Origin of the sequence: Pseudomonas macauensis (assembly GCF_047902425.1) — a bacterium.
Classification (GTDB): Bacteria; Pseudomonadota; Gammaproteobacteria; order Pseudomonadales; family Pseudomonadaceae; genus Pseudomonas.
In genome coordinates, this window is record NZ_CP138377.1 from 227,591 (window position 1) to 340,155 (window position 112,565).

102 protein-coding genes, 1 tRNA gene and 1 other RNA gene (2 of these 104 running past the window's edge) are annotated in these 112,565 nt (G+C 64.9%); 61 read left to right on the forward strand and 43 right to left on the reverse strand.

All coding sequences use genetic code 11. The features are described from left to right. Both SD196_RS01035 and SD196_RS01040 read left to right on the forward strand, forming a co-directional pair. Positions 1-619: the 3' portion of a CobW family GTP-binding protein gene (locus SD196_RS01035; protein ID WP_416310970.1), read on the forward strand. 344 nt of this gene lie to the left of the window's left edge; 619 of the gene's 963 nt are visible here — the last part of the coding sequence; the start codon falls outside the window, past its left edge; it ends in the stop codon at positions 617-619. Between the two features lie 85 nt (positions 620-704). Next, positions 705-1,724 (forward strand): energy transducer TonB, encoded by a 1,020-nt coding sequence (locus SD196_RS01040; RefSeq protein ID WP_416310971.1) that lies wholly within the window; start codon positions 705-707, stop codon positions 1,722-1,724. 135 nt (positions 1,725-1,859) lie between these two features. Here the strand turns inward: SD196_RS01040 and SD196_RS01045 are convergent, their stop codons facing one another. The 3 genes from SD196_RS01045 to SD196_RS01055 all read right to left on the reverse strand — a co-directional run bounded on the left by SD196_RS01045 (position 1,860) and on the right by SD196_RS01055 (position 4,002). Beyond that, positions 1,860-2,366, reverse strand: a complete 507-nt coding sequence (locus SD196_RS01045; RefSeq protein WP_275609646.1) for a nucleoside 2-deoxyribosyltransferase — start codon at positions 2,364-2,366, stop codon at positions 1,860-1,862. A 2-nt stretch (positions 2,367-2,368) separates the two neighbouring features. Next, positions 2,369-3,451 (reverse strand): calcium:proton antiporter, encoded by a 1,083-nt coding sequence (locus SD196_RS01050; RefSeq protein ID WP_343576302.1) that lies wholly within the window; start codon positions 3,449-3,451, stop codon positions 2,369-2,371. Positions 3,452-3,561: 110 nt separating this feature from the next. Continuing rightward, positions 3,562-4,002, reverse strand: a complete 441-nt coding sequence (locus tag SD196_RS01055) for a DUF1090 domain-containing protein (protein WP_275609648.1) — start codon at positions 4,000-4,002, stop codon at positions 3,562-3,564. 218 nt (positions 4,003-4,220) lie between these two features. Here SD196_RS01055 and SD196_RS01060 point away from each other — a divergent pair, with 218 nt between their 5' ends. Beyond that, positions 4,221-5,171 carry an adenosine deaminase gene (locus SD196_RS01060; protein WP_275609649.1) on the forward strand — a complete coding sequence of 317 codons (951 nt, stop codon included), beginning with the start codon at positions 4,221-4,223 and terminating at the stop codon, positions 5,169-5,171. A gap of 9 nt (positions 5,172-5,180) precedes the next feature. On the opposite strand, the gene SD196_RS01065 is transcribed toward SD196_RS01060, so the two are convergent. Beyond that, positions 5,181-5,846: an HAD family hydrolase gene (locus SD196_RS01065; protein WP_416310972.1), complete on the reverse strand. Its 666-nt coding sequence runs from the start codon at positions 5,844-5,846 to the stop codon at positions 5,181-5,183. 1 nt (position 5,847) lies between these two features. Next, a complete protein-coding gene (locus SD196_RS01070; RefSeq protein WP_416310973.1) occupies positions 5,848-7,491 on the reverse strand; it encodes a SulP family inorganic anion transporter in 1,644 nt (547 codons plus the stop codon). Between the two features lie 525 nt (positions 7,492-8,016). Between SD196_RS01070 and SD196_RS01075 the strand changes: the two genes are divergently transcribed. The 9 genes from SD196_RS01075 to SD196_RS01115 all read left to right on the forward strand — a co-directional run bounded on the left by SD196_RS01075 (position 8,017) and on the right by SD196_RS01115 (position 15,914). Then, the gene (locus tag SD196_RS01075) at positions 8,017-8,316 is read left to right on the forward strand and encodes an SMR family transporter (RefSeq protein ID WP_371234591.1); all 300 of its coding nucleotides are present in this window, start codon (positions 8,017-8,019) and stop codon (positions 8,314-8,316) included. After that, entirely contained in the window at positions 8,310-8,639 is a 330-nt protein-coding gene (gene mdtI / locus SD196_RS01080) for a multidrug/spermidine efflux SMR transporter subunit MdtI (RefSeq protein WP_371232382.1), read from the forward strand. Before SD196_RS01075 ends, mdtI begins: the two co-directional genes overlap by 7 nt. A 230-nt stretch (positions 8,640-8,869) precedes the next feature. After that, a complete protein-coding gene (locus SD196_RS01085) occupies positions 8,870-9,490 on the forward strand; it encodes a CDP-alcohol phosphatidyltransferase family protein (protein ID WP_343576315.1) in 621 nt (206 codons plus the stop codon). Positions 9,491-9,554: 64 nt separating this feature from the next. Continuing rightward, positions 9,555-11,312, forward strand: a complete 1,758-nt coding sequence (locus SD196_RS01090; protein ID WP_343576317.1) for a bifunctional alpha/beta hydrolase/class I SAM-dependent methyltransferase — start codon at positions 9,555-9,557, stop codon at positions 11,310-11,312. A gap of 11 nt (positions 11,313-11,323) precedes the next feature. Continuing rightward, entirely contained in the window at positions 11,324-12,664 is a 1,341-nt protein-coding gene (locus tag SD196_RS01095) for a phosphatase PAP2/dual specificity phosphatase family protein (RefSeq protein ID WP_343576529.1), read from the forward strand. Next, positions 12,654-13,100, forward strand: a complete 447-nt coding sequence (locus SD196_RS01100; RefSeq protein WP_331315433.1) for a hypothetical protein — start codon at positions 12,654-12,656, stop codon at positions 13,098-13,100. Before SD196_RS01095 ends, SD196_RS01100 begins: the two co-directional genes overlap by 11 nt. Positions 13,101-13,114: 14 nt before the next feature. After that, positions 13,115-13,744, forward strand: coding sequence for a lysophospholipid acyltransferase family protein (locus SD196_RS01105; RefSeq protein WP_275609657.1), 630 nt, complete (start codon positions 13,115-13,117; stop codon positions 13,742-13,744). A 1-nt stretch (position 13,745) separates the two neighbouring features. After that, entirely contained in the window at positions 13,746-14,675 is a 930-nt protein-coding gene (locus tag SD196_RS01110; RefSeq protein ID WP_331315435.1) for a phosphatidate cytidylyltransferase, read from the forward strand. 243 nt (positions 14,676-14,918) lie between these two features. Then, positions 14,919-15,914 (forward strand): ATP-grasp domain-containing protein, encoded by a 996-nt coding sequence (locus tag SD196_RS01115; protein WP_275609659.1) that lies wholly within the window; start codon positions 14,919-14,921, stop codon positions 15,912-15,914. On the opposite strand, the gene SD196_RS01120 is transcribed toward SD196_RS01115, so the two are convergent. Next, the gene (locus SD196_RS01120) at positions 15,881-16,117 is read right to left on the reverse strand and encodes a hypothetical protein (protein WP_275609660.1); all 237 of its coding nucleotides are present in this window, start codon (positions 16,115-16,117) and stop codon (positions 15,881-15,883) included. The genes SD196_RS01115 and SD196_RS01120 overlap by 34 nt on opposite strands. 137 nt (positions 16,118-16,254) lie before the next feature. On the opposite strand from SD196_RS01120, the gene SD196_RS01125 reads away from it, so the two are divergent. The 6 genes from SD196_RS01125 to SD196_RS01150 all read left to right on the forward strand — a co-directional run bounded on the left by SD196_RS01125 (position 16,255) and on the right by SD196_RS01150 (position 23,539). Beyond that, a complete protein-coding gene (locus SD196_RS01125) occupies positions 16,255-17,376 on the forward strand; it encodes a PAS domain-containing protein (RefSeq protein WP_343576323.1) in 1,122 nt (373 codons plus the stop codon). After that, a complete protein-coding gene (locus SD196_RS01130) occupies positions 17,373-18,809 on the forward strand; it encodes a sigma-54 interaction domain-containing protein (protein WP_343576326.1) in 1,437 nt (478 codons plus the stop codon). Before SD196_RS01125 ends, SD196_RS01130 begins: the two co-directional genes overlap by 4 nt. 496 nt (positions 18,810-19,305) lie before the next feature. Beyond that, entirely contained in the window at positions 19,306-19,905 is a 600-nt protein-coding gene (locus SD196_RS01135; protein WP_275609663.1) for a dimethylamine monooxygenase subunit DmmA family protein, read from the forward strand. Then, the gene (locus tag SD196_RS01140; protein ID WP_331315444.1) at positions 19,902-20,870 is read left to right on the forward strand and encodes a PDR/VanB family oxidoreductase; all 969 of its coding nucleotides are present in this window, start codon (positions 19,902-19,904) and stop codon (positions 20,868-20,870) included. The genes SD196_RS01135 and SD196_RS01140 overlap by 4 nt, the downstream gene beginning before the upstream one ends. A 14-nt stretch (positions 20,871-20,884) precedes the next feature. After that, positions 20,885-21,901 (forward strand): heme-dependent oxidative N-demethylase family protein, encoded by a 1,017-nt coding sequence (locus SD196_RS01145; protein WP_275609665.1) that lies wholly within the window; start codon positions 20,885-20,887, stop codon positions 21,899-21,901. A gap of 108 nt (positions 21,902-22,009) precedes the next feature. Continuing rightward, the gene (locus SD196_RS01150; RefSeq protein ID WP_343576330.1) at positions 22,010-23,539 is read left to right on the forward strand and encodes an APC family permease; all 1,530 of its coding nucleotides are present in this window, start codon (positions 22,010-22,012) and stop codon (positions 23,537-23,539) included. Between the two features lie 155 nt (positions 23,540-23,694). Here the strand turns inward: SD196_RS01150 and SD196_RS01155 are convergent, their stop codons facing one another. The 9 genes from SD196_RS01155 to SD196_RS01195 all read right to left on the reverse strand — a co-directional run bounded on the left by SD196_RS01155 (position 23,695) and on the right by SD196_RS01195 (position 32,410). After that, complete coding sequence (locus SD196_RS01155; protein WP_343576333.1) at positions 23,695-24,624, reverse strand: AEC family transporter; 930 nt, start codon at positions 24,622-24,624, stop codon at positions 23,695-23,697. Positions 24,625-24,704: 80 nt separating this feature from the next. Further along, complete coding sequence (locus tag SD196_RS01160) at positions 24,705-25,385, reverse strand: SDR family NAD(P)-dependent oxidoreductase (RefSeq protein WP_275609668.1); 681 nt, start codon at positions 25,383-25,385, stop codon at positions 24,705-24,707. 105 nt (positions 25,386-25,490) lie between these two features. Beyond that, positions 25,491-26,285 carry an ABC transporter ATP-binding protein gene (locus tag SD196_RS01165; protein WP_343576532.1) on the reverse strand — a complete coding sequence of 265 codons (795 nt, stop codon included), beginning with the start codon at positions 26,283-26,285 and terminating at the stop codon, positions 25,491-25,493. A 40-nt stretch (positions 26,286-26,325) separates the two neighbouring features. Then, on the reverse strand, positions 26,326-27,087 hold the full coding sequence (locus tag SD196_RS01170; RefSeq protein ID WP_343576336.1) for an ABC transporter permease: 762 nt from the start codon (positions 27,085-27,087) through the stop codon (positions 26,326-26,328). Beyond that, a complete protein-coding gene (locus tag SD196_RS01175; RefSeq protein WP_343576338.1) occupies positions 27,084-27,842 on the reverse strand; it encodes an ABC transporter permease in 759 nt (252 codons plus the stop codon). The genes SD196_RS01170 and SD196_RS01175 overlap by 4 nt, the downstream gene beginning before the upstream one ends. A 2-nt stretch (positions 27,843-27,844) precedes the next feature. After that, positions 27,845-29,056 (reverse strand): MFS transporter, encoded by a 1,212-nt coding sequence (locus SD196_RS01180; RefSeq protein ID WP_343576340.1) that lies wholly within the window; start codon positions 29,054-29,056, stop codon positions 27,845-27,847. Next, positions 29,043-30,098, reverse strand: a complete 1,056-nt coding sequence (locus tag SD196_RS01185) for an ABC transporter substrate-binding protein (RefSeq protein WP_343576342.1) — start codon at positions 30,096-30,098, stop codon at positions 29,043-29,045. The genes SD196_RS01180 and SD196_RS01185 overlap by 14 nt, the downstream gene beginning before the upstream one ends. 84 nt (positions 30,099-30,182) lie before the next feature. Further along, positions 30,183-31,238: an ABC transporter substrate-binding protein gene (locus SD196_RS01190; protein ID WP_343576344.1), complete on the reverse strand. Its 1,056-nt coding sequence runs from the start codon at positions 31,236-31,238 to the stop codon at positions 30,183-30,185. Between the two features lie 17 nt (positions 31,239-31,255). Next, positions 31,256-32,410 carry an LLM class flavin-dependent oxidoreductase gene (locus tag SD196_RS01195; RefSeq protein ID WP_343576346.1) on the reverse strand — a complete coding sequence of 385 codons (1,155 nt, stop codon included), beginning with the start codon at positions 32,408-32,410 and terminating at the stop codon, positions 31,256-31,258. 340 nt (positions 32,411-32,750) lie between these two features. Between SD196_RS01195 and SD196_RS01200 the strand changes: the two genes are divergently transcribed. Then, positions 32,751-33,482 carry a class II aldolase/adducin family protein gene (locus SD196_RS01200; RefSeq protein WP_416310974.1) on the forward strand — a complete coding sequence of 244 codons (732 nt, stop codon included), beginning with the start codon at positions 32,751-32,753 and terminating at the stop codon, positions 33,480-33,482. Between the two features lie 142 nt (positions 33,483-33,624). Here the strand turns inward: SD196_RS01200 and SD196_RS01205 are convergent, their stop codons facing one another. From SD196_RS01205 to SD196_RS01220, 4 genes are all read right to left on the reverse strand, one after another. Next, positions 33,625-34,701: an ABC transporter substrate-binding protein gene (locus SD196_RS01205; protein ID WP_416310975.1), complete on the reverse strand. Its 1,077-nt coding sequence runs from the start codon at positions 34,699-34,701 to the stop codon at positions 33,625-33,627. 14 nt (positions 34,702-34,715) lie between these two features. Beyond that, on the reverse strand, positions 34,716-36,941 hold the full coding sequence (locus SD196_RS01210; RefSeq protein ID WP_416310976.1) for a TonB-dependent receptor: 2,226 nt from the start codon (positions 36,939-36,941) through the stop codon (positions 34,716-34,718). A gap of 307 nt (positions 36,942-37,248) precedes the next feature. Next, on the reverse strand, positions 37,249-38,250 hold the full coding sequence (locus tag SD196_RS01215) for a polysaccharide deacetylase family protein (RefSeq protein WP_275609678.1): 1,002 nt from the start codon (positions 38,248-38,250) through the stop codon (positions 37,249-37,251). Positions 38,251-38,261: 11 nt separating this feature from the next. Then, complete coding sequence (locus SD196_RS01220; RefSeq protein WP_275609679.1) at positions 38,262-38,795, reverse strand: ester cyclase; 534 nt, start codon at positions 38,793-38,795, stop codon at positions 38,262-38,264. Positions 38,796-38,913: 118 nt separating this feature from the next. Here SD196_RS01220 and SD196_RS01225 point away from each other — a divergent pair, with 118 nt between their 5' ends. Beyond that, positions 38,914-39,819, forward strand: a complete 906-nt coding sequence (locus tag SD196_RS01225; RefSeq protein ID WP_275609680.1) for a LysR family transcriptional regulator — start codon at positions 38,914-38,916, stop codon at positions 39,817-39,819. A 59-nt stretch (positions 39,820-39,878) separates the two neighbouring features. Continuing rightward, positions 39,879-40,616: a metallophosphoesterase gene (locus SD196_RS01230; RefSeq protein ID WP_416310977.1), complete on the forward strand. Its 738-nt coding sequence runs from the start codon at positions 39,879-39,881 to the stop codon at positions 40,614-40,616. An 18-nt stretch (positions 40,617-40,634) separates the two neighbouring features. On the opposite strand, the gene SD196_RS01235 is transcribed toward SD196_RS01230, so the two are convergent. Continuing rightward, a complete protein-coding gene (locus tag SD196_RS01235; protein ID WP_371232418.1) occupies positions 40,635-41,069 on the reverse strand; it encodes a CBS domain-containing protein in 435 nt (144 codons plus the stop codon). A 165-nt stretch (positions 41,070-41,234) separates the two neighbouring features. On the opposite strand from SD196_RS01235, the gene SD196_RS01240 reads away from it, so the two are divergent. Continuing rightward, positions 41,235-41,414 carry a hypothetical protein gene (locus SD196_RS01240; RefSeq protein WP_275609683.1) on the forward strand — a complete coding sequence of 60 codons (180 nt, stop codon included), beginning with the start codon at positions 41,235-41,237 and terminating at the stop codon, positions 41,412-41,414. A gap of 65 nt (positions 41,415-41,479) precedes the next feature. Then, positions 41,480-42,211: a hypothetical protein gene (locus tag SD196_RS01245; protein WP_416310978.1), complete on the forward strand. Its 732-nt coding sequence runs from the start codon at positions 41,480-41,482 to the stop codon at positions 42,209-42,211. A gap of 42 nt (positions 42,212-42,253) precedes the next feature. On the opposite strand, the gene SD196_RS01250 is transcribed toward SD196_RS01245, so the two are convergent. The 8 genes from SD196_RS01250 to SD196_RS01285 all read right to left on the reverse strand — a co-directional run bounded on the left by SD196_RS01250 (position 42,254) and on the right by SD196_RS01285 (position 52,840). After that, positions 42,254-42,850: a hypothetical protein gene (locus tag SD196_RS01250; protein ID WP_275609685.1), complete on the reverse strand. Its 597-nt coding sequence runs from the start codon at positions 42,848-42,850 to the stop codon at positions 42,254-42,256. Positions 42,851-43,382: 532 nt separating this feature from the next. Continuing rightward, entirely contained in the window at positions 43,383-46,487 is a 3,105-nt protein-coding gene (locus SD196_RS01255) for a type I restriction endonuclease subunit R (protein WP_416310979.1), read from the reverse strand. Then, a complete protein-coding gene (locus SD196_RS01260) occupies positions 46,484-47,527 on the reverse strand; it encodes a virulence RhuM family protein (RefSeq protein WP_416310980.1) in 1,044 nt (347 codons plus the stop codon). The genes SD196_RS01255 and SD196_RS01260 overlap by 4 nt, the downstream gene beginning before the upstream one ends. Positions 47,528-47,676: 149 nt before the next feature. Then, positions 47,677-48,843, reverse strand: a complete 1,167-nt coding sequence (locus SD196_RS01265; RefSeq protein ID WP_416310981.1) for an anticodon nuclease — start codon at positions 48,841-48,843, stop codon at positions 47,677-47,679. A 1-nt stretch (position 48,844) separates the two neighbouring features. Continuing rightward, a complete protein-coding gene (locus tag SD196_RS01270; protein WP_416311787.1) occupies positions 48,845-50,050 on the reverse strand; it encodes a restriction endonuclease subunit S in 1,206 nt (401 codons plus the stop codon). Positions 50,051-50,055: 5 nt separating this feature from the next. Beyond that, positions 50,056-51,609 (reverse strand): type I restriction-modification system subunit M, encoded by a 1,554-nt coding sequence (locus tag SD196_RS01275; RefSeq protein WP_416310982.1) that lies wholly within the window; start codon positions 51,607-51,609, stop codon positions 50,056-50,058. Positions 51,610-52,389: 780 nt separating this feature from the next. Then, entirely contained in the window at positions 52,390-52,650 is a 261-nt protein-coding gene (locus SD196_RS01280; RefSeq protein WP_416310983.1) for a hypothetical protein, read from the reverse strand. A gap of 113 nt (positions 52,651-52,763) precedes the next feature. Further along, positions 52,764-52,840 (reverse strand) — tRNA-Arg (locus SD196_RS01285). A 657-nt stretch (positions 52,841-53,497) separates the two neighbouring features. Here SD196_RS01285 and gabD point away from each other — a divergent pair. The 3 genes from gabD to SD196_RS01300 all read left to right on the forward strand — a co-directional run bounded on the left by gabD (position 53,498) and on the right by SD196_RS01300 (position 57,851). Then, the gene (gabD, locus tag SD196_RS01290) at positions 53,498-54,949 is read left to right on the forward strand and encodes an NADP-dependent succinate-semialdehyde dehydrogenase (RefSeq protein WP_416310984.1); all 1,452 of its coding nucleotides are present in this window, start codon (positions 53,498-53,500) and stop codon (positions 54,947-54,949) included. Positions 54,950-55,150: 201 nt separating this feature from the next. Continuing rightward, a complete protein-coding gene (gene gabT, locus SD196_RS01295) occupies positions 55,151-56,431 on the forward strand; it encodes a 4-aminobutyrate--2-oxoglutarate transaminase (RefSeq protein ID WP_275609687.1) in 1,281 nt (426 codons plus the stop codon). Between the two features lie 223 nt (positions 56,432-56,654). After that, positions 56,655-57,851: an HDOD domain-containing protein gene (locus SD196_RS01300; protein WP_331315481.1), complete on the forward strand. Its 1,197-nt coding sequence runs from the start codon at positions 56,655-56,657 to the stop codon at positions 57,849-57,851. A 39-nt stretch (positions 57,852-57,890) separates the two neighbouring features. Here SD196_RS01300 and argH read toward each other — a convergent pair whose 3' ends face one another. Further along, the gene (argH, locus tag SD196_RS01305; RefSeq protein WP_275609689.1) at positions 57,891-59,285 is read right to left on the reverse strand and encodes an argininosuccinate lyase; all 1,395 of its coding nucleotides are present in this window, start codon (positions 59,283-59,285) and stop codon (positions 57,891-57,893) included. Between the two features lie 230 nt (positions 59,286-59,515). Between argH and SD196_RS01310 the strand changes: the two genes are divergently transcribed. The 6 genes from SD196_RS01310 (at position 59,516) to SD196_RS01335 (ending at position 65,513) form a co-directional block, all read left to right on the forward strand. After that, positions 59,516-60,586: a sensor histidine kinase gene (locus SD196_RS01310; protein WP_370601731.1), complete on the forward strand. Its 1,071-nt coding sequence runs from the start codon at positions 59,516-59,518 to the stop codon at positions 60,584-60,586. 4 nt (positions 60,587-60,590) lie between these two features. After that, positions 60,591-61,337, forward strand: a complete 747-nt coding sequence (gene algR / locus SD196_RS01315; RefSeq protein WP_275609691.1) for an alginate biosynthesis regulator AlgR — start codon at positions 60,591-60,593, stop codon at positions 61,335-61,337. 113 nt (positions 61,338-61,450) lie between these two features. Further along, complete coding sequence (hemC, locus tag SD196_RS01320; protein ID WP_275609692.1) at positions 61,451-62,392, forward strand: hydroxymethylbilane synthase; 942 nt, start codon at positions 61,451-61,453, stop codon at positions 62,390-62,392. Then, entirely contained in the window at positions 62,389-63,159 is a 771-nt protein-coding gene (locus SD196_RS01325) for a uroporphyrinogen-III synthase (protein WP_370600494.1), read from the forward strand. Before hemC ends, SD196_RS01325 begins: the two co-directional genes overlap by 4 nt. A 15-nt stretch (positions 63,160-63,174) precedes the next feature. Further along, the gene (locus tag SD196_RS01330; RefSeq protein WP_275609694.1) at positions 63,175-64,284 is read left to right on the forward strand and encodes a uroporphyrinogen-III C-methyltransferase; all 1,110 of its coding nucleotides are present in this window, start codon (positions 63,175-63,177) and stop codon (positions 64,282-64,284) included. Next, positions 64,281-65,513 carry a heme biosynthesis HemY N-terminal domain-containing protein gene (locus SD196_RS01335; RefSeq protein ID WP_416310985.1) on the forward strand — a complete coding sequence of 411 codons (1,233 nt, stop codon included), beginning with the start codon at positions 64,281-64,283 and terminating at the stop codon, positions 65,511-65,513. Before SD196_RS01330 ends, SD196_RS01335 begins: the two co-directional genes overlap by 4 nt. Before the next feature lie 45 nt (positions 65,514-65,558). Here SD196_RS01335 and SD196_RS01340 read toward each other — a convergent pair whose 3' ends face one another. Then, positions 65,559-66,644, reverse strand: a complete 1,086-nt coding sequence (locus tag SD196_RS01340; RefSeq protein ID WP_416310986.1) for a PQQ-dependent sugar dehydrogenase — start codon at positions 66,642-66,644, stop codon at positions 65,559-65,561. 114 nt (positions 66,645-66,758) lie between these two features. Here SD196_RS01340 and SD196_RS01345 point away from each other — a divergent pair, with 114 nt between their 5' ends. After that, the gene (locus SD196_RS01345; RefSeq protein ID WP_275609697.1) at positions 66,759-67,241 is read left to right on the forward strand and encodes a disulfide bond formation protein B; all 483 of its coding nucleotides are present in this window, start codon (positions 66,759-66,761) and stop codon (positions 67,239-67,241) included. Positions 67,242-67,495: 254 nt separating this feature from the next. Then, a complete protein-coding gene (rsd, locus tag SD196_RS01350) occupies positions 67,496-67,963 on the forward strand; it encodes a sigma D regulator (protein WP_275609698.1) in 468 nt (155 codons plus the stop codon). A gap of 58 nt (positions 67,964-68,021) precedes the next feature. Here the strand turns inward: rsd and SD196_RS01355 are convergent, their stop codons facing one another. Next, positions 68,022-68,672, reverse strand: a complete 651-nt coding sequence (locus SD196_RS01355; protein ID WP_275609699.1) for an FKBP-type peptidyl-prolyl cis-trans isomerase — start codon at positions 68,670-68,672, stop codon at positions 68,022-68,024. Positions 68,673-68,799: 127 nt separating this feature from the next. Here SD196_RS01355 and SD196_RS01360 point away from each other — a divergent pair, with 127 nt between their 5' ends. Next, on the forward strand, positions 68,800-70,065 hold the full coding sequence (locus tag SD196_RS01360) for an AlgP family protein (RefSeq protein ID WP_416310987.1): 1,266 nt from the start codon (positions 68,800-68,802) through the stop codon (positions 70,063-70,065). Positions 70,066-70,068: 3 nt separating this feature from the next. On the opposite strand, the gene SD196_RS01365 is transcribed toward SD196_RS01360, so the two are convergent. Then, positions 70,069-70,533 (reverse strand): TIGR02444 family protein, encoded by a 465-nt coding sequence (locus tag SD196_RS01365; protein ID WP_275609700.1) that lies wholly within the window; start codon positions 70,531-70,533, stop codon positions 70,069-70,071. A 47-nt stretch (positions 70,534-70,580) separates the two neighbouring features. Here SD196_RS01365 and SD196_RS01370 point away from each other — a divergent pair, with 47 nt between their 5' ends. The 5 genes from SD196_RS01370 to SD196_RS01390 all read left to right on the forward strand — a co-directional run bounded on the left by SD196_RS01370 (position 70,581) and on the right by SD196_RS01390 (position 76,800). Further along, entirely contained in the window at positions 70,581-72,491 is a 1,911-nt protein-coding gene (locus SD196_RS01370) for an ATP-binding cassette domain-containing protein (protein WP_416310988.1), read from the forward strand. 109 nt (positions 72,492-72,600) lie between these two features. After that, a complete protein-coding gene (locus SD196_RS01375; RefSeq protein WP_275609702.1) occupies positions 72,601-73,359 on the forward strand; it encodes a TerC family protein in 759 nt (252 codons plus the stop codon). Positions 73,360-73,598: 239 nt separating this feature from the next. Beyond that, positions 73,599-74,228 (forward strand): LysE family transporter, encoded by a 630-nt coding sequence (locus SD196_RS01380; RefSeq protein ID WP_275609703.1) that lies wholly within the window; start codon positions 73,599-73,601, stop codon positions 74,226-74,228. A 127-nt stretch (positions 74,229-74,355) separates the two neighbouring features. After that, on the forward strand, positions 74,356-76,257 hold the full coding sequence (locus SD196_RS01385; RefSeq protein WP_275609704.1) for a cytochrome c/FTR1 family iron permease: 1,902 nt from the start codon (positions 74,356-74,358) through the stop codon (positions 76,255-76,257). 72 nt (positions 76,258-76,329) lie between these two features. Next, entirely contained in the window at positions 76,330-76,800 is a 471-nt protein-coding gene (locus tag SD196_RS01390; RefSeq protein ID WP_416310989.1) for a YaiI/YqxD family protein, read from the forward strand. A gap of 90 nt (positions 76,801-76,890) precedes the next feature. On the opposite strand, the gene elbB is transcribed toward SD196_RS01390, so the two are convergent. After that, positions 76,891-77,544, reverse strand: a complete 654-nt coding sequence (gene elbB / locus SD196_RS01395) for an isoprenoid biosynthesis glyoxalase ElbB (protein WP_343576395.1) — start codon at positions 77,542-77,544, stop codon at positions 76,891-76,893. A 141-nt stretch (positions 77,545-77,685) separates the two neighbouring features. Here elbB and SD196_RS01400 point away from each other — a divergent pair, with 141 nt between their 5' ends. Then, positions 77,686-78,924: a sterol desaturase family protein gene (locus tag SD196_RS01400; protein WP_416310990.1), complete on the forward strand. Its 1,239-nt coding sequence runs from the start codon at positions 77,686-77,688 to the stop codon at positions 78,922-78,924. A 1-nt stretch (position 78,925) separates the two neighbouring features. On the opposite strand, the gene SD196_RS01405 is transcribed toward SD196_RS01400, so the two are convergent. After that, complete coding sequence (locus SD196_RS01405; protein WP_275612057.1) at positions 78,926-79,486, reverse strand: DedA family protein; 561 nt, start codon at positions 79,484-79,486, stop codon at positions 78,926-78,928. 222 nt (positions 79,487-79,708) lie between these two features. On the opposite strand from SD196_RS01405, the gene hemB reads away from it, so the two are divergent. Together hemB and ppk1 are read left to right on the forward strand one after the other, a co-directional pair. Then, the gene (hemB, locus tag SD196_RS01410; RefSeq protein WP_275609708.1) at positions 79,709-80,722 is read left to right on the forward strand and encodes a porphobilinogen synthase; all 1,014 of its coding nucleotides are present in this window, start codon (positions 79,709-79,711) and stop codon (positions 80,720-80,722) included. Positions 80,723-80,743: 21 nt separating this feature from the next. Further along, complete coding sequence (ppk1, locus tag SD196_RS01415; protein WP_275609709.1) at positions 80,744-82,936, forward strand: polyphosphate kinase 1; 2,193 nt, start codon at positions 80,744-80,746, stop codon at positions 82,934-82,936. A 212-nt stretch (positions 82,937-83,148) separates the two neighbouring features. On the opposite strand, the gene ppx is transcribed toward ppk1, so the two are convergent. After that, positions 83,149-84,651, reverse strand: a complete 1,503-nt coding sequence (gene ppx / locus SD196_RS01420) for an exopolyphosphatase (protein WP_275609710.1) — start codon at positions 84,649-84,651, stop codon at positions 83,149-83,151. A gap of 190 nt (positions 84,652-84,841) precedes the next feature. Here ppx and trxA point away from each other — a divergent pair, with 190 nt between their 5' ends. The 4 genes from trxA to SD196_RS01440 all read left to right on the forward strand — a co-directional run bounded on the left by trxA (position 84,842) and on the right by SD196_RS01440 (position 89,447). Beyond that, on the forward strand, positions 84,842-85,168 hold the full coding sequence (trxA, locus tag SD196_RS01425; RefSeq protein WP_015475045.1) for a thioredoxin TrxA: 327 nt from the start codon (positions 84,842-84,844) through the stop codon (positions 85,166-85,168). Between the two features lie 251 nt (positions 85,169-85,419). Beyond that, a complete protein-coding gene (gene rho, locus SD196_RS01430; protein WP_275609711.1) occupies positions 85,420-86,682 on the forward strand; it encodes a transcription termination factor Rho in 1,263 nt (420 codons plus the stop codon). A 219-nt stretch (positions 86,683-86,901) separates the two neighbouring features. Further along, the gene (ubiD, locus tag SD196_RS01435; protein ID WP_331315515.1) at positions 86,902-88,368 is read left to right on the forward strand and encodes a 4-hydroxy-3-polyprenylbenzoate decarboxylase; all 1,467 of its coding nucleotides are present in this window, start codon (positions 86,902-86,904) and stop codon (positions 88,366-88,368) included. A 110-nt stretch (positions 88,369-88,478) separates the two neighbouring features. Further along, positions 88,479-89,447, forward strand: a complete 969-nt coding sequence (locus tag SD196_RS01440) for a CDP-6-deoxy-delta-3,4-glucoseen reductase (protein WP_370600501.1) — start codon at positions 88,479-88,481, stop codon at positions 89,445-89,447. 90 nt (positions 89,448-89,537) lie between these two features. Here SD196_RS01440 and SD196_RS01445 read toward each other — a convergent pair whose 3' ends face one another. After that, the gene (locus SD196_RS01445; protein ID WP_370600502.1) at positions 89,538-90,452 is read right to left on the reverse strand and encodes a LysR substrate-binding domain-containing protein; all 915 of its coding nucleotides are present in this window, start codon (positions 90,450-90,452) and stop codon (positions 89,538-89,540) included. Positions 90,453-90,681: 229 nt separating this feature from the next. Between SD196_RS01445 and SD196_RS01450 the strand changes: the two genes are divergently transcribed. The 7 genes from SD196_RS01450 to SD196_RS01480 all read left to right on the forward strand — a co-directional run bounded on the left by SD196_RS01450 (position 90,682) and on the right by SD196_RS01480 (position 99,107). Further along, positions 90,682-91,800: an ABC transporter ATP-binding protein gene (locus SD196_RS01450; RefSeq protein WP_370600503.1), complete on the forward strand. Its 1,119-nt coding sequence runs from the start codon at positions 90,682-90,684 to the stop codon at positions 91,798-91,800. A 13-nt stretch (positions 91,801-91,813) separates the two neighbouring features. Beyond that, the gene (locus SD196_RS01455; RefSeq protein ID WP_343576417.1) at positions 91,814-92,737 is read left to right on the forward strand and encodes an ABC transporter permease; all 924 of its coding nucleotides are present in this window, start codon (positions 91,814-91,816) and stop codon (positions 92,735-92,737) included. Next, positions 92,737-93,543, forward strand: coding sequence for an ABC transporter permease (locus SD196_RS01460; protein ID WP_275612058.1), 807 nt, complete (start codon positions 92,737-92,739; stop codon positions 93,541-93,543). Before SD196_RS01455 ends, SD196_RS01460 begins: the two co-directional genes overlap by 1 nt. A gap of 21 nt (positions 93,544-93,564) precedes the next feature. Continuing rightward, complete coding sequence (locus SD196_RS01465) at positions 93,565-94,599, forward strand: extracellular solute-binding protein (protein WP_331315525.1); 1,035 nt, start codon at positions 93,565-93,567, stop codon at positions 94,597-94,599. A gap of 165 nt (positions 94,600-94,764) precedes the next feature. Further along, positions 94,765-96,225, forward strand: a complete 1,461-nt coding sequence (locus SD196_RS01470) for an amidase (RefSeq protein WP_416310991.1) — start codon at positions 94,765-94,767, stop codon at positions 96,223-96,225. 29 nt (positions 96,226-96,254) lie between these two features. Beyond that, entirely contained in the window at positions 96,255-97,574 is a 1,320-nt protein-coding gene (locus tag SD196_RS01475) for a malonyl-CoA decarboxylase (RefSeq protein WP_416310992.1), read from the forward strand. A 9-nt stretch (positions 97,575-97,583) separates the two neighbouring features. Then, complete coding sequence (locus tag SD196_RS01480) at positions 97,584-99,107, forward strand: malonate--CoA ligase (RefSeq protein WP_416310993.1); 1,524 nt, start codon at positions 97,584-97,586, stop codon at positions 99,105-99,107. A 711-nt stretch (positions 99,108-99,818) separates the two neighbouring features. Here SD196_RS01480 and SD196_RS01485 read toward each other — a convergent pair. Then, positions 99,819-100,796 carry an NADPH:quinone oxidoreductase family protein gene (locus SD196_RS01485; RefSeq protein ID WP_343576424.1) on the reverse strand — a complete coding sequence of 326 codons (978 nt, stop codon included), beginning with the start codon at positions 100,794-100,796 and terminating at the stop codon, positions 99,819-99,821. A 148-nt stretch (positions 100,797-100,944) separates the two neighbouring features. Here SD196_RS01485 and SD196_RS01490 point away from each other — a divergent pair, with 148 nt between their 5' ends. The 4 genes from SD196_RS01490 (at position 100,945) to SD196_RS01505 (ending at position 106,450) form a co-directional block, all read left to right on the forward strand. Then, a complete protein-coding gene (locus SD196_RS01490) occupies positions 100,945-101,352 on the forward strand; it encodes a flagellar basal body-associated protein FliL (protein WP_275609722.1) in 408 nt (135 codons plus the stop codon). 166 nt (positions 101,353-101,518) lie between these two features. Further along, on the forward strand, positions 101,519-102,592 hold the full coding sequence (locus SD196_RS01495) for an HlyD family secretion protein (protein WP_331315536.1): 1,074 nt from the start codon (positions 101,519-101,521) through the stop codon (positions 102,590-102,592). Further along, a complete protein-coding gene (gene rbbA / locus SD196_RS01500) occupies positions 102,589-105,324 on the forward strand; it encodes a ribosome-associated ATPase/putative transporter RbbA (protein WP_416310994.1) in 2,736 nt (911 codons plus the stop codon). Before SD196_RS01495 ends, rbbA begins: the two co-directional genes overlap by 4 nt. Position 105,325: 1 nt before the next feature. Next, positions 105,326-106,450 carry an ABC transporter permease gene (locus tag SD196_RS01505; RefSeq protein ID WP_416310995.1) on the forward strand — a complete coding sequence of 375 codons (1,125 nt, stop codon included), beginning with the start codon at positions 105,326-105,328 and terminating at the stop codon, positions 106,448-106,450. 33 nt (positions 106,451-106,483) lie between these two features. Here SD196_RS01505 and SD196_RS01510 read toward each other — a convergent pair whose 3' ends face one another. Both SD196_RS01510 and SD196_RS01515 read right to left on the reverse strand, forming a co-directional pair. Further along, positions 106,484-108,322 carry a diguanylate cyclase gene (locus SD196_RS01510; protein ID WP_275609726.1) on the reverse strand — a complete coding sequence of 613 codons (1,839 nt, stop codon included), beginning with the start codon at positions 108,320-108,322 and terminating at the stop codon, positions 106,484-106,486. 85 nt (positions 108,323-108,407) lie between these two features. Further along, a complete protein-coding gene (locus tag SD196_RS01515; RefSeq protein ID WP_275609727.1) occupies positions 108,408-108,869 on the reverse strand; it encodes an EVE domain-containing protein in 462 nt (153 codons plus the stop codon). A gap of 314 nt (positions 108,870-109,183) precedes the next feature. Here SD196_RS01515 and SD196_RS01520 point away from each other — a divergent pair, with 314 nt between their 5' ends. Beyond that, positions 109,184-109,315 (forward strand): hypothetical protein, encoded by a 132-nt coding sequence (locus SD196_RS01520; RefSeq protein ID WP_275609728.1) that lies wholly within the window; start codon positions 109,184-109,186, stop codon positions 109,313-109,315. Here the strand turns inward: SD196_RS01520 and SD196_RS01525 are convergent. The 4 genes from SD196_RS01525 to SD196_RS01540 all read right to left on the reverse strand — a co-directional run bounded on the left by SD196_RS01525 (position 109,303) and on the right by SD196_RS01540 (position 110,697). Then, a complete protein-coding gene (locus tag SD196_RS01525; protein WP_416310996.1) occupies positions 109,303-109,956 on the reverse strand; it encodes a 5-formyltetrahydrofolate cyclo-ligase in 654 nt (217 codons plus the stop codon). The two genes, SD196_RS01520 and SD196_RS01525, sit on opposite strands and share 13 nt — an antisense overlap. A 9-nt stretch (positions 109,957-109,965) precedes the next feature. Beyond that, positions 109,966-110,144: non-coding RNA, 6S RNA (gene ssrS / locus SD196_RS01530), on the reverse strand. A gap of 32 nt (positions 110,145-110,176) precedes the next feature. Continuing rightward, positions 110,177-110,491, reverse strand: coding sequence for a cell division protein ZapA (locus tag SD196_RS01535; RefSeq protein WP_275609730.1), 315 nt, complete (start codon positions 110,489-110,491; stop codon positions 110,177-110,179). Next, positions 110,488-110,697 carry a TIGR02449 family protein gene (locus tag SD196_RS01540; RefSeq protein WP_015475059.1) on the reverse strand — a complete coding sequence of 70 codons (210 nt, stop codon included), beginning with the start codon at positions 110,695-110,697 and terminating at the stop codon, positions 110,488-110,490. Before SD196_RS01540 ends, SD196_RS01535 begins: the two co-directional genes overlap by 4 nt. A gap of 186 nt (positions 110,698-110,883) precedes the next feature. Here SD196_RS01540 and SD196_RS01545 point away from each other — a divergent pair, with 186 nt between their 5' ends. Both SD196_RS01545 and pepP read left to right on the forward strand, forming a co-directional pair. Further along, complete coding sequence (locus SD196_RS01545) at positions 110,884-111,438, forward strand: UPF0149 family protein (RefSeq protein ID WP_275609731.1); 555 nt, start codon at positions 110,884-110,886, stop codon at positions 111,436-111,438. A gap of 9 nt (positions 111,439-111,447) precedes the next feature. Further along, positions 111,448-112,565, forward strand: partial view of a Xaa-Pro aminopeptidase gene (gene pepP, locus SD196_RS01550; protein WP_275609732.1) — the 5' portion only. Its footprint extends 217 nt past the window's final position; only the first 1,118 of its 1,335 coding nucleotides appear in the window; its start codon is at positions 111,448-111,450; the stop codon falls past the right edge of the window.

A 112,565-nucleotide genomic window follows, 5' to 3' on the forward strand; every position in this document is an offset into this window, starting at 1 on the left:
GCAGGGCGTGCTGGCGGTCCAGCCGCTGGTCATGGTGCTGGACGCCGCGGCACTGGCGGCCGGACAACCGTTGCCCGAGTCCCAGCAGAATGCCTTGGTGCAGGCCGGACTGTTGCTGCTGAACAAGAGTGAAGACCTCGATGACGCCGCCCGCGCCGCGCTCCTGGCCGGCCTGCCGGCGTTACCGATGCGCTGGACCACCCAGGGCCGGCTGGCGCTCCCCGAGTTGCCGACCACGCCCCTGACGGAGGCCGCGAGCGAATTGCCGACCCTGCCGAAGGGTGTGGAAGGTGCCGTGCTGCTGCGTCGCGACCAGCCGATGCGGCAGGTGCGTATCGAGGACGGCCGGCAAGCGATCGGCTGGCGCTTTCACCCCGACTGGCGCTTCCGCATTGCCGAACTGGATAACTGGCTCGCCGGTTTACCGGGGCTGCTGCGGGCCAAGGCGGTCCTGCACGGCGAGGCCGGCTGGCTGGCGTGCAACCGCACCGCAGAGGCTGCGCCCTGGACGCCCAGCCCCTGGCGGCGCGACAGCCGGATCGAGCTGATCCTGGCTGCGCAGATGGACCTGCAACCGCTCCACGACGCGCTTTTGCGCCATGCCATCGCGCCGTCCTGACGGACGAGGTTGCCCTTGCGGGATTAGTGAATGATAATAATTATCAGAAGTTACTGCTTCCTGAACTCTTTCCGCAGGCTTTCTCATGTCGTTACCCCAACTGCGCGAAGCGGCTGATGACCCTCTCGCCGTGTCCGCCGAGGCCCCGCTGTTCCCTGCAGCCACGGTGGAAGACAGCGCCGTATTGCCCAGCGTGAACGCCCAGCGCGTCAACGAGGCCAACCTGCGCCTGGTTAGTTGCGAAGGGGAACGCCGGGATGTGGACGTAACCCCCGAAGAGGTGCTGATCCCCTACGCCATTCCCGTGGAAGGCGTGGAGGAGGGCGAAGAACCGCCGCGCAGTGGCGGCTGGTGGCGGCCCTCGGGCCTGGCGATCGGCATGCATGCGGCGATCGTCGCCGCGCTGTTCTGGGTCGTGCCTGCGCCGACGGAGCTGAACCTGGGGCAGGGCGAGCTGCCCAAAGCGATGCAGGTCAGCGTCGTCACCCTGCCGCCCAAGCCCGAGCCTGTGCAGCAACCGCCGGCCGCCGCGCCGGTACCGACACCGCCTGAGCCGCCCAAGCCGGTCGAACCGCCCAAACCGGTGGAAAAGCCCAAGCCCAAACCCAAACCGGTGGAAAAGGCGATTCCCAAGGTCGCGCCCAAGCCCAAGCCGAAACCCAAGCCCGAGCCTGAGGCGGAGTCGGCGCCGGAAACCACCGCGCCGCCGACCCCGGCCGCCCCGCCGCCGCCCGCCGCGCCGACCGTTGGCCAGTCCACCCCGGGCGCGCAGTCGGCGCCGACCGGCTCCCAAGGCCCCGCCGGCCTGCCGACCGGCAGCCTCAACGACAGCGACATCAAGCCGCTGCGCATGGACCCGCCGGCCTATCCGCGCATGGCTCAGGCGAAGCAGATCCAAGGACACGTGAAGGTGTTGTTCACCATCACCAGCGATGGTCGGATCACCGACATCCAGTTCCTCGAATCGACCCCGCCGCGCGTCTTCGAGCGCAGCGTGCGCGACGCCATGGAAAGGTGGCGCTTCGAGCCCCGCACGCTGGGCGGTCGGATCGTGGCGCGCCAGGCGACCAAGGTGTTCAACTTCGAGCTGAAGAAAGGTCGCTGAGCCTCTTCTGACCCAATAAAAAACGCGCCCTGGGGCGCGTTTTTTATTGGCACGGTTCTTCGTAGGAGCGAGCTTGCTCGCGAACAGATTCGCCGGAGACTGCGTCGGTGGGGCGGTTCGCGAGCAAGCTCGCTCCTACAAAAGCATCAGCTCCGCACGCAACAATTCCAGCGCTTCCCGCACCCCGCCCACGGCGATCTGCGCCGGAACCCCGAGCATCAGGTTCAGCGGCAGGCCGAAGGCTTCCACCTGGTTGCCCTCGCGGTCGCGATCCGGTTCGTCGCCCTTCCACTCGCACGGCAGGCGCTCGGCACAGCTGCCGCCCTCCTGGATGTAGCCATACAGCGGCTTGCCCAGGGCGGCGGCGTAGCCCAGTTCGAAGGCCGTGCCGCTGTCCGGCTCGGCGCCACGGAAGGGGTTGAGGTTGGCGACCACCGCGTCGGCTTCGGCGATCAGCGCAAGGTTCGCCTGGTAGATCCACAGCGCCTGCTCCCGCGGCTGGTCGATCCCCTCGGGCACCGAGTGGTCCAGCGGATACAGCCCCTGCAGGCCGAACTCGGCGCACAGGGCCTTGAGCCGTTCGCCCTGCTCGAAGGCATCGGGGCGGAACACGTCGGGGCCGGCGAGGTAGATCTTGAGCATGGTCATAGTCCCATCAACGACAACATCAGGAAGGTGGCGAACAGCACGAAGTGGGTCATGCCTTCGATGGCGTTGGTCTTGCCGTCATGCAGGTTGAAGCCGGCGACCATCAAGGTGATGAACATCATGCCGGTCTGCAGCGGGGTCATCGCCATCTGGATCGGCTGGCCCTTGAACAGCGCCAGGGCCTCGATCACCGGCACGGTGAGGATCACGGTGGACAGCGAGGCGCCCAGGGCGATGTTGACCACCGGCTGCATGCGGTTGGCCAGGGCTGCGCGCAGCGCGGTGAGGATTTCCGGGCTGGCGGAGATCGCCGCCACCAGAAGCGCCGGCACGATGGGCGGCACGCCGCTGCCTTCCAGGCTGACATCCAGGGCCTTGGACATCACCTCGGCCAGCGCGCCGATCAGCACCACGCCGACCACCAGCAACGCCATGGACTGCTTGCTGCTGCCCGCGGTCTCGTGGCCGTCGGCGTGCTCGCCGTGGGCGGCGTAGTTGTAGCTGAAGAAGTAGCTGTGCTGGCCGGTCTGCATGCGCAGGAACAGGGCATAGAGCATGACCATGCAGCCGATGGTGAAGAAGGAGTAGAGCTTCCACTGCTCGGCGGGGATCAGCTCCGGCACCACCATGGAGATGCCCACGGCGGTGAGAATCATGGTCACGTAGGTCTTGCCCGAGTCGTCGTTGTAGGACTGCTCGCCGTGCTTCAGGCCACCCAGCAGCGCGGCCAGGCCGAGAATGCCGTTCATGTCCAGCATCACCGCGGCGTAGATGGTGTCGCGGGCCAGGGTCGGCGAATGGTTGTGGCCCATCATGATCGCCAGGATCACCACCTCCACCAGCACCGCCGCCAGGGTCAGGATCATGGTGCCGTAGGGCTCGCCGACCTTTTCCGCGAGGATTTCGGCGTGGTGCGCCACCCGCAGCGAGACGCTGATGATCACGGCCAGCAGGACGCTGGCGGTGATCCCGGCGAGCAGCTTGCCGCCGCCCAGCAGCCCATGCTCCAGCGGGTACACTGCCAGCGCCACCAGCAGGGCGAGGATGAGGAATTTTTCGTCTTTGAGCGCACGCAGCATCGAGGGCTATCCATATCCGGTAGGAGCGAGTGCGCCATCTTAGGCAATGCCCGGAAGGCGCACCAGCCGCAGACAGGTGCCTTCGAAAGACGTGCCGAGCCGCCGGGCTGTCAGCGTTCGGCGGTCAGTTCACGCTGTACCCTGCGTAGTTCCTCCGCGATTTCCTCCACCTCGGCCTGCTTTTCCTGCAACTTGGCCTGAGCCTTGGCAATCTTCCCGGGGTCGCCCTTGGCCTGGGCCTTGCGCAGGTCGGCCCGGGCTTCGCGCACGTCCTCCTGTTTGTCGCTCAGTTCGCTCCTCAGCTTCGCCACGTTCTGCTCCGGGGTTCTGCTCGGATCGGCGGAGCCGTTGTGGGCGAAGCAATGGGCGTTGGTTTCGCTCAGCGCCCTTTTCAGCCCGGCTATGCGGTGGACATTGCCGTACTGCTGCGCTTTCTGCAGCTGGTACTCGAGCGCGGCCCGCTTGTGCGCGCAATCCGCGGACGCCAGGGTGGTGAATCCTGCTGTCATGGCGAATGCGAGAGGAAGGACAGTCCATTTCAGCTTGGTCATAGTGAAAATCCTTAAACAAGTTTCACAAGGCAGAAAAGTTTTCTGCCATGACTCAATATAGGACTGTCGTTCCATCTTCCGGTACCGCTCGAAGCCCAAGTTGCCATCGGAATCCGTCTCGATATCTGTAGGTTTATTCGCGGGGCGCTGGACAATCCCCTGCGTCCTTTGCGGGCCGTGCGATAATTTCCCCGACCGCCTGATAACGAGACCTCACCATGTACGACTGGCTCAATGCCCTGCCCAAGGCCGAACTGCACCTGCACCTGGAGGGTTCGCTGGAGCCCGAGCTGCTCTTCGCCCTGGCCGAGCGCAACAAGATCGCCCTGCCCTGGGGCGACGTCGAGAGCCTGCGCCAGGCCTATGCGTTCAACAACCTGCAGGAATTCCTCGATCTCTATTACGCCGGCGCCGACGTGTTGCGCACCGAGCAGGATTTCTACGACCTGACCTGGGCCTACCTTGAGAAGTGCAAGGCGCAGAACGTCATCCACGTCGAGCCGTTCTTCGACCCGCAGACCCACACCGACCGCGGCATCCCCTTCGAAGTGGTGCTGCGCGGCATCCAGGGTGCGCTCAAGGATGGCGAGAAGCAGCTGGGCATCCGCCACGGGCTGATCCTCAGCTTCCTGCGTCATCTGTCCGAGGAGGAGGCGTTCAAGACCCTGGAGCAGGCCCTGCCGTTCCGTGACGCCTTCATCGCCGTTGGCCTGGACAGCTCCGAGGTCGGCCATCCGCCGAGCAAGTTCCAGCGCGTGTTCGACCGCGCCCGCGCCGAAGGCTTCCTCACCGTCGCACACGCCGGCGAAGAGGGCCCGCCGGAGTACATCTGGGAAGCCCTGGACCTGCTCAAGATCGAGCGCATCGACCACGGCGTGCGCGCTATCGAGGACGAGCGCCTGATGCAGCGCATCATTGATGAGCAGATCCCGCTGACCGTCTGCCCGCTGTCCAACACCAAGCTCTGCGTGTTCGACCACATGCGCGAGCACAACATCCTCGACATGCTCGAACGCGGCGTGAAGGTGACGGTGAACTCGGACGACCCGGCCTACTTCGGCGGCTACGTCACCGAGAACTTCCACGCCCTGCACGAGCACCTGGGCATGACCAGGGAGCAGGCGCAGCGGCTGGCGCAGAACAGCCTGGATGCGCGGTTGGTGAAGTGACGCGGCTCGTCAGGGAGCGGGCGGCGCCAGCAGGCCCAGGCCGTCCAGCAGGCGCTCCAGCTCCCGCATGTCCCGCGCCCGTTCGATCTCGCCACTCAGCTTGCTGAAGTCCAGCTCGCCGAACCCGACCACCCGTGCGCCGGCAGCCAGACCGGCGCGCAGGCCGGGCAGGCTGTCGTCCACCACCAGGCAGCGCTCGGGCGCCACGTCCATCCGCCGGGCGGCGTGGTGGATCAGTTCGGGATCGGGCTTCCAGGCGCCGACTTCGTAGGCGCTGATCACGCGCCCGCGAAAGTCGTCCAACAGCCCCGCGCAGTCCAGGCTGGTCTCGATCTTTTCGCGCGGGCCGTTGGAGGCCACACACTTCGCCACCCGCAGCCGGCGCACCAGTTCCACCGCGCCGGACATCGGCTGTAGCCGGGCGCGCAGCCAGGGCAGGCTGCGCTGGCGGTATTCGGCGAGGAAGTCGGCGGGCGCCACCTGTGGATAAAGTCGCCCCAGATGCTCCACCACGTCCTGCAAGCGCTCGCCGCGGTAGATCGGCAGGATGGCGTCCACCGTGGTACGCGCACCACGCTCGTCGAGTAGCCGGACGAGCAGTTCGGCGGACAGCTGCTCGCTGTCCACCAGCGTGCCGTCGCAGTCGAAGATCAGCGCGTCGATCCGCCCCGGCATGTCAGGCCCCGGCCACCGTGGCCGTCAGCGCAGCAGGGAAGTCGTGGTGATAGATGGCCGCCCTCGGCACGTCGAGTATCCCGGTCTTGCGCAACTTGCGCAGTACCCGCGAGTTGGCTTCGCACAGGCGCACCTCGATGCCGCGCCGCTGGAGGTCCTCGATCACCTCCCGCAACGTCTGCAGGCCGGTGATATCCATGAAGGGGACCCGGCGCAGGCGGATGATCAGCACCTTCGGGTCGGTGTGGGTCGTGACCAGGGCGCGCTCGAAGGTTTCCGCTGCGCCGAAGAACAGCGGCCCCTCGATGCTGTAGACCAGCACCCCCGGTGGCAGATCCGCCAGCCCTCGGCCGCGCAGTTCCACCTCCAGTTCCGGGCCTTCGTTGGCATGCACTTCCACCGACGACGCCATGCGCCGCATGAAGTGCAGCATGGCGAGGATCACGCCGATGTTCACCGCGATCACCAGGTCGCTGAACACCGTGAGCAGGAAGGTGATCAGCAGGATTGCCACGTCGGCGCGCGGTGCGCGCTTGACCATGAACAGGAAGTGCCGCATCTCGCTCATGTTCCAGGCCACCACGAAGAGAATCGCCGCCAGCGCGCAGAGCGGAATGTTCGAGGCCAGCGGCGCGAGGAACAGCAGGATCAGCACCAGGGTCGCGGCGTGGGTGACGCCGGCCAGCGGGCTGTTGCCGCCGTTGCGGATGTTGGTGGCGGTGCGGGCGATGGCGCCGGTGGCGGCGAAGCCACCGAACAGTGGGGTGACCAGATTGGCGATGCCCTGGCCGATCAGTTCCTGGTTGGAGTCGTGGCGGGTGCCGGCCATGCCGTCGGCCACCACCGCCGAGAGCAGCGACTCGATGGCGCCGAGCATGGCGATGGCGAAGGCCGGGCCGATCAGCTCCAGCACGCGCGGCAAGGTCACTTCCGGCAGGCTGAAGCTCGGCAGGCCCTGGGGAATGCCGCCGAAGGCGCTGCCGATGGTGGCCACGCCGTTGAAGTGGAACAGTGACTGGATGGCGGTCACCACCACCATCGCCACCAGCGGGCCGGGGACTCGCTGCAGGGCCTTGATGCGCGGCGTGAAGAGCACCAGCGCCAGGCTCAGCAGCGCCAGCAGGGTGGTCGCGATATGCAGTTGCGGCAGCGCCTGCAGCAGGTGCCAGAGCTTCTGGTGGAAGTGTTCGCCGCTGACGGCGGGCAGGCCGAAGAAGTCCTTCCACTGGCCGACCCAGATGATCACCCCGATGCCGGCGGTGAAGCCGACGATCACCGGGGCCGGGATGAAGCGGATGATCGCGCCAAGGCGGCTAGCGCCGAGCAGCACGAGGATGGCGCCGGCCATCAACGTGGCGATCTGCAGGCCGTCGACGCCGTATTTGGCGGTGATCCCGGCGAGGATGACGATGAAGGCGCCGGTGGGCCCGGCGATCTGCACCCGGCTGCCGCCCAGCAGGGAGACCAGTGCGCCGGCCAGGATCGCCGTATAGATGCCTTGTTCCGGCTTGACCCCGCTGGCGATGGCGAAGGCCATGGCCAGTGGCAGTGCCACCACGCCGACGATCACGCCGGCTACCAGGTTGCGTGTCCAGTGCTCACGGCCGAACAGGCCGGCCTTCCAGGCGTCCAGCAGGGCGATCATCGCGGTCTCCGACGGGGTACTGGCTGCAGATACTAACAGGGCGGCGCGCGGTCGGGTGCTGGTGCAGGTCATGGCCGCGGCGTGCTGTCGCAGGTTGAATAGCGTGAACAAAATATTGCACAACCCTGATGGTGCCTGATTTCCAGGCCGTTCCGCAGACGCCTATATATGGGCGTTCATGATGGGTATCGAGACCGTCGATTTGCCAATTGACCGGAAAATTGGCACAATGTGTTCATTATGTTGAACATCAAGGCTCTACCTCTCCCCACTTCCCGCCTGGTTTCGCGCGAGCGTTACTGGACCGGCGACCTCTAGCCCCTCCCTTCGGCTGCCACCTGTTGGTGGCGCCAAGCGCGGCGGAACCTCCGCTGCCCGAGTCGGCGCCACCGAACCCGAACCGAAAACCGCCGCAAGGATGCTGTAGTGCTGTTGCGCGCGGCCGCCCGTGGGAGGGCTTGCATCATGCGTTCCTGGATCTATCTGTTTGCCGCCATTGGCTTTGAAGTCGTTGGCACCACTTCGATGAAATTCACCCATGCGCTGTACCCGGTCGCGGGTCTGCTGCTGATGTACCTGATGGTCGGCCTGTCGTACTACTTCCTGTCCCTGGCCATCAAGCACGTACCGGTGGGCGTGGCCTACGCCCTCTGGGAAGGTATCGGCATCGTGCTGATCTCGCTGGTCAGCGCCGCCTGGTTGGGCGAGGACCTGACCCTGGAGAAAGGGCTGGGCCTGGTCGTGATGATCGCCGGCATCCTGCTGGTGAAGTCCGGTACCCGCAAGAACGAGCGTGAGACCGACATGGAGGCCGTAGCATGCTGAACCATGACCTGATTCCGATGGCCTGGCTGGGCCTGGCCATCGTCCTGGAAGTGATCGCCAACCTGCTGCTGAAATACTCCGACGGTTTCCGCAAGCGCATCCTCGGCGTCACCTCGATTCTCTTCGTGCTGGGTGCCTTCACCGCGCTGTCGCAGGCGGTTCGTGGCATCGAGCTGTCGGTGGCCTACGCGGTGTGGGGCGGCTTCGGCATCCTCGCCACTGTGGCCATGGGCTGGGCCCTGTTCGGCCAGCGCCTGTCCTGGCGCGGCTGGCTGGGCCTGGCGATGCTGATCCTGGGCATGGGCCTGCTGAAGCTGGCCTGATCACCCCGTAGTGACGAAAAGGCGGAGTCTCCGAAAGGGGGCTCCGCCTTTTTCATGGCGCTGTACTTTCATCGTGCTCGGCGCCGTGGACTGGGTCTGTGTCTTTGTAGGTGGGATCGTTCATCTATTGTGTTGAGACACTTCCTACAGCTCTGCTTCCACCGTGAGGCTATGCTCGGTGGGTCCACAGGGCTGTGGATAGTTCGTTCCGATCGATGAGAAGGACCTTCATGATCTCCGTCTACCAACTCAAGTCCCGTTTCCAGAACCTCCTGCGTCCCCAGGTGACCCGCCTTCACCAGCGCGGCGTGACGGCCAACCAGGTGACGCTCGCCGCGTGCGGCGCTTCGCTGCTGGTCGCACTGATCGTGGCGCTGCTCAGCGTCCATACCTGGGTCTTCCTGCTGATTCCGTTGTGGATGTTCGTGCGCATGGCGCTCAACGCCATGGACGGGATGCTCGCCCGTGAATTCGGCCAGCAGTCGAAGCTGGGCGCCTACCTCAATGAACTGACCGACGTGATCGCCGACAGCGCCCTGTACCTGCCGTTCGCCCTGCTGCCGGGCGTCTCGCCGGGGCTGGTGGTGCTGGTGGTGCTGCTGGCGATCATCAGCGAGTACGCCGGTGTGCTGGGCGTGATGGTCGGCGCCTCGCGTCGCTACGACGGCCCGATGGGCAAGAGTGATCGCGCGCTGTGCTTCGGCATCTTCGGTGCGGGGTTGGCGATTGGCCTCTTGCCGCTGGACTGGCTGAACGACCTGCTGGTGGTGGTGGCGGTGCTGCTGGTGCTGACTATCGTCAATCGCGTGCGCCACGGGCTGTCGGAGCAGCGGGAAAAGTCGGCCGCCTGAGCACGTCTCACGGCCTGAACGGCGGGGATGGGATCGTCCCCGAAGCCATTGAACAGAGGAAGTCATGCGCGAATCTTCGAATCACCACTTCGTTACCCACGACGGCGTCGAGCTGTTCTATCGCCACTGGCCCGCTGCGCCGGCCGCTGATGCGCCACGCCGCGCGGTGCTGCTGTTCCATCGCGGCCACGAACACTCCGGGCGCATCGCCCATCTGGCCGATGAACTGGACATGCCCGGCTTCGACATCTTCGCCTGGGACGCCCGCGGCCACGGCCAGTCCCCCGGCGCGCGTGGCGACAGCCCGAGCTTTGGTACCAGCGTGCGTGACATACAGACCTTCGTCGAACACATCACCGCCACCCATGGCATCGCCATCCGCGAGATGGCGGTGGTGGCGCAGAGCGTCGGCGCCGTTCTGGTTTCCACCTGGGTGCACGACTACGCGCCGCCGATCCGCAGCCTGGTGCTCGCCTCGCCGGCGTTCAAGGTCAAGCTCTACGTGCCCTTCGCCCGGCCGGGGCTGAAGCTGGCCCGCTGGTGGCGCGGCAACTTCTTCGTCAACAGCTACGTCAAATCCAGTTTCCTCACCCACGACCCCGAGCGCATCGCCTCCTTCGACAGCGACCCGCTGATTGCCCGGGCCATTTCGGTGAACGTGCTGCTCGGCCTGTATGAGGCGGCCGAGCGCGTGGTGGCCGACGCCCAGGCGATCCAGGTGCCGACCCAACTGCTGGTCTCCGGCTCGGACTTCGTGGTGCACCGCAAGCCGCAGCAGCGCTTCTTCGACAACCTCGGTACGGCGCGCAAGGAGCTGCACGTTCTGCCCGGCTTCTTCCACGACACCCTTGGCGAGCTGCATCGCGAACAGGCGGTGAGCCGTGCCCGGCGTTTCATGCTCGAATGCTTCGCCCGCGCGCCGGAGCGTCCCGACCTGCGCGACGCCGACCGCTTCGGCTACACCTGCGCCGAGGCCGAGGCGCTGGCGACGCCTCTGCCCAACTGGTCGATCCGCGACCTCTACTGGCGGGCTACCCGCGCCAACATGCGCCTTGGCCGGTTGCTGTCCGACGGCATCAACCTGGGCTTCCAGACCGGCTTCGACTCGGGCAGCACCCTCGACTACGTCTACCGCAACCAGCCCGCAGGCGCCGGTCCCGTGGGCCGCATGATCGACCGCACCTATCTGGAGTCTGCCGGCTGGCGCGGTATCCGCCAGCGCAAGGTGAACATCGAGGAACTGCTGCGCCTGGCCATGGCCGAGCTGCGCAAGCAAGGCCGTGAGGTGCGCATCCTCGATATTGCCGCCGGCCACGGGCGCTACATCCTCGAAGCGCTGCAAGGCGTCGAGCCGTTGCCGGAGAGCGTGCTGCTGCGTGACTACAGCGAGCTGAACGTGCGCGAAGGCTCGGCACTGATCGAGCGGCTGGGTCTGAAGGACCGCGCCCGTTTCGTGCAGGGCGACGCCTTCGATGGCGCTGACCTCGCTGCCGTCGAACCGAAGCCGAGCCTGGCGGTGGTCTCCGGCCTCTACGAACTGTTTGCCGACAATGGGATGGTCAGCGGCTCGCTGGCCGGCCTCGGCGAGGCGGTCGAAGAGGGCGGTTACCTGATCTACACCGGCCAGCCCTGGCACCCGCAACTGGAGCTGATCGCCCGCGCCCTGACCAGCCACCGCGCCGGCCAGGCCTGGGTGATGCGCCGGCGCACGCAGCTGGAGATGGATCAGCTGGTGGAGGCCGCCGGCTTCCGCAAGCTGGCCCAGCGCATCGACGAGGACGGCATCTTCACCGTGTCCCTGGCCCGCCGGGAGCGCAGCTGATGGCGGCAGCAATGCCGGCGCGCGATCCCGGCGGGCTGCGCCGGGCGGTGATCTGGCTGGTGTTCCTCGGGCCGTTCTTTTTCGCCAGCTACGGTTTCGCCAACTGGGCAGCGGCGCAGCGCGAGGTGGTCGGCGTATGGGTGTTCGACTGGGAGCGCGGCATGCCGCTGTGGCCCTGGACGATCATCCCGTACTGGTCCATCGACCTGCTCTATGGCCTGTCCTTCCTGCTGCCGCGCACCCGCCGCGAGCTGGACAGCCACGCCCTGCGCCTGCTCAGCGCGCAGGTGATCGCGGTGAGCTGCTTCCTGCTCTTCCCGCTGCGCTTCAGCTTCGAGCGTCCGGCGCTGGAGGGCGTGTTCGGCTGGTTGTTCGACCTGCTGATGGGTTTCGACAAGCCGTTCAACCAGGCGCCTTCGCTGCACATCGCGCTGTTGGTGATCCTCTGGGTCGCCTACGGCCGCTATGCCGGTGGCCTGTGGCGCTGGCTGCTGCACGGCTGGTTCGCGCTGATCGGCCTGTCGGTACTGACCACCTGGCAGCACCATTTCATCGACGTGCCGACCGGCGCGCTGGCCGGCTGGCTGTGTGTCTGGCTGTGGCCCCGCGAGGGCCGCTCGCCCATTGCCGCCTGGAAGCTGAGCGGTGATCCGCGCCGGCTGCGCTTGGCGGCTTTCTACGCCATCGGATCGGCGTTGTGCGCGACGCTGGCATCTGCCGGTGGCGGGGCGTGGCTCTGGCTGTGCTGGCCGTCGGCATCGCTGGCGCTGGTCGCGCTCTGTTACCTGGGCATCGGCGCGGAGGGCTTCCAGAAGCACACGGACGGTCGGCACTCGCTGGCAGTCTCCTGGCTGCTGGCGCCCTATCTGCTGGGCGCCTGGATCAATTCCCGCGCCTGGACGCGCCGCCATCCCCAGCCGGACGAAGTGCTGCCCGGCCTCTGGCTCGGCCGCCTGCCCGGCGCTGCCGATCTGGCAGCAAGGCCGGACCTCGCCGTTCTTGATCTATGCGCCGAGCTGCCGTGTGCGGCGCACAGCGAAGGCTATGCCTCGTTGCCGCTGCTCGATCTGGTGGCGCCCAGTGCCGAACAGTGCCGGACCGGCGCCGAACTGATCGATACGTTGCGCAGCCAAGGCCCGCTGCTGGTGTGCTGTGCGCTGGGCTATTCGCGCAGTGCCACGGTGGTCGCCGCCTGGCTGCTGATTTCCGGACGCGCCGCCACGCTCGAGGACGCCGTGGCGCAGCTGCGCCGGGCGCGCCCGCAGGTGGTGCTCAAGGCCGAACAACTGGCGGTGCTGGCGCAGATCGCCGGCCAGCCGCACTTGCCGCAGGAGGTGAGCCATGTCGGTTGATCCGGGCCTGATCCTGGTCGCGAGCCTCCTGCGCCGCGGCAGCAGCCTCAATGGGCTGTCCTCGGCGCTGACCGTGCTCGCCCTGGCGCTCGGCTTCTACGGTGTGCTGATGGCCAGCGCCACGCTGGCGTTCAGCCTGTGCATGGCGCTGCTGGTGCTGCTGGGCCTGGTGCAGAAGTTCTACGCCATGCGCGTGGCGCTGGATGCCGATCTGTTCCAGGCCATGGCGAATGCCGGGGATGCGTTGCCGGAGAAAACCCGTCAGCTGGACGACGCGCTCGCCACTTACGCCGGCGTACCTGCGGACAAAGCCGGCCGCCCCTGGAGCGAGCGCAGTCGCGGCGCGCTCGCCCTGTTGCGTCGGCAGGCGCTGTTTTGTGTGGCGCAGTGGCTGCTCGCGCTGCTGTGCCTGATCACCCTGACCTTCCAATCCTGAGGAACGTACCCGGAATGCTGGAACGACTCTTCGCCTACGCCATCATCGCCGGTGCCCGTGCGGTGACCGGCCTGCGCAGCTTGTGGATCGGCACCACGCCGATTCCGGCGCAGCGCATCTACTACGCCAACCACAGCAGTCACGGCGATTTCGTCCTGCTCTGGGCTTCGCTGCCCCCAGAGCTGCGCGCCCGCACCCGGCCGGTGGCTGGCATGGACTACTGGGGCAAGGGCGGCCTGCGTGGCTTCATCATCAATCGCGTGTTCCATGGCGTGCTGATCGACCGCCAGGGCACGGCCGAAGGCCGCAATCCGCTGGAGCCGGTGGAGCAGGCGCTGGCCGATGGCGACTCGCTGATCCTGTTCCCCGAAGGCACGCGCAACCTCGACGAGGAGGTGCGCCTGCTGCCATTCAAGAGCGGCATTTATCACCTGTCCAAAAAACATCCAGAGGTGGAGCTGGTGCCGGTGTGGCTCGACAACCTCAACCGTGTGATGCCCAAGGGGCGCGCGCTGCCGTTGCCGCTGCTGTGCACTCTGAGCTTCGGCGCGCCGCTGGCGGTGCAGGAGGGCGAGGGCAAGGAGGCCTTCCTCGAACGCGCCCGCGAGGCGCTGCTCAAGCTCGCTGCGCCGGAGGGCCACTGAGATGAACCAGACCTGGCTGCTCTTCGGTGGCATCGGCGCCATCCTCGTTCTCGCTTCGCTGGTCGGCGCGGTGCTGCGCTGGAAGGCGCCGCCCGGACCGCATGCGGTGATCGACAACCTCAACGCGCGGATCAATGCCTGGTGGGTGATGGTCGCGGTGATCGGCGGTGCCTTCGCGCTCGGTCACTGGGCGGTGATCCTGTTGTTCTACGGCGTGTCCTTCTATGCCTTGCGCGAGTTCCTCACGCTGATGCCGACCCGCCGCAGCGACTACCCGGCGCTGGTGGCGGCGTTCTACTTCGTGCTGCCGATGCAGTACCTGCTGATCGGCATCAAGTGGTACGGGCTGTTCTCCATCTTCATCCCGGTCTACATGTTCCTCCTGCTGCCGATCCTCGCCTCGCTGGGCGGCGACTCCAAGCATTTCCTCGAACGTGCCTCGAAGGTGCAGTGGGGGCTGATGCTGGCGGTGTTCTGCATCTCCTTCGTGCCGGCGCTGCTGACGCTGGACATCGCCGGCTACGAGGGCCGCAACCTGCTGCTGATCGCCTTCCTGGTGATCGTCGTGCAGCTCTCTGACGTGCTGCAGTACGTCTGCGGCAAGCTGTTCGGCAAGCGCAAGATCGCGCCGAACCTGTCGCCGTCCAAAACCGTGGAAGGCTTCGTCGGCGGCGTGGCGCTGGCCACCCTGGTCGGCGGCGCATTGTGGTGGATCACGCCGTTCAAGCCCTGGCAGGCGCTGCTGATCGCGCTGATGATCAACATCCTCGGCTTCTTCGGTGGGCTGGTGATGTCGGCGATCAAGCGCGACCGGGGTGTGAAGGACTGGGGCCACATGATCGAGGGCCACGGCGGCATGCTCGACCGCCTGGATTCGGTGTGTTTCGCGGCGCCGGTGTTCTTCCATTTCGTGCGCTATTGGTGGACCTGACGAGCGGCGGGCCAGGTAGGACGGGCCTCAGGCTCGGATGAGCGAGTTTTTCCAGCACTGGCCGGTGCCGCCGCATTTCCGGGCGCGGGTTCGCGGCTACGCTTGATTGGGTCGCTGGCAATTCGCCGTATGGCCAGCGAGGCGCCAGGGCGGGCAGTCAGTCGACTCACTGCGAGGCCACAAGCAAATGGGAACTCACTCCATTGTTGAGCTCTTTTGGCGTACTTTCGGCGGAGTACGCCCATGAACACGCTATTTGACGGTATTTTCTCCCCCGCCTGCCTGATCACGGCTACCGGTGCGTTCTGCACCGAGGCGGTGATCGCATCATTGCGTGGCCACTCGTCAGCGCGACTGATAGGGACCAACATTCAGCCCCCGGAGTGGTGCGCCACCTCGGCGTTGCTGGATGCCGCCTATCAGGTGCCCCCTGCACGGGACGTGGACGCTTACATCCGCCGCGTACTGTCGATCTGCGAGGCCGAGCGGGTGACCCATGTGCTGCCGCAGATCGATCCAGAGATCGATGCGTTCGCGCTGCATCATGAGCTGTTCACCTCCCGTGGCATCACCCTGTGCATGCCGCCGCTGGACACCATCCACATCGCCCGTGACAAGTGGCGGGTGTTCCAGGCCTTCGAGGATGTCCAGGGCATCCGCGCCATTCCCACCTGGCGCCTGCAGGACCTGCCAGTGCCGGGGCTGGAGCTGCCGCTGATCGCCAAGCCATGCGACGGCCGCAACTGCGAAGGGCTGGTGCGTATCCACGACCCGGACTATCTGCGCTACATCCAGGACAAGTGCCAGGATCGCGAATACATCGTGCAGCCGCTGCTACCCGGAGAGGTGTGCGTCGTCGACGTGGTACGGCACGCCGGCACCGGGCAGTGGGCCGGCATGGCCCGGCAGGAACTGGTGCGTACCTCCAACGGCGCCGGCCTGACCGTGCAGATGCTGCCCGATGCGTCGCTGGTCGAAGCCGCGGGCCGGGTCGCACAGGTGCTCGGCGTGAATGGCTGCATCAACATGGAATTCCTCGTCCATGAAGGCGACGCACTGCTGATGGACGTGAACCCGAGGTTTTCCGGTGGGATCGCCTTCACCAGGCTCTCCGGCTACGACATGGTGCTCAACCATTTCCGCTGCTTCTCGCGTAGCGAACTGGATGCGCCGGTCGTGCCGGCACCGGCGATCCATGCGCGGCATTACGTGGAGGTCACCACAGTCAGCGGGATGTAGGGGGGCGTTCCCGAGCGTGATACCGCATGGCGCGCTGCGCGCAGGTTCAATCCTGGGCGCGCCGCGTCGTCGGTGATCTGCTGCGCCGCGAATCTGGGGCGCGAAATTCCCAACCTTTCATCATCCGGCGCGCCGTTGCAGCAATACAGCAGATACTCTGCAACGTGCGCTGCGCGATTGCGCGCAGTGCTGCGTTTTTGCATACACCCTTCCACGCCACCCCACGGCGCACGGGCGTTTCAGGCTGGCATGCAACATGCCTTGCTCCTCCTGCCGGCCGCCTGGCGGCCGCACCGCCGTGTTGGGAATTTGCATTTGGAGATCTGCCTTGGAGGGAGAAATGGACCCGCTAAAACTGCTGCTGGAGAGAGGCCTGCTGCTGTCCGACAGCCTCACGTCCCAGGGACGCTTCATCGAAGTTTCCGCCGAGCAGACCGACCAGCTCGGTTATGCGCCCGGTTCGCTGGATGGCCAGGGCGCCGAGCTGATCTACACCGCCGACTCGCTGAACGCGCTGATGCAGCTGTTCGCCAACCCACCGGCCGATGAGCGCGTACAGGACCTGGAACTGACCCTGATCCGCCACAACGGCGGTCTGTTGCCGGTGCTCGCCAGCGGCGTGCTGCAGTGGCGCGACGGCGAGCCGGCGCGCCTGCACCTGGTGAAGATGCCGCTGGGGCCGATCAGCCGCCGCCTGGGCGAGCTGCAGAGTGCCAACGAAGTGATGAGCCAGATGCTCTTCAGCGCGCGGGTCGCCTACTGGTGCATCGAGTTCGCCGAGTCCGTGGACGTGCGCGAGACGCCCGACGAGATCGTCCGCCAGGTGTTCGAAAACCGCTCCTACTGGCGTATGTGCAACCGCGCCATGGCCAACATCTACGAGATGCCCGCCGACGTCGACTTCAGCGAACAGCCGGTGCGCCTGTACTGGCCGCGCAGCCCGGCCAACGAGGAATTCGTGCGGCGCCTGATCGAGGCGGACTTCCACGTCGATGGCGCGCTGTCGGTGGACCGCCGCCACGACGGCTCGCCTGCCTATGTGGAGAACGATGTGCGCGCCAGTATCCACAACGGCCGCATGCTGCGGATGTGGGGCAGCCTGCGCGACGTCAGCCAGGAACTGCGCATGCAGCACGATGCCGAGCAGCGCATCGAAGCGTTGCGCCGGGTGTTCGACGCGGTGCCCGACGCCGTGCTGGTGATCGACGAGGCGGCCCAGCCGCAATGGCGCAACGCGGCCTTCGAGCAGACCTTCGGCATCACCCGCGCCGCCGGCCTGGCCTCCACACTGAACCGCATGCCCCTGCCCGAGCGCACCTGGCAGGTGCTCGACCTGCCCGACCAGTTCGGCAACTACCAATCCTTCAACAGCCACTGCTCGCGCATCCTCATCCGCGAGGGCGTGGCCTGGCGCGTCTTCGTGCTGCGCCAGGCGAACAAGGCGACGGAGCTGCATCCATGAGCGAAGAAGGTTTCTTCGCGTCCCCGCGCATGGGCATGCGCTCCTCGGTAAGCGCCTCCGGGGAGATGCTTTCCGCGCTGTTGGAGACGCCGGCGCTGCATGCCCTGCTGGACAGCTTCAGCGAGGCGCTGATCGTCTGCGACGGCGACTCGCGGGTGCGCTTCATCAACCTTGCCGCGGAGCGGGTCAACCGCGTCACCCGCGTCGATGTGTTGGGCCTGCCGGACGTGGATTTCTTCCAGCGCTCCGCGCTGCAGTTCGACGATTTCCAGCAGGCCCTGCGGCGCGGCGGCAAGAGTGCGTTGACCCGCTCCCGCGATGGCCGGGTGTTCCTCACCCGGGCCCAGGCGGTACCGACGACGGCCTACGAGAAGCCCTACTGCCTGCTGATCCAGCGCGAATACGAGCCGGGCACGGCGGGCAGCCTGCGCAGCCCTTCCGGGCGGGCCTCGACCACCGACCTGCAAGGCCTGGGCGACCCGCAGGACAACGCGCTGCACATGTCGCCGCTGCTGTCCTCCATCGCCGACATGGGTGTGCGTGCCTTCCGCCGTCGCGCGCGCCTGCTGCTGCTCGGCGAGCCCGGCGTGGGCAAGACCGCCATTGCCCGGCACATCCACCGCGCCGCCGGCTGGGGCGACCGGCCCTTCATTGACGTGAACTGCGCGAGCATCCCGGAAACCCTGTTCGAGTCGGAGATGTTCGGCTACGAGCGCGGCGCCTTCACCGGCGCGCTGCAGTCGGGCAAGCGCGGCTATATCGAAAGCGCCTCGGGCGGCACGCTGTTCCTTGACGAGATCGGCGAGATCCCGCAGCAGGTGCAGGCCAAGCTGCTCAAGTTCCTGGAAGACGGCACCATCCAGCCGGTGGGTTCGCCGCTGTCGAAACAGGTCCAGGTGCAGGTGATCGCCGCCACCAACAAGGATCTGCGCGCCCAGGTGGCGGCCGGCGAATTCCGCGCCGACCTCTACTACCGCCTGGCCGTGCTGCCGGTGGAAATCCCGCCGCTGCGCGCCCACCGCGACGACCTTCCGGTGCTGATGGACATCCTCCTGGCGCGCATCAACCGCGACCGCCAGCCGCTGCTGCGGTTGTCCTCGGCGTGCCGGGAGCGCCTGCTGGCCTACGACTTCCCCGGCAACATCCGCGAGCTGGTGAACATCTTCGAGCGCCTCGCCGTGCTGGCCGACGACGTGGCGGAAGAGCTGCACCTGCCGCCGGAACTGCTCGGCGCGCCGCCGGCCGGCAGTCCCGTCGCCGCCGACGAACCGGCTGCGGCCATCGACGATCAGCCACTCAAGGCCCAGGTGCAGCGCTACGAGCGCCAGGTCATCCTGCGCGCCGTGCGCCTGTGCGGCAGCAAGCGCAAGGCGGCGATCCACCTGGGTATCGACGTCGGCACCTTGATCCGCAAGTTGCAGCGGGACGAGTGAGCGCCGCCTGATAGTCCGCGATTTTCTGAAAAGCCCCTCACCCCAGCCCTCTCCCAAAGGGAGAGGGGGCCGTCTGGAGCGCGCGAGTGATTGCGAGTCAGCCGGCGAGCTCGCAAGGTGAAGCTCATGCCGATCAGTCCCCTCTCCCTCCGGGAGAGGGTTAGGGTGAGGGCGGCCGAAGGCCCCGAGTTGCGACAAGGTTCGCGAGCAAGCTCGCTCCTACAGACAGCATTTCCTCAGCACCCGATCACGCCGTCATCACTACTCTTCAAAAACGCTCCTGCGACAATCCACCGCTGCAAGCCTGCCTACAGGCGTTGTCATTTCTGCTTACACCTCTGATCTCATATTTTTACTTTTCCTTTAAATTTCAATTGCTTAACTATTTGGCACAGTCTGTGCCCTGTCTCCTGCGACCCGTGACCGTGCACGGGTCCTCGAATCGCGCCGGCGCTCCTGACTTCAGAGAGCCGGCAGTTCTGGAGGCACAAGAATAATGCTCATCACAGGTATCAAGAGCCGGCCGGTCTACGACCAGTTGCGCCCGCTCGCTGGTGGCCACCACCACATCATCGCCGGCCAGGGCAGCGGCGGCGCCGCCATGCTCCGCCTGCTCGCCGACATGCCGCGCACAGCGCCCATCCGCGTGCTGTATTCCACCGAGACTTTCTCCGGCCAGGATCACCTCGCCGCGCTGCGCGACATCACCGACGTGGAGCTGGCGATCTACCCGAGCAACCGCGCGCTGGTCGATGACCTGCACGCCCTGCTGGGCCAGTCGCGCATGGGCACCCGCCTGTATCTGGCCGGCTCGGAAAGCTTCATCGGCACCGCCATGCAGGCCGCCGACGCGATCAACCTGAACAAGGACGAGGTGCTGCGCGAACACGCCGGCTCCTTCGTACGTCGCGTCTGGTGCGTGCACTGCGACGGCTACACCGAGAACGTCACCCAGCGCGTCTTCGAGTGTCCGCACTGCGCCCGCACCCTGGTGGTCCGCGACCACTACTCCCGCCGCCTCGCGGCCTTCCAGGCGGTGAAGGCCGACGCCGAAGTCCCCGGCGAACTGCCCGAAGCCGAGGAGCTCGACACATGAGCCAGTCCAACGGAACCCTCAACGTCCGCGTCACCCGCATCGAGCAGGTGACCCCGGAGATCAAGCGCTTCACCCTGGCCTCCACCGACGGCGCGCACCTGACGCCGTTCTCCGGCGGCAGCAACGTCGTGGTGCTGATGCCCCACGCGACCGGCACCTACCGCAACGCCTACTCGCTGATGAGTTCGCCCTACGACGCCAGCGCCTACCAGATCGCCGTGCGCCGCGTGGAAGAAGGTCGTGGCGGCTCGAAGTACATGCACGACGTGGTGAAGGAAGGCGACGAGCTGGAAATCCTGCGCCCGGTGAACCTGTTCCCGCTGAGCAAGCACGCGCGCCTGCACCTGTTCATCGCCGGCGGCGTGGGCATCACCCCGGTGTGCTCGCAACTGGCCGAACTGCGCCTGCGCGGCACGCCCTTCGAAGTGCACCTGGCGGTGCGCGGCGACGCCCATGCGCGCCTGGGCGAAGAACTGCGGCAGGAATACGGCGACGCCGTGCGCGTGTACCGCGACGACCGTGGCGAGCGCCTGAACATTGCCGAAGTGCTGGCCGACCGGCCGCTGGGCAGCGACGTCTACGTCTGCGGTCCCGAGGGGATGATCCAGGCGACGATCGACGCCGCCCACGCCCACGGCTGGACCGACAGCCACATCCACTATGAGCGCTTCCTCGAACAGGGCAGCGTCGGCGAGGCGTTCCAGGTCACCCTGGCGCGCAGCGGCGCGACCATCCAGGTGTCGCCCGACCAGAGCCTGCTGGAGGCCGCCGAGGCCGCCGGCCACGAGATCCCGTACCTGTGCCGCGGCGGCGCTTGCGGCATGTGCGAGACCAACGTCCTGGAGCTGGACGGAGAAATCCTCCACACCGACGACTGGCTGTCCGACGAGGACAAGGCCGCCAACAAGAAAATCATGCCCTGCGTGTCGCGTGCCAAGTGCTCGCGGCTGGTCATCGACTGCTGAGCCGGAGAACGACCATGACCATCCAATTCCGCCCCGACGAAACCTACCGCGACGACTACACCTACGCGAACAGCCAGGAATGCATCGACCGCGCGCCCTGGCCCTTCCCGGACGATGAGTACATGTACTCGATGAACCTGGAGCCGCACGTCAGCGTGGGCAACGATGCCTTGCGCGCGGTGTTCGACATCGACGAGCACTACATCAGCGAGTGCCGCGACCGTGCGATCACCCTGGAGAAGGACCCGGGCATGCACTATGTCTCCGCGCCGCACATGATGGAGGCGCAGTGGGACCTGCTCGAACTGATCATGGAGTCCTACGCCAAGGACTACCCGGAGTACTTCTCCCTGGAGAAGGACGGCACCCGCTGGCACTGGACCAACAAGCTGCTGAACATCGACGACACCTTCACCTTCGGTGATCCGTCGACCCTGCCCTATGAGCCGATGGAGTACGTCACCCGCCAGGCCCAGGGCGACTGGGTCCTGCAGGAAGAGCGCGACGGCACCCTTTACTGGGGCGCGGGCATCGCCACCCAGCGCGCGGACTATTCGCTGCGCTTCAACCTGGGCATGGCCTGGCACGAATTCCACGGCCCGGTGCCGCTGGTGAAGGAAACCGGCATGCTCGACCGTGCGCTGAAGTTCCTGCTGCGCCTGCGCAACGGCCACCCGGTGCGCCGCCTGAACTGGTCGCTGACCGTCAACCCGCGCCTGGACGTGTCCGCCGAGTCCCTGCCGGAGTGGGCGCCGGACCGCACCACGGTGACCGCCGAGAACGCCGGTAAAAAGGTCTACTTGCGCATCGAGCTGCAACCGCTGCACCGTCTGCCGCGCAGCAACGCCATCGTGTTCCCGATCCGCACCTACCTGCTGAGCCTGGAAGACATCGCCACCAACCCGGCGTGGGCCAAGCGCATGCACCGCGTGCTCAAGTCCCTCAACCAGGAACTGGTCGACTACAAGGGCTTCACCCGCTACCGCGACCAGGCGGTGGAGTGGCTCTCGCAGTTCGACGACGGCCAGTAACGCCGCGCCATCACACACAACTAAAAACCCGAAAAGGGAACCGGCGGGCGTCGTGAGGCCCGCCGGCTGATTGCCTTCTGCCCATCAACCCCCTGAGAGGAAACAACGATGAGTGGGTCCCCTGCCAAGCGTGCCGCTGGCGTAACCGATTCCGATGCCGAGCAGCTCGCTGCCCTCGGCTACAGCTCCAATTTCGAACGCAGCATGAGCCTGTGGGAGAACTTTTCCCTGGGCTTCACCTACCTGTCGCCTGTCGTGGGCGTCTATACCCTGTTCGGCCTGTGCCTGGCCGCCGGGGGGCCGCCGATGTTCTGGACCTACCTGCTGATAGGCCTGGGTCAGTTGCTGGTGTGCCTGGTGTTCTGTGAGGTGGTCTCGCAGTTCCCGATCTCCGGCGGCGTCTACCCCTGGGCGCGTCGCCTGGTGGGCAAGCGCTGGGCGTGGATGGTCGGCTGGGTGTACGCCTGGGCGCTGTGCACCTCCATCGCCGGCATCGCCGTAGGCGCCAGCCCGTACATGGCGGCCATGCTCGGCTTCGAGATGCACGGCAACGCCGCCATCGGCATCGCCCTGGGCCTGATCGCCCTGTCCACCGTGCTCAACCTGTCCGGCACCAAGCTGCTGGCCCGCGTCGCCATGTTCGGCTTCATCTGCGAACTGGGCGGCGCGCTGCTGGTCGGCGGCTACCTGTTGATCTTCGAGCGCCACAACGACTTCAGCGTGCTGTTCAACACCTTCGATATCAAGGTCGACGGCAGCTACTGGCCGGCCTTCCTCGCCGCGTCGCTGGCGGGCCTGTTCCAATACTACGGCTTCGAGGCCTGCGGCGACGTCGCCGAGGAAACCCCGAACCCCGGCAGGATGATCCCCAAGACCATGCGCATGACCATCTACATCGGCGGCGCCGCCGCGATGTTCGCCTGCCTGGCGCTGATCCTCTCGGTGCCGGACATCCAGCGCGTGATCAACGGCGAAGACACCGACCCGGTAACCACCATCCTGGCCAACGCCTTCGGACCGGTGGGTTCCAAGCTGGTAATGGCGGTGGTGATGGTGTCGTTCGTGTCCTGCGTGCTGAGCCTGCAGGCCGCCGCCAGCCGCCTGCTGTTCGCCTATGCCCGTGACGAGATGATCGTCGGCAGCAAAGCCCTGTCCAAGCTCAACACCAACCACGTGCCAGCCGTTGCGCTGGTGGTGGCGGGCGTGATGCCGGCGGCCATCGTCTGCCTGGGCCTGTTCATGGCCGATGCCGTGGCGACCATCGTCGGCTTCGCCGCGATCGGCATCTACGTGTCGTTCCAGCTGATCGTCATCGCCGCGCTGATCGCCCGCGCCAAGGGCTGGGTGCCCGGCGGGCAGTTCACCCTCGGCAAATGGGGCGTGCTGGTGAACGTGGCCGCGCTGGTCTACGGCGTGGCGGCAATCACCAACATGGTGTGGCCGCGCACCCCGGATGCTCCCTGGTACATGAACTACTCGATGATCCTCACCACCCTGGTGGTGCTGGGCGCGGGCCTGCTCTACATGCTGCTGGCCAAGCCCTACGACAAGGGCACCGCGCCGGCCGGCGACGCCCACCGGATCTCCTGCCGCCAACTACCCGCGCGCGCTGCGGGCGCGCTGACCGAACCGGCTTGATCGCAACGTTGACGCAATTCGGGCCATACGCCTGAGGGGCTGCGTCTGGATCGTCACCTTCCCCTGGTGACGGTCCCCTGCGTTTGCGCAACGGACCACCATCCCCGCGATGGTTGGTCCGTTTTTTTATGCCCGCTTTTGTAGGAGCGAGCCTGCTATCTGGCGATCCACAGCAGGCACAGCGAGAGCGTCACCAATGATCCCAAGGTCGACACCAGAATGCTCCGCGACACCACCGCCGCCTCGCGCTGGTAATACTCGGCGAGCATGAACGGCCCGGTGCCGGTGGGCAGCGCGCTGAGCAGCAGCGCGGAGTCCGCCCACAGCGGCGGCAGGTCGAAGACCTTGTAGGCGAGGAAGCCGGTGAGCAGCGGCTGGCCGATCAGCTTGATCATCACCAGCGGCCAGGCGCCGACCTGTTCGCCTTCCTGTTTCTGCGCCAGGAACAGCCCCAGCGACACCAGCGCACAGGGCGTGGTGGCGGCGGCGAGCATGTCGAGGAAATGCAGCAGCGGCGTCGGCAGGCCGATGCCACTGGCCGCCCACAGCCCGCCGATGATCGGCGACACCACCAGCGGGTTCTTGCCCAGCGCCTTGGTCACCACCCACACGGCGCGGCCGATGTGCTTCTCGGTCTGCAGGCCGACTTCGATGAACACCACCGAGATGGCGAACAGCACGCAGACCACCAGCAAGGAGGCGATCAGCGCCGGCTCCAGGCCGTCCTGGCCGAACACCAGCAGGCACAGGGGGATGCCCATGTAGCCGGTGTTGGCGTAGGACGCGCTGAGCCCGTCGATGCTCGCCGCTGGCAGCGGGCGGCCCTGCAGCAGACGCCAGACCAGCGTGGCGAAAAACACCAGCAGGCAACCGCCGGTGAAGGCAGCGAGGAAGCCCGGCTGCCAGATTTCCGCCCAGGTCGCGGTGGCGGTGACCTTGAACAGCAGCGCCGGCAGGCACAGCCAGACCACCAGCCGGTTGATCTCCGACGCCGCCTGCGGGCCGAGGCGGTTGGTGCGCCGGCACAGCCAGCCCACCAGGATCAGCGCGAAGATCGGCAGGACGACGGACAGCACGTGGGACATGGCGGCACAACCGGACAACGGAACGGCTGGCGAGCATAGGGGCCGAGGCCGCCGACGTCCAATGCGACCTCGGTCTGAGATCAGACGCGCCCGCTGACCGGGATGCAGGCGCCGGTGATCGCCGCCGCGTCATCCGAGGCGAGGAACAGCAGGGTCGCCGCCAGTTGTTCCGGGCGCACCCAGCGGTCGAACTCGGCGTCGGGCATGTCGGCGCGGTTCTGCGGTGTGTCGATAATGCTCGGCATCAGCGCGTTGACGGTGATGCGCGCGTCCTTCAGCTCTTCCGCCAGCGCCTCGGTCAGGCGCATCACACCGGCCTTGGACGCCGCATAGGCGCCGGTTCCCAGCGCTGCGCGGGTGGCGGCGGCCGCCGCGATATTGAGGATGCGACCTTGACCACGCGCCTTCAGGTGCGCCAGCGCGGCCTGGCTGGAGACCACGGCGGTGCGCAGGTTGATGCGATACATCAGGTCCCAGGTGTCGACGTCGCCATCGGCCAGGGTTTCCCAGTGGAAGCCGCCAGCGACGTTGATCAGCGCGTCGAGGCCGCCGAAGTGCTCGCTGGCGCGGTCGATGGCGGTTCGGGCGGCGGTGCTGTCGGTCAGGTCGACGCCGCCCAGGGACAGCGCGCCGACCTGTGGATAACGCGGACTGACGGCCCGGTCGAGCAAGGCGACCTGCCAGCCGGCGTCGGCGAATCTCTGGCCGACCACGCTGCCCAGGTGGCCGAAGCCGCCGGTGATGGCGACGATCTTGTTCATGGAGTGCACCCTCAGGCGTTGGAAGAGCGGCCCTTATAGGGTTAGCACGGTGCGCGGAGAAAGGTCGCCGATGACAGATATACGGACGGATCGGGACGCGCCGGCCTAGCCCTGCATCAGCTCGCCCAGCAATTCGTCCTTGAGCCGTTGCAGCAGCGCATCCCCGCGTTGGCGCGGGTGCGGCAGGTCCACTCGTACCTCATGGCGAATCCGCCCCGGTCGCGCGTCCATGACGATCACCCGGTCGCCCAGGTACAGCGCCTCTTCCACGTCATGGGTGACCATGATCATGGTGCTGCGCTGCTGCACCCAGATGCGTTGCAGCTCATGTTGCAGGCGTACGCGGGTGAGGGCGTCGAGAGCGCCGAAGGGTTCGTCCAGCAGCAGCACCTTGGGCCGGGTGATGAGTGCGCGGGCGATGGCGGCGCGTTGCGCCATGCCGCCGGAGAGCTGGTGCGGGTAGGCCTGCTCGAAGCCGGTCAGGCCCACCAGTTCCAGGTGATCGGCGACCAGCTCGCGTTTCTCGGCGCGGCTGAGCTTCTGGTTCTTCAGCGCCAGGGCGATGTTCTCTTCCACGGTCTTCCAGGGGAACAGGCGGTGGTCCTGAAACACGATGCCGCGCGCAAGGCTGGTGCCGGTCACGGCCTCGCCGTCGAGCAGGATGCGCCCGCTGTAGTCGTTCTCCAGCCCGACGATCAGCCGCAGCAGCGAGGATTTGCCGCAGCCGCTGGCGCCGACGATGCTGACGAACTCGCCGGGGCGCACCGCCAGGTCGATGTTCTCCAGCACCGGCAGGCTGCGGCCGTCGATGGAATAGGCCTTGCTCAGGCCCTGGATGGCCAGCGCGCCGTGCTGCGCCTGCTGGGCCGGAAGAATGGCGGGGTCGAGAATCGCGTTCATGGTCTGGGCACTCATGGCAAAAGGCCGAATTCGAGAAGAGCTAGCGCAGGTTGCGCCAGCGCAGCAGGTGGCGCGCGGCGCGGGCGAACAGCTGGTTCATGGCGTAGCCGAGCAGGCCGATGCTGAGCACGCAGATCACCACGATCTCCATGCGCGAGCCGGTCTCGGCGTTCATCATCAGGTTGCCCAGGCCCATGCCGGTGGAGAGGAACAGCTCGCAGCCCACCGAGCTGACCCAGGCGAAGGCCAGCGCGTGCAGCACGCCGTTGCTCAGGCTGGGCAGCGCGCCGGGCAGCAGCACCTCGCGGAACTGCTGCCAGGGGCCGAAGGCGTAGAGACGGCCGACTTCGCGGTAGCGCTTCTCCACGTCGCGGAAGCCCTCGAAGGCGTTCAGCGTCATCGGGTAGAAGGCGGCCAGGCTGACGATCAGCACCTTGGACGGCTCGCCGCTGCCGAACCACAGGGCGATCAGCGGGATCAGACCGAGGATCGGCACTTGGCGGATGGTGTGATACAGCGGCGCGAACAACCGCTCCAGCGGCCGCGATAGCGCCATGCCGGCGCCCAGCGTGAAGCCGGCGAGTACGCCCAGCAGCAGGCCGAGGCAGGTGCGTTGCAGGCTGGCGGCGACGCTCAACCACAGCTCGCCGGTGTCGATCAGCTCGGCGAAGCCGGCGCCGATGCGCTCCAGCGGCACGAAGGCATAGGCCGCGCTGGCGCCCTGTTGTGACTGCCAGTGCCAGGCGGCGATCAGTAGCGCCGGCAGCACCAGCCCGCGCAGGCGTTTGATGTGATGGATCATGGCGTCGGTCTCCAGCGCAGCAGGCGCTTTTCCAGCAGGCGGAAGGCGAAGTCGAGGATGAAGCCGATGGCGCCGGTAACCACCACGCCGACCATCACGATGTCGATGCGCAGCATCTGCCGGCTCAGCTCGATCATCTGCCCCAGGCCACTGTCGGCGGCCAGCAGCTCGGCGGCCACCAGCACCATCCAGGCGCGGCTCAGGCTGATGCGTAGGCCGGTGACGATGGGCGGCGCAGCGGCGGGGAAGGCGACGTCGCGCAGCAGGCTCCACAGCGGCAGGCGGTACACGCTGGCGACCTCGAAGTACCCGCGCGGGATACCCTTCACGCCCTCGCTGGCGGCCAGCGCCACGGGGAAGAAGGCTGCCTTGGTGACGATCAGGATCTTGAAGGTTTCCTCCACGCCGAAGAACAGGATGAACATGGGGATCAGCGCGATCGATGGCACCTGGCGCAGGGTGTGGAACAGCGGCGCGCAGTAGGCTTCCACGGTTTTCGACAGGGCCATGGCGGTGCCGAACAACAGCCCGCCGACGGCGCCGATGGAGAAGCCGATGGCCAGGCGCGACAGGCTGTTGAGCACGTGCTCGCGCAGTTCGCCGCTGGCCAGCAGGTCCTTGAAACTGGCCCAGACTTCCGCCGGCGGCACCAGCAGTTGCGGCGGGAACCAGCCGGCGCGGGCAGCGACGAACCAGGCCAGCAGCAGGAGCAGGGGCGAGGCGAACCAGCTCAGGCGATCCAGGGGGCGAGTCATGCTCAACCCTCCTGCCCGAGCAGCGGCCCGGCGCTGTGGCGGCGCAGCTTGCGTTGCCAGCAGAACAGCGCAGCCAGCAGCACCAGGGGAATCCAGCAGAGGAACAGGTTGCCCAGCCCGACGAAGTGGCTGATCGCCCCACCCAGCAGCGCGCCGGAAAAGCTGCCGGACATGGAGGCGAGGTTGAACAGCCCGGAAATCTTGCTCTTGTCCATGGCGTGCTCGCCCAGCTGGGCCATGTTCACCAGGTGGATGAGTGCCGCCGCCGCGCTGAGCAGCACGCCGCCCAGGGCCAGCAGCCAGTAGTTGTGCGCGCTGCCAAGCAACAGCAGGGCGGCCAGCGCCGCAGCGAGACTGCCGATGTAGGCCAGGCGCCGGCCGCTGCGCTCGATCAGGTAGCCGAAGCCGAACAGCCCGAGCACCGAGGCCAGGCCCTGGATCATCACCAGGCTCACCGCCTGGCCTTGCGACAGCCCGGCGACGTCCATCGCCAGCAGCAGGATGAAGGTGCCGAACAGCGCGCCGGTGGCGGCGCTGAGCAGCTCGATCAGGCAACTCTCGGCGATCTCGACGTTGGCCAGCATGGCGCCGACCTGTTGCAGCAATCCACCGGTGGCGGCAGCGACGGGTACGTCTTCGCTGGGTGCCTCGCCTTCCCAGAAACCGAGGCTGTAGAAGGCCATCAGGCCAAAGCACAGGCCGATGGCGGCAAAGCCCCAGGTGAAGCTCGTCGCGCCGCTCAGCCAGTTGCCCAGCAGCGGCCCGAGCAGGCCCATGCCCAGGGTCAGCGAGCCGCGATACCAGCCGGCCTTGTCGTTGCCGATGCGCTTCAGTTGGCGCAGGAAGGCGCTGTTCATGGCGACGATGCGGAACGGGATGCACAGGCCAATCAGCAGCCGCGCGAAGGCCAGCCACAACCAGCCGCCGAACAGCGGGATGGCCAGGTTCAGCAGCATCGGCCCGAGGCTGGCGAGGAAGTACACCCGGCGCGCGCCGAAGCGGGCGATGACGAAGCCGGCGGGCAGGGTGAGGATCACCATGCCGAGGGCTTCCATCGCCGAGATGATGCCGATCTGCATGGCGTTGGCGCCGATGCTGATGGCGTACAGCGTGGTGACGATCTTCGCCATGCCGATAGTGGCGCCGCTGAAGGCCGCCAGCAGCATGAAATTGAGCAGGAAGGCGCCAGGACGCGCCGGGCTAGATGGCGACATCGATCTTCCCCAGCAGGGCTTCCAGCGGGCGCGGGTCGATCCAGTCGTCCACGTTGACGTGGTTGCCGATGAACTCCCAGCGCTGCAGGAATGCGGTGAGGTCGCGCAGCGCGTTGACCGAGCGCTCGGCCAGGTTGGTCTGCAGGCGCAGGTGCGCGTCTTCCCCGTAGGCGCTGGCCACCCAGAACTCGCTGGTGTTGAGCTCGCGGGCGAGGAAGCGACGGGTGTCTTCCGGGTGCGCCCAGGCCCATTGCTCGGCGCGCAGCACGGTGTCGAGCACCCGCACGGCGGCATCGAAATGTTCGTCCAGCAATTGCTGGTCGACGGTCAGGGTGCGCGGCGTGCCGATGTTGGAGCGGACCAGCGGCTCGGGGTGCGAACCGACATCCAGCACCACGTGCAGGCCGAATTCATGGGCCAGCTGCAGGCCGTGGGCGCCCTTGAGGAAGATCGCGTCGATGTCGCCACGCAGCAGGCCGATCAGTTCGTTGTTGCGCTGCACCACGCGGTTGCCCTTGAGCGCCACCTGGGCGCCGAACACGTGGCGCACCGGGTCGTCGCTGAAGGTGCCGCCGTAGGGGTAGTCCACCAACTCGACGTCGCGCACTTCCAGGCCTTCCAGGCGCAGGGCGTTTTCCAGGCCGCGCAGGGACTGGGCACGGGTGAAGTCGATCTGCACGTTGGCCCACTTCGGCAGGCCGAAACGCCGGTGGCGCAGGTCGCGGATGCTGCGCACGCCGCTGTCCGGGGCGCTGACGATGAGCTGCACCTCGTCGCTCCACGACAGCCCGACCACCCGCGTACGCGCGCCGCTGGCGCGCGCCCAGATGGCCGGGATGTTGCCGCCGTGGCGGACGGAGTAGGGCAGGTGATGGTCGAAATGCGCCTCGCGCACCTCGCGCTCGGATGACTCGCGCAGTGACTGGATGCGCGTGCCGAAGGGGCGGAAGGCCTGGGCCAGGCGCCCGGATTCGACGGCGATGCCGAGGCCCGTGGGAACGGGACTGTGGGTGTACCAGAGGGTTTCCAGCGGTGTGCTCATGGGTGTCCGTCGGGGGTGAAAGCCCCCGCGCCGTCGCGCGGGGGCCAGGTCGGGAAACAGAGGGAATCGCCCTCGTGACGTTGATCAGCCAGTCTTCTGTGCCAGGCGGCTGCGCAGGGCTTCCAGCGGGCGCGGGTCGATCCACTCGCGCACGTCGAAGCGTGCCGGGATGAAGTTCCAGCGCTGCAGGAAGTCGGTGAAGTCCTGCAGGGCGAGGATCGAGCCTTCGTCCAGGTTGGTGCGCAGGCGCAGATGGGCGTCTTCGCCGTAAGCGGTGGCGACCCAGAACTCGCTGCTGTTGGTTTCCCGCGCCAGGTAGCGGCGGGTGTCATCCGGGTGCTGGTGCGCCCAGTCTTCGGCGCGCAGCACCGAGGCGAGGATCGCGGTGGCGGCGTCGGGATGCTGCTCCAGCAGGTTGAGGTCGACGCTCAGGGTGCGCGGCGTACCGTTGTTGGAGCGGATCAGCGGCTCGGGGTGGGCGCCGGTGTCGATCACCGTGTGCAGGCCGAATTGCTGCGCCAGCTGCACGGCGTGGGCGCCCTTGAGGAAGATCGCATCCACTTCGCCACGCAGCAGGCCGACCAGTTCGGGGTTCTGGCTGCGTCGGCGGCTGCCGCCGTGGCCGGTGATGCCGACGATGTTGCCCGGTGCCTCGTCGCTGAAGGTGCCCTTCAGGCCGAAGTCCACCAGCTCCAGGTCGCGCACTTCAAGGCCTTCCAGGCGCAGGGCGTTTTCCAGGCCGCGGATGGCCTGCGCGCGGGTGAAGTCGATCTGCGCGCCGCTCCAGTCCGGCAGGCCGAAGCGCCGGCCCTTGAGGTCGCGCACGCTGCGGATACCGCTCTCGGCGGTGGTCAGGATCAGTTGTGCTTCATCGGCCCAGGACAGGCCGATCACGCGGGTTTCACGACCGCTGGCACGGGCCCAGATGGCCGGGATGTTACCGCCGTGGCGCACCGAGTTCTGCAGGGTGTGGTCGAAGTGCGACTCGCGCACCGCCTGGTCAGCGGACTCGCGCAGCGACTTGATCTGCGTGCCCTGCTCGGCCAGGGCTTCTTCCAGCCAGCCTTTCTGCACGGCGATGCCGAGGCCGGTGGGTACCGGGCAGCGGGTGTACCAGAGGGTATCGAGGGGACGGGACATGTTCAGCTCCTTGTGGCTCAGGCGCGAGCCTTGAGTTCGTGGACATCGGCGCGTTTGCCCTGGACCAGCGGCAGGACTTCCTGGCCGATCCGCAGGGCTTCTTCCAGGTGCGGGTTGCCGGCGAGGATGAAGGTGGAGAAACCGGCATCGCGGTATTCGGCGAGGCGTTCGGCGACGTTCTCGTGGCTGCCCACCAGGCCAATGGTCGGCCCCGGTTTGGCCTTGCCGAAGCCGGCCCAGAGGTTGGGGCCGATGATCAGGTCGTCGAAGCGCTCGACGTTCTGGTGGTAGGCGGTCTGCCGCGCAGCACCGACCGAATCCGAGCCGGTGGCGAAGTTCTTGATGAAGGCGCTGGTACGCGCATCGATGCGCTCGTACTGGCGGCGCAGCTCGCTCCAGGCGGCCTCTTCGGTCTCGCGGGCGAACAGGTCGATGCGGATGCCGAAGCGGATCTCGCGGCCCTGCTTGTCGGCCAGCTCGCGCACGCGCTCCAGGTGCGGCTTGAGCTTGTCGATGGGCTCGGCCCAGTTCAGGTAGACGTCGGCATGTTTCGCCGCGACGTCCAGAGCCGGCTCGGAGAAGCCGGAGAAGTACACGCCCGGCTTGCGCACGTGCTTCAGCGCGATGGGCAGCGAGCCGTTCTCCAGCTGGTAGACCTCGCCCTGGTAGGAGAACTGATCGTTCTTCCACAGGCCGTCGATGATGTCGAGGAACTCGCCGGTACGCTGGTAGCGCTTGTCGTGCTCGAGGAAGTCACCGTTGGCGCGCTGGCTGGCGGGGTTGCCGCCGGTGATGATGTTCCACTCCAGGCGGTCGCGGGACAGGTGCTGGAGGATCGCCGCCTGCTGCGCGGCGTAGGCCGGCAGCGTCCAGGCGGCCTGGAAGGCGATCAGGAACTTGATCCGGCGGGTCTCGCGGGCCAGCGCGGCGGCGGCGATCCACGGCTCCGGCCCGGTGGGCAGCAGCGCACCTTCGAAGCCGGCGATCTCGGCGGCCTTGGCCACCTGGGCGATGTAGTCGATGTAGGTGAAACCGTCCGGCTCGCCGTTGGGCAGGCGGCCCGGGGCGATGTTGCCGGGACGCTCGATGTGGCTGCCACGGTTGTTCTTGTCCGAGGCGAGATAGGGACCGTCGCTGCCCAGCGGCAGTCGCCAGAAGAATTCGGTGCTCATGGGCTTGCTCCTTTGCTTTGCAGGGGGCAGCGTCGTGCTGCTCGTGCAGGGTCTTGAGCAAGGGCTGTGCCCAAAGGCTGGAGGCTAGACGTGGCGGGGCTTTCAGGGTGGTGTGCTGGTACAGCAGCAGGGCGTTTGTCTGTACAGCAGCAGTGGGGCAGCAGGGGATGCTGGGCGGGCAGCAGTTTCGGCGGTGTTCGGGCCTTTGGTGGCCTTCCGTCCGCTCTGATGATTCGTAATTAGATGATTTGTATGGATATTTTTTAGTGGCACAAGTCCTGCTCAGTTAGTGGAACACCGCCACGCGGTTCATCCATCCCCGACTGCCAGGAGGCATTCCATGTCCACCCTCGACCCGAAACTCGCCAGCCAGCTCGAACAGGTCCGCCGCGACTTCGCCAAGGCCTTCCGCGTGCTCAAGGAAAGCCGCACCCTCACCGCCACCAACACCTACCAGGCCTATGTGCGCGTGCCGGACAGCGACAAGGTGATCGCCGTCCACGCTCCCAACCCCTGGGCGGACGACCAGGAAATCCGCGCGGTGATCTCGACCTGGGACGGCGACGTGATCCTTGACGAAAGCATCGCCGGCGCGACCCCGCTCAGCGGTCGTGGCGCCGGCGGCAACGGCAAGCGCTATGCGGCAATCTTCCAGGCGCGCCCGGAAATCAACGTGGTGATCCACGTGCACACGCCCTACCTCGGCGGCTGGGCCAGTGCCCACCGCGTGCTGCCGATCCGCTACGCCGCCTCCCAGCGCGTGACCCTGGCCCGCGAGCTGCCGATCTACATCGACCGCCGCCAGCCGGAGCCGCTGTTCATCCTCGACAGGATCGCCGAGAACCCGCACACCCCGGCCATCCTCGAAGCCAACGGCGGCGCGACCTTCTGGGGCGAGGACCTGATCAAGGCGTCCAAACTGATCCTGCTGATCGAGGAGGGCGCCTACTTCCAGGGCCTCGCCGAAGGCCTCGGCGGCTCCCAGGAATTCGGCCCCGGCGTACTGGAGCAGCAGTGGAAAATGACCGGCCTCTGGGAGCAAGGGCAGAAGCTGCTGGAAGCGGCGGCTTGAGCCGTTCCTGAGAAAGGAAAAAGCCCTCTAGCGAGGGCTTTTTCATGTCTGCCAATCGACAGGTTTCTTGTAAGAGCGAGCCTGCTTGCGAATGCCCCCCCTGTGGAGTCGGTTCGCGAGCAAGCTCGCTCCTCCGCTCAGGTCAGGGCTTGGCCGCGACGGATGGCCCGGCGCTGCGCTGCCAGAAGCTCTCCAGTTGCAGGCTCTTCAGCCCCTGCTCGACGAACTTCGGTTCCAGCAGGTCCTCCACCTTTACCTCGCCACGGATCAGCCTGGCCTGCTGGCTGTAGGCAATGCCGTCGGCGTAGTGCTTGCGCAGGGCCTCGTCGTAGATCGGCGAGAAGTGCGCCGACCAGGGCTCGCCAGCCACCTCGCGTTGCAGCACGCTCAGCGGCACGCCGGAGCGCGATTGCGCCTCCTGGTACGCCGCCTGGTTGGCGTCCTGGGAGACCCACCACGCGGCTTTCAGGTAGGCGTCCACCACCAGCTGGGTGAGGTCGGGATGATCCTTGACGAAGTCCCGTGCGCCCCAGACTTCGGCGCGCATCTTCCAGTCCGCCGGGGCCTCCTTGCTCGACCAGATGATCTGGCCGACCTGCTTGTCTTCCAGCAGGAAGGCGTCGCTCAGGGTGAAGAAGGCATCCACCCGCCCGGCGCTCAGCGCGGCGGCGCCGGCCTGGGGGTTGAGGTTGAAGATGCGGAAGTCTTCGAAGCGAAGGCTATTGGCTTCCAGCAGCTTGGCGAACGATAGCTCCCACGGCCGTCCCCGGTGCAGGGCGATGCGCTTGCCCTTGAGGTCGGCGATGGATTTCGCCGTGGAGCCCGGCGGCACCACGAGGTAGACGTTGTTGCCGATGCCGCCGGGGACGATCAGCTGGGTCTGTACGCCGGACGCGTTGGCGATGATCGATGGCAGGTCGCCGTAGAAGGCGAAGTCGATGCGCTTGTTGGCGAACTCCTCGTTGACGAAGGTGCCCACCGAGGCGGTGGCGGCGGGCACCCACTCCAGCTTGATGCCGCGCTGGGCCAGCTGTTGCTCCAGCCACTTGTCGCGGTCGATGACGTAGGCCGGGCCGTTGAAGGTGATCTGCCCGGCATTGGCATAGGCCACGGTGGCGATGCGCAGGGTGGTCGGCTGCTCGGCGGCCAGGGCGTGGCCCGCGAGCAGCAGGGCGGCGGCCGGCAGCAGCCAGCGCAGCGTGCGATGGATCAGGGACATGGTCGTTACCTCGCTCAGAAGTCGGTGGTGACCGAGACGCCGAAGGTGCGCGGGTCGCCGAACATCACGGCGGCGGTCTGGAAACCGCCCGGCAGGGTGTGGTTGCGGTATTCCTTGTCGGTCAGGTTGTTCACATAGGCAGTGACGCGGGTGGTTTCGCCCGGCAACTCGTAGGTCACCCGCGCGTTGCCCAGGGTGTAACCGCCGGAGCGCATGTTGGCGCTCTGGTCGTTGGTGAAGAAGTACTGGCGGCTGCGGGTGTTCCAGTCGGTGCCGAGGATCACCGCGCCGCCGACGTTCAGCGGGATGCGGTAGTCGGCGCCAAGCACGGCCGAGACGTTGGGTGCGCGGACGAAGTTGTTGCCGGAATAGTCGTCCTTGCCCGAGGTGTAGTCGGTGAACTCGGTGTGCAAGAGGCCCAGGCCGAAGTTGACGTGGAGGTTCTGCAGCGGGATGGCTTCCAGTTCGAACTCGGCGCCGTAGGCCTCGCCCTGGGCGCCGTTGGCCAGGCGCGAGACGGTCTGGTTGTTCACCGCGGTGACGATGTTGAGCTGGATGTCCTCGTAGTCGTAGTAGAACAGGCTGGTATTGGCGTTCAGGCGGCCATCGAACCATTCCGACTTCAGGCCCAGCTCGTAGGAGGTGAGGTATTCCGGGTCCACCGTGGCGACGGTGGCCTGGCTGGTCACGCCGGTGTTGTAGCCGCCGGAGCGGAAGCCACGGGCATAGCGGAAGTAGGCCCGGGCGTTATCGGAAATGCGGTACTCCGGGGTCAGGTCCCAGCTGTAGTCGCTCCAGGTGTTGCTCTCGTCCTGGCTGGCGTTGGCGACCAGTTGCGAGAGGACGTTGTCCTGCTTCCACCAGTCGCCATCGCCGAACACCGCGGGGCCTCGGTTCTGCAGGCGCAGCAGGTCGATGTCCTTGGTCTCGCGGGTCCAGCGCAGGCCGGCGGTGAGGCTGAAGTCATCGGTGAAGTTGTAGGTGGTGCTGCCGAAGACGGCGTAGCTCTCGGTCTGCTGGTCGTAGCTGACGTTGTTGTAGGAGCGCGGGATGTACGGGTTGGTCAGCGCCGCGTTGACACTTTCCGCCTGCAGGTCCTCGTTGAAGTAGTGGAAGCCCAGCACCCAGTTCAGCCGGTCGGTGCGCGGCGAGGCCAGGCGAAACTCCTGGGAGTACTGCTGGCTGTCGGCGTAGCCGTAGCTGCGCTGCAGTTCCAGCGGGGTGTTGTCGCTGTCGGTCCAGCCGTCGCGGGTGAAGTGCTCGAAGGCGGTGATGGAGGTCAGCTCCAGGTCGCCCAGTTGCCAGACCAGGTTGAGGTTGCTGCCCAACTGGTCGATCTCGGCCTGGTACTTGGCGTTGAAGTTGGCCTTGCCCAGCTTCGGGTCAATGGAATAGCCGAACTGGTTGGTGCCGTTGGGCCGGGTGCCGTAGCTGACGGTGTTGTAGCTGGCGGTGTCGTGGTAGCTGCGGGCGTGCAGGTTGAGGTTGGCGTCGAGGTCATCGTTGATCCTCGCGGCGAACTGCAGGCGCACGGCGTCGTCTTCCAGCGCGCCCTGGTCGTCGTTGTCGTTGATGTTCTCGGTGTAGCCGTCGCGGCCCTGGTGATGGAAGGACAGGCGCCCAGCCAGCTTGTCGTCCACCAGCGCGTCGCTCACCGCGCCCTCGACGATGCGGTTGGCGTAATTGCCCATGTCGACCTTGAAATAGCCCTCGGGGCTGAAGGTCGGCTTGCGCGAGATGAAATTGATCGCGCCGCCCGTGGTGTTCTTGCCCCACAGCGTGCCTTGCGGACCGCGCAGCACCTCCACGCGCTCCTGGTCGAACAGCGGGAAGCCGGTGGCGCTGATGTTGGCGATGTACACGTCGTCGACGTAGATGCCGATCGGGCTGACGGTGTTGGCGCCCTGGTCGCCGGTGCCCAGGCCGCGAATCCACCAGCGCGGACGGCCGTGGCCGTCGGTGGTGCCCGCCGAGGCGTTGGGCGTGTAGCGGGTCACTTCATTGGCCGATTGCAACGAGGCGTCGCGGATCTTCTCGCCGCTGAGCACGGTGATCGGCGCCGGCACTTCCTGCACCGACTCTTCGCGCTTCTGCGCGGTCACCACCACCTTGCCCAGGGTGGGCGCGGCGCTGGTGTCGTTGTTCTGCTGGGTGTCGCTGTCGTCCGCCGCGGCGTTCTGGCTGGCGAGTCCCCCCAGACTCAGGACGATGGCGAGGGAAAGGGTACTGCGTTTGAACATGGTGTCCCCAAGGGGCGGCGAAAGGACGGCCGGCTCTGTGGTGCTCGGTCGTCGCCGCAAGGCATCTAGCTGTTATTGCGTTGCTCTTGTGCTGGCTCACGCGTGATAAGGCCGGTTGGCTTGCAGGGGCTATCGCAACATCCGTACCGCTTTTGGGTTTGATCTCAATGTGTTGATCTATAAGGGAATTTCTTAGGTCTTGTGGATTCTGTGCTGCTGGGGAAGCAGCCCGTGCTGGCGTGTCGCTGCCTGGGCAGCAGCGCGGCAGCAAGGGAAAGGCCCTGCGCGGAACGCGCAGGGCGGTGGCTCAGATGACCTCGCTTTCCCGCAGGCTCTGCGGACTCTCCAGCGTGATCCGGGCGATCTCGTCCTTGCGCAGGAAGGCGACGCCCGGATGGCGCTTCGCGTACTCCAGGAAGGCGTCCCAGGCGCGAACCATCTGTGGCGTACCGCTGATGCGGTCATGGGCGCTGAGGGACATCATCCGCCGCCGGCTGGCGGCTTCCTGGTAGAGCTGATCGAATTCCAGCTTGATCTGTTCGAGGAACTGGCTGGGCGAGTAGTTGCGCCCCTCCACCAGCAGGATGTCGTTGTTGCGCAGGGTGTAGGGCACCACCGCGAAGTCCCGGCCGTTCACGGGCTCGATGAATGGCTCGTCGCGGCTGAGGTCGTCGATGTGGTAGCGGTAACCCAGCTCCTGCAGCAGCGACAGGGTATTGGGCCCGCGTCGCAGCCAGTTGCAGTTGTAGCCCTGGGGGCGCTGGCCGGTGACTTCCTCCACCATGTCGCGGGCGGCGATGAGGAAGGCGCGCTCCTCGTCGCGGCTCATCGCGTACTGGGAGCTCCAGCGCGGACCGTGGGCGGCGGCCTCGTGCCCGCGCCGGACGATTTCCCGCGCCAGGTCGGGGCTGTGTCGGACGGCTTCGCCGATCATGTGCGAGGTCACCTTGATCCCGTGGCGGTCCCAGAGGTCGAGCATCCGTGGGATGCCTTCGCGGTAGCCATAGGCGAACCAGCTGTTGGCGGCGGCGTCGGCGGGTACGCTGTCGGGGAAGTCCACGCGGGGGAACGGGCTGTCGGTGCCCTTGAGCGGCTGGCCACCCGCTTCGAACTGCATGGAGATGGAGATGACCAGGCGGATGCCGCCGGGCCAGAAGCGTGCGCTGGCGGTGGCTTTGCTGCTCCGGGGTGGCGTCGCCGCGCCGGCCGAGCCTGCGCCCAGTGCCATGCCGGCGGCGATGACGCCGACGCCGGCGCCGACCTGGGTGATGAAGCTTCGGCGGCCGAGGCCATTGTGCTCGGTGCTCATCCTGGCCTCCGTCAGTTCGACACCACGCCGAGCTGGCGCAGCAGGCTGAGGTTGTCTTCGATGTGCCAGTTGTCGGTGATGCGGCCGTCGGCGATGCGATAGATGTCGGTGGCGATGAAGTCCACGGCCTGTCCCGCACCCTGGTGGCCAAGGAAGGGGCCGGTGAAGCGTCCGCTGAAGCGCAGGTGCAGGACCACGCGATCGCCCGTCACCAGCATCTGCTCGATACGGCAGTGCAGGTCGGGGATCGCGGCTTTCATCATGGCCGAGGCCTTCAGCGGTCCCTCGATACCTTGTGGCCGACCGGCGGGCAGGGTGCGGTCGGTGAAGCTCTCGGCCAACGCCTGACGAGCGAGTGCAGGGTCGCCGCTGTCCCAGAACGTGGCGTAGCGGCGTGCGGCGAGGATCTGCGCATCGAGCCGGGGCTTGGGCAGTGATGCGTCGGCAATCAGTTGCCCGGGCTCCAGCAGGGGAGGGCTGGCGGCGATGGCCGAGCCGGCGGCGAACAAGGCCAGGGTGGCAAGCAGGGGGCGAAGATGAGGCATGGCGAACTCCGGTCAGGGCGCTTCGAGGCGCGGTAGCCGTCATTCTCTGTTGCGGGTTTCGATGGAAATACGCTAGATACGTCGATGCATTCTTTCTGTTTCGTGAAGAGTTGGTCGAATGATCGATAACCTCGTCAATCTCGTGGCCTTCGACCGTATCGTCAGCGCCGGCAGCTTGTCCGCCGCGGCGCGCGAGCTGGATGTGTCCCTGGCGGTGATCAGCAAGCGCCTGGCTCACCTGGAAGGCAGCCTGGGTGTGCGCCTGTTGCAGCGCACCACCCGGAGACAGGCGTTGACCGAGGAGGGGGCGCTGTTCCATGCCCAGGTACTGCGTATCCTGGCGGAGGTGGATGCGGCGAACGCACTGATCTCGCGCCGGCGCGAGAGCATCGATGGCCTGTTGCGCCTGACCGCGCCGATCGACTTCGGTCGCCGTTGGATCGCCCCGCTGCTGGCGCGATTCCAGCAGCTTCATCCGCAACTGTCGGTGCAGCTGGAACTGAGCGACAGCCTGATCGACCTGCTCGAAGGCGGGCTGGACATGGCCGTGCGGGTCGGTGCGCTGGAGGACTCGTCGCTCATCGCGCGGCCACTGGCGGACAACTACCGTGTACTGTGCGCGGCGCCTGCGTACCTGGAGACGCATGGCGAACCGGCGCATCCGGCCGAGCTGCTGCGCCATCGCTGTATCGTCAATGGCGAACAGCCCCGCAGCGAGTGGCGATTCGTTGCCGCCGATGGTGAGCGCATCGCCGTGCGGGTGCAGGCCAGCCTGTTGAGCAATGACGGCGGTGCCGTGCATGCGTGGCTGCTCGCCGCTGGCGGCATCGCCTTGAAATCGATCTGGGACGTGGGCGAGGACATCGCCGCCGGCCGCTTGCGACGGGTGTTGCCGGATTACCGCGTGCCCAGCGCGCCGCTGCATGCACTCTACCCCCATGCCCGGCATGTACCGCCCAGGGTTCGTGCGTTCATCGAATTTCTTCGCGAGCAGTTGGGCGAGAGGCCGGAACTTTCGTCGTAACAGCTCTGGGGCGGGCTTGCTGCTGGTAAAGTGAGTTCTCGCACAACCTGGAGTTGGCAATGAATACCCTCCTGCCGGAACGCCCCCTGCAACGCTTCCCGCGCAATCTGCGTGGACGCGATTTCGTGGTGGGGGATGTGCACGGCCATTTCGAACTGCTCGAACGCCTGCTGGAACGGGTGGCGTTCGATAGCGCCGCTGACCGTCTGTTTGCCGCCGGCGACCTGGTGGACCGCGGACCTTATTCGCCGCGTGTGCTGGAGTGGCTGGAGCACTCCTGGTTCGCCTCGGTACGCGGTAACCATGAGCAACTGGTGATCGACTCGGTGCTGGCTGGCGATGACCGCGACCTGCACTACCGCAACGGCGGCGTGTGGCTCTACGCCTTGCCGCAGGATGAACGCAAGCGCATCGCCCGGCGCCTGCAGCGCCTGCCGTTGGTCATCGAGGTGGAAGTCGCGGAGGGTCGGCGCGTCGGCATCGTCCACGCCGAACCGCCGATCTCACCCGCTTTCCCGGATTGGGACAGCGGCATGGCCGCCCTGGCCGGGGAGCTGGGCAGCGCCGCCCGGCGTAGCGCGGCGGCATTGGCGATGTGGGCGCGCACCCGCATCGAGGGCGAGGACGATACGCCGGTGCCTGGCCTGGAGCGTCTGTATGTCGGCCACACGGCGCAGACCCGGGTACGTCGACTGGGCAACACGCACTACATCGACACCGGCAGCGGCTACGCCGACGGCGTCCTGAGCCTGGTGGACATGCACTGCGGGAAGGTGGAGACGGCGACCTCGCGCTGAGCGGCCGCCGGCATCCGTTCACTCGCCGCGGATGTACTGCTCCAGCTGGCGGATCAGGTCGGCCTGTTCGGCGATGGCCGCCTTCACCAGGTCGCCGATGGACAGCAGGCCCAGCAGCTCCCCGTTCTCGACCACCGGCAGGTGGCGCAGGTGGCGCTCGGTCATGATGCTCATGCACTTGTCGATGTTCAGGTGGGTTTCCACGGTGATTACCGGCGCGGTCATCACCTCGCGAACCGGCGTGTCCTCCGAGTTACGCCCCTTCAGCGCCAGGCGCCGGGCGTAGTCGCGCTCGCTGAAGAAGCCGACCACCTGGTTGGCCTCCACCACCGGCAAGCCGCCGAGGTTCTTGTCCGCCATCAGGCGCAATGCGTCGATCACCAGTGCGTCCGGGCCAATGGTGTAAACCTGCTGGTCCGCCTTGGCGTTCAACAGCTGAGCCACATTCTTCATTCCTGCCCCCTTTCGTCGTCTCACGGCGCGATGCCCGAGGTTCATAGAGAATCGTGGACAGATGGCGATCCGGCAAGGTCGGAAAGCGGCGCGGACACCATTGAAAGCGTCAAGCTCCGCCCGCGCGATTTATACTGTCCTTCCCCTCCTGCTTTCTGATCGGCCATGACTGACGACGACCGCGACCTCCCCGAGCCCGAACATGACCACCTGCTCGATCTCGACGACGACCTCGACAGCCTGCTGGACGCGGACGCGGCGTACTTCGACGACCATCCGGATGACGATGAGCCGGAGGAATACCAGTCGGGTCTGGACGATGAGGACGATTGGCCGGAGGACTGATTCCAGACGGCTTCTTTGCGTCATGAAGTGCTGGCAGAATGCCCCAGATCAGAAGAGGGACCACCATGCGCTACCTCCCCATCATCCTGAGCCTCGCCCTGCTGGGCGGCTGCTCCTCCTCGGTCCGCACTGACGAGCGCGGCGCCCCGATTTCCCTGTACCGCGATACCCGCCATAGCCTGGTGGTGAACTTCCAGCCGGATGCCCAGGTGGCGGCCAACCCGCGCTGGCGCACGCTCATGAGCAACTGGCGAGAGGCCCTGCGCGAAGAGGCGGATTCGGCGGACTATCAGCTGTCGGTCCAGGACGGCGAGCCGCGCGCCACGCAAACCCTGTCCACCCTGGTGGTGATCGAGGTTGGCGCCGGCCATAGCGCCAACAACCGCCCGCGCGCTGAAGATGGCGAGTGGATCACCTCCACCGTGCGCTACCACGACGGTCTCACCGGCCAACTGCTCGCTTCGCGCCGCTATGACAGCGAGGCCGAGTCCACCGGCGACCTGTTCTCCTCGATGGGGGCGGCGCAACTGAATGCTGTGTCCGAGCAGATCGTCGAGGAAATCACCGGCGCACTGCTGGTCGCCCGTCCTTCCCGCCCGCTGCCGTCGCCCACGACTCCCGCAGCCCCGGTACCTCCGCAACGGAGCGTCCCCGCTCCGGTCTCCCCGACAGCGGTCGAAACCGTCGCCCACGCCGCCCCACCGCGAAGCCAGGAGCAGCAGATCCTCGACCTGCAGCAGCGCAACCTGCCTTACGAGGAATACCGGGACGAGTACCGGCGGATCATGGGGCGCTGACGGCAGCGTCGCGCCCCTGCGCCGTAGTTCGAGCGTTCGGGGCTACCAGAACCAGCCGTCGTCCGACAGCTCCTGTTGGCAGCTCTTGTACTGGGCGCTGTATAGCGAGGCGCGCGCCTGGACCTTCTGCGACACGTTCTTCAGCCACGGCTTGGCGTCGTAACTGCGATTGCGATAGCCGCCCCAACCCTCGTGGTAGTTCAGGTACTGGGCATAGGCGTCCCACTTGGAGACGCGGTTGACGCTGTAGGTCTTCTGCATGTACCAGCCCATGAAGTCCAGCGCGTCGGCGAAGTCGTCGCGGTCGGCGCCCCAGTCCCCGGCATCCTTCTTGTAGTCCGCCCAGGTCTCGTCCTTGGCTTGGGCGTAACCGTAGGCGGAGCTGACCCGGCCCCAGGGAATGAAACCGAGGAAGTAATAGCGGGGCGGCAAGGCGTCGTGCTTGAAGGAGGACTCCTGGTACATCATCGCCATCGGCACCTGGATCGGCGCTCCCCAGCGCTTCTGCATCTTCAGCGCCGCCTCGTGCCATTTCGGCTTTTCGCGGAAGATTTCGCAGAGGTTGTCGGGATTGGCAGGCGGCTTGGTGGCGCAACCGGCAAGGGCCAGGAGCAGGGCTGGCATCAGGAGCCGAAGCATTGGCGGTTTATCCTTTTCGCGCACGATGGCGGAGGCTTATACAGCCTTTGCTGGCGAAGATGAATCGTATGGCGTCGAGGGTTTCCTGGCCCCGACGGCAGCCGGCAGGCGTGGTCTGCGCGGCTGCTCGCCAGAAACGGAAAAGCCCGCTCGGCGCGGGCTTTTCAGGCGGTTCTGCAGATTGCCTGAGGCACTCTCGAAACAGGTAGATGGTGCACCAGGCGGGATTCGAACCCACGACCCCTGCGTTCGAAGTCCTAAAAGTCACCCTTTACGGCCAAGACGTTAGCCTGTAATAGCTGAAAAATCAAAGAGTTGCTTTAGCCACCCTAAGCGTGTCTTCGCCAGGTTAAGCGCCCCGAGTGTGGCAAAATTATGGCAATGAATCGGAACTCCTACTCTGCTCCGGAGCCTCAACCGATCAGGCGCCCCAGCCGTTATATCCGCCATTGGCCAGGGGAAAACCTGGCTGGCCACTTCTGTTGAAAAAGCCCCGTCGCGATTCAATCTTCGGATCGGATGGAGGATCGAGCTAGATCGCCCCACCTACGCCCTTAAACTTCTCAACAAAAACAGCGATTTTTTGGAAGACGCTTTGCTTTTTAGACAGAAATTGGGGATTCAACGGGCTCATCTTGGGCAGAATGGAGTTCAGCTCGGTTCCGGCGTCGCTGGCATATTCCCGCCGCAACGAAGTCGTGATGTAGCGCCTGGCAGCCTCTGCATTGAGGCTCTCCGTGTCGATCAGCTCCTCGGCTTCCTGCCGCAACACAGCTTGGGCATAGGCATAGAACGCCTCGATCACACTGGTCGCATCGTCGATCTGGTCAAGGTCGGTTTGATTGATGAAATCGACCACCAGGCTTTCCTTCGCACGATTACCCAAGCTGGCTCGAATGATTCGGCGCATTTCCTCGACCAGCTCAACCTTGCTCTTGGTTTTCTTGTTGTGCTCGAAGAGCAGCTCCAGGATGTAATCCAGATTAATTTCCTGGGATTTGAGTAGATCCACCTCAAAGACCACGTCATCCCAGTCGATGGTGGAATTTTCCTTCTCGGCGCCCGTTCTTTCACGACGCAACCAATCCCGCACATCGTTATAGGTCGAACGGTAATCCTGAATCTTGCGCTCTGCCGGCATCGTGATCGCTTGCAGGGCGGCGAGGCCTTCATCACTTAGATAGTGCCGGGCCTTGAACGCCTCGACCGCCGCCGAGTCGTTCATGTCCAGGCTCTGCAAGGCCTTCAGGCTGGCGAACTCATCGTAGTTCTGCAACACGTTCTCAACGCGCAAATACTCGCCAAAGAGCTTGGCAAAGGCCTTTTTGTCGGACTCTTTTTCAATCGCCGTCGGATCGGGAAAACGCTGTTCCAGCTCGGCCACCACATCGACGAAACCACGCCGCGCCTCACCCGTCAGCACATCGGTAAAGCCCTCCATGTATTCCTTGTAGCTCTTCTCCAGCACCACCTTGCGGGTATTGCTGTTGCCGAACAAGGTGATGGCGTCGATGGTGGCCTGCTCCAGATCGCGGAAGGTCACGATGTTGCCGAAGGTCTTGGACGCATCAAAAATGCGGTTGGTGCGCGAGTAAGCCTGAATCAGGCCGTGGTAACGCAGGTTCTTGTCGACGAACAAGGTATTGAGCGTGGGTGCATCGAAGCCGGTGAGGAACATGCCCACCACGATCAGCAGATCGATCTCCCTGGCTTTGACCTGCTTGGCCAGGTCGCGGTAGTAATTCTGAAAGCCCTTGCTGTCCACACTGAAGTTGGTTTTGAACAGCGCGTTGTAATCGGCAATGGCCGCGTTCAGGCACTCTTTGGCGCTGTTGTTGCTCATCGCGGAAACATCGAAGCTTTCGTCCTCGATCTCACCGACCGCGCTCTGCTCCTCATTGGCCGCGAAGGAGAAGATCGTGGCCACCCGCAATGGCTTGTCACTGCCCTCTTGCAACGCTTTGAACGACTCATAGTAGAGCTTGGCCGCTTCCACGCTGCTGACCGCGAACATGGCGTTGAAGCCCTTGCCGCCCGCTTGCAGGCGATGGGTTTTCTGCCGGAAGGTGTTGAGGATGTACTGCGTGATCTCGCGGATACGCTCAGGGTGCAACAAGGCCTGCCGGTTTTCCGCTGCACTGAGCTTGGCTTCGTCCTGCTCGGTTTCGATGGCCTTGAACTGTGGCCGCACATCGTTGTAATCGACCTTGAACTTGAGCACCTTCTCATCACGAATTGCATCTGTGATCACGTATGAATGCAGCTCAAGGCCAAACACACTGGCCGTATCTTCGGCCCCCAACGCATTGTGGCCTGCGAAGATCGGTGTGCCAGTAAAGCCGAACTGATAGAACTGCTTGAAGCGCTTCTTCAGGTTCTTCTGCGCTTCGCCGAACTGGCTGCGATGGCACTCATCGAAGATGAACACCACCTGCTTGCCGTAAATGGGCAGGTCGGGTTCGCTCTTCATCAGGTTATTGAGCTTCTGGATGGTGGTGACGACGATTCTGTTGTCGTCCTTGTCCAGGTTGCGCTTGAGCCCAGCCGTGCTATCCGAGCCATTCACGCTTTCCGGGGAGAAGCGTTGGTACTCCTTCATGGTCTGGTAATCCAGATCCTTGCGATCCACCACGAAGAACACCTTGTCGATAAACGGCAACTCGGTGGCTAAGCGGGCGGCCTTGAAACTGGTCAGCGTCTTGCCGGAGCCCGTGGTGTGCCAGATGAAACCACCGCCCTCGCGAGTACTCCCCTTATTGGCCTGATACGCGCAGTGAATCTTGCGCAGAATGCGCTCCGTGGCGGCGATCTGGTATGGGCGCATGACCAGCAGCGTGTTGCTGGTATCGAAGACTGAGTAGCGCAGCAGCACCTTCAACAGCGTGTCTTTCTGGAAGAAGGTGGCGGTGAAGTCCTTCAGATCCTTGATCAGGCTGTTATCGGCTTTCGCCCAGTTCATGGTGAAGTCGAAGCTGTGCTTGTTGCGCTGCGTGGTATTGGCAAAGTAACGCGTGTCGGTGCCGTTGGAGATGACGAACAGTTGCAGGAACTTGAACAGGGAATGTTCGCTGTTGAAGCTCTCCTTGCTGTAGCGATGCACCTGGTTGAACGCCTCGCGAATCGCCACGCCACGCTTCTTCAACTCCACCTGCACCAGGGGCAAGCCATTGACCAGAATCGTCACGTCGTAGCGGTTGGCATGGCTGCCTTTCTGCTCGAACTGCTTGATCACCTGCAGCTTGTTGCGTTGGACGATCTTCTTGTCCAGCAGATAAATGTTCTGGATGCGCCCATCGTCAAAGACGAAGTCGTGGATGTAGTCGTCGTGAATCTTGCGGGTTTTCTCGACGATGCCGTCGCTAGGCTTGTTCAACCAGTTTTCAACGAAACGATCCCACTCATCCTCGGAAAACTGCACGTCGTTGAGGGTTTGTAGCTGCGCACGCACATTGGCCAGCAAGGCATCGTGGGTGGTCAGACCAGGCGCATACTGATAACCCTGCATCTGCAAGTCATCGATGAACTCGCGCTCCAGATCGCCTTCGCTCTGGTAGCCCTCGGCAACCTGCACGGCCTTGATGTACTGCTCCAGAACGATGAAGTTGTTTAATTCAGCGATGGCTGCGTAGTCGCTCATTCTTGCAGGTCCCTTTTTTGCAGCAGCTTCTTCACCTCACGGTCGAAGTCGGATTCGATGCGCTGCTGCTTGTTGAATTTTTCATACTCGGCGAACGCCTTCTGCTCCGCCTGCTGCCGCGATACCGTGCCGTAACCTTCGAGAATGCGGTATTCATTGAAGGCCAGAAACTTGTTCACGCTTTCAGCAAAGCTCTCCATCGTGAACGTGTTGCGGCGCTCGATGATGCCCTCGATGTAGTCGAAAAACGCTGAAACGGCGCGTTCCAGCTTCTTGATATCCGCCTCGCTCAAGTAGTTCTTCGCCACCGCCGCATCCGACTTCAACACGCGGCCATCTGGCGCATTCTTGTAGGTGCTCATGCCCATCAAGGGTTTACTGGCATCGGCGTGCAAAGCGATGATTTCGGCAGCCGTGTGGCCGGTTATCGCGAAGTGAAACTTGTCCTGCACATGGGCGTAGAACAACCGAGTGGTTTCGGATCTCGGGTCGTAATCGATGCTGCACTCGGCGAAAATATCGGTGATCTGCTGATAAACACGTCGCTCGCTGGCACGAATGGAACGCACCCGCTCCAGCAGCTCACGAAAGTAATCCTTGCCGAAGTAGCGGCCATTCTTCAGCCGCTCATCATCCATGGCAAAGCCCTTGATGATGTATTCCTTGATCAAGGCCGTGGCCCAGATGCGAAATTGCGTCGCCTGTGCTGAATTGACCCGATAGCCGACCGAGATCACCGCATCCAGGTTGTAGTACTTCACCTGCTGGGTTTGCGTCAGCCCTGCCATTGCGCCGTGTTCAGTGGTTGTTTCCAAAATGGAAACAACCACCTCTTCCTCCAGTTCGCCGCTGTCGAAAATATTCTTCAGGTGCTTGGAAATCGCCGGTACGCCCACACCGAACAGCTCGGCCATGCGCTTCTGCGTCAGCCATATGCTCTCATTGCTGAGCAGCACCTCTACCTTGATCGTGCCATTGGGCGCGGTGTAGAGCAGAAACTCGGTGGTTTGGTCGCGCAATGTCAGGTTGTGCTTGGGCATCGTCGTTTTCTCGTGTCATACCAGCAATGTGTGCACATACACCCAAACGTATTCGTGTAACTTGATGGTTACCGGTGGCCACTAGTAATCACTGAAGCCATATTTTGGATGCTTCATGAGGAAAGCGTGCCAGTCAAAACAATGGCTTATCAACTATTCTCCTGCTGCCAGTAGCCATAGGAATTCAGCTTTTCAAGTAGTAAGCGAACCATCTCCTTTTCGGGCGCGGTCGGCTCAGCGATTTCTTCGTTAGACAAAGTGTTATGAGGATAGAAATTCATTACGCGAGCGGCGTAAGCTTTTTTATCCTCCGGCAACAGCTCAGACCATCTTTGGTATCCAAGAAAATTAGCGGTCTTCTCATAAAGATTACGTAGCAGCGCAAAATGATAGCGCTGCACGTTATTGGAAGCGACTGCCTGCTCAATGAGCGATTTAATATGCAGATGGTAAGAGAAGCTCTTGTTAGAGTCGCCCTTCTTTTCCTCGCACACAAATGTGCCATCATCCAGCTGGCTGAGAATATAACCGTTCTTGGCACCTACCTCGTTATACAGCACGTTATAAAAAATCGCGCTGTGCGTGGATACGACGAACTTCACGTTCGACTCACTCGAATTGATCAGCTGCCCCAGATTTACCGCCAATTGAATAAGGTGATTTTCATCCAGCGAGCTAACCGGGTCGTCAATGAATACGTATTCTAGCTGGTTAAACTGGTCAGTTTCGCGATCAGCCGGCTCAGCGACACTGAGTACGGCAATCACCTGCTCAAGCAGGGTGTAGAAAATACTCCAGATAAAATTACTTTCTTCGCCCTTTGAGATTTTTAGATTGCCCGACCGCTCATCATCGTTACCACGCTCCAGAGAAAAAGTTACCTCGGAGAAGGCTTTGGCAACGACTTCCCCTGTCTGTTCGTCTTTTTGCTCTGCATTGAACCGAGGCGTGAGCTTGTCGTTAGTATAACGCTGGAAGGTAGTAATGACATTCTGATCCTGACCTTGATCCAACAATATCCAATCAGTAAAAGTATTGGGTTGGATTTTCAGTTTGGGCTCGGCGTCGCCGCTCAGGTCGTTATCCCAATAGAACAGGTCTTCGGTAAAAGCGCTGTAATAGAGAATCTTGTTGCGCGACAGCCCAGGCTGGTCGGCCTTATCACTGACTTCGTCAGCATCTACTTTTGGCGCAATTAGGCGTTTGAACTCCCGCGACAAGCGCGTTTTACCGGTGCCATTGAAGGCGTAGACCAACTGCACCTTCTTCGGGCTTTTCTGCAGACCTTCGGCTATTTCCCTTAGCGTCTTACCCATATTACGCCGCTACCTCTTCTGGCTTGGGGAAACTCAACAGTACGTCACGATAATGCTCGTATTGCTTCTGACGGAGTTCGATCTCGCGGGGCAGGTCTTCGCTGATGGAGTGGCTCAGCGCCTCAAATTTATCGAGAATCGAAACGATACGAGCCTGCTCCGCAAGGGACTTATCAGGGTCGTTTGGGAAAGGAACAGGAATGCGCACTTCTTTTTTCATACTTTCAATCAGCAGGCGCTTAACCTTGCCGCTAGAAACATGCTTCGTCTTCTGAGAATTAAACGAAGCTGTCTGCATCACGTAAGCAATATACTTGGGATTCATTGAGTGCCGGAAGGCATAACTATCGTCATGAATAGCCACTTTATGGCCACCAAGCCAAGCGACAGCCTTCCCCACATCTTCAACTGTTTCACCAACACCAGCTATGACAACATCACCCGGCTCTGCATAGCGCAGCAACCCCGCCATATCCTTTCTAACCTTAGAATAGGCTTGCGTCGTAGAAACGCCGTAACGCGTATATATCTCACCGTAATGAATAACGCTAATGCCATCTTCTACATAATCAGCCTTGGTAAAACGCTTGCCACGAATAAAATCGCCAACCGCCCCCAGCGCCGTCCACTCAACATTCCCCTCATCAAAACTTAACAACTGGTCGCGGTAGTAGTTGTATTGTTTTTTACGGACCGTCAGCTCGGCGGTCAGTTCGGCGGTCAGTTCGGCGGTCAGCTCGGTAAAGGCGTCTAGCATGCGGACGATTTCGGCTTGAATTTCAAGTGATTTTTTAGGAGTTTCCGGGCATGGAACAGGAATTAGAATGTTATTCAATATGGCCTGAGTCAGGCTCGGCCTTCCAGACCCAGTATCGAGCGACATCAAATCAATCGTTTTAATGAAATGGTATAAATACTTGGGCATAACCTTGGATACATTGATATCCGTGTAATAAATGGTGTCCACATTCCAAAATGGGGAGTCAACATAAAATATATTGGTAATAGAGCCCTTGCGAGGTATCAATACAGTTGGCTTGTCATATGAATATGTATCGACATAACCCATGACTCCACCTGAACCATAAACCGGCACGTCACCAGTATTTAAGCCCTTCCAGTCTTTACCGTGTTTTATTTTGGCAATCTGCTCCAGAGGCAGCCATTGCACTGCGGCTCCATCGAGCAGCTTTTCCAAAAAATCCATACCGCTCACGCCTCCTCACCCTCAATCTCAGCCACGATTGCATCAATCTCCGTTCGCAGTTGATCGATCCTGGCAACGGTGGTTTTCAGGTCGGCATTGAGCTGGGCGATATTCACCGCCTCTCGATTGTCCTTGGCTTCCACATAGCTGCTGACGGACAGGTTGTAATCGTTGGCGGCGATGCGTGCCAAAGAAATGGATTGGGCGAAGTGTTCGACGTTCGCCTTGCTGTCGAACGCCTGCATGATCGCCTTGATATGCGCGTCTTCCAGCAGGTTGTTGTTGACGCCCTTCTTGCACAAGCCGCTGGCGTCGATGAACTGGGTGGTGGTGTCTGGCTTGTTTTTCGCCAGCACCAGAATGGTCACGGCGATGGTGGTGCCGAAGAACAGGTTAGGTGCTAGCGCGATCACGCTTTCCACATAGTTGTTGTCCACCAGGTATTGGCGGATCTTCTGCTCGGCACCACCCCGGTAGAAGATGCCAGGGAAGCAGACGATGGCAGCGCGCCCCTTACTGGATAGGTAACTGAGCGCATGCAGCACGAAGGCGAAGTCGGCCTTGGACTTGGGCGCCAGCACACCGGCTGGGGCGAAGCGATCATCATTGATCAGGGTGGGGTCATCCGCGCCCTTCCACTTCACCGAGTACGGCGGGTTGGAGACGATGGCATCGAAGGGTTTGTCGTCGCCAAAGTGCGGCTCGATCAGGGTGTCGCCAAGCTGGATGTTGAATTTGTCGTAGTTGACGTTGTGCAGGAACATGTTCATCCGCGCCAGGTTGTACGTGGTGTGGTTGAGTTCCTGGCCGAAAAAACCCTCTTCGACGATATGGGCGTCGAAGTGCTTCTTGGCTTGCAGCAGCAGCGAGCCGGAGCCGCAGGCCGGGTCGTAGATCTTATTGATGCGAGTTTGCTTGTGCATGGCAAGCTGAGCAATCAGCTTGGAAACCTGCTGCGGTGTAAAGAACTCGCCGCCGGATTTACCGGCGTTGGCGGCGTAGTTGGAGATGAGAAATTCGTAGGCGTCACCAAACAGGTCGATATGGCTTTCATCGAAGGTGCCAAAGTCCAGTTTTGCCACCCCTCTGAGCACGTCTGCCAAGCGTGCATTCTTTTCCTTGACGGTATTGCCCAGGCGGTTGCTGGTGGTGTCGAAGTCAGCGAACAGCCCCTTGATATCGCGCTCAGAGGGATAGCCACTGGCGGAGGCCTCGATGTCTTTGAAGATCTTGGCCAGGTCGGTGTTCAGGCTGACATTGTCGTGAGCACTGGCCGCCATGTTGACAAATAGCTGACTGGGATAGATGAAGTAGCCCTTGGTCTTGATGGCGTCGTCTTTGGCGCGCGCGATATTTTCGTCGTCATCATCCATGGCGGCGTAATTGAGCGACTCATCACCGCCACTCATGTAATCAGAGAAGTTTTCGCTGATGAAGCGGTAGAACAGGGTGCCGAGCACGTATTGCTTGAAATCCCAGCCGTCGACTGCGCCCCGCACATCGTTGGCGATGGCCCAGATCTGGCGTTGCAAGGCGGCACGTTGTTGGATGCTTGTCACACGGTTTTCCTGTTCAGTTCGGCCTATTTGGCCACTTCATTGCATGATGCAATGATTTGGGCGATGCGTGGGGGTTCTCGGCTGGCTCTCTGCTTCGGCGCTGCCCGCGCGCATCCATTCGTCGATCTTGGAAAGCTGGAATTTTCACAGCAGCCCGATTTGTATGCGGCAAGCGCTTTGTGCACCCGTCAGCGGTGAAAAAGTCCCTGCGCTGCGCTCGGAGGCTGGGTAAAAATCGGTTACGGCCCAAGGCCCAGCTCTCATGGCGTTTGTGTTCGATGACGTCACAAGTCTGCCAGGCGGTCTCGCCAGCGGCCATCTTCAAATCCCCATTCGTTTGATTGAGCTTTGGGGGGCTGCCGTCCCACAACATAAAAAGGGTGCAGTTTACCGCGTCATCACCCATTCCTTATGGCTGCCCCCACTGCGGCAGCCGTTCCTAATATTTGTTTTACCGATAGCGGTACCCGATGGTGAAGTAAGGTAAGCCGCCTGCTCCGTCCCGGCGCCTTGGCAGAGCTCCTAGCTTTCTTCGTCGGAAGCCAAGCGGCGGGAACGCTCGCCGTTGCAGCTGGGCTGGCTGAGACCATCCGCACGGCGTTGTCGGCCAAGTTAATGCCCCACTCGCGACGAGCGATCTCAAGCATGCATTGAAACAGTGCTAGCTCGCGTTTGACGGTGTTGCCCTGCGAATCTTCAGTCGCTCGTCGCGGTAGGAAACGAAGTCAGAAGGTAAGGGTGGCGACGATGCGGCCGGCCAATGGATACCGCTTGAGGGCTTCAGGCGTTTGATTTCCGAGTAGGCGCCCTTGTGCTTGGAGGGGTGGCCTCGGTGATGTAGCTATTGATTGGGTCGCTGAATAGCGTGTGCTCTGCTTCGACTCGGGAGGCAAAGACGCTGCGGTACATTTCGCTTTCAATCATGCGCGCCCAGGCTTGGGCATCGGCTTTGGTTTCGAAGCTTTTGCGTTGGTCTGGATAGACCTTGCGGAGTATCTGCACTTCCCACTGATACTCGCCGCGATTCCTGATCGTTGCCATTCCTACCATTCCAGCCACATTCAAGTGTGGCAAATTTGTGGCAAAAACGACTTTCAGGACTAGGACAGGTTTCTGTCAGAAGCGCTAACCCTTGAGAACCAAGGGAAAGGAGATGGCGCACCAGGCGGGATTCGAACCCACGACCCCTGCCTTCGGAGGGCAGTACTCTATCCAGCTGAGCTACTGGTGCGTATGCCGCGGTTGGCGCGGCAGGCGGCAATCATACGCATCTCGGGCTTGGGCGTCCAATAGCAGTACGCTCGTTCATGATATCGAACGAAATGCGCCGTCTGTCGGTAGAAATGCTCCGAAAAGGCTCTGCATCCTGATACCTTCGTTGGTTTTGTCGAACAAGCTCTTGCCCTTTGCAGTCAAGGGCCCTAGGATTCGTTTGAGATTTCAAACGCCTCCCCATCACAACAACAGGAGACCGGAGAATTGGCATCACACCAGCCGGCCAACCGCCTGCGGGATGACATTCTTCCGTTGTGCCAACCGCTTGTCTTCAATGACAGCAGGTCCCTGTGCGGCTTCCGTCGATCAGCGTACCGGAAGGTTGTAGGGCAGACGTCTTCTTGGATTCAATCCAGGAATCCGTGCGTGAGCGAACTGGACCAGACCGGGCAATGACCCCGGCCTGAGTTTTTTCGTGTCCGCATGCCGAGCGAACTAAGAGCCGTTCGCCTGGCGTCGCCCCTTGCAGTGGCGACCTTCGCCTCTGGCGCCGATGGTGATCGGCCGGGGCGAATGAACGGCAGAGACTGCGGTCTCTCCATTCCAGACAACAGACGGGCGGGGCTCCAGACAGACCCGCCGTCCACAGGCTTTCCTCGAAAGGAGACAGGTCATGCAACTCAAAGACGCCAAGCTGTTCCGCCAACAGGCTTACATCGACGGTTCCTGGGTCGACGCTGATGGTGGCAAGACCATCAACGTGAACAACCCGGCCACCAACGAAATCATCGGCACCGTGCCGAAGATGGGCGCCGCCGAGACCCGTCGCGCCATCGAAGCCGCCGACAAGGCCCTGCCGGCCTGGCGTGCGCTGACCGCAAAAGAGCGCGCCAACAAGCTGCGCAAGTGGTTCGACCTGATGATCGAGAACCAGGACGACCTGGCTCGCCTGATGACCATCGAGCAGGGCAAGCCGCTGGCCGAAGCCAAGGGCGAGATCGCCTACGCCGCCTCCTTCCTCGAGTGGTTCGGCGAAGAAGCCAAGCGCATCTACGGTGACACCATTCCGGGCCACCAGCCCGACAAGCGCATCATCGTGATCAAGCAGCCGATCGGCGTGACCGCGGCCATCACCCCGTGGAACTTCCCGTCCGCGATGATCACCCGTAAAGCCGGCCCGGCCCTGGCCGCTGGCTGCACCATGGTACTCAAGCCCGCTTCGCAAACCCCGTACTCCGCCCTGGCCCTGGCCGAGCTGGCCGAGCGCGCCGGTATTCCGAAGGGCGTGTTCAGCGTCGTCACCGGCAGCGCCGGCGAAGTCGGCGGTGAGCTGACCAGCAACCCGATCGTGCGCAAGCTGACCTTCACCGGCTCGACCGAAATCGGTCGCCAGCTGATGGCCGAATGCGCCAAGGACATCAAGAAGGTGTCCCTGGAGCTGGGCGGTAACGCTCCCTTCATCGTGTTCGACGATGCCGACCTGGACGCCGCTGTCGAAGGTGCGCTGATCTCCAAGTACCGCAACAACGGCCAGACCTGCGTCTGCGCCAACCGCCTGTACGTACAGGACGGCGTGTACGACGCCTTCGTCGAGAAGCTGAAGGTTGCCGTGGCCAAGCTGAACATCGGCAACGGCCTGGAGCAGGGCATCACCACCGGTCCGCTGATCGATTCCAAGGCAGTTGCCAAGGTCGAGGAGCACATCGCCGACGCCGTTTCCAAAGGCGCCAAGGTCCTCGCCGGCGGCAAGCCGCACGCCCTGGGTGGCACCTTCTTCGAGCCGACCATCCTGGTCGACGTACCGAAGAGCGCCCTGGTGTCCAAGGACGAAACCTTCGGCCCGCTGGCGCCGGTGTTCCGCTTCAAGGACGAGGCTGAAGTCATCGCCATGTCCAACGACACCGAGTTCGGCCTGGCCTCCTACTTCTACGCCCGTGACCTGGCCCGCGTGTTCCGCGTGGCCGAGCAGCTGGAATACGGCATGGTAGGTATCAACACCGGCCTGATCTCCAACGAAGTGTCGCCGTTCGGCGGTATCAAGGCTTCGGGCCTGGGCCGCGAAGGTTCGAAGTACGGTATCGAGGACTACCTCGAGATCAAGTACCTCTGCCTCGGCGGTATCTGATCCGTTTTTCCGTGGGCGCGCGGGTGGCAGGCAAGAGCTGACAGCCACCTTCGCGCCGGCGTTTTCCGGTGGTAGCACCGGACAACCCGTCTGGCGGGCCGTAAGTTCCACGACAGTCGATCATCGTATGCTGTCGTGTGAGGCTTCTCCCCGCTTTCATCCTTTGATCCGGTCGCCCGATGAGCGGCCACTGAGGAAGCTATGAGCAAAACCAACGAATCCCTGCTGCAACGTCGTCAGGCCGCCGTACCGCGCGGTGTAGGCCAGATCCACCCGGTCGTCGCCGAGCGCGCCGAGAACTCCACCGTGTGGGACGTCGAAGGTCGTGAATACATCGACTTCGCCGGCGGCATCGCAGTACTGAACACTGGCCACCTGCACCCGAAAGTGGTTGCCGCCGTTCAGGAACAACTGACCAAGCTGTCCCACACCTGCTTCCAGGTGCTGGCGTACGAGCCCTACATCGAGCTGGCCGAAGAGATCGCCAAGCGCGTTCCGGGCAACTTCCCGAAGAAGACCCTGCTGGTCACCTCCGGCTCCGAAGCCGTTGAGAACGCCGTCAAGATCGCCCGTGCCGCCACCGGCCGCGCTGGCGTGATCGCCTTCACCGGTGCCTACCACGGCCGTACCATGATGACCCTGGGCCTGACCGGCAAGGTCGTTCCGTACTCCGCTGGCATGGGCCTGATGCCGGGCGGCATCTTCCGCGCCCTGGCTCCGTGCGAACTGCACGGCATCAGCGAAGACGAGTCGATCGCCAGCATCGAGCGCATCTTCAAGAACGACGCTCAGCCGCGCGACATCGCTGCCATCATCATCGAGCCGGTTCAGGGCGAGGGTGGCTTCTACGTCAACTCCAAGTCCTTCATGCAGCGCCTGCGCGCCCTGTGCGACGAGCACGGCATCCTGCTGATCGCTGACGAAGTGCAGACTGGCGCTGGCCGTACCGGCACCTTCTTCGCCACCGAGCAGCTGGGTATCGTTCCGGACCTGACCACCTTCGCCAAGTCCGTTGGCGGCGGTTTCCCGATCTCCGGCGTTTCCGGCAAGGCCGAAATCATGGACGCCATCGCTCCCGGCGGCCTGGGCGGCACCTACGCCGGTAGCCCGATCGCCTGCGCCGCGGCCCTGGCCGTGCTGAAGGTCTTCGAAGAAGAGAAGCTGCTGGAGCGTTCGCAGGCTGTTGGCGAGCGTCTGAAGGCTGGTCTGCGCGACATCCAGGCCAAGCACAAGGTGATCGGCGACGTTCGTGGCCTGGGTTCGATGGTTGCCATCGAGCTGTTCGAAGGCGGCGACCACAACAAGCCGGCTGCCGAGCTGGTCAGCAAGATCGTGGTTCGTGCCCGTGAGAAAGGTCTGATCCTGCTCTCCTGCGGTACCTACTACAACGTCATCCGCTTCCTGATGCCGGTCACCATCCCGGACGCCCAGCTGGACAAGGGCCTGGCCATCCTGGCCGAGTGCTTCGACGAGCTGGCCTGAGCCTTGACGGTTTAGCCGCTGTAATGAAAAGGCCCGCGAAAGCGGGCCTTTTTTTGTGTCCGAATTTGATGGCGCTCATGGGAAAGCACCTAGGCTTTGGACTACGCTGCGCGTTATTTCGTAGGCCTTTTCCGGCGACGCCCAAGATTGCACAGACCGGCTAGGCCGCTCTGGGTTGGCTGCGCGTGCCGGCGTTTGGCGTTCGTTTCGAACGAGGTGATTGATGAGTGTATCTCCCGGCGTGCTGGTCGCGGCCAGCGATCCCTGGAGCCGTGAACTGCTGGGCCAGCTGGTGCTCAGCGTGCGCTGCGATGCCAGCGTTCAGTTCTGCGAGGATGGACTGGCGGCAATCGATGCCTGCCGGCGGCAGCAGTTCGCTCTGGTGCTGGCCGAGCAGGAGCTGCCCGGTAGCGACGGCCTGGAGCTGTTGCGCCAGGTCCGAGCCCTGCGCCGAGGACCGGTGGCCCAGCCCTTCATCCTGATCAGCTCGAAGGCGGACGCCGCCAGCGTTCGCGCTGCGCTGCCGTTGGCGCCGACGGCTTATCTGGTGAAGCCTTACAATGCGGAGAATCTGCGCGCGCGCCTGCGGGCGGTGCTGCTGGCGCCGGGTGAGAGTGTCGTTTGCGAGCTGCCGACCCTGGAGCAGAGCCTGTCGCTTGCGCGCTTCCTGCAGACCGAGCGGGATGCCACCGACGGCGCGCCGTTGATGGGCGAAGTTGGCAAGGCGGTGAACCGCTGCATGGAGGCCAGCGACATCAACCTCGAAATGCTCGAGCAGGAATTCGGCCATGATCCGCAGATCACCGCCTGCCTGATCTCCGCTGCCAACAGTGCCGCCCGGCACGTCGGCATGCCCTGCCAGACACTCCTGCAGGCCCTGTCGCGACTGGGCGTGGCCCATGCCCTGAACCTGATGCTGGCTGTGGCCTTGCAGCGTGCTGCGACGCTGGATGATCCGCTGCTGAAGGAGCGCGCCGAGCGCTTCTGGCAGCTCTCGCAGCACAGTGCCGATGCCGCCTTTGCGTTGGCTGAGTCGCTGGGCGCGGACGCCGACCGTTGCTTCACGGCGGGCCTGCTGCACTGCCTGGGTGACCTGGCGTTGCTGCGCAGCCTGCAGGATTGGAGTAGTGCGGGCGGGGCACTCAGTGAGCGTGAAGTCGATGCGGCGCTGGCCGAGCATGGCGCGAGCTTTGGTTCGGCGTTGCGGACCCGCTGGCGCCTGCCGCTGGAGCTGCGCAACCTGATCGCGGCGGCTTACGCCCTGAGTGGCGGGGTGCTCAGCCGCGAGGCATTGATCGTCAACCTGGCCGCCAATGCGGCGCGTCTGCCGGAGGCCGAGTTGTCGAGCCTGGCGGAGCACAAGGCGGTGCGCATGCTGCAGCTGACGCCAGCGCAGCTGGGCTTGCTGAGCAGAAGCTGAGGCGGAGAAGGCCGCGTCTGGCGACGCGGCCGATCACGCTTAGCGCGCGGCGAGCAGTTCCTTGCCACGCACGACGGCGGCGCGAACCTGCTTGGGCGCGGTGCCGCCGATGTGGTCGCGGGCGTTCACAGAGCCTTCCAGGGTCAGTACGGCGAACACGTCGTCGCTGATCTGGTCGCTGAACTGGCGCAGCTCGTCCAGACTCATCTCGGCCAGGTCCTTGCCGCTGTCCACGCCGTATTTCACCGCATGGCCGACGATCTCGTGGCAGTCGCGGAAGGGCAGGCCCTTGCGCACCAGGTAGTCGGCCAGGTCAGTGGCGGTGGAGAAGCCGCGGCGGGCCGCTTCGCGCATGATCTCGCGCTTGGGCTTGATTGCCGGGACCATGTCGGCGAAGGCGCGCAGGCTGTCGCGCAGGGTGTCGGCGGCGTCGAACAGCGGTTCCTTGTCTTCCTGATTGTCCTTGTTGTACGCCAGCGGCTGGCCCTTCATCAGGGTCAGCAGGCCGGCGAGGTGGCCGAACACGCGGCCGGACTTGCCGCGAACCAGCTCCGGTACGTCCGGGTTCTTCTTCTGCGGCATGATCGAGGAGCCGGTGCAGAAGCGGTCGGGCAGGTCGATGAACTGGAACTGGGCGCTGGTCCAGAGCACCAGCTCTTCGGAGAAGCGCGACAGGTGCATCATCGCCACGGAGGCGGCGGCGCAGAATTCGATGGCGAAGTCACGGTCGGACACACCGTCCAGCGAGTTGCCGGAGATCGCTTCGAATCCCAGCAGTTCGCAGGTGATGGTCCGGTCGATCGGGTAGGTGGTGCCGGCCAGCGCGGCGCTGCCCAGGGGCATGCGATTGGCGCGCTTGCGGCAGTCCACCAGGCGCTCGTAGTCGCGGCTGAGCATTTCGAACCAGGCCAGCAGGTGGTGGCCAAAGGTCACCGGCTGGGCGGTCTGCAGGTGGGTGAAGCCGGGCATGATGGTGTCGGCTTCGGCGTCCGCCAGGCCCAGCAGGCCCTGCTGCAGGCGGGTGATCTCGGCGAGGATCAGGTCGATCTCGTCGCGCAGCCACAGGCGGATGTCGGTGGCCACCTGGTCGTTGCGCGAGCGGCCGGTGTGCAGCTTCTTGCCGGTGATGCCGATGCGGTCGGTCAGGCGCGCTTCGATGTTCATGTGCACGTCTTCCAGGTCGACGCGCCAGTCGAAGGTGCCGGCCTCGATCTCGCCCTGGATCTGCTTCAGGCCATCGATGATGGTGTCGCGCTCGGCGTCGGTCAGCACGCCGACCTTGGCCAGCATGGTGGCGTGGGCGATGGAGCCCATGATGTCGTGGCGGTAGAGGCGCTTGTCGAAATCGACGGAAGCGGTGAAGCGGGCGACAAAGGCATCGACGGGCTCGCTGAAACGGCCGCCCCAGGACTGGTTGGTCTTCTCTACGCTCATGGATCTCTCTCGCGGAAACGGGCAGGCGCGGCGCGCGGCCTGCATGAAGGGCAAAGTGCGACGATAATAGCAGGCTGAAGCACAAAACCGGCGGCGCTTTGGCGGTTGGGGTGGGGGAGTGGCGTGGAATCGCCGCGCAGCCCCGGCCGATCCTTGCGCTGCCCGACATTTCCCGGCTCTGGTCGCACGCCGCGCTTGCCGCCGTGCGGACGCTTACGGAAACTGCGTCGATGCCCATACTTGCCAAGACCGGCGCCCGGCCGGCACCCGACGACGACTTCTTCATCCCCGAACTGTGCCAGCCCGAAGCGCTGTTCAGCCTGGTGGTGCTGGCCGAGATGCTGGTGCTGGTGATCGTGCTGGCCGAGCCGATGACGCCGAGCTTCAACTGGGTGCGTCTGTCGTTGATCTCGCTCTTCGTGCAGTGGAACGTACTGCTCTCGGCCGGCCTGCTGTGCCGGATGCGCCCGCTGCTCGCGCGCTGGCCCGCCTGGCGCGCCGGGGTGATCAGTTGTGCGCTGGTGGTGGCCCTGACCCTCGCCTGCACGGCGGCGGCCGACTACCTCTCCCTGGGCGGACCGATGTCGCGCGTCGGCGAGGTGAATCTTTACCTGCGCCATGCGTTGATCGCCCTCATCATGTCCACCCTGTTGCTACGCTACTTTTATCTCCTGAGCCAATGGCGGCGCCAGGAACAGGCCGAACTGCGGGCACGGATCGAGTCGCTGCAGGCGCGCATCCGCCCGCATTTCCTGTTCAACAGCCTCAACAGCATCGCCAGCCTGATCGAGCTCGACCCGGGCAAGGCCGAGCAGGCGGTGCTGAATCTGTCGGACCTGTTCCGCGCCAGCCTGGCCAAACCCGGAACATTAATTTCCTGGGGGGAGGAACTCGAGTTGGCCAGACGCTATCTTTCCATAGAGCAGTTTCGTCTTGGCAACCGCTTGCAGCTGGACTGGCAGGTGGACGGCGTGCCCGATGGCGTGCCGATTCCCCAGCTGACGTTGCAGCCCTTGCTGGAGAACTCGTTGATTTATGGCATCCAGCCGCGCATCGAAGGCGGTCTGGTGAAGGTTGAGGCGGACTACCGTGACGGTGTGTTCCAGCTCTGTGTGAGCAACCCGTACGACGAGTCGACGCAGACGTTGCCCACGAAGGGGACCAAGCAGGCGCTGCAAAATATTGCGGCGAGACTTGCGGCACTTTTCGGGCCAAAAGCTAGTCTCAGCGTCGAGCGCCGTGACGGACGGCACTACACCTGTCTACGCTATCCATGTGCGCGTCTCATGCAGGAAGCCTGAGCTTATGAATGTCCTGATCGTCGATGACGAACCCCTGGCGCGAGAGCGCCTGGCCCGGCTGGTAGGGCAAATGGACGGCTATCGCGTCCTGGAGCCCTCTGCCAGCAATGGTGAAGAAGCGCTGACACTGATCGACAGCCTGAAGCCGGATATCGTCCTGCTGGATATCCGCATGCCCGGCCTGGACGGGCTTCAGGTGGCGGCCAAGTTGTGCGAGCGTGAAGCCCCTCCGGCGGTGATCTTCTGCACCGCCCACGATGAATTCGCCCTGGAAGCATTCCAGGTCAGCGCGGTCGGCTATCTGGTCAAACCGGTCCGCAGCGAAGACCTGGCCGATGCCCTGAAGAAGGCCTCGCGGCCCAACCGCGTGCAGCTGGCGGCGCTGACCAAGCCCCCGGCGGCTGGCGGCCCTGGCCCGCGCAGCCACATCAGTGCGCGGACTCGCAAAGGCATCGAATTGATCCCGCTGGAAGAAGTGATCTTCTTCATCGCTGACCACAAGTACGTGACCCTGCGCCACGCCGGTGGCGAGGTGCTGCTGGATGAGCCACTGAAGGCGCTGGAGGATGAGTTCGGCGAGCGCTTCGTGCGTATCCACCGCAATGCGCTGGTCTCCCGCGAGCGCATCGAGCGTCTGCAGCGCACCCCGCTGGGGCACTTCCAGCTGTACCTCAAGGGGCTCAATGGCGATGCCCTGACCGTCAGCCGCCGGCATGTCGCGGGCGTACGGCGACTCATGCATAACCTGTAGCGACACAGTGCCGCATTCCGCGTGAAGCCTGGGCCCACCGCCCGGGTTTCTGCGCGCACGAGCTGTTATGATGCGGGCAATCTCTTGCACGCTTCCATTGCACGGAATTGCCCATGTCTTCTCGCGAAATCCGTATCGCCACGCGCCAGAGCGCGCTGGCCCTGTGGCAGGCCGAATACGTCAAGGCCCGCCTGGAACAGGCCCATCCCGGCCTGGTCGTAACCCTCCTGCCGATGACCAGCCGCGGCGACAAGCTGCTCGACGCGCCGCTGGCGAAGATTGGCGGCAAGGGGCTGTTCGTCAAGGAACTGGAGACCGCGCTGCTGGAGAACGAGGCGGACATCGCCGTGCACTCCATGAAGGACGTGCCGATGGACTTCCCCGAAGGCCTGGGCCTGTACTGCATCTGCGAGCGCGAAGACCCCCGCGACGCCTTCGTCTCCAACACCTACGCCAGCCTCGATGATCTGCCTGCCGGCAGTGTGGTCGGCACTTCCAGCCTGCGCCGTCAGGCGCAGCTGCTGGCCAGCCGTCCGGACCTGCAGATCCGCTTCCTGCGCGGCAACGTCAACACCCGCCTGGCCAAGCTCGATGCCGGCGAGTACGACGCCATCATCCTCGCTGCCGCCGGCCTGATCCGTCTCGGTTTCGAGGACCGCATCCGCTCCTCCATCAGCGTCGAAGCCAGCCTGCCGGCGGGCGGTCAGGGGGCGGTGGGCATCGAGTGCCGTACCGTCGACAGCGAAATCCATGCGCTGCTCAAGCCGCTGCACCATGCGGAAACCGCCGTGCGCGTTACCGCTGAGCGGGCCCTGAACAAACGCCTCAATGGCGGCTGCCAGGTGCCGATCGCCTGCTACGCGATCCTCGAAGGTGACCAGCTGTGGCTGCGCGGCCTGGTCGGCCAGCCCGATGGCTCCCAACTGCTGCGTGCCGAAGCGCGCGCTTCGCAGGCCGACGCCGAAACGCTTGGTGTGAAGGTGGCCGAAGACCTGCTGGAGCAGGGCGCCCAGGAAATCCTCACGGCGGTGTACGGCGAGGCCGGTCACCCGTGAGCCGCTGGCGGCTGCTGCTGACCCGTCCCGAAGAGGAGTGCGTGGCACTGGCCGCGAGCCTCGCCGAGGCGGGCATCCACAGCGCCAGTCTGCCGTTGCTGGCGATCGTCCCGCGGGAGGAGTCGCCGGCCGAGCGCAGCCTGATCCTTGACCTGGACCGCTACTGCGCGGTTATCGTGGTCAGCAAACCGGCGGCGCGCCTGGGCCTTGAGCGGCTGGACCGCTACTGGCCGCAGCCGCCGCTGACCCAGAGCTGGTTCAGTGTGGGCGCGGCGACCGCGGCTATCCTCGAAGACTACGGCCTGACCGCGCACTATCCGGCGGACGGCGATGACAGCGAGGCCCTGCTGAGGTTGCCGGCGCTGGAGCAGGCCTTGCAGGTGCATGATCCGAAGGTGCTGATCCTGCGTGGCGAAGGTGGCCGAGAATTCCTCGCCGATTGCCTGCGCGGCCAAGGCGTGGCGGTCGACTATCTGGAACTCTACCGGCGCGAGTTGCCGTCTTATCCCCCGGGTGAACTGCCGAGGCGCATCCGGGAAGAGCACCTGAATGCCCTGGTGATCAGCAGCGGGCAGGGGCTGGAGCATTTGCATCGCCTGGCGGAGCAGGATTGGCCGCAGGTGAGTGCGCTGCCACTGTTCGTGCCCAGTCCGCGCGTGGCCGAGCAGGCCCGTGAGCTGGGCGCGCAGCGGGTGATCGATTGTCGGGGCGCCAGCGCTACGGCACTGATGGAGGCGCTGCAAAGCGCCGACAAGAACAATTTCTGAGCGAAGGATGGATCTGTGAGCGAAGCCGTCACTCCCCAAGAGACTCCCACTCCGACCAATCCGGCCCGTGAGCCTGCACCGCGCAAAGGCGGCACCGGCATTGCCCTGCTGGCCCTGCTGGTCGGCGCCGCCGGCCTCGCTGCGGGCGGCTGGGGTATCTGGCAAGTCCAGCAGTTGAAGGCTGCCGAGCAGCAGCGCGCTGCCCAGCTGGAGGACGCGCGCGGGCAGGCGCAGAGCGTGCAGAACAGCAACAGCGAGCTGAACAAGCGCCTGGACGCCTTGCCGACCGCCGATGAGCTCGAGGCCCGCCGCCGTTTGGTGGTGGAGCTGCAGGGCGACCAGCAGCAGCTGTCCAAGCAGCTCAAGCAGGTGCTGGGCCAGAGCCGCCAGCAGTGGCGTCTGGCGGAGGCCGAACACCTGCTGCGTCTGGCCGCGCTGCGCCTGTCCGCGTTGCAGGACATCGACAGCGCGACCGAGCTGGTGCAGGGCGCCGACGATATCCTGCGCCTGCAGAACGATCCGGGCGCCTTCGCGGCCCGCGCGCAACTGGCCAAGAGCCTGGAAGCGCTGCGCAGCCTGCCGCGTCCGGACCGCACCGGGCTGTTCCTGCAACTGGGCGCCCTGCGTGACCAGGCCGCGCAACTGCAGCCGCTCAATCCCGCCTTCAAGGCCGACGACAGCGGCTCCGTCGCTAGCACTGCCTGGGGCGACGGCAGCAGCACCTGGGACCAGTGGTGGGAGCGCATCTCGCGCTACGTCCGCATCGATTTCAACGCCGGCCAGGACATTCGCCCGCTGCTCTCCGGCCAGCAGCTCGATCGCGTGCGCCTGGCCCTCAGCCTGGCGCTGGAGCAGGCGCAGTGGGCGGCCTTGAACGGCAAGCAGGAGGTCTACCAGCAGGCGCTGAAACAGGCCCGACAGATCGTCGGCGACTTCTTCAACGCCGACCTTGCCGACAGCCGCGCCCTGGCGACTCGCCTCGACGAGCTGGGCGGCCAGGCTGTCACCGTGCAGACGCCGGACCTGAGCCCCGCACTCAGTTCGCTGCAGGCCTACCTTGCACGCCGCGACGCCGCTGCTGCGCAGCAGGACACCGTCGCGCCCGATGCGGGGGCCCAGCCATGAGCCGCGTCTATGTACTGATCCTGGCCGTCGTGCTGGCCGCCACCCTGGTCGGGCTGGCCGTCGCCGAGCAGTCGGGGTATGTGCTGATCGCCTACAAGAGCTTCCGCTACGAATCCAGCCTGTGGACCTTCCTTGCCCTGCTGGTAGTGCTGTGGGCGGTCTACCTGGCGGTTCGGGTGGCGATGCGTCTGCTGGGCGTTTCCGGGCGGGTGGTCAATCCCTGGTCGCGCTTCAACCGTCGCCGCCGTTCGCTGCTGGCCGAGGAGAACGGCCAGCGTGACCTCGCCGAAGGGCACTGGCAGCAGGCGCTGCGTCACCTGCGCCGCGCCGCCGAGCTGAGCGAGCGTCCTCTGCCGCACTTCCTGGGCGCCGCCCGCGCGGCAAACGAGCTGGGCAAGACCGAAGAGTGCGATGAGCTGCTCGACCACGCCCTGAAGCGTGAGCCAGGCGCCGAGCTGGCCGTGGGCCTGACTCGCGCCCAGTTGCTGATCAACCGGGGCGATGTCGGCCAGGCGCGCAGCGTGCTGGACAAACTGCACCAGGACCATCCGCGTCATCCCACCGTGCTGCGTCTGCTCCAGCAGCTGTACGTCAGCCTGCACGACTGGCAGGCGCTCTGCGTGTTGCTGCCCGAGCTGCGCAAGGAGCGCGTGCTGCAGAACGCCGAGCTGGCGGACCTGGAGCGCCGCAGTTGGATCGCATCGCTTGCCGAGGCCGGTGAGCGGGGCGTGGGGCAGGGTGAGAGCAGCCTGCAACCGCTGACCCAGCGCTGGCAGAACGTGCCGTCCAATCTACGCGCGCAGCCGCCGCTGGTGGCTGCGTACGCCGAGCAGTTGCTGCGCCTGGGAGCTCCGGAAGAGGCCGAGGACGTGCTGCGCAAGGCGCTCAAGGACGGCTACGACAGCCGCCTGGTGTATCTGTATGGCCGCGCCCGTGGCCGCGATGGCGCGCACCAGCTGAAGACCGCCGAAGGCTGGCTGAAGCAGCATGGAGATGATTCCGAACTGCTGCTCACCCTCGGTCGCCTGAGCCTGCAGAACAAGCTGTGGGGCAAGGCGCGCGAGTACCTGGAGGCGAGCCTTGCCCGCCAGCGCAGCGCGGAGACCTGCGCCGAGCTGGCGCGTCTGCTGGAGCAGCTGGGCGAAGTGGAACGCAGCAACCAGCTGTTCCAGGAAGGCTTGGGCCTGCTGGCGCCGTCGGCTTCGTTGCCGGTGACGGTTCGAGCCTGATCCTGCTGCAAGAAAAACGGCGCCTGTGGGCGCCGTTTTCGTTTCTCAGGGCTTGCCGTAGCTGATGCGATAGATCGCTCCGTTCTGGTCGTCGCTCACCAGCAGCGCGCCGTCGGGGGCCACCAGCACATCGACCGGCCGGCCGCGCACCTTGCCGTCGGCATCCAGCCAGCCTTCGGCGAACACGCTCTGGCGCTTGAGCGTGCCGTCCTCGTTGAACTCGACCCGGGCCACGCGATAGCCGATCTTCTGGCTGCGATTCCAGGAGCCGTGCTCGGCGATGAACAGGTTGTTGCGGTACTCCGGCGGGAACTGGTCGCCCGTATAGAAGCGCAGCCCCAGTGCCGCCACGTGCGGGCCGAGCTTGGCCACCGGCGGCGTGAAGGCGGAGCAGGGCGTCCTGCCTTCCTCGGGGTCGGCAAGGTCGCCCTGGTGGCAGTCGGGGTAGCCGAAGTCCTCGCCGACGCGGCTGATCGTGTTCAGCTCATCGTTGGGCCGGTCATCGCCGAGCAGGTCTCGACCGTTGTCGGTGAACCAGAGCTGGTGCGTCTGTGGATGCCAGGTGAAGCCGACGGTGTTGCGGATGCCGTAGGCAACCACTTCACGGGCGCTGCCATCGGTGTTCATGCGTTGCAGGTTGGCGTAGCGCTCGCGGTCCGGGCGACAGAGATTGCAGGGTGCGCCCACCGGGACATAGAGCTTGCCGTCAGGCCCGAAGGCGATGAACTTCCAGCCGTGGGCCGTCTCGGACGGGAACTGGGCGGGCAATTCCTCGGGGGCCGGAGGGGCGTCGAGGTGGCGTTCGATATCGCGCAGCACCACCACACGGCTGACGGCCGAGACATACAGGTCTCCTTCGTGGAAGGCGACGCCCACGGGCATCGTCAGGTTTTCGGCGACCACCGAGACGCGGCCGTCCGGGCGCACTGCATAGACCTTGCCGGCGTTCATGCTGCCGACGAAGAGGGTGCCCGCATCGCCCCAGGTCATGGCGCGCGCGCCGGGCACCTGGTCGGTGAGCAGGCTGATGTGAAAGCCCTCGGGCAGTCGGATGTTTCCCTGAGTGCTGTCCGAGCAGGCTGGTAAGCTGACCAGGCACAGGAGAGCAAAAAGCGGCAGCGGACGACGCATGGCATGGATTCCCGGATGAGTGCCACCGGCAGTGTAGACAGCCGCCTTGAAACGGCGCCGGTCTTTCCTCTACCGTAGCGCCCTTCCTGCAGCAGCCCATTCAGCGGAGCCGCCATGAACCTGGCCAGCCCTCGTTCCCTGTTCTTCCTCGCCTTCCTCGCCTGCGCCGCCATGCTCGGCACCGGCTTCTACCTGCAATACGTGGTTGGGCTGGAGCCCTGCCCGTTGTGCATCCTGCAGCGCATCTTCTTCGCCGGCGCCGGGCTCTTCGCCCTGATTGCCGGGCTGCATGGCCGTGCCCCGCGCCTGTACTCGGTGCTGATCCTGCTCTTCTCGCTGGCCGGTGCCGGCACCGCGGGCCGGCAGATCTGGCTGCAGACCCTGCCGCCGGATCAGTTGCCGGCGTGCCTGCCGCCGCTGGATTACATGCTCGAAAGCATGCCCTACACCAAGATCATCTACACCATGTTCCACGGTTCGGCCGACTGCGCCGAGGTCAGCTGGACCCTGCTCAGCCTGAGCATTCCGGAGTGGAGCCTGCTCGCCTTCATCGCCTTCTCGCTGTTCGCCATCTTTCAGTTCTTCCGCCGCGGCTGAGCGTCGCAGGCCTTTCTGCTCCGGCCTGCGCTGTCTGGCGCAGGCCAGAGAGGCCGCGGCCTTCCGATTAAACGCTCGTATGAATTTTCCGCGCGCCGGTGTCTTGAAGGCGAAATCGCGCGGGCATACTCTGGACTTCCATTCCGCCGGAAAGCCGCCGCCGAAGAAAACCAATCACGCGGGTACCGAGGTTCGACAGAATATTGTCCCGGGGCGGACATTGCCGGGACGGCGACAAGGGAAGTGAGGACAACATGCTCGAGAGCTGCCGTAATGCCCAGGAACGTTGGGGAGGCGTACACCAGCTGATCGATCGCTGGCTGCGGGATCGACATGAATTGGTCCGGGCATTCGATTCCCTGGACGGTGTCCAGGCGCCGAAGACCAATGCCGAATCCCTGCAGAGCTTTTGCCAGCTCCTGCTCGACTACGTGTCGGCAGGGCACTTCGAAGTCTACGAACAGTTGATGAACGAAGCGCAGGCCTTCGGCGATACCCGAGGTCTGGAACTGGCCAAGCAGATCTATCCCCGTCTCGAAACCATCACCGCCAATGCACTCAATTTCAACGACCGCTGCGACAACGGCGACTGCCGCGAAGGCACCTGCCTCACCAGCGAATTGAAGAGCCTGCGTCAGCAACTGCACGAACGCTTCGAACTGGAAGATTGCCTGATCGAAGTGCTGCACAACGCCCACGGACAGAACGTCGCCACGGTCTGATCGATGCACCGGGTGTGAAGACGGCGCGAGCGCTTGAAGCGATCGCGCCGTTTTTGTTTCAGCGACTCTCCAGCAGCTCGATCTCGAACACCAACGGTGCGTACGGCGGAATCAGGTCTCCCGCCCCGTCGGCGCCATACGCCTGCGCTGAAGGCACCACCACTCTCCAGCGAGCACCCACCGGCATCGCCTGTAGTGCCGTGCGCCAACCGGGAATGACTGCATCCAGGCGGAACCATTGCGGTGAGCTGCTGGCATCGAACGGACTGCCATCCGCCAGGCTGCCGGTGTAGTTCACCCGTGCTTCGCTCAGTTGCGGATTGCGGTTGCCATGTCCTGCTTTCAACTCGCTGACCAGTACGCCTCCCGCCAATTCGCGAACGCCGTAGCGGGCCTTTTCGTTGACCAGAAAACGCTTCTCCGCAGCCTTCGCGGAGTCGGCGGAATCGGTGGCTGCCGGGGTGCCTTGCTGCTGCTGATCATGGGCGCTCAGCACTGTCGCCATGCGCTCTTCCGGCAGTGCCAGCGGCTCGCCGCGATAGCTCTGGCGCAGGCCTTCCAGCAGGTCGCCGATGGCGATATCCGGGACTTCCTGATGCAGCCGTTCGCCCAGTTGCACGCCCAGGCTGTAGGCCAGTTCGTCCTTGGGTGGTGCGGCGCTGACCATCAGAGGTGCGACGAGCAAGCAGAGCGGAGCAAGACGAAGCATGGGTTCTCTCGGCTGTGAAATCCGCTGGAGATTATGCCGGGCGCGGGCTCCAGCTCAATCAGGACAGTGGCGAGCCGCTTCCGACGGGGCTAGTATGGGCGCAACCACGTCCGCCAGGAGGCACGTCATGTCGGCCAACAAGAAACCTGTCACTACCCCTTTGCACCTGCTGCAGCAGTTGTCCCATAGCCTGATCGATCACCTCGAAGGTGCCTGCAAGCAGGCCCTCGTCGACGCAGAAAAACTCCTCGCCAAGCTCGAGAAACAACGCGGCAAGGCACAAGAGAAGTTGCACAACGCACGCACCAAACTGCAGGACGCTACCAAAGAGGGTAAGACCAAGGCCCAGGCCAAGGCGAAGTCCGCCATCGCTGAGCTGGACGAAGCGCTGGATACCCTGAAGGCCCGTCAGACCGAAACCCGTGCCTACATCGCCAACCTCAAGCGCGACGTGCAGGAGAGCCTGAGGCTCGCCCAGGGCGTGGCCAAGGTGAAGGAAGCCGCAGGCAAGTCCCTGGCCAGCCGCAAGCCGGTCGCCGCTGCCAAGCCGGTTGCCAAAGCTGCTGCTGCGAAGCCCGCTGCCAAGCCGGCCGCTAAAGCTGCTGCTGCGAAGCCCGCCGCCAAGCCGGCCGCTAAAGCTGCTGCTGCGAAGCCCGTCGCCAAGCCGGCCGCTAAAGCCGCTGCTGCGAAGCCCGCCGCCAAGCCGGCCGCTAAAGCTGCTGTTGCGAAGCCCGCCGCCAAGCCGGCCGCTAAAGCTGCTGCTGCGAAGCCCGCCGCCAAACCGGCCGCTAAAGCTGCTGCTGCGAAGCCCGCCGCCAAACCGGCCGCTAAAGCTGCTGCTGCGAAGCCCGCCGCCAAACCGGCCGCTAAAGCTGCTGCTGCGAAGCCCGCCGCCAAACCGGCCGCTAAAGCTGCTGCTGCGAAGCCCGCCGCCAAACCGGCCGCTAAAGCTGCTGCCGCGAAGCCCGCCGCCAAGCCGGCTGCCAAAGCTGCTGCTGCGAAGCCCGCCGCCAAGCCGGCTGCCAAAGCTGCTGCCGCGAAGCCCGCCGCCAAGCCGGCCGCTAAAGCTGCTGCCGCGAAGCCCGCCGCCAAGCCGGCCGCCAAAGCTGCCGTTGCGAAGCCCGCCGCCAAGCCGGCTGCCAAAGCTGCCGTTGCGAAGCCTGCCGCCAAGCCTGCTGCCGCGAAGCCCGCTGCCAAGCCTGCTGCTGCGAAGCCTGCCGCCAAACCCGCTGCCAAGCCTGTTGCCGCCAAGCCCGCCGCTCCGGTAGCGCCTGCCGCACCGGCTGCTCAACCGGCTGCTCCGGCTGCTCCGGCTGCTGCTCCGGCCGCCAGTGCCACCCCGGCACCGGCAGCTCCGGCCAGCACCAGCAGCACCTCCTCCAGCGCTTCCTAAGGCTCAGGAGAGGCTCGCCGCGGTGCGCAGGGTTTCCCGCGCATCGCGGCGCAAGCTGCCCGCATCACCCGTCGCTGCTTCCAGCCAGCGCGACAAGTCTTCCGCATCACCTCGTGGCCAATCCTTCGCCACGCTTTCCAGTCGCTCCAGCAGCACCTTTTCCGCTTCCAGTTCGAGCTGCTTGATTCGCTCGCGCAGCGGCGCCAGTTCCGTATCCTGCTTCGCCGCTTCCCGCCAACGCTGACGCAACGAACGCAGCGGCACTATCACGTCTTCGCGCCAGTCCTGCGCCACACTGTCCAGCGCATCCATCCTCGCCTGCGAGAAGGTCACTCCAGCGCTTCCCAGCCAGGCCGCCGCGAGCGCCAGGCAGACGTCCGCCCCCGCTTCCTGCAAGGCCAGGCAAGCCGGCTCAACCCCTGGGCGGGCGTAGAGTTTCAGCGCATACGACCAGACATCATCAGACATAGACCACCCACAGCGATTGCCAGGCGAAGCTGATAAACTCCGCCGCCATGATTCGACTACAAAATCTTACGCTACAGCGTGGCCCCCAGCGCTTGCTGGAAGGTGCCGAACTCACCCTGCATGCCGGACAGAAAATCGGCCTGATCGGCGCCAATGGCGCCGGCAAGTCGAGCCTGTTCGCCCTGCTGCGCGGCCAACTCGGCCAGGATGCCGGCGAATGCTACCTGCCGGCCGACTGGCGCATCGCGCACATGCGCCAGGAAGTCGATACCCTCGACCGCCTCGCCGTCGACTACGTACTCGATGGCGACGTGCACCTGCGCAGGATCCAGGCTGACCTCGCCGCAGCCGAACAGGCCCACGACGGCACCGCCCTGGCGCGCCTGCACAGCGAGCTGGACAGCGCCGACGGTTATACCGCCGACGCCCGCGCGCGTAAGCTGCTGGCGGGTCTTGGCTTCACGCCCGAGCAGATGGACCGCCGCGTCGGCGACTTCTCCGGTGGCTGGCGGATGCGCCTGAACCTGGCGCAGGCGCTGATGTGCCCGTCCGAATTGCTGTTGCTCGACGAACCCACCAACCACCTCGACCTCGATGCCATCCTCTGGTTGGAAGAGTGGCTCAAGGGCTACCCGGGCACGCTGCTGCTGATCTCCCACGACCGCGATTTCCTCGACGCCGTGGTGGACAATATCGCCCACCTGGAGCAACGCAAGCTGACCCTGTACCGCGGCGGCTACTCGGCTTTCGAGCGCACCCGCGCCGAACGTCTCGCCCAGCAGCAACAGGCGTACGAGAAGCAGCAGGCGCAGCGCGCGCACATGGAAAAGTACATCGCCCGCTTCCGTGCCCAGGCCACCAAGGCCCGCCAGGCGCAGAGCCGGATCAAGGCGCTGGAACGCCTGGAAGAGCTGGCGCCGGCCCATGTCGACTCGCCGTTCGACTTCAGCTTCCGCGAGTCCGACAAGATTTCCAGTCCGCTGCTGAACCTTTCCGAAGCTCGCCTGGGCTACGGTGACAAGACCGTGCTGGAGAAGGTCAAGCTGCAACTGGTGCCCGGCGCGCGCATCGGCCTGCTCGGCCCCAACGGCGCGGGCAAGTCGACCCTGATCAAGACCCTGTCCGGCGACCTGTCGCTGCTGGCCGGCGAGCTCGGGTGTGGCGAGAACCTCGCCATCGGCTACTTCGCCCAGCACCAGCTCGACTCGCTCGACCCCAAGGCCAGCCCGCTGCTGCACCTGGCGCGCATCGCGCCGGCCGAGCGCGAACAGACCCTGCGCGACTTCCTCGGCGGCTTCGACTTCCGCGGTGATCGTTGCGATGAGCCGGTGGTGAATTTCTCCGGTGGCGAGAAGGCGCGTCTGGCCCTGGCGCTGATCGCCTGGCAGAAGCCCAACCTGCTGCTGCTCGACGAACCGACCAACCACCTCGACCTGGAAATGCGCCTGGCGCTGACCCTGGCGCTGCAGGAGTTCTCCGGTGCCGTGGTGGTGGTGTCCCACGATCGACACCTGCTCAAGAGCACCACCGACGAGTTCCTGCTGGTGGCCGATGGGCGCATCCGCGAGTTCGACGGCGACCTCGACGACTACGCCCGCTGGCTGGTGGATTTCCGGGCCCGCCAAGCGCCTTCTGCACCCGCCGCGCCGGCCGGCGACAAGACCGACAAGCGTGCCCAGCGCCAGGCCGCCGCCGCACTGCGCCAGCAACTGGCACCGCATAAGCGCGAGGCGGAAAAGCTGGAAAAGGAGCTGGGCAAGGTCCACGAACAGCTCGCCGAGATCGAGGAGCGCCTGGGCGACAGCGCGCTCTACGAAGCCGCGCGCAAAGATGAGCTGCGCGACCTGCTGGCCCGCCAGTCCACCCTCAAGGCCCGCGAAAGCGAGCTGGAAGAGGGCTGGCTGATGGCGCTGGAAACCCTCGAAGAGCTGCAGCGCCAGCTCGAGGCCAGCGAGTGATGGAGGGGCCTGCTGCGTTGTGGCAGGCGCCCAACCTGTTTTTCCAGAAATCCATCCGGCGCCAGCGCGGACCGAATTTTCCCACCCCCACTGACGGACGTCCCCCACTATGGAATGGCTCACTAGCCCCGAGATCTGGGTCGCCTTTCTGACCCTCACCGCCCTGGAAATCGTGCTGGGCATCGACAACATCATCTTCATCTCGATCCTGGTCAGCCGCCTGCCGGTCGCCCAGCAACCCAAGGCGCGCTTCTTCGGCCTGGCACTGGCGATGGGCACGCGCATCCTGCTGCTGCTGTCGATCACCTGGGTGATGCGCCTGACCGCCGACCTGTTCACCGTGTTCGACCACGGTATTTCCGGGCGCGACCTCATCCTGTTCTTCGGCGGCCTGTTCCTGCTGTTCAAGAGCACCATGGAAATCTTCCACAGCCTGGAGGGCGCGGAAGAGGGCGAGCAGCAGGGCGGCAAGGCACGCGGCTTCATGGGCATCATCATCCAGATCGCGATCATCGACATCGTGTTCTCCCTGGACTCGGTGATCACCGCCGTGGGCCTGGTGCAGCACGTGCCGGTGATGATCGCCGCCATCGTCATCTCGGTCGGCGTGATGATGCTGTCGGCCGGCACCATCAGTGCCTTCATCGACAAGCACCCGTCGCTGAAGATGCTGGCGCTGTCCTTCCTCATCGTGGTCGGCACCGTATTGATCGCCGAAGCCTTCGAAATCCACGTGCCGAAGGGCTACGTGTACTTCGCCATGGCTTTCTCGCTGGCGGTGGAGGCAATCAACATCCGCCTGCGCGGCGCCATGGCGCGCAAGCGTGGCGAAGAGCCGGTGAAGCTGCGCAAGGATGTGCCGAGCTGATCGCGGCGGCGTCATCGAAAAGCCCGGCCTTGCGCCGGGCTTTTTGTTTTTCGTAGGAGCGAGCTTGCTCGCGAACAGAGCTTTCCGGCGATTCCGCCGCTGAGGCGGTTCGCGAGCAAGCTCGCTCCTACAAGGGGAATGCGACCTTCGTCGTCGGCACTGGGCGACGCGCCGGGACTAGGGCACACTGGCTGCCCGTAACAAGATATTGCGCTCGTTCGGGCGCCGTGAGGTTCGAGATGCTCGCCAGTACCTGGTTCGCCTTCTTCATCGCCTGCTGGGTGATCAGCCTGTCGCCCGGCGCCGGGGCCATCGCCTCGATGTCCTGCGGCCTGCAATACGGTTTCTGGCGTGGTTACTGGAACGCTCTGGGGCTGCAGATCGGCCTGGCCCTGCAGATCGCCGTGGTCGCTGCCGGGGTTGGCGCGCTGCTGTCCGCCTCCGCGGTCGCCTTCAGCGCGATCAAATGGTTCGGCGTGGTCTACCTGCTCTACCTTGCCTACCGCCAATGGACCTCGCCGCCGCAGGCGATGGATGCGGGTGGCGAACGTCCGATCGGCCGGCCACTGTCGCTGGTGCTGCGCGGCTTCCTGGTCAACGCCAGCAACCCCAAGGCGGTGATCTTCATGCTCGCGGTGCTGCCGCAGTTCGTCGATCCGCACCGGCCGATGGCGATCCAGTACCTGATCATGGGCGTGACCATGATCACCGTCGACCTGATCGTCATGGCTGGCTACACCGGTCTGGCGGCCCGTGTGCTGCGTGTCCTGCGTTCCCCGCGTCAGCAGAAGGTGATGAATCGCACCTTCGCTACCCTTTTCGTGGGTGCTGCCACGCTGCTCGCCACCGTACGCCGCGCCCCGGCCTGAGGGCGTTTGCGCCGCGCCTGGGGTGTCGTCAAAAACTCATCGGGCGCCGTGTCGGGGACATTGTCCTTGCATAGACGGAAACCTGAGGTGACAATTTAACCTCATTCATTCTCATTTAGCTTCCGCTATGCAACCCTCCAAACTTCTCGTCTGGCTGTTGCCGCTGTTCGGCCTTTTCAGCCTTGGAGCTCACGCCGACACGGTTGTCGATCCTTCGCAAGCCCTTCATCTGCTCAGTTATCTTGCCGCCGACTACCCGGCAACCGTTGCCGACGGCCAGATCGTCGACGCCAGCGAGTACAAGGAGCAGCTGGAGTTCGTCGGCAATCTCCATGCGCTGATCCTGGCCCTGCCTGCCCGCCCCGAGCGCGCCGACCTGGAGAAGGCGGCCGATGCTCTCAAGCAGGCCATCGAGCAACGCCAGCCCGGTGCGCAGGTCGCCCAGCAGGCGCGCCATCTTGAGGCGCGCGTCGCGGACATCTACCAGGTGGTGCAGACCCCGGCGATCACGCCCGATCCGTCCCGTGCCGCCGAGACCTATGCCCAGCAGTGCTCGATCTGCCACGGTGACGCCGGCAAGGGCGATGGCCCGGCGGGCATCGGCCTGGAGCCGCCGCCGGCCAACCTGACCGACCGCGCGCGCCTGGACCACCTGAGCCTGTATGACCTGCACAACGTCATCGGCCTGGGCGTCGCCGGCACCGACATGCCGGCCTTTGCCGACCAGTTGGACGAGCGTCAGCGCTGGGACCTGGCGGCCTACGTCGCGAGCCTCAGCGCTGGCCAGGCCAAGGCCGATCCAGCCCATGCCTACCCGCTGGGCACCCTGGCGACCCAGACCCCGGCCGAAGTCGCCGAGCGCGATGGCGAGGCCGCAGCGGAAAGCTTCCGTGCCCTCCGCGCCCACCCGCCGCTGGAACACCGCGGCCCGGCGCAGCAGATCGACTACACCAGCGCGACCCTGGACAAGAGCTTCGCCGTGTACCGCGCAGGCGACCACGACCAGGCCTACGACCTGTCCGTGGCGGCCTACCTGGAAGGCTTCGAGCTGGTGGAAAGCTCGCTGGACAACGTCGACGCCGACCTGCGCAAGGCCACCGAGAAGCAGCTGATGGCCTACCGTCAGGCCCTGCGTGATGGTCTGCCGGAAGGCGAAGTGGCCCAGCAACTGGAACTGGCCAAGGCCAAGCTGGCCGCGGCTGCCAAGGCCCTGAGCGGCGACTCGCTGAGCTTCTCCATCAGCTTCGTGTCGGCCCTGTTGATCCTGCTGCGCGAAGGCGTGGAGGCGATCCTGGTGCTGGCCGCCATCCTCGCCTTCCTGCGTAACACCGGGCAGGAGAAGGCCGTGCGCGGCGTGCATGTCGGCTGGGGGCTGGCCTTCGTCGCCGGCTTCGCCACCTGGGCTGTAGCCGCCTACGTGATCGACATCGGCGGCGCCCAGCGCGAGCTGATGGAGGGCTTCACCTCGCTGTTCGCCTGCGTGATGGTGCTCTGGCTCGGCGTGTGGATGCACGACCGGCGCCACGCCGCCGCCTGGCAGGACTACATCCGCAGCAGCCTGGTCGGCGGCGGTGGCCGCTTCGGCTTCGCCGTGCTGGCGTTCTTCTCGGTGTACCGCGAGCTGTTCGAAGTCATCCTGTTCTACGAGACCCTCTGGCTGCAGGCCGGCCCGGCCGGGCACAACGCGGTGATCGCCGGTGCGGGCACTGCCGTGGTGGTCCTGATCGGTATCGCCTGGGTGATTCTGCGTGGTTCGGCCAGGCTTCCGCTGAAGCTGTTCTTCACCGTCAACGCCGCGCTGCTCTGCGCCCTGTCGGTGGTCTTCGCCGGCCATGGCGTGGTCGCCCTGCAGGAGGCCGGGGTGATCGGTACCCGCCCGGTGCCGTTCTTCGACTTCGACTGGCTCGGCATCAAGGCCGACGCCTACTCGCTGTCGGCCCAGGCCGTAGCGCTGCTGGCGGTGGCCGTGTTCTACGGCCGCAGCTACCTCACCGAACGCCGCAAGGCGGAGAGCATCGCCTCCTCCTGATGTGTTGATCACGTGGTTCACGACGGCCAGTGCGATACTGGCCGTTGTGCTTTTCGATGGAAGGTTTTCCTGATGCGTATCTGGATCGATGCCGACGCTTGCCCGCGCGCGGCCAAGGACCTGGTGGCGAAGTTCGCCCTCAAGCGCAAGCTGGAGGTGGTGATGGTCGCCGGCCAACCCGTGGCCAAGCCGCCGTTCGCCTGCGTCAGCCTGATAGTGGTGCCCAGCGGGATGGACGCTGCCGACGACTACCTGGTGGAGCAGGCCGAGCCGGGCGACCTGGTGATCTGCAGCGACGTGCCGCTGGCCGACCGGCTGGTGAAGAAGGGCGTCGATGCCCTCGACCCGCGCGGCCGCGAGTTCGACGAGAAGAACATGGGCGAGCGCCTGGCGGTGCGCAACCTGTTCACCGACCTGCGCGAGCAGGGGCAGGTGGGGGGAGGGCAGGCGCCCTATGGCGACAAGGATCGGCAGGCCTTCGCCAATGGCCTGGATCGGCTGCTGACGCGGTTGATGCGCGAGGCGGAAAGTCGCAAGTCCTGAAATGACAACGCCCGGCGATGCCGGGCGTTGTCATTTCGAGGGTGGATTTTTCGTAGGGATCAAAGGCCCCTCAGCTCTCGGCTGCTCTATTCAGGCCAGCTCCAGCACCCGGTCGACCGCCTTGTTGATGCCGCTGGCGGCTTCGGCGATGGACTGCGCCAGCATGTAGGCCGGGGTGGTGACCAGCTTGTGCGCCTTGTCTTCGACGATGTCTTCCACGGTGCATTCGACGTGCTTGGCGCCCATTTTGGTCAGCGCCTGCGCGGTGCCTTCGTCATTGCCGATGGTGCATTCCACGCCCGCGCCGTAGATGCGCGCGGCCATGGCCGGGGCGATGCAGATCAGCCCGACCGGCTTCTTCGCCGCGGCGAAGGCCTTGGCCAGGGCCAGCACGTCCGGCTGCACTTCGCACTGGTCGCCCTTGAAGGCGAAGTCGCTGAGGTTCTTCGCGGCGCCGAAACCGCCGGGGATGAGCAGCGCGTCGAAGTCTTCGACCTTGGCTTCGCGAACGTCCTTCACCTCGCCACGGGCGATGCGCGCGGACTCCACCAGCACGTTGCGGCTCTCGGCCATTTCCTCGCCGGTCAGGTGGTTGAGCACGTGGTGCTGGGCGATGTTCGGTGCGAAGCACTGTACCTTCGCGCCGCGCTGGGAAAGGCGCAGCAGGGTGATCACGCTTTCGTGGATCTCAGCGCCGTCGTAGACGCCACAGCCGGAGAGGATGACGGCAACTTTCTTCTGCATGGACTGCTCCTGTTCGAGGGTGCCGGGCGTGTCGCGATATGCCGCCCGGGTTGTCGCCGGCGGTCGGGGCCGGCGCGGGGCAAGAGGCTAGGATCGATGAAACCAGGGCCTTACCCACAAGCATAACGACTCGGCCGCGCCATGAACTACATCCTCTTCGCCGTACCCTTCTTTTTCCTCCTGATCGCGATCGAGTTGCTCGCGGACCGCTGGCGGGGCATCAGTACCTATCGCCTGAGCGATGCGCTGAACAGCCTCAGCGCCGGGGTGCTGTCCACCACCAGCGGACTGCTGACCAAGGGGCTCGCGGTGGTGACCTACACCCTGGCCTGGCAACAGCTTGCACTGTTCGAGCTGTCGGCCAAGAGCCTGTGGGTCTGGGCCTTCGCCTTTGTCTTCTACGACTTCTGCTATTACTGGAACCACCGCCTGGGCCACGAGCGCAATGTGCTCTGGGCGGCGCATTCGGTGCACCACCAGAGCGAGGACTACAACCTCTCCACGGCGCTGCGCCAGACCAGCACCGGCTTCATCTTCGGCTGGATCTTCTACCTGCCGATGGCGGTGGCCGGCGTGCCGCCGCTGGTGTTCCTCACCGTCGGTGCCCTGAACCTGCTGTACCAGTTCTGGGTGCACACCCGGCATATTCCCAAGCTCGGCGTGTTCGAGTGGGTCTTCATCACCCCGTCCAACCACCGCGTGCACCACGCGCAGAACCCGGTGTACATGGATCGCAACTACGGCGGCGTGTTCATCCTCTGGGACCGTCTGTTCGGCACCTTCCAGGAGGAATTGGACGAGGAGCCGGTGGTGTTCGGCGTGACCGTGCCGCTGGCCAGCTGGAACCCGCTGTGGGCCAACCTGCAGGTCTACGCGCACCTGTGGAACGATGCGCGCCGCGCCGGCAGCGTCCGGGACAAGCTGCGCATCTGGTTCATGCGCACCGGCTGGCGCCCGGAGGACGTCGCCCGGCGCTATCCCATGGCCAAGCCGGACCTGGCGGCCTTCCGCAAGTTCGAGGTGCCGCTCACGCGGGGCAGGCAGTGGTACGCCGGGCTACAGTTCGCGACTTACGTGGTGATCGGCACCTGGCTGCTGGGCGTGGGGGAGGGCTGGCAGATGTTGCCGCTGGTGATCGGCTGGAGCTGGATGGCCTTCGGGCTCTACGCCATTGGCTGTTGGCTGGAGAACCGCACCTGGGCGCTGCGCATGGAAGTGCTGCGCCTGGCGCTCAACGTACCGGCGGTGGCGGCACTGGCGCTGTGGGGTGGGATTGAGTTGCCGCAGTGGACGCCCTGGGCGCTGGCGGTCTACACGCTGGCAAGCCTGGTCGTGCTGCTGAGCCTGCGGCGTGCCGAGCGGCTACCGCAGGCCGCCTGACTCAGGCCTTGCTGGCGCTCTTGAAGCGGCGGCGCAGCCACAGCAGCAGGCCAATGACGATCAGGCCGCCGAGCACCATCAATTCGTACTTCTTGATGTTGCCCAGCACGCCTTCGAGCACGCTACCAAAGTAGTAGGCTGCCGAGCCCAGCGCGGTGGCCCAGACGATGGCGCCGATGCCATTGAGCAGCAGGTAGCGTCCCGGCGGATAGCCGGACAGGCCGATGGCCACCGGCATTACCGTGCGCAGGCCGTAGACGAAGCGGAAGCTCAGCACCCACATGTCCGGGCGACGGCGCACGTGTTCCAGCGCCTTGTCGCCCATCTGCTGCCAGCGCGGCTTGCGCGCGAGCAGCTTGCGGCCATGGCGGCGGCCGAGGAAGTACCACAGCTGGTCGCCCGCGTAACTGCCGAGGAAGGCCACGGCGATCACGTATTCGAGCTGCATGTAGCCGCGAAATGCCAGGAACCCGGCCAGAACCAGAATGGTCTCGCCCTCGAAGAAGGTGCCGAGGAACAGGGCGATATAGCCGAAATCCTGCAGGAATTGTTGAAGCATTATCGAGGCAACGCAGCGAAATGAAGGCGAAGCCTAACTCGGTTGTCGCTCCGGGGGAAGGCGTGCCAGTCGCGCCCCCTGACCTGGGGCAACTTCCTCCGGCCGCCAGGTGGTGTGGCAGGATGCCGCGACCAAGGGTCACTGTTACCGCTTGTTACCAATCGGTCATAATTCACGGCTATAACTGTCACACTGTGCCTGTTTGTCCAGGCCCTGGAGTACGCCGTGAGCTTCATTCCTGCCGATCGTGCCTTCCCTTTCACCCGCCTGCGCCGCAATCGCCGTGACGACTTTTCCCGTCGTCTGGTGCGCGAGAACGTGCTGACCACCAATGATCTGATCCTTCCGGTGTTCGTCCTCGACGGCAAGAACCAGCGTGAGGCGGTGGCCTCGATGCCGGGTGTGGAGCGCATGTCCATCGACCTGCTGCTCAAGGAAGCTGAGGAACTGGTGGAGCTGGGCATTCCGGCCGTCGCGCTGTTCCCGGTGACCCCGCTGGAGAAGAAGTCCCTCGATGGCGCCGAAGCCTTCAACCCCGATGGCATCGCCCAGCGCGCAACCCGCGCCCTGCGCGAGCGCTTCCCGGAGCTGGGGGTCATCACCGACGTCGCCCTGGATCCCTTCACCACCCACGGCCAGGACGGCATCCTCGATGAAGATGGCTACGTGCTGAACGACGTGTCCGTCGATGTGCTGGTCAAGCAGGCGCTGTCCCACGCCGAAGCCGGAGCCCAGGTGGTTGCCCCGTCGGACATGATGGACGGCCGCATCGGTGCGATTCGCGAAGCCCTGGAGTCGACCGGCCACGTCAACACGCGCATCATGGCCTATTCGGCCAAGTACGCCAGCGCCTACTACGGCCCGTTCCGCGACGCCGTCGGTTCGGCCGCAAACCTGGGCAAGGGCAACAAGGCCACTTACCAGATGGACCCGGCCAACAGCGATGAAGCGCTGCACGAGATCTATGCCGACCTCGCCGAAGGCGCCGACATGATCATGGTCAAACCGGGCATGCCCTATCTCGACATCGTTCGACGGGCGAAGGACGAATTCCGCGCGCCGACCTTTGTCTACCAGGTCAGTGGCGAGTACGCGATGCACATGGCGGCCATCCAGAACGGCTGGCTCAGCGAGGCGGTCATCCTGGAGTCGCTGCTGGCCTTCAAACGCGCCGGTGCAGATGGCATCCTGACCTACTTCGCCAAACGCGCTGCAGAACAATTGAAAAAGGGGGGCTGACCCCCGCCGACGAGACTTGCGATGAATACCGAAGGCCTTAGCGAAACCGAAGTTATCGAAGCTGAATCCACCGAAGTCGTCGTGGCCGAGACCACCGAGGCGACGCCTCCGCCGCCGGAGGTGGCCGTCCCTGCGGTCAACGTGGATGACAGTGCCCTCTACATTCATCGCGAGCTCTCGCAGCTGCAGTTCAACATCCGCGTGCTGGAACAGGCACTGGATGAGTCCTACCCGCTGCTGGAACGCCTGAAGTTCCTGCTGATCTTCTCCAGCAACCTCGATGAATTCTTCGAGATCCGCGTCGCCGGCCTGAAGAAGCAGATCACCTTCGCCCGCGAACAGGCCGGCGCCGACGGCCTGCTGCCGCACCAGGCGCTGGCGCGCATCAGCGAGCAGGTGCACGAGCAGGTCGCCCGCCAGTACAGCATCCTCAACGACATCCTGTTGCCGGAGCTGGCCAAGCACGACATCCGCTTCATCCGCCGCCGCTACTGGACGCCGAAGATCAAGGCCTGGGTCCGTCGCTTCTTCCGCGACGAGATCGCGCCGATCGTCACCCCCATCGGCCTCGATCCGACCCACCCGTTCCCGCTGCTGGTGAACAAGAGCCTGAACTTCATGGTCGAGCTCGAAGGCCTGGACGCCTTTGGCCGCGACTCCGGCCTTGCGATCATCCCGGCGCCGCGCTCGCTGCCGCGGATCATCCGCCTGCCGGAAGACGTTGCCGGCGCCGGCGACAACTACGTGTTCCTGTCGTCGATGATCCACGCCCATGCCGACGACCTGTTCCACGGCATGAAGGTGAAGGGCTGCTACCAGTTCCGCCTGACCCGTAACGCCGACCTTTCGGTGGACGCCGAGGATGTCGAGGACCTGGCCCGCGCGCTGCGCGGCGAACTGTTCTCGCGCCGTTACGGCGACGCCGTGCGCCTGGAGGTGGTGGACACCTGTCCGACGCACCTGTCCAACTACCTGCTCAAGCAGTTCGGCCTGGCCGAAAGCGAGCTGTACAAGGTCAGCGGTCCGGTCAACCTGACCCGCCTGTTCAGCGTCACGGGCCTCGCCAGCCATCCGGAGCTGCAGTACCCGCCGTTCACCCCGGCGATCCCGAAACTGCTGCAGAAGAAGGAAAACCTGTTCAACGTGCTGGGCAAGCTCGACGTGCTGCTGATGCACCCGTTCGAGTCCTTCACCCCGGTGATCGACCTGCTGCGCCAGGCCGCCAAGGATCCAAGCGTCCTGGCGATCAAGCAGACGCTGTACCGCTCCGGTGCCAACTCCGAGATCGTCGATGCGCTGGTGGAAGCCGCGCGCAACGGCAAGGAAGTCACCGTGGTGATCGAGCTGCGGGCGCGCTTCGATGAAGAATCCAACCTGCAACTGGCCAGCCGCCTGCAACAGGCCGGCGCCGTGGTGATCTACGGCGTGGTCGGCTTCAAGACTCACGCCAAGATGATGCTGATCCTGCGTCGCGAGGACGGTGAGCTGCGCCGCTACGCCCACCTGGGTACCGGCAACTACCACGCCGGCAACGCGCGCCTGTACACCGACTACAGCCTGCTGACCGCCGACGTGGCGCTCTGCGAGGACCTGCACAAGCTGTTCAACCAGCTGATCGGCATGGGCAAGACCCTGCGCATGAAGAAGCTCCTGCACGCGCCCTTCACCCTGAAGAAGAACCTGCTGGAGATGATCAACCGCGAGGCCGCCCAGGCCGCCGAAGGCAAGCCGGCGCACATCATGGCCAAGGTCAACTCGCTGACCGACTCCAAGGTGATTCGCGCGCTGTACAAGGCCAGCCAGGCCGGGGTGAAGATCGACCTGGTGGTGCGCGGCATGTGCTGCCTGCGTCCGGGGGTGCCGGGCGTTTCGCACAATATCCAGGTACGGTCGATCATCGGCCGCTTCCTGGAGCACAGCCGGATCTACTACTTCCTCAACGGCGGCGACGAGAAGCTGTTCCTCTCTAGCGCCGACTGGATGGAACGCAACCTCGACATGCGCGTGGAGACCTGCTTCCCGGTGGAAGGCAAGAAGCTGGTGCAGCGGGTGAAGAAGGAGCTGGAGTCGTATCTGGCCGACAACACCCAGGCCTGGGTGCTGCAGGCTGACGGCAGCTACGTGCGCCAGAGCCCCAGCGGCAACCAGAACGCCCGCAACTCCCAGGCGATACTGCTCGAACGCCTGTGCACGCCGGTGATCAGTTCGCGCTGATCAGCCGGTGTCACCGAAAGCCCTGCCTCGGCAGGGCTTTTTCATGGGTGCGCCAAGGCTCTTCGTAGGAGCGAGCTTGCTCGCGAACAGCTTCCGTTGCGGGCCCAGGGTTCGCGAGCAAGCTCGCTCCTACAGGTCATGCCAGGCCTGGCGCCCGGAATGAAAAGGCCCCGGCGTTTGCGCGTCGGGGCCTTTGTCTATCGCGGGGGCGATCAGCTCACGCTGAGCGAATACCCCACGCGGGCAAGCCAGCCGGCTTCCTGCTCGAAGTCCGCCTGGGTCAGCGGGTTGGCGGCCAGCCAGCCGTCCGGGAAGCGTACGCTCAGGCTCTTGGAGGAGGCCTTGAGGGCCACTGCCGGCATCTGCTGGGTGCCGCGGATGTGGTGGAAGAGGATGGCGAAGCGCAGCACGATGCACAGGCGGATCAGCTTGTCGCCCTCGTCGCCTAACTCGTTGAACTTGTCCGCCGGGATGTTGCGGCGGTGGCCGCGTACCAGCAGTGCCAGGGTCAACTGGTCGATGCGGGAGAAGCCGGCCAGGTCCGAGTGCTCCAGCAGGTAGGCGCCGTGCTTGTGGTAGTGGTAGTGGGCGATGTCCAGGCCCAGCTCGTGCACGCGGGCGGCCCACATCAGCAGTTCGCGGTGGCCGTCGTCGTTCAGGTCCCAGGCGTTGGCGACCTGGTCAAGGGACTCCAGCGCCTTGGCCTCGACACGCGCAGCCTGTTCCGGGTCGACATGGTAGCGCTCCATCAGCGCGCCGATGGTGCGCTCGCGAACGTCCTCGTGGTGGTGGCGGCCAAGCAGGTCGTAGAGCACGCCTTCGCGCAGGGCGCCTTCGGAGTGAGTCATGCGGTTCAGTTCGAGGGCGTCGAACAGTGCCTCGAGGATCGCCAGGCCCGCCGGGAAGATCGGTCGGCGGTCGGGCTTGATGCCGTCGATGTCGAGCTTCTCGACCTCGCCTATCTTGAACATCTTGCGCTTGAGCCAGGCCAGCCCCTCGGGATTGACCTCGCCGTTGCCGTGGCCGCCGGCCTGGATTGCCAGGCAGATGGCGCGGATGGTGCCGGAGGCGCCGACTGCCTCGTCCCAGCCCAGGCGGCGCAGGCTGTTCTCGATGCTCATCAGCTCCAGTCGCGCCGAGGTATAGGCCTGGGCGTAGCGCGCCGGAGTGATCTTGCCGTCCTTGAAATAGCGCTGGGTGAAGCTCACGCAGCCCATCTGCAGGCTTTCGCGCAGCTGCGATTCGAACTGCTGGCCGATGATGAATTCGGTGCTGCCGCCGCCGATGTCCACCACCAGGCGCTTGCCGGAGGTGTCCTGCAGGGTGTGGGACACGCCCAGGTAGATCAGGCGCGCTTCTTCGCGGCCGGAGATGACTTCCACCGGGTGGCCGAGGATCTGGTCGGCGACGCGGATGAAGTCGGCGCGGTTGCGCGCCTCGCGCAGGGCGTTGGTGCCCACCACGCGGACCGAGCCCGGCGGCATGCCGCTGATGAACTGGGCGAACTGCTTCAGGCAATCGAAGCCGCGCTGCATGGATTCTTCGGTGAGCATGCGGTCTTCGCCGATACCGGCGGCCAGCTGAACCTTCTCGCCGAGCCGCTCAAGGATGCGTATCTCGCCGTGATCGGCCTTTGCCAAAACCATGTGGAAACTGTTCGAGCCGAGGTCGATGGCCGCGATCAAGGGGAAGGTCTTGGCTGGGGTATGGGGCATGTTTGAAGGTCCGGACAAATACAGGAGACATCCTGCCATTTTAGGCAAGGAGTGCCAATGAAGAGGGTGTCACCGATCAGCGAATGCCGCATCAGCGATAGATAGACTCAATCAGCTGTGCCTTTCGGTGCGGGCCGAGGCGGGATATGATGACGGACACTTTTTCGCATCCGATTGACGGAGAGAATACATGAGCGAACATATCGTCAATGTTACCGATGCCAGCTTCGAGCAGGACGTACTGAAGTCCGACGGTCCCGTGCTGGTCGACTACTGGGCTGAATGGTGCGGCCCGTGCAAGATGATCGCCCCGGTACTCGACGAGATCGCCAAGGACTATCAGGGCAAGCTGAAAGTCTGCAAGCTGAACATCGACGAGAACCAGGACACCCCGCCGAAGTACGGCGTGCGCGGCATCCCGACCCTGATGCTGTTCAAGGGCGGCAACGTCGAAGCGACCAAGGTTGGCGCACTGTCCAAGTCCCAGCTGGCAGCCTTCCTCGACAGCAACATCTAAGTCGAAGCCTGCATGAAAAGCCCCGCAAATCAGCGGGGCTTTTTTCTTTTTGCGGTGATTTCCCCCTAGACGCTCCGAAACTCGGGTGTTAAATTCGGGCGCACAACGTTGATTTACGTTGTCCCCTGCAAGCCGTCGCCGACGCACTTCCTATTCGAATTCCAAGCGATCCTGTCCGTCATCCGCGGCACGGCTCTTCAAGCATCACGCTTGTTCCCTATTTCCCTTTCAGCGTATTTACGTCCCCTTCTATGAATCTGACCGAACTCAAGCAAAAGCCGATTGCCGAATTGCTGGAAATGTCCGATGCCATGGGCCTGGAAAACATGGCTCGTTCGCGCAAGCAGGACATCATCTTCGCGCTGCTGAAGAAGCACGCGAAAAGCGGTGAGGAAATCTCCGGCGACGGCGTGCTGGAGATTCTCCAGGACGGCTTCGGCTTCCTGCGCTCCGCCGATTCCTCGTACCTGGCCGGCCCCGACGACATCTACGTCTCGCCCAGCCAGATCCGGCGCTTCAACCTGCGCACGGGCGATACCATCATCGGCAAGATTCGTCCGCCGAAGGAAGGCGAGCGTTACTTCGCGCTGCTCAAGGTCGACACGATCAACTTCGACCGCCCGGAAAACGCGAAGAACAAGATCCTGTTCGAGAACCTGACCCCGCTGTTCCCGACCAAGCGCCTGACCATGGAAGCCGGCAACGGCTCCACCGAGGACCTCACCGGCCGGGTGATCGACCTCTGCGCCCCGATCGGCAAGGGTCAGCGCGGCCTGATCGTCGCACCGCCGAAAGCCGGTAAGACCATCATGCTGCAGAACATCGCGGCGAACATCACCCGCAACAACCCCGAGTGCCACCTGATCGTCCTGCTGATCGACGAGCGCCCGGAAGAAGTGACCGAGATGCAGCGCACCGTGCGCGGCGAAGTGGTCGCCTCCACCTTCGACGAGCCGCCGACTCGCCACGTGCAGGTCGCGGAAATGGTGATCGAGAAGGCCAAGCGCCTGGTCGAGCACAAGAAGGACGTGATCATCCTGCTCGACTCCATCACCCGCCTGGCTCGCGCCTACAACACCGTGATCCCCAGCTCCGGCAAGGTGCTCACCGGCGGTGTCGACGCCCACGCCCTGGAGAAGCCCAAGCGCTTCTTCGGCGCCGCGCGCAACATCGAGGAAGGCGGTTCGCTGACCATCCTCGCCACCGCGCTGATCGAAACCGGCTCGAAGATGGACGAAGTGATCTACGAGGAATTCAAGGGCACCGGTAACTCGGAACTCATCCTCGACCGTCGCATCTCCGAGAAGCGCGTGTTCCCGGCGATCAACATCAACCGTTCCGGCACCCGTCGCGAAGAGCTGCTCACCGGTGAGGAAGAGCTGCAGCGCATGTGGATCCTGCGCAAGATCCTGCACCCGATGGACGAGATCGCCGCGGTCGAATTCCTGCTCGACAAGCTCAAGCAGACCAAGACCAACGATGAGTTCTTCGACTCCATGAAGCGCAGCAAGTAAGCGCCGCCGACAAATCCGTTCTGGCGTTGTTGCCTGGCCTTGCCGTACGAGAAGTACTGTCTGCGGCCAGGCGCCTAGCCAGAACCGCTTCGCTCGGATTTGTCAGCGACGCTACGCGCTTTTGAATGCCACAAGGCCGGGGAAACCCGGCCTTCGTGTTTCTGCGAGGCGTTGTTAGCGGCTAAACTGTCGCATCTTCACCTTCGCATCGAGACCCTCATGCAGTATCGCGACCTGCGCGAGTTCATCGCCGCCCTGGAGCAGCGTGGACAGCTCAAGCGCATCCAGGCGCCGGTTTCCCCCGTGCTGGAAATGACCGAGGTGTGCGACCGCACCCTGCGCGCCAAGGGCCCGGCCCTGCTGTTCGAAAAGCCCACCGGCTACGACATCCCGGTGCTCGGCAACCTGTTCGGCACGCCCGAGCGCGTGGCCCTGGGAATGGGCGCCGAGGACGTCTCCGAGCTGCGCGAGATCGGCAAGCTGCTGGCCTTCCTCAAGGAGCCGGAGCCGCCCAAGGGGCTGAAGGACGCCTGGTCGAAGCTGCCGATCTTCAAGAAGGTCATCAGCATGGCGCCCAAGGTCCTCAAGGACGCGCCGTGCCAGGAAGTGATCGAGGAGGGCGACGACGTCGACCTGTCGAAGCTGCCGGTACAGACCTGCTGGCCCGGCGACGTCGCGCCTCTGATCACCTGGGGCCTGACCGTCACCCGCGGGCCGAACAAGGAGCGGCAGAACCTGGGCATCTACCGCCAGCAGGTGATCGGCCGCAACAAGGTCATCATGCGCTGGCTCAGCCATCGTGGCGGTGCGCTTGACTACCGCGAGTGGTGTCAGAAGCACCCGGACAAGCCCTACCCGGTGGCCGTGGCCCTGGGCGCGGACCCGGCGACCATCCTCGGCGCCGTCACCCCGGTGCCGGACACCCTTTCCGAATACGCCTTCGCCGGTCTATTGCGCGGGCACAAGACCGAGCTGGTGAAATGCGTCGGCAGTGACCTGCAGGTGCCAGCCAGCGCCGAGATCGTCCTCGAAGGGGTGATCCATCCCGGCGAGATGGCCGACGAAGGCCCGTACGGCGACCATACCGGCTACTACAACGAGGTGGACCGCTTCCCGGTCTTCACCGTCGAGCGCATCACTCGCCGGCAAAAGCCGATCTACCACAGCACCTACACCGGCCGCCCACCGGATGAGCCGGCGATCCTCGGTGTAGCGCTGAACGAAGTCTTCGTGCCGATCCTGCAGAAGCAATTCCCGGAGATCACCGACTTCTACCTGCCGCCCGAAGGCTGTTCCTACCGCATGGCGGTGGTGACCATGAAGAAGCAGTACCCCGGCCACGCCAAGCGCGTAATGCTCGGTGTGTGGTCGTTCCTGCGACAGTTCATGTACACCAAGTTCGTCATAGTCACGGACGACGACATCAATGCCCGCGACTGGAACGATGTGATCTGGGCCATCACCACGCGCATGGACCCCAAGCGCGACACGGTGATGATCGACAACACGCCGATCGACTACCTGGACTTCGCGTCGCCGATTTCCGGCCTGGGTTCGAAGATGGGCCTGGATGCCACCCACAAGTGGCCGGGCGAGACCTGCCGCGAGTGGGGCAGGGTGATCGAGAAGGACCCGGCGGTGACTCGCCGTGTCGATGAAATCTGGGCGAGCCTGGGTATCGATTGATGCAGGCTCTCCCCCGGTAGGAGCGAGCTTGCTCGCGAACAGCCCCCGCAGCGGGAATGGGTTCGCGAGCAAGCTCGCTCCTACAGAAATCAGAAGAACGAGAACAACGCTTGAAAGTGACCTTGCAACCCTCCGGCGCCCAGCTTGAGCTCAGGCCCGGCGAACGTATCCTCGACGGTGCGCGGCGCCTGGGCTACGAGTGCCCGCAGAGCTGTCGCAACGGCAACTGCCACATCTGTGCGGCACTGCTGGTGGAGGGGCGCGTGCGCCAGGACGGCGAGGTGCGCGACCAGGGTGAACTCTTCACCTGCCTGGCCGAGCCGCTGGAAGACTGCGTGCTGCACTGGGATGGCGTGCTGGCGCCGGGCGAACTGCCGGTGCGCAAGCTGTCCTGCCAACTGACCCTCTGCGAGCCGGTGGGTGGCGATGTCTGGCGCGTGCGCCTGCGCGCGCCGGCCGGCAAGCCGCCGCGCTACCACGCCGGGCAGTACCTGCTGATCGAGCGCGACGGCAGCGATCCGGCCGCCTTCTCCATGGCCTCCGCGCCGCAGGAAGGACGCGACCTGGAGCTGCACATCCTGGCCCGGGAGAACAGCGCCATCGACCTGCTGGCGCAGTTGCAGCGCGACCGTTTCGCCCGCGTGCAGATGCCGTTCGGCGATGCCCACCTGGCCGACCTGCCGGACGGTCCGCTGGTGCTGATCGCCGCCGGCACCGGCATGGCGCAGATGCACAGCCTGATCGAATACTGCCGCGCCGCCGGTTTCGCTCACCCGGTGCACCTGTACTGGGGTGTGCGCCGACCGGAAGACTTCTACGAGCTGCCGCACTGGGAACAGTGGCAGGGCGTGCCCAACCTGCTCCTGCACAAGATCGTCAGCGATATGTGCGGCTGGGTGGGGCGCTGTGGCCTGCTGCATGAGGCGGTGTGCGAGGATTTCGCCGATCTTTCCGGCCTGCGCGTCTACGCCAGCGGCTCGCCGGCGATGGTCTACGGCACGCTGGATGCGCTGGTGGCGGCGGGTATGGACCCACACCAGATGCGCGCCGACGTCTTCGCTTACGCCCCAAGAGGCTGAGCCAGACGAGCTTTTCGTAGGAGCGAGCTTGCTCGCGAACCAGAGTAAACGGGCATGCCGATGCTGGGCGGTTCGCGAGCCAGCTCGCTCCTACACGTCCCGCTGCGCTTCGGCGCCGGTGGAAAATTCTTCCTGCAACGCCGCGCGAATCCACTCCTCGAACCAGGCCACGTCGGCGCTGACCGCGCCGGGCGGTAGCAGCAACTGGTAGCTCTCCAGCGGTACTTCCTCGGGGAGCGGGCGCACCAGCGTGCCGGCGGCCAACTGGTGCTTCACCAGCACCAGGTTGGCCAGGGCGATGCCGTGGCCCGCCTCGGCCATCGACAGGGCGTGGTCGTTGCTGACGTACAGCACCTCCGGGCTCACCCGCAGGTCCAGGCCGATGGTGGACAGCCAGAGGTTCCACCATTCGCCGTCGTCCACATGGATCAGTTCGTGCTGCGCCAGGTCGCGGGCACTGGTCAGCGGACCGTGCTCGGCCAGATAGGAGGGTGAGCAGACCGGGAACACCGCCGGACGGATCAGCGTCGCGTGGCATTGCGGGTAGATGCCCGGCAGGCCATAGACGATGCCCAGGTCCGCGCTCTTGCCGTCCACTTCGGTGAAGGTGGGGTTGGGCTCCACCGCCACTTTCAGGCCCGGTCGTTGCTGGCGCAGGGTTTCCAGGCGCGACATCAGCCAGCGCTTGGTGAAGGCCGGCACCGCCATGATCTTCAGCCAACGCGCCGAGCCACCGGGGGCGAGCTCGTGGCCGGCATCGGCGATCTGCTGCAGGGCTGTGGATATCTTCGCGTAGTAGCGCTGTCCGGCGGGCGTGAGGCTGACCCCGCGCGGGGTGCGCTCGAACAGCTGCACGCCCAGCCAGTCCTCCAGCAACTTCACATGGCGGCCGATGGCCGGCTGCGTGACGTGCAGGTCCCGGGAGGCCGCGACGTAGCTGCCCAGCCGGGCGGCGGCCTCGAAGGCGCGGACGGCATTGAGCGGCGGAAGGCGCTGGATCGACATGGAAGTGGCCTCGATGGTGAGCTGTTAATTTTTTTAATACCGAATGTAAGAAAATTGAGCTTTCCGCTCAACCACCTTTCTTCGAATATCCGCTCCAGGAGCACCACGATAATTCGAGCCGAACATGCGGCCGGCGCTGGTTCCAGCGTTTCTCTAGTCCTGCCAGAACAACTACAAGATCCCCCGACCGCCAGCGTGCGGCGGACGGGAAGGATGCGGAGGTTTCACCATGAATGCCCTGCACAGCCTGCAGACGGCGGCGGTTTCGATCCGCTCCGTACGCAAGGTCTACGGCGATCCGGCCAGCGGCCCCGTGGCGCTGAAATGCGTCGACCTGGATATCCGCGACAACGAGTTCTTCACCCTGCTCGGTCCCTCGGGCTGCGGCAAGACCACCCTGCTGCGGATGATTGCCGGCTTCGAATTCCCCACCGCCGGGGAAATCCAGCTGTACGGCGAAAACATCGCCGACCGCCCGCCGTTCGAGCGTCCGGTGAACACCGTGTTCCAGCACTACGCGCTGTTCCCGCACATGACCATTGCCGAGAACCTGGCCTTCGGCCTGGAATCGCACCCGATGGGCAAGCGCATGAGCAAGGCGGAGGTCGCCGAGCGCGTTCGCGAGATGCTCGCCCTGGTGCAGATGGAACGCTTCGCCCAACGCAAGCCGACCCAGCTCTCCGGCGGCCAGCAACAGCGCGTCGCCCTGGCCCGCGCCCTGGCGCCGCATCCCAAGGTGCTGCTGCTCGACGAGCCGCTCTCCGCCCTCGATCTCAAGCTGCGCCAGGCCATGCGCGAAGAGCTCAAGGCGATCCAGTCCAAGACCGGCATCACCTTCATCTTCGTCACCCATGACCAGGAAGAAGCCCTGACCATGTCCGACCGCATCGCCGTGCTCTCCGAGGGCGAGGTGCAGCAGGTCGGCTGCCCGGACGAGATCTACGAGCATCCGCGCAACCGCTTCGTCGCCGACTTCATCGGTGAGACCAACTTCCTCCCGGCGTGGGTCGAGAGCATCGCCGGCGACTGCGCACAGTTCCGCATCCCCGGCGGCCAGCTGATCCAGGCCGCCAGCCGCGACGGCCTCAAGAGCGGCGCCGAGGTCACCCTGTCGATCCGCCCGGAACGCCTGCAACTGGTGGCCGAGGACAACCCGTCCGCCACGCCGTGCAGCATCGCCCAGCAGATCTACCTGGGCACCGACCTGCAGTACCAGGTCAGCCTTGCCGATGGCACCCGCCTGACCGTCCGAGCGCCCAACAGCGCCGGCCAGCGTCAGCGCCTGGTGGCCGGGCAACGCGCCGGGCTGCTGTTCGAAACCGGCAGCGCCAGCGTCCTGCTGGACTGAGGCGGGGGTGAGCATGAACCAGATATCCACCACCGGCGGTGCGCTGGAGCGGCGCAAGGCGCTGAGGAGCTTCCTCGGCGTGTCGCCCGCGTTGGTCTCCATCGGGCTGTTCCTGATCGTGCCGATCTTCATCGTGATCGGCTATTCGCTGATGCAGGCCAATCCCTATGGCGGGGTCAACCCGCACTTCAGCACCGACGCCTACGTCTCGCTGCTGTTCGAGCGTCAGCTCGACGACAGCCTGGCCTTCGCCGACTCCTACATGGTGATTGCCCTGCGCTCCATCGGCATCGCTGCCGCGACCACCTTCATCACCCTGCTGGTGGGCTTCCCGGTGGCGGTGTGGCTGGCGATGCAGCCGGCGCACCGTCGCGGCCTGCTGATCTTCCTGATCACCGTACCGTTCTGGGCCAACCTGCTGATCCGCACCTACGCCTGGATCCTGCTGCTGCGCGGCACCGGCGTGGTCAACGGCACGCTGATGAGCCTGGGAGTGATCAACCAGCCGCTGAACCTGCTCTACACCGACGGCGCGGTGCTGCTGGGCCTGGTCTACACCTACGCACCCTTCGTGGTGCTGCCGATCTACGCCACCCTCGAGAAGATGGACATGCGCCTGCTCGAAGCGGCCCAGGACCTTTATGCCGGGCGCATCCGCACCCTGCGCAAGGTGGTCCTGCCGATCGCCCGTCCGGGCATCCTGGCCGGCGCCATCCTCACCTTCGTGCCCTGCCTGGGCGCGATGATCGCTCCCGAACTGCTCGGCGGCGGCACCAAGATGATGCTCGGCAACCTGATCTTCCGGCAGTTCAGCGACGGGCGTAACTGGCCCTTCGGCGCGGCGCTGTCGCTGGTGCTGATGGCCGCGGTGATGCTGGTGCTGATGTTCTACGCGATGCGCGCCGAGCGCCTGCGCATCGCTCGGGGAGGTGAATGATGCTCTCGCTGCTGACCAAGCGCCGTCTGGGCGTGCAGGATTTCCGGGGCTTCGGCGCCCTGAGCCTGCTGTTCTACATCTACCTCTACGCGCCCATCGTGGTGCTGGTGGTGCTCTCGTTCAACGCCAACCAGTCCGCCACCGTGTGGACCGGCTTCAGCCTCGACTGGTACCGCAGCGCCTTCGCCAACCAGGCGCTGCGCCAGGCCGCCGGCAACAGCCTGCTGATTGCCGTGTGCGCCTGCGTGCTGTCCACCGTGATCGCCACCCTGGCCGCGCTGGGCACCTCGCGCGGGGCCAAGTTCAAGGGCCTGCGCCTGTCCATGGGGGCGATCATGCTGCCGCTGGTGCTGCCGGAGATCGTGGTCGGCGTCGCCACCCTGGCGCTGTTCTCCACCCTCGGCCTGTCGCTGGGCTACGGCAACCTGATCATCGCCCACACGGTGTTCTGCATCCCGTTCGCCTACCTGCCGATCCGCGCCCGGTTGAACGACATGGACCTGTCCCTGGAGCAGGCCGCCGCCGACCTCTACGCCGGCCCCTGGCGGACATTCCGCAAGGTCACCCTGCCGCTGCTGACCCCGGGGATCGTCTCCGGGCTGATGCTGGCCTTCATCGTCTCGCTGGATAACTTCGTGATCTCGATGATGGTCTCCCAGGCTGGCACCACCACCTTGCCGATCTTCATCTTCGGCCTGCTGCGCATGGGCGTGACGCCCGACGTGAACGCAGTGTCGACCCTGATCCTCGGTGTTTCCGTGCTGTTCGTAACCCTGTCGTTCCTGCTCGGCAAGAAGAAGGCCTGAGCCCACATACCGGAGTAGAAGATGAGCAAACTGATCGCAGCAGTAGGGGCCTCGCTGACGCTGGCCGTGGCCGTCCACGCGCAAGCCGCCGAGCAACTGAACGTGGTGAGCTGGAGTGGTTATTTCACCCCGCAGATCCTGGAGAAGTTCGAGAAGGAAACCGGCATCAAGGTAACCGTGGATTCCTACGACTCCAACGAGACCCTGCTGGCCAAGCTCAAGCAGGGCGGTGCCGGCTACGACGTGGCCATTCCCTCGCACCAGTTCGTGCCGATCCTGGTGAAGGAGAAGCTGCTGGAGCGCTTCGATCCGGTCAGCCAGCCGTACTACGCGAACATCGTGGACAACCTGAAGAAGCCTACCTGGGACCCGGAAGGCGCCTACTCGGTGCCCTTCATCTGGGGCACCACCAGCGTGGTGCTGGATACCGCCAGGTACAGCGGCCCGATGGACAGCTACTCGGTGCTGTTCACCCCGCCCAAGGAACTGCAGGGCAGGATCAACATGTTCGACTCCTCCAGCGAGGTGATCGACACCGCCAGCCTCTACTTGGGCATCCCGCCGTGCAGCGAGGACCCCAAGCAGATGCAGCAGGTGCTCACCCTGCTGAAGAACCAGAAGCCCTTCGTGAAGACCTACAGCTCCAAGGCCGGCTCGATCCGCGAGAACCTGGCCTCGGGCGAGGTCGACATGTCGATGTTCTGGGGCGGCTCGTCGATGCGTGCGCGTGAGATGAAGTCGAGCCTGAAGTATCTCTACCCGAAAGAGGGCGTGATGGCCTGGGTGGACAACCTGGTGATCCCGGCCGGCGCCAAGCACCCCGAGAGCGCCAAGAAGTTCATCGCCTTCATGAGCCAGCCGGAAAACTCGGCGATGACCCAGAACTTCCTCAAGCACCAGAGCCCGATCAAGGGCGTGGAGCCTTTCCTCGACGCTGGCCTGAAGGATGCGCCTGAACTGCACATCCCCGAAGGCACCAAGGTGGTATTCAGCCAGACCTGCGGCGAGGGCGCGATCCGCCTGGCCGACCGTATCTGGACCAACCTGATGCGCTGATCCCGCCAAGCGGGAAAACGGCAAAGCGATGCGCGCGTGCGCCAGCTCGGCGCAGCGGCATCGCTCGGCCTGAAGAACGCAACAAGCCCTGCCTGCGGGCGGGGTCGCTGAACCCGACCGACGCTTCCCACCTGCCGGAAGCCTGATGAAAGAAGGCCGCGCTCCATGAGCCAGTACAAGCACAATAACGAACTCGTCCAGCTGCAGGCCCACGAACTGGCCCAGCGCATCCGCCTGCGCCAGGTGTCCTGCCGCGAAGTCATGCAGGCGCACCTTGAGCAGATCGAGCGGTTCAACCCGGCGGTCAACGCCATTGTCAGCCAGCAACCCGACGATCTTCTGCTTGCCGAGGCCGACCAGCGCGACGCCGAACTGGCCCGCGGCGAGTACCGCGGCTGGATGCACGGCCTGCCCCACGCGGTGAAGGACCTGTCGCTGACCCGGGGCATCCGCACCACCCTGGGCTCGCCGCTGTTCCGCGACTACTTGCCCGAGCGTGACGGCATCATGGTCGAGCGCATCAAGGCGGCCGGCGCCATCATCATCGGCAAGACCAACACCCCCGAATTCGGCCTTGGCTCCCACAGCTACAACCCGATCTTCGGCGCTACCGGCTGTGCCTACGCGCCGGAGCGCACCGCCGGCGGCAGCAGTGGCGGCGCCGCAGCGGCCCTGGCACTGCAGATGGTTCCGGTGGCCGATGGCAGCGACATGATGGGCTCGCTGCGCAACCCGGCGGCCTTCAACAACATCATCGGCTTCCGTCCGTCCCAGGGCCGCGTGCCCTTTGACGACAGCGCCGACCTGTTCATCGACCAGCTCGGCTACGAAGGTCCCATGGGCCGCAGCGTGCGCGACGTGGCGCTGCTGCTGTCGGTGCAGGCCGGTAGCGATGCCCGCGCGCCGCTGTCCATCGCCGAATCCGGCGAGCAGTTCGCCGGCAACCTGGAACGCGACTTCAAGGGGGCGCGCCTGGGCTGGCTGGGTGACCTCGGCGGCCATCTGCCGATGGAGCGCGGCGTGCTGGATCTGTGCCGGAATTCCTTCGCCGACTTCGAGGCCATCGGCTGCCAGGTTGAAGACACCGCCATGGGCTTCTCTGCCGAGCGGCTCTGGGACACCTGGCGTACCCTGCGTCACTGGATGGTCGCCGGCTCCCTCGGTGCGACCTACGCCGACCCGGCCAAGCGCGAGCTGCTCAAGCCCGAGGCGATCTGGGAGATCGAGAACGGCCTGAAGCTCTCGGCCGTGGAGGTGTTCCGCGCTTCCGCCGCGCGCAGTGACTGGTACCGCGCCATCAGCCAGCTGTTCGAACGCTACGATTACCTGCTGCTGCCCAGCGCCCAGGTGTTCCCGTTCGACAAGAACTGGGACTGGCCGAAGGAAATCTCTGGCAAGCCGATGGACACCTACCACCGCTGGATGGAAGTGGTGATCCCCGGCACCCTGTCCGGTTGCCCGGTGGTCAACGTGCCGGTCGGCTTCAATGAACAGGGACTGCCGATGGGTATCCAGATCATCGGCAAGCACCAGGCCGACATGGCCGTGCTGCAACTGGCCCATGCCTACGAGCAGGCGTCGCGCTGGTACCAGCGCTGCCCGCCGCCGCTGTTGGCGGGAGCCTGACTCACTTATCCACACGCTCAGGGGGACGCATGAATATCAGCTTCTTCCAGGAACTGCTGCAAAGCATCACCGAGCGCGGCCGGCAACTGCTGGAGTCGCGCGAGCCGGCGCCGGGCAATGCCCAGGCGCTGGCGCAGGCGTGCCACAAGCTGATCTCCAGCCACGGCGAAGCCTCAGGCGTTGCCCTGGCGCAGCAGGTGCTGTGCGCTTACCGGGATTGCCCGGAGGTCCAGCAGAAGGCGTTCTTCGACATCCTGCTGAAGGATTTCGCCCCATCCCGCGAAGCGCTGGCCGAAGCCTGCCAGCGTTATCTCGACGACCCGTCATCGGCCAACACCACGGCGCTGTTCCAGGCCAGCGAACCGCCACGCCAGGAACTGTTCCGCCGCCTGAACCAGGCGCCCGGCGGCACCGCCCAGCTGATCGCCATGCGCCGCCTGCTGCTGCAGGAATTGAAAGCCAGGCCGGAACTGACGGCAGTGGACCACGACCTGCAGCACCTGCTGGCCTCCTGGTTCAACCGGGGCTTCCTGGTGCTGCGCCGCATCGACTGGTCGACCCCGGCGTCGATCCTGGAAAAGATCATCAAGTACGAGGCCGTCCACGCCATCAAGGACTGGGACGACCTGCGCAGTCGCCTGCAGCCGGCGGACCGCCGCTGCTTCGCCTTCTTCCACCCGGCCCTGGCCGACGAGCCGCTGATCTTCGTCGAAGTGGCGCTGACCCGCGCCATGCCGGGCGCCATCGCTGACATTCTGGAGCCCGGTGCCCAAGCGCAGCCGGCGGAAGAACCGGATACCGCAGTGTTCTACTCCATCAGCAACTGCCAGGACGGCCTGCGCGGCATCTCCTTCGGCAACTTCCTGATCAAGCAGGTGGTGGAGGAGCTGGCGCGGGAGATTCCGGCCCTGCGCCAGTTCGTCACCCTTTCGCCGGTGCCCGGCTTCCGTCGCTGGCTCGATAGTCTGGGCGAGGACGCGCAGCTGGGCGCGGCTGCCGCCGAATGCCTGAAGGCGCTCAAGCCCGACGCACCACCACCGCCGCGCCTGGAGCAGCCGCTGCTGGCGCTGGCCGCCGAGTACTTCCTGCACGCCAAGAACGGCGGCGGCCTGCCGCTGGACCCGGTGGCGCGCTTCCACCTGGGCAACGGTGCCCGCCTGGAGCGCCTGAACTGGCGCGGCGACCTCTCCGCGACCGGCCTGCGCCAGGCCGCCGGGCTGATGGTCAATTACCGCTACGAACTGCGCCAGATCGAAAAGAACCACGAAGCCTACGCCAACCAGGGCACGGTCACGGCCTCTCCCGAGGTCCGCAAGCTGGCCAGCCTGTCGGCGAAAACAAAACGCTAGGACCCGCACATGAACCAGAGCCTTTTCGCCGAAGTCGGCAAACACCTGCCCAGCGACCTCACCAAGCCCTTCATCCGCACCCCCGAGGGCGGCGGCTACAGCTACGCCGACATGCTGCGCAGCACCTCGCAGTTCGCCCACGCGCTGGTGGAGCTCGGCGTGCAGCCGGGCGACCGCGTCGCCGTGCAGGTCGACAAGAGCCCCGAGACGGTGATGCTCTATCTCGCCGTCCTGCGCGTCGGCGCGGTCTACCTGCCGCTCAACAGCGGCTACACCGGCGAGGAGCTGCGCTACTTCCTCGACGACGCCGAACCCTCGCTGTTCGTCTGTGCCCCGGCCTTCGAAGCCCAGGCCCGTGAACTGGCCGAGGCCAGTGGTGTGGCGCGCGTGGCGACCCTGGGTGACCAGGGCGACGGTTCGCTGATGGACGCCGTACAGGGCAAGCCGGGACGCTTCGTCGACGTGGAGCGCGCATCGAGCGACCTTGCCGCGATCCTCTACACCTCCGGCACCACCGGGCGCTCCAAGGGCGCGATGATCAGCCATGGCAACCTGGTCTCCAACGCCCGCGCGCTGGTGGATTACTGGAAGATCAGCCCGTCCGACTGGCTGCTCCACGCGCTGCCGATCTTCCACATCCACGGCCTGTTCGTGGCCTGCAACAGCCTGCTGATGGCCGGCGGCTCGATGCTGTTCCTGAGCAAGTTCGACGCCGCTCAGATCCTCAAGCTGCTGCCCCAGGTGAACCTGCTGATGGGCGTGCCGACCTTCTACACCCGGCTGCTCGATCAGCCCGGCCTGACCCGCGAGGCGGTGGCGCACATGCGCCTGTTCATCTCCGGCTCCGCGCCGCTCACCGCCGAGACCCACCGCGCATTCTCCGAGCGCACCGGCATGGCCATCCTCGAACGCTACGGCATGACCGAGACCGGCATGAACACCTCCAATCCCCTGGACGGCGAGCGCATCGCCGGCACCGTCGGCTTCCCGCTGCCGGGCGTCGAGCTGCGCATCACCGATCCGGGCGCGGGCGAAGCGACCGTGCTGCCCCAGGGCGAGCCGGGGATGATCGAAGTGCGCGGGCCGAACGTGTTCCAGGGCTACTGGCGCATGCCGGAGAAGACCGCCGAGGAACTGCGCGCGGACGGCTACTTCATGACCGGCGACATCGGTTTCATCGACGACAAGGGCTACGTGCAGATCGTCGGCCGCAGCAAGGACATGATCATCAGCGGCGGCTACAACGTGTACCCGAAGGAGCTGGAACAGATCCTCGATACCCTGCCGGGCGTGGCCGAATCGGCGGTGATCGGCGTGCCGCATCCGGACTTCGGCGAGGGCGTGACTGCCGTGCTGGTGGCGAACAAGGAACACACCCCGACCGAAGCGGAAGTCCTCGCCGCCCTGGACGGCAAGCTGGCGCGCTTCAAGCAGCCCAAGCGGGTGATGGTGGTCGACGCGCTGCCGCGCAATGTGATGGGCAAGGTGCAGAAGAACGTGCTGCGGGAGCAGTTCAAGGCGTTGTACGCCTGAGCCCGATTCGCATGAAAAAGCCTCGCTCACGCGGGGCTTTTTGCTTTTGTAGGAGCAACTGTCTTCTTGTGAGGTCGTGCCTGCGATTTTCCCTCTCCCCAGCCCTCTCCCTGAAGGGAGAGGGAGCTGCCCGTGCCGGCTGACGTCAAGGTTTCATGCTGTGCCGTACGGTCCCCTCTCCCGCTTGCGGGAGAGGGTTAGGGAGAGGGGCTTTCGGGCTCGTAGGAGCGGACTTCGTCCGCGATATGCCTGCTTCGCGCCTCTATTTCCTGCGCCGCTTTGGCGTGCGCGCGGACTTCTTGTTTCGCCCCCTCGGGCGACCTCCTTTGGCAAACGACGGATGGCCGCCCCACCCAAAGGAGGCAAAGGTCTTGCCCCAATCATCCGGTTTTTCGCTTGGGGCGAAAAATACCCTCGTTGAAGCACAGTTTCCGGGGCACGCCGCGAAGGGCCATCCCTGGCCCATCGCGGCTCTCGCGACATCCATGCCGCTCAACCCCTGAAACTGTGCTTCAACGAGGCCTCCTGAACGGGGCGGTTCGGAGTGCGTGGATGTTTCTCTGGAAATCTTTTTAAAGCCAAAGCCGGCGAGATGGCGCTCTTCGTAGGAGCGAGCTTGCTCGCGAATCGCTCAACGCCGGATTTCCCTGTAGGAGCGACAGAATGAAAAAGCCCCGCTTGAGCGGGGCTTTTTGTGTCGCCGGAACGCTATCAGCGAACGGTCACCACCACCTTGCCTACCGCCTTGCGCTGGCCCAGGTGATTGATCGCATCCGCCGCCTTCTCCAGCGGATAGGTCTGCGACACCAGCGGCTTGATCTTGCCCTCGGCGAACCAGCTGAACAGCTGCTGGAAGTTCGCCGCATTGTCCTGCGGCTGGCGCTGGGCGAAGGAGCCCCAGAACACGCCGACCAGGGACGCGCCCTTGAGCAGGGTGAGATTGGCCGGCAACGACGGGATGGTGCCGCTGGCAAAACCCACCACCAGCATGCGGCCGTTCCAGGCGATGGAGCGGAACGCTTCTTCGAACAGGTCGCCTCCCACCGGGTCGTAGATCACGTCCACACCCTGGCCGCCGGTGATTTCCTTGAGCTTGTCCTTCAGGCTGCCTTCGCTGTAATTGATCAGCACGTCGGCGCCGGCGGCCTTGGCCACTTCCAGCTTGGCGTCGCTGCTGGCGGCGGCGATCACCTTCGCGCCCATGGCCTTGCCGATTTCCACCGCCGCCAGGCCCACGCCGCCGGAGGCGCCGAGCACCAGCAGGGTCTCGCCCGGCTGCAGGTTGGCGCGCTGCTTCAGCGCATGCATGGAGGTGCCGTAGGTCATGCCGAAGGCGGCTGCGCTGGCGAAGTCCATGCCGTCGGGAATCGGCATCACGTTATAGCCGGGCACCGCCACTTCCTCGGCGAAGCTGCCCCAGCCGGTCAGCGCCATCACCCGGTCGCCGGGCTTCACGTGGGTGACCTTCTCACCCACCGCACCCACCACGCCGGCAGCCTCGCCACCCGGAGAGAACGGGAAGGGCGGCTTGAACTGGTACTTGCCCTCGATGATCAGGGTGTCGGGGAAGTTCACCCCGGCGGCATGCACCTGCAGCAGGACTTCGTTCTTCTTCGGCTCGGGGCTGGCGACGTCTTCCAGCACCAGGGTTTCGGCGGGGCCGAAGGCTTTGCACAGCACGGCTTTCATGGGGATTACTCCGCTTTAGGTATCGGGCCAGTGTAGGAGTGCATGGCGAGGGGGCAAATCACCATGGTCCCGGCTTATGCCCCGATATAGCTTGGGCGCCGGCGCGAGTGTGGCTATCCTTTGGGCCATCGAATCCGGAGACATCGCCTTGAGAGCTTTCCTCGCCCTGTTGCTGGTCCTGTCCTTCAGCCCCTTCGTTGCCGCGGAAGAAGAGGCCAAGCCCGAAGACGCCAACAAGCCGGTCTTCGTCGACCTCACCCCGGCCTTGGTGGGCAACTATGGCAGCGGTCCGAAGCTGAAATACTTCAAGGCCGACATCGCCCTGAAGGTCACCGGCAAGGAGGCCTCGGAGAAGGTCGAGCATCATGAGCCGCTGATCCGCAACCAATTGGTGATGCTGTTCGCCCAGCAGACCGACGACTCCCTCGGCAGCGTCGATGGCAAGGAAAAGCTGCGCCAGGAGGCTCTCAAGCAGGTGCAGGGCGTCCTGCAACAGGAAGAGGGCAAGCCGCTGGTGGATGACCTGCTGTTCAACAACCTGATCGTCCAGCCCTGACCTCGGGCCTGCCCATCGCGCAGTAGGGCCCTAAGCCCCGTCAAACCAGGCATGTAGGAAATTTCCTAGTCACGCCTGACTTGTATCAAGCGTCATTCGCCGCCGATTACCGATGATCCCCTCATGATTCGCTCGAATTCGAGCGCACGCAGAAGGGGATTATCGGATGGCAGGAATCGCAAAAAGCTGGCGCACCCGCGGACTGATCGTGGTGGTTGCGGCCGTGCTCGCCGCGCTGGCCTGGCAGACGTTCAAACCGGCCGGCCTCCCCGAAGGCTTCGCCGGCGGTAACGGACGCATCGAGGCCACCGAGGTGGACGTGGCCACCAAACTGCCTGGACGGGTGGCGGAAATCCTGGTGGACGAGGGCGACTTCGTGAAGGCCGGCCAGGTGGTGGCGAAGATGGACACCCAGGTGCTCCAGGCCCAGCTCGCCCAGGCCCAGGCTGAGGTGCGGCAGGCGCAGAATGCCCGGCTCACCGCTGAATCCCTGGTCGCCCAGCGCACCAGCGAGAAGGCCACCGCCGAAGCCGTGGTCGCCCAGCGCCAGGCGGAACTGACCGCCGCGCAGAAGCGCTTCACCCGCACCGAGCAGCTGGTTAAGCGCAATGCGCTGCCACAACAGCAACTCGATGATGACCGTGCGGTGATGCAGAGCGCCCAGGCCGCACTGGCCGCCTCGCGCTCGCAGGTGGTGTCGGCGCAGGCCGGCATTGCCGCCGCGCGCTCCCAGGTGATCGAGGCGCAGTCGGCCATCGAGGCCGCCACCGCGAGCACCGTGCGCCTGCAGGCGGACATCGACGACAGCCTGCTCAAGGCCCCGCGCAACGGCCGCGTGCAGTACCGTGTGGCGCAGCCGGGCGAAGTGCTGGCCGCCGGCGGCAAGCTGCTCAACATGGTCGATCTGGCTGACGTCTACATGACCTTCTTCCTGCCCTCGGGCCAGGCCGGCAAGGTCGAGCTGGGCCAGGAAGTGCGCCTGGTGATCGATGCGGTGCCGGAGTACGTGATCCCGGCGAAAGTCTCCTACGTCGCCAGCGTCGCGCAGTTCACCCCGAAGACCGTGGAAACCGCCAACGAGCGCGAGAAGCTGATGTTCCGCGTCAAGGCGCGGCTGGATCCGGAGCTGCTTGCGAAGTACATCACCTACGTGAAGACCGGCGTGCCGGGCATGGCCTACCTGCGCCTCGACCCGCAAGCGCAGTGGCCGGCTGAACTGCAGATCAAGGTTCCGCAATGAACACCGCCGACTGCGTGGCCCGTCTGGCTGGCGTCTCGCTGCGCTACGGCGAGACTCGCGCGGTGGACAACGTCACGCTGGATATCCCGGCCAACCGCATGGTCGGCCTGATCGGCCCGGACGGCGTCGGCAAGTCCAGCCTGCTGGCGCTGCTGGCCGGCGCGCGGAAGATGCAGGACGGCGAAATCCAGGTGCTTGGCGGCGACATGCGCGACGCCCGCCACCGCCGCTCCGTGTGTCCGCGCATCGCCTATATGCCCCAGGGCCTGGGCAAGAACCTCTATCCCACGCTCTCGGTGTTCGAGAACGTCGACTTCTTCGGCCGCCTGTTTGGCCACGACAAGGCCGAGCGTGAGCGGCGCATCGCCGACCTGCTGCACAGCACGGGGCTGGCGCCGTTCGCCGAACGGCCGGCGGGCAAGCTCTCCGGTGGCATGAAGCAGAAGCTCGGGCTGTGCTGCGCGCTGATCCACGACCCCGACCTGCTGATCCTCGACGAACCCACCACCGGCGTCGATCCGCTTTCGCGCAACCAGTTCTGGGAGCTGATCGGCCGCATCCGTGCCGGCCGCGAGGGCATGAGCGTGCTGGTCGCCACCGCCTACATGGAGGAGGCCGAGCGCTTCGACCACCTGGTAGCGATGGACGACGGCAAGGTGCTCGCCACTGGCACACCCGCCGAACTGCGCGAGCACACCGGCACCCGGAATCTGGAAGAAGCCTTCATCGCCCTGCTGCCCGAGAGCAAGCGCGCCGGTCACCACACGCTGGTGATTCCGCCGCGCGCGCAGAGCGAAGGCGCTCCGCAGATCGCCATCGAGGCCGAGGGGCTGACCTGCCGCTTCGGCGATTTCGTCGCAGTGGACCATGTGAGCTTCCGCATCGAGCGCGGGGAAATCTTCGGCTTCCTCGGTTCCAACGGCTGCGGCAAGTCCACCACCATGAAGATGCTCACCGGCCTGCTGCCGGCCAGCGAAGGCACCTGCGCGCTGTTCGGCCAGCCGGTGAACGCCAACGACATGGAGACGCGCCGGCGCGTCGGCTATATGTCCCAGGCCTTCTCGCTGTATGCCGAACTGACGGTGCTGCAGAACCTCGAACTGCACGCCAGGCTGTTCCACCTGTCGGCCGACCAGATCGGGCCGCGCGTACAGGAGATGCTCGAACGTTTCGACCTGGGCAAGGTGCGCAACGAGCTGCCCGACAGCCTGCCGCTGGGCATCCGCCAGCGCCTGTCGCTGGCCGTGGCGGTGATCCACAAGCCGGAAATCCTGATCCTCGATGAGCCCACCTCGGGCGTCGACCCGGTGGCCCGCGACGGCTTCTGGGAACTGATGGTGGAGCTGTCGCGCAACGACGGCGTGACCATCTTCATCTCCACCCACTTCATGAACGAGGCCGAGCGCTGCGACCGCATCTCGCTGATGCACGCCGGCAAGGTGCTCGACAGCGATACTCCGCAGGGCCTGATGGAAAAACGTAGCCTACCGACTCTGGAAGCTACCTTCATCGCCTACCTGGAAGAGGCCGCCGGCAGCGCGCCGGTGCCGGAGGCGGCCCCCGCGCCGCAAGCGCCCGCTACGCCCTCGAAGTACACCGGCAGCGACCGTTTCAGCTGGCTGCGCCTGTTCAGCTACGCGCGCCGCGAGGCCATGGAGCTGCGCCGCGACCCGATCCGCCTGACCCTGGCGCTGGTGGGTACCGCGCTGCTGATGTTCATCATCGGCTACGGCATCAACATGGACGTCGAGGACCTCACCTACGCGGTGCTCGACCGTGACCAGACCACCACCAGCCAGGCCTACGCGCTGAACATCGCCGGCTCGCGCTACTTCATCGAGAAACCGACCATTCAGGACCCGGACGACCTGGAGCGGCGCCTGCGCAGCGGCGACATCAGCCTGGCAGTGGAGATCCCGCCGAACTTCGGCCGCGACCTCAAGCGCGGTGCCGATCCGCAGATCGGCGTGTGGATCGATGGCGCCATGCCGACCCGCGCCAACACCGTGCTCGGCTACGTACAGGGCCTGCATTCGAGCTACCTCGCCGATCTCGCCCGACAGCATGGCAGTGCTGCCGCCAGTGCGGCGGCCAGCACCGAAGTGCGCTACCGCTACAACCCGGACGTGGAGAGCCTCAAGGCGATGGTGCCGGCGGTGATCCCGCTGCTGCTGATCATGATCCCGGCGATGCTCACCGCCCTGGGCGTGGTGCGCGAGAAGGAGCTGGGCTCGATCACCAACCTCTACGTCACGCCGGTCACACGACTGGAATTCCTGCTGGGCAAGCAGTTGCCCTACATCGGCATGGGCATGATCAACTTCGTGTTGATGCTGGCCATGGCCGTGCTGCTGTTCCAGGTGCCGCTCAAGGGCAGCTTCCTCGCGCTGCTGATCGGCGCCTTCCTCTACGTGGTGACCAGCACCGGGCTGGGGCTGCTGCTCTCGACCTTCATGAAGAGCCAGATCGCCGCGGTGTTCGGCACCGCCATCGCCACCATGATCCCGGCCATCCAGTTCTCCGGACTGATCCACCCGGTGTCGTCGCTGGAGGGCGCGGCGGCGGTGATCGGCCAGCTCTACCCGACCTCGCACTTCCTGGTCGTCAGTCGCGGCGCCTTTTCCAAGGCGCTGGGTTTTACCGACCTGTGGGTCTACTACCTGCCGTTGCTGGCGATGGTGGTGGTGCTGACGCTGCTCAGCGTGGCCTGCCTGAAGAAGCAGGAGGTCTGAGATGAAGAAGCTGGCGAACATCTTCAACCTCGGCATCAAGGAATTCCGCAGCCTGGGCCGCGACTACGCGATGCTGATCCTGATCGCCTGGGCCTTCACCCTTGGCGTCTACAGCTCCGCCACCGGCGTGCCGGAAACCCTGCACCATGCGCCCATCGCCATCGTCGACGAGGACCAGTCGCAGCTCTCCACGCGTATCATCAACGCCTTCCAGCCACCGTACTTCCGACCGCCAGAAATGATCGGCCACGCGCAGATGGATCGCGGCATGGACGTCGGCCTGTACACCTTCACCCTGGACATCCCGCCGGACTTCCAGCGCGACGTGCTGGCCGGGCGGCAGCCGGCGATCCAGGTCAACGTCGACGCGACCCAGACCGGGCAAGCCTTTTCCGGCGCGGGCTACATCCAGAGCATCATCGGTACCGAGGTGCGCGAGTTCGTCGGCCGCTACCGCGCCGAGGCGTCGATGCCGGCGGAGCTGGCGGTGCGCATGGAGTTCAACCCGAACCTGACCCAGGCCTGGTTCGGCGCGGTGATGGAAGTGATCAACCAGATCACCATGTTGTCGATCATCCTTACCGGCGCCGCGCTGATCCGCGAGCGCGAGCACGGCACGGTGGAGCACCTGCTGGTGATGCCGCTGACTGCCTTCGAGATCATGATGGCCAAGGTCTGGTCCATGGGCACCGTGGTGCTGGTGGCGGCAGCCATCTCGTTGCAGCTGGTGGTGCGCGGCTGGCTGGACGTGCCGATCAGCGGCTCGGTGGGGCTGTTCCTGCTGGGCGCGGCGCTGCACCTGTTCGCCACCACGTCCATGGGCATCTTCCTCGGTACCGTGGCGCGCTCGATGCCGCAGCTGGGGCTGCTGGTGATCCTCACGCTGATGCCGCTGCAGATTCTTTCCGGCGGCACTACTCCGCGCGAGAGCATGCCGGAGCTGGTGCAGCACATCATGCTGGCGGCGCCGACTACCCACTTCGTCAGCCTGGCCCAGGCGATCCTCTACCGCGGGGCGGACCTGTCCATCGTCTGGCCGCAGCTGCTGGCCATCGTCGGCATCGGTGCGGCGTTCTTCGCCGGCGCCCTGTGGCGCTTCCGCCGGACCATAGGGCAGATGGCGTAATGTCCGCTCTTCGCTCCTACAGAAATGCCATCCTCACTCCACCGGCCACACGCACGTCTGGTTCCGCCCCCGATGCTTCGCCGCGTACAGCGCCTGGTCCGCCTGGGCGATCAACTGGTCCGGCTCGCTGTCCTGTCCTGGCTTGGCGATGGCCACGCCGATGCTGATGGCCAGGCGCCCCAGCTCCGTCGCCGGGTGGGCGATGCCCAGCTCGGCGATCCGCTGGTGCACCCGCGCGGCCACGTGGGCGGCACCGTCCAGGCCGGTATCGGCGAGGATGATCACGAACTCCTCGCCACCGTAGCGGCAGGCGGCGTCCCCTTCGCGCTGCAGGCAGCCGCGCAGGGCGCCGGCGACCCGGCGCAGGGCATCGTCGCCGGCCAGGTGGCCGAGGCAGTCGTTGAACAGTTTGAAGTGGTCGACGTCGAGCATCAGGATCGCCAGCGGCGAGTCGGAGCGGCGCAGGCGGCGCCACTCGCTCTGCAACTGGCGGTCGAAGTAGCGGCGGTTGTACAGGCCGGTGAGGCCATCCTGCTGCGACTGCTTCTGCAGCTGGGCTTCCAGTTGCAGACGTTCGCCATTGTCGCGGGCCACGGCGATCAGGTACTCGCGTTCGCCCTGGTGGGCCAGTTGGGTATTGATCTCCGCCGCCTGCAGGCTGCCGTCGCGGCGTTGCATCTCGCGCTGGAAGATCATCGACAGGTTCAGTCGATTGGCCTGCTGCACCAGTTGCAGCCAGGCGAAGAAGCCGGGAATCAGACGCTCCGGGTCGTCGCGCAGCAACTGGCGGAACTCCTCGGCGCTGTAGCCGAGGCTGCTGTAGGTGGCGCAGTTCATGTGCAGCAGCTCGCGGGTGTGCAGCTCGAAGATGAACAGGGCGTCGCGGCTGGAATCGGTCAGGTCGAGCACCAGTTGCAGGCGTTCGCGGCTGTCGAGCAGGTGCCCCTCGATTTCCTGGCGTTGCTCGGCTTCCAGGTTGAGCAGGCGGTTGCTGGCGCTGAGCGCGGTGGCGCGGCGGGCGTTGTCCCGCGCCAGGGCGAGGGCGGCGACCAGCAGCAGGCTGATGGCCACGGCGGCGCTGAAGACGACCGTCGGTAGCGGTGTGGAGAGCGATTTCACCAGCGTTGCGCTGGGGCTGAGCTCCAGTTCGAAGTTGCGGTTGTTCAGCAGCTGCAGCGGCAGGCGCAGGGTGTCCTCGGCGCGGCTCTCCGGCTGGGCGCGGACGTACAGCGGCTGGCCATGCTCCAGCAGGCGCACGCTGAACAGCTGGCTGTCGGCCTGCTCCAGCAGGTGGTTCATCAGGTTGCCGACGCGGAAGACGCCTTCCATGAAACCGTCGAACTGCAGCGTGCCGTCCGGGGCGCGCAGGTAGACCGGCGTGTAGAGCACGAAGCCGCGTCCACCCTGGAGCAGCTCGATGCTGTCGCTCAGGTGTGGCTTGCCGGTGTCGCGGGCGGCCATCGCGGTGGCGTAGCCGGGGCTCATCGGCGTCAGCCAGTAGTTCAGCGCCACCTCGTTGCCTTGCAAGGGCTCCACCCAGTGGATGCGCAGGTTCGCATCGGCCCACTGGATCGACTGGTAGCCGGGGAAGTTGTCGATGTAGAAGCGCGCGTTGAGCTCCCATTCCGAGCGCTGGATGCGCCCGTGGTGGGTCCAAAGCTCGGCCAGCAGGTCCAACCCCTGCACCTGTTCGTGCAGGTTGGCCTCCAATTGGTGGGCGAGGGCGCGCGCCTGGTAGTTCAGGCGTTCGCGAACCCGTTGCCGTTCGCTGTTGGCCAGTTCAAGGCCGAGCCAGGCGCTGGCCAGCAGTAGAACGCAGAGCAGGCCGCCAAGTCCGAGATAGGTGGCAAGGGAGGACTTCAGGCGGTCCATGCGATGAATTCCGAAAGCGTTCCTTACCTAATAGCACAGTGACATCTGCCTTTCACGGCCAGGCTATTTCCTGGCTTGTCCCCCGTCAGTGCCGGGCCAGGCCCAGCACGATCCGCCACTGCTCCTCGGTCACCGGCATCACCGACAGGCGGCTGCCGCGCTGGACCAGCGGCATTTCTTCGAGGCCCGCCTGGGCCCTGAGCGCGGCCAGCGGCAGCACCGACTTGAAAGCCTCGACGAAACCCACGTCGCGGGCGGTCCAGGGGTTCTTTTCCGCGCTGGCCTTGGGGTCGTGATAGTGGCTCTGCGGATCGAGCGCGGTGGGGTCGGGGTAGGCCTCGCCCTCGATCTGCGCGATCCCGGCGATGCCCGGCTCGGGGCAGCTGGAGTGATAGAAGAAGAACAGGTCGCCCGGCTGCATGCTGCGCATGAAGTTGCGCGCCTGGTAGTTGCGCACGCCGTCCCAGCGCGCGGTCTTCAGGCGCTTGAGGTCGTGGATCGAGAGCTCGTCAGGCTCGGATTTCATCAGCCAGTATGCGCGTGCCATCGGCGAAGGCCTCCTTGGATGTGGCGAATGTCCGGACTCGTCCGGGGACTAAGGGTAGGTGTTTCCCCTGCGACAAGCTGCCGGCTCGCGGGAGATTTGCTGTAGGAAGAAAATGTAGGAAATCGGCATGAACCTTGCCTGAAAGTGCCCGATGTTTTGGCAGGCGTGCCTCCTCCGACGATCGGTTGGCGTCAGAATTGCGAGAAGCTTTTCATTGTCGGAGAATGCCGCCGTTTTTAGCTTGGCCCGCCGGACGGACAAAAAAACCACCGCCGGCCATCGTGGACAGTTTGCCTGGAAGGGGGAGGCAATCGATGAAACGCAAGCCTGATCTTTTGTGGGTTCTGGTAATCCTGTTCGGCCTGGGGGTCGTCACCACCGGTTACACCCAGAGCCTCTGGGAACGCCAGGGCAGTCTGCCTGCCCAGGTCACTCAGCAGCCCTGATTCTTCGCCGGGTGTCGCAGGGATCGCGACGCCTGTGCAAGCCGGCCATACCAGCCGCCATCCGTCACCGTGCCCATCAGCGGCACGTCCCAGCTGGCCAGCTCCAGCCGATCGACCTTCTGACATTCGTGCGCCAGACCCAATAGCGTCGGTGTGTGCCAATTTTTGCGCATGCCCAGGTAGGCCAGGGTGCGGTCGTAGAACCCCTTGCCCATGCCCAGGCGACCGCCCTGCGGATCGAACCCCACCAGTGGCAACAGCAGCAGGTCCAGCGCCCAGGCAGGGCGTTGCTGGCCGCGGTTGGGCACCGGCTCGGCGATGCCGAAACGGTTGCGCGTCCAGCGTTCGCCAATGCCGACGCGCTGGAAGGTCATGTGGGTTTTCGGCCAGTCCGACAGCACCGGCAGATAGGTCGCCTTGCCGCGCCTCTGCGCCGCTTTCATCAGGGGCCGTGGGTCGATCTCGCCGTCAGCCGGCAGATACAGGGCGATGTGCTTCGCGCGGCGAAACAGCGGATGCTGCGCCAACTGGCGATACAGGGCCTGGGCCGCGAGACGTTGCTGGAGCGGGGTGAGGGCGCGTCTGGCCTGGCGCAGCTTGCGGCGCAGGGCCGGACGGGAGAGACCGTCGGAATGGATCATGAAAGGGTAAAGCTCCCCGGACATGCCGCTGTCGGGTTAGCCCTTGAACCCGAGAGTTCAAGGTGGTGGTTGCAGTAGGCTTTAAGGCTTTCCGTCGTGCGGACATGCACACCAGCCCAACTGGCAACCCCCGTTGTTGCAATTATCGGCTCAGGGACATCACCGACTGGCAAACACACCAGGGAACGGGGTGGATTATACCCCAAGGAAATTTCCAGGGTCAGACTTCACCCGGTTCCTTATCGGTGGTAAGGGCCCGGTCCACGCGCTCGAGCAGTTCGCGCACGCGCTCGCGGGTGGAGCTGCTGTCGTGGTCCTGGCGCTCCTGCTTGTGCAGCAGGTCGTGGGTGATGTTCAGCGCGGCCATCACCGCCACGCGGTCGGCGCCGATCACTTTGCCGCTGGAACGTATCTCGCGCATCTTGCTGTCGAGATAGCGCGCGGCGCTTTCCAGGTTGACGCGTTCCTCGGGAGGGCAGGCGATGCAGTACTCCTTGTCGAGGATTTGAACATTGAGGGTATTCGACTGGCTCATGAGTCCTGCTCCAAGGCTTTGAGTCGCAAAATCATCGCTTCGACCTTCTGCCGCGCCAATTCGTTCTTCTCGATCAGATGGGCGCGTTCTTCCCGCCAGCTTTTCTCGTTCGCCCGCAGCAGCCGGTTTTCGGCCTTGAGCTGCTCCAGGCGCTGGAGCAGCTGGTCGAACTTGGCGATCAGCGTGTGCAGGTCGGCGTCTTCCATGGGCTCTCGCTTGGCTCTTTACTCGTAAGAATGGGAGTGACCGGGAACTATATAGGACCGCCGTGGGGGTGGGTCAACGCGGCGACCCGTTACATGGTCTTGCACTGGGCGGCGGTGCTAGGATACGGGACCACATTCTATGCGCGGCGCCCGATGGCGCCTAGCTGCCTTACCCCGGGTTCGATCATGTCCACGTCAAGTTCCGCCTATACCGCCTTCTCCGCCCTGCTCGCCGAGGCCGCCCTGCCGATTTCCCCCGCCGAGCTGCACGGCCACCTGCTCGGCCGCGTCTGCGCCGGTTCCGGCTTCGACCAGGACGAATGGCTGCAAGCCGCCGGCGAGCTGCTCGGCGGTGAGCCGGGTGAGCGTCTGAGCGCGGCCCTGGGTGGCTTGTTGGGCATGGTCCAGCAGGACTTCAGCGCCGGCGAGATGGCCGTGGTGCTGATGCTGCCCAATGACGACGCCCCGCTGGCCGAGCGCGCCGCGGCCCTGGGCCAGTGGTGCCAGGGCTTCCTCGCCGGCTTCGGACTGGCGTTGCGCTCCCCCAGCCTGTCCGACGAAGCCGACGAAGTGCTGCAGGACATCGCCGCTATCGCCCAGGTCCAGGGCGCACTGGAAGATTCCGAAGACGGCGAGGCCGACTATATGGAAGTGCAGGAGTACCTGCGCGTCGCCCCGCTGCTGCTGTTCTCCGAGTTCGGCAAGGTGCCGGCACCGGCCGAGAAACCGTCCCTGCATTGAGGTTGCTGCATGATCCGTATCGCCAAGTCGGAATACGCCCGTCGGCGCAAGGCGCTGATGGCGCAGATGGAACCCAACAGCATCGCCATTCTTCCGGCGGCGCCGATGTACATCCGCAACCGCGACGTCGAGCACGTCTACCGCCAGGACAGTGACTTCCAGTACCTCACGGGCTTCCCCGAGCCGGAAGCGGTGATGGCGCTGATCCCCGGCCGCGAGCATGGCGAGTACGTACTGTTCTGCCGCGAGCGCGATCCCGAGCGTGAGCTCTGGGACGGCCTGCGCGCCGGTCAGGACGGCGCGATCAGCAACTTCGGCGCCGACGATGCGTTTCCCATCGGCGATATCGACGACATCCTCCCCGGCCTGATCGAAGGCCGTGACCGCGTCTACTACGCACTGGGCGCCAACCAGGAGTTCGACCGCCGGCTGGTGGACTGGATCAACGTGATCCGTTCCAAGGCCCGCCAAGGGGCGCAGCCGCCGAACGAGTTCGTCGCCCTCGACCACCTGCTGCATGACATGCGCCTGTACAAGAGCGCGGGCGAGGTGAAGGTGATGCGCTACGCCGCCGAGGTTTCCGCCGGCGCCCACGTGCGCGCCATGCAGATCTGCCGTCCGGGGCTGAGCGAGTATCACCTCGAAGCCGAGCTCGACTACGCCTTCCGCAAGGGCGGGGCGAAGATGCCGGCCTACGGTTCCATCGTCGCCACCGGTCGCAACGCCTGCATCCTGCACTACCGGGAGAACGACGCGCCGATCAAGGACGGTGACCTGATCCTGATCGACGCCGGCTGCGAGATCGACTGCTACGCCAGCGACATCACCCGCACCTTCCCGGCCAATGGCGTGTTCAGCCCCGAGCAGAAGGCGATCTACCAGTTGGTGCTCGACGCCAACATGGCCGCCTTCGACTACATCGCGCCGGGTCGCCACTGGAACGAGGCCCACGAGGCCACCGTGCGGGTCATCACCGCGGGCCTTGTGAAGCTCGGCCTGCTCAGCGGCGATGTCGATGAACTGATCGCCAATGAAGCCTACAAGGCCTTCTACATGCACCGTGCCGGCCACTGGCTGGGCATGGACGTGCATGATGTCGGCGAGTATCGCGTCGGCGGCGAATGGCG

Bases quoted from the DNA above. Each gene is read 5' to 3' on its own strand.
- SD196_RS01480 (WP_416310993.1), top strand. From the start codon at position 97,584: ATGAACCAGAGCCTTTTCGCCGAAGTCGGCAAACACCTGCCCAGCGAC.
- SD196_RS01470 (WP_416310991.1), top strand. From the start codon at position 94,765: ATGAGCCAGTACAAGCACAATAACGAACTCGTCCAGCTGCAGGCCCAC.
- SD196_RS01390 (WP_416310989.1), top strand. From the start codon at position 76,330: ATGCGTATCTGGATCGATGCCGACGCTTGCCCGCGCGCGGCCAAGGAC.
- hemC (WP_275609692.1), top strand. From the start codon at position 61,451: ATGTCTTCTCGCGAAATCCGTATCGCCACGCGCCAGAGCGCGCTGGCC.
- ubiD (WP_331315515.1), top strand. From the start codon at position 86,902: ATGCAGTATCGCGACCTGCGCGAGTTCATCGCCGCCCTGGAGCAGCGT.
- SD196_RS01220 (WP_275609679.1), bottom strand. From the start codon at position 38,795: ATGCCTCATCTTCGCCCCCTGCTTGCCACCCTGGCCTTGTTCGCCGCC.
- rsd (WP_275609698.1), top strand. From the start codon at position 67,496: ATGCTCGAGAGCTGCCGTAATGCCCAGGAACGTTGGGGAGGCGTACAC.
- SD196_RS01375 (WP_275609702.1), top strand. From the start codon at position 72,601: ATGGAATGGCTCACTAGCCCCGAGATCTGGGTCGCCTTTCTGACCCTC.
- SD196_RS01045 (WP_275609646.1), bottom strand. From the start codon at position 2,366: ATGCTCAAGATCTACCTCGCCGGCCCCGACGTGTTCCGCCCCGATGCC.
- SD196_RS01255 (WP_416310979.1), bottom strand. From the start codon at position 46,487: ATGAGCGACTACGCAGCCATCGCTGAATTAAACAACTTCATCGTTCTG.
- SD196_RS01515 (WP_275609727.1), bottom strand. From the start codon at position 108,869: ATGGCACGCGCATACTGGCTGATGAAATCCGAGCCTGACGAGCTCTCG.
- SD196_RS01155 (WP_343576333.1), bottom strand. From the start codon at position 24,624: ATGTCCCACGTGCTGTCCGTCGTCCTGCCGATCTTCGCGCTGATCCTG.
- SD196_RS01545 (WP_275609731.1), top strand. From the start codon at position 110,884: ATGTCCACGTCAAGTTCCGCCTATACCGCCTTCTCCGCCCTGCTCGCC.
- algR (WP_275609691.1), top strand. From the start codon at position 60,591: ATGAATGTCCTGATCGTCGATGACGAACCCCTGGCGCGAGAGCGCCTG.
- SD196_RS01355 (WP_275609699.1), bottom strand. From the start codon at position 68,672: ATGCTTCGTCTTGCTCCGCTCTGCTTGCTCGTCGCACCTCTGATGGTC.
- SD196_RS01525 (WP_416310996.1), bottom strand. From the start codon at position 109,956: ATGATCCATTCCGACGGTCTCTCCCGTCCGGCCCTGCGCCGCAAGCTG.
- SD196_RS01100 (WP_331315433.1), top strand. From the start codon at position 12,654: ATGTCGGTTGATCCGGGCCTGATCCTGGTCGCGAGCCTCCTGCGCCGC.
- SD196_RS01385 (WP_275609704.1), top strand. From the start codon at position 74,356: ATGCAACCCTCCAAACTTCTCGTCTGGCTGTTGCCGCTGTTCGGCCTT.
- SD196_RS01195 (WP_343576346.1), bottom strand. From the start codon at position 32,410: ATGAGCACCGAATTCTTCTGGCGACTGCCGCTGGGCAGCGACGGTCCC.
- SD196_RS01185 (WP_343576342.1), bottom strand. From the start codon at position 30,098: ATGAGCACACCGCTGGAAACCCTCTGGTACACCCACAGTCCCGTTCCC.
- SD196_RS01400 (WP_416310990.1), top strand. From the start codon at position 77,686: ATGAACTACATCCTCTTCGCCGTACCCTTCTTTTTCCTCCTGATCGCG.
- SD196_RS01365 (WP_275609700.1), bottom strand. From the start codon at position 70,533: ATGTCTGATGATGTCTGGTCGTATGCGCTGAAACTCTACGCCCGCCCA.
- rbbA (WP_416310994.1), top strand. From the start codon at position 102,589: ATGAACACCGCCGACTGCGTGGCCCGTCTGGCTGGCGTCTCGCTGCGC.
- SD196_RS01455 (WP_343576417.1), top strand. From the start codon at position 91,814: ATGAACCAGATATCCACCACCGGCGGTGCGCTGGAGCGGCGCAAGGCG.
- gabD (WP_416310984.1), top strand. From the start codon at position 53,498: ATGCAACTCAAAGACGCCAAGCTGTTCCGCCAACAGGCTTACATCGAC.
- SD196_RS01150 (WP_343576330.1), top strand. From the start codon at position 22,010: ATGAGTGGGTCCCCTGCCAAGCGTGCCGCTGGCGTAACCGATTCCGAT.
- SD196_RS01215 (WP_275609678.1), bottom strand. From the start codon at position 38,250: ATGAGCACCGAGCACAATGGCCTCGGCCGCCGAAGCTTCATCACCCAG.
- SD196_RS01300 (WP_331315481.1), top strand. From the start codon at position 56,655: ATGAGTGTATCTCCCGGCGTGCTGGTCGCGGCCAGCGATCCCTGGAGC.
- SD196_RS01465 (WP_331315525.1), top strand. From the start codon at position 93,565: ATGAGCAAACTGATCGCAGCAGTAGGGGCCTCGCTGACGCTGGCCGTG.
- SD196_RS01085 (WP_343576315.1), top strand. From the start codon at position 8,870: ATGATCTCCGTCTACCAACTCAAGTCCCGTTTCCAGAACCTCCTGCGT.
- SD196_RS01135 (WP_275609663.1), top strand. From the start codon at position 19,306: ATGCTCATCACAGGTATCAAGAGCCGGCCGGTCTACGACCAGTTGCGC.
- SD196_RS01070 (WP_416310973.1), bottom strand. From the start codon at position 7,491: ATGATCGCCCTGCTGGACGCCTGGAAGGCCGGCCTGTTCGGCCGTGAG.
- SD196_RS01180 (WP_343576340.1), bottom strand. From the start codon at position 29,056: ATGTCGCCATCTAGCCCGGCGCGTCCTGGCGCCTTCCTGCTCAATTTC.
- SD196_RS01095 (WP_343576529.1), top strand. From the start codon at position 11,324: ATGCCGGCGCGCGATCCCGGCGGGCTGCGCCGGGCGGTGATCTGGCTG.
- gabT (WP_275609687.1), top strand. From the start codon at position 55,151: ATGAGCAAAACCAACGAATCCCTGCTGCAACGTCGTCAGGCCGCCGTA.
- SD196_RS01520 (WP_275609728.1), top strand. From the start codon at position 109,184: ATGAAACGCAAGCCTGATCTTTTGTGGGTTCTGGTAATCCTGTTCGGC.
- SD196_RS01240 (WP_275609683.1), top strand. From the start codon at position 41,235: ATGACTGACGACGACCGCGACCTCCCCGAGCCCGAACATGACCACCTG.
- SD196_RS01065 (WP_416310972.1), bottom strand. From the start codon at position 5,846: ATGCCGGGGCGGATCGACGCGCTGATCTTCGACTGCGACGGCACGCTG.
- SD196_RS01380 (WP_275609703.1), top strand. From the start codon at position 73,599: ATGCTCGCCAGTACCTGGTTCGCCTTCTTCATCGCCTGCTGGGTGATC.
- SD196_RS01485 (WP_343576424.1), bottom strand. From the start codon at position 100,796: ATGAAAGCCGTGCTGTGCAAAGCCTTCGGCCCCGCCGAAACCCTGGTG.
- SD196_RS01175 (WP_343576338.1), bottom strand. From the start codon at position 27,842: ATGACTCGCCCCCTGGATCGCCTGAGCTGGTTCGCCTCGCCCCTGCTC.
- SD196_RS01050 (WP_343576302.1), bottom strand. From the start codon at position 3,451: ATGCTGCGTGCGCTCAAAGACGAAAAATTCCTCATCCTCGCCCTGCTG.
- SD196_RS01120 (WP_275609660.1), bottom strand. From the start codon at position 16,117: ATGCAAAAACGCAGCACTGCGCGCAATCGCGCAGCGCACGTTGCAGAG.
- mdtI (WP_371232382.1), top strand. From the start codon at position 8,310: ATGCTGAACCATGACCTGATTCCGATGGCCTGGCTGGGCCTGGCCATC.
- SD196_RS01310 (WP_370601731.1), top strand. From the start codon at position 59,516: ATGCCCATACTTGCCAAGACCGGCGCCCGGCCGGCACCCGACGACGAC.
- ppk1 (WP_275609709.1), top strand. From the start codon at position 80,744: ATGAATACCGAAGGCCTTAGCGAAACCGAAGTTATCGAAGCTGAATCC.
- SD196_RS01200 (WP_416310974.1), top strand. From the start codon at position 32,751: ATGTCCACCCTCGACCCGAAACTCGCCAGCCAGCTCGAACAGGTCCGC.
- SD196_RS01245 (WP_416310978.1), top strand. From the start codon at position 41,480: ATGCGCTACCTCCCCATCATCCTGAGCCTCGCCCTGCTGGGCGGCTGC.
- SD196_RS01360 (WP_416310987.1), top strand. From the start codon at position 68,800: ATGTCGGCCAACAAGAAACCTGTCACTACCCCTTTGCACCTGCTGCAG.
- SD196_RS01450 (WP_370600503.1), top strand. From the start codon at position 90,682: ATGAATGCCCTGCACAGCCTGCAGACGGCGGCGGTTTCGATCCGCTCC.
- ppx (WP_275609710.1), bottom strand. From the start codon at position 84,651: ATGCCCCATACCCCAGCCAAGACCTTCCCCTTGATCGCGGCCATCGAC.
- SD196_RS01265 (WP_416310981.1), bottom strand. From the start codon at position 48,843: ATGGGTAAGACGCTAAGGGAAATAGCCGAAGGTCTGCAGAAAAGCCCG.
- SD196_RS01060 (WP_275609649.1), top strand. From the start codon at position 4,221: ATGTACGACTGGCTCAATGCCCTGCCCAAGGCCGAACTGCACCTGCAC.
- SD196_RS01210 (WP_416310976.1), bottom strand. From the start codon at position 36,941: ATGTTCAAACGCAGTACCCTTTCCCTCGCCATCGTCCTGAGTCTGGGG.
- trxA (WP_015475045.1), top strand. From the start codon at position 84,842: ATGAGCGAACATATCGTCAATGTTACCGATGCCAGCTTCGAGCAGGAC.
- SD196_RS01125 (WP_343576323.1), top strand. From the start codon at position 16,255: ATGGACCCGCTAAAACTGCTGCTGGAGAGAGGCCTGCTGCTGTCCGAC.
- SD196_RS01510 (WP_275609726.1), bottom strand. From the start codon at position 108,322: ATGGACCGCCTGAAGTCCTCCCTTGCCACCTATCTCGGACTTGGCGGC.
- SD196_RS01160 (WP_275609668.1), bottom strand. From the start codon at position 25,385: ATGAACAAGATCGTCGCCATCACCGGCGGCTTCGGCCACCTGGGCAGC.
- SD196_RS01280 (WP_416310983.1), bottom strand. From the start codon at position 52,650: ATGGCAACGATCAGGAATCGCGGCGAGTATCAGTGGGAAGTGCAGATA.
- SD196_RS01335 (WP_416310985.1), top strand. From the start codon at position 64,281: ATGAGCCGCGTCTATGTACTGATCCTGGCCGTCGTGCTGGCCGCCACC.
- SD196_RS01370 (WP_416310988.1), top strand. From the start codon at position 70,581: ATGATTCGACTACAAAATCTTACGCTACAGCGTGGCCCCCAGCGCTTG.
- SD196_RS01340 (WP_416310986.1), bottom strand. From the start codon at position 66,644: ATGCGTCGTCCGCTGCCGCTTTTTGCTCTCCTGTGCCTGGTCAGCTTA.
- rho (WP_275609711.1), top strand. From the start codon at position 85,420: ATGAATCTGACCGAACTCAAGCAAAAGCCGATTGCCGAATTGCTGGAA.
- SD196_RS01190 (WP_343576344.1), bottom strand. From the start codon at position 31,238: ATGTCCCGTCCCCTCGATACCCTCTGGTACACCCGCTGCCCGGTACCC.
- SD196_RS01075 (WP_371234591.1), top strand. From the start codon at position 8,017: ATGAAATTCACCCATGCGCTGTACCCGGTCGCGGGTCTGCTGCTGATG.
- SD196_RS01225 (WP_275609680.1), top strand. From the start codon at position 38,914: ATGATCGATAACCTCGTCAATCTCGTGGCCTTCGACCGTATCGTCAGC.
- SD196_RS01115 (WP_275609659.1), top strand. From the start codon at position 14,919: ATGAACACGCTATTTGACGGTATTTTCTCCCCCGCCTGCCTGATCACG.
- SD196_RS01345 (WP_275609697.1), top strand. From the start codon at position 66,759: ATGAACCTGGCCAGCCCTCGTTCCCTGTTCTTCCTCGCCTTCCTCGCC.
- SD196_RS01140 (WP_331315444.1), top strand. From the start codon at position 19,902: ATGAGCCAGTCCAACGGAACCCTCAACGTCCGCGTCACCCGCATCGAG.
- SD196_RS01235 (WP_371232418.1), bottom strand. From the start codon at position 41,069: ATGAAGAATGTGGCTCAGCTGTTGAACGCCAAGGCGGACCAGCAGGTT.
- SD196_RS01535 (WP_275609730.1), bottom strand. From the start codon at position 110,491: ATGAGCCAGTCGAATACCCTCAATGTTCAAATCCTCGACAAGGAGTAC.
- SD196_RS01205 (WP_416310975.1), bottom strand. From the start codon at position 34,701: ATGTCCCTGATCCATCGCACGCTGCGCTGGCTGCTGCCGGCCGCCGCC.
- SD196_RS01260 (WP_416310980.1), bottom strand. From the start codon at position 47,527: ATGCCCAAGCACAACCTGACATTGCGCGACCAAACCACCGAGTTTCTG.
- SD196_RS01445 (WP_370600502.1), bottom strand. From the start codon at position 90,452: ATGTCGATCCAGCGCCTTCCGCCGCTCAATGCCGTCCGCGCCTTCGAG.
- SD196_RS01540 (WP_015475059.1), bottom strand. From the start codon at position 110,697: ATGGAAGACGCCGACCTGCACACGCTGATCGCCAAGTTCGACCAGCTG.
- SD196_RS01040 (WP_416310971.1), top strand. From the start codon at position 705: ATGTCGTTACCCCAACTGCGCGAAGCGGCTGATGACCCTCTCGCCGTG.
- SD196_RS01475 (WP_416310992.1), top strand. From the start codon at position 96,255: ATGAATATCAGCTTCTTCCAGGAACTGCTGCAAAGCATCACCGAGCGC.
- argH (WP_275609689.1), bottom strand. From the start codon at position 59,285: ATGAGCGTAGAGAAGACCAACCAGTCCTGGGGCGGCCGTTTCAGCGAG.
- SD196_RS01505 (WP_416310995.1), top strand. From the start codon at position 105,326: ATGAAGAAGCTGGCGAACATCTTCAACCTCGGCATCAAGGAATTCCGC.
- SD196_RS01055 (WP_275609648.1), bottom strand. From the start codon at position 4,002: ATGACCAAGCTGAAATGGACTGTCCTTCCTCTCGCATTCGCCATGACA.
- SD196_RS01230 (WP_416310977.1), top strand. From the start codon at position 39,879: ATGAATACCCTCCTGCCGGAACGCCCCCTGCAACGCTTCCCGCGCAAT.
- SD196_RS01145 (WP_275609665.1), top strand. From the start codon at position 20,885: ATGACCATCCAATTCCGCCCCGACGAAACCTACCGCGACGACTACACC.
- SD196_RS01110 (WP_331315435.1), top strand. From the start codon at position 13,746: ATGAACCAGACCTGGCTGCTCTTCGGTGGCATCGGCGCCATCCTCGTT.
- SD196_RS01250 (WP_275609685.1), bottom strand. From the start codon at position 42,850: ATGCTTCGGCTCCTGATGCCAGCCCTGCTCCTGGCCCTTGCCGGTTGC.
- SD196_RS01495 (WP_331315536.1), top strand. From the start codon at position 101,519: ATGGCAGGAATCGCAAAAAGCTGGCGCACCCGCGGACTGATCGTGGTG.
- SD196_RS01090 (WP_343576317.1), top strand. From the start codon at position 9,555: ATGCGCGAATCTTCGAATCACCACTTCGTTACCCACGACGGCGTCGAG.
- SD196_RS01130 (WP_343576326.1), top strand. From the start codon at position 17,373: ATGAGCGAAGAAGGTTTCTTCGCGTCCCCGCGCATGGGCATGCGCTCC.
- SD196_RS01170 (WP_343576336.1), bottom strand. From the start codon at position 27,087: ATGATCCATCACATCAAACGCCTGCGCGGGCTGGTGCTGCCGGCGCTA.
- SD196_RS01165 (WP_343576532.1), bottom strand. From the start codon at position 26,285: ATGAACGCGATTCTCGACCCCGCCATTCTTCCGGCCCAGCAGGCGCAG.
- SD196_RS01270 (WP_416311787.1), bottom strand. From the start codon at position 50,050: ATGGATTTTTTGGAAAAGCTGCTCGATGGAGCCGCAGTGCAATGGCTG.
- SD196_RS01460 (WP_275612058.1), top strand. From the start codon at position 92,737: ATGCTCTCGCTGCTGACCAAGCGCCGTCTGGGCGTGCAGGATTTCCGG.
- elbB (WP_343576395.1), bottom strand. From the start codon at position 77,544: ATGCAGAAGAAAGTTGCCGTCATCCTCTCCGGCTGTGGCGTCTACGAC.
- SD196_RS01105 (WP_275609657.1), top strand. From the start codon at position 13,115: ATGCTGGAACGACTCTTCGCCTACGCCATCATCGCCGGTGCCCGTGCG.